Origin of the sequence: Actinacidiphila cocklensis (genome assembly GCF_907177275.1) — a bacterium.
GTDB classification, from domain to species: domain Bacteria; phylum Actinomycetota; class Actinomycetes; order Streptomycetales; family Streptomycetaceae; genus Actinacidiphila; species Actinacidiphila cocklensis.
In genome coordinates this window covers 1-113,757 of record NZ_CAJSLV010000052.1, presented here as the reverse complement: position 1 = coordinate 113,757, position 113,757 = coordinate 1, and the positions used below count along the sequence as shown (strand labels likewise).

Here is a 113,757-nt window from a genome sequence, read left to right as displayed (position 1 = left end):
ACGGCGTCTCGCACGCCGACGCCTCGCTGATCGCGGTGCACGAGAACAAGTTCTACGCCGACACCGCGGGCACCACGACCACCCAGCAGCGGGTGCGGGTGCATCCGCAGCTGACCGCGGTGAGCGTCGACCCCGACACCGGCGGCTTCGACTCGATGCGCACCCTGGCCCCGCCGGTCGGCCGGGGCTGGGAGTACCTGACCGGCGACGTGTGGGACTGGGACGGCGAACTCGCCGCGATCCCCGGCCTGCTGGCCGAGAAGATGCGCGCGCCCTCGGTCGAGGCGGGCGCGTACGACCTGGTGGTCGACCCGTCCAACCTGTGGCTGACCATCCACGAGTCCATCGGCCACGCCACCGAACTGGACCGGGCGCTGGGCTACGAGGCGGCCTACGCGGGCACCTCCTTCGCGACCTTCGACCAGCTCGGCAGCCTGAAGTACGGCTCCCCGCTGATGCACGTCACCGGCGACCGCACCGCGGAGCACGGCCTGGCCACCGTCGGCTTCGACGACGAGGGCGTGGCCGGCCAGTCCTGGGACCTGGTCAGGGACGGCACGCTGGTCGGCTACCAGCTGGACCGGCGGATCGCCAGGCTCACCGGCTTCGACCGCTCCAACGGCTGCGCCTACGCCGACTCCCCCGGCCACGTCCCGGTCCAGCGGATGGCGAACGTCTCGCTCCAGCCCGCACCCGGCGGACCGTCCACCGAGGAGCTGATCGGCGGGGTCGAGCGCGGCCTGTACGTGGTCGGCGACCGGTCCTGGTCGATCGACATGCAGCGCTACAACTTCCAGTTCACCGGTCAGCGGGCCTTCCTGATCGAGAACGGCCGCCTCGCAGGCCAGGTCAAGGACTTCGCCTACCAGGCCACGACCACCGACTTCTGGGGGTCCATGGAGCAGGTCGGCGGACCCGAGACCTATGTGCTCGGAGGGGCCTTCAACTGCGGAAAGGCCCAGCCGGGGCAGGTCGCCGCGGTCTCCCACGGCTGCCCTTCCGCGCTCTTCCGGGGCGTCAACATTCTGAACACCACCCAGGAGGCGGGGCGATGACGACCAAGCCGCACGAGATTGTCGAGCGGGCCCTCGAACTGTCCACGGCGGACGGCTGCGTGGTCATCGCCGACGAGGAGTCCAGCGCCAACCTGCGCTGGGCCGGCAACGCGCTGACCACCAACGGCGTCACCCGCGGGCGGACGCTCACGGTGATCGCGACCGTGGACGGCGGGCAGGGCGCCGCGTCCGGGGTGGTGTCGCGGTCCGCGGTGACCGCGGACGAGCTGGAGCCGCTGGTGCGGGCCGCCGAGGCGGCGGCCCGCGAGGCCGGCCCCGCCGAGGACGCGCAGCCGCTGGTGGCCGGGGTCCCGCAGTCCGCGGACTTCACCGACGCCCCGGCCGAGACCGCCTCCGACGTCTTCGCGGCCTTCGCGCCCGCGCTCGGCGAGGCCTTCGCCACCGCGCGGGCCGGCGGGCGGCAGCTGTACGGCTTCGCCTTCCACTCGGTGACCTCGACGTATCTGGGGACGTCGGCGGGGCTGCGGCTGCGGCACGACCAGCCGACCGGCACCCTTGAGGTGAACGCGAAGTCGCCGGACCGTACGCGTTCGGCCTGGGCGGGCGCGGCCACCAGGGACTTCACCGACGTGGACCCGCTGGCGCTGGACGCCGAGCTGGCGCAGCGGCTGGCCTGGGCCGAGCGGAAGATCGACCTGCCGGCCGGGCGGTACGAGACGCTGCTGCCGCCGTCGGCGGTCGCCGACCTGATGATCTACCAGCTGTGGTCGTCGGGCGCCCGGGACGCGGCCGAGGGCCGTACGGTCTTCAGCAAGGCGGGCGGCGGCACCCGGGTGGGCGAGCAGCTCTCGGCGCTGCCGCTGACGCTGCGCAGCGACCCGGGCGAGCCGGGCCTTGAGGCGGCGCCCTTCGTGGTGGCGCACGCGTCGGGCGACGAGGCCTCGGTCTTCGACAACGGGCTGCCGGTCGGCCCGGTGGACTGGCTGCGGGACGGCACCCTGCGCCACCTGCCGACCACCCGGCACAGCGCGGCGCTGACCGGGCTGCCGATGGCGCCGGCGGCCGACAACCTGATCCTGGAGGGCGGCGGCAAGCAGTCGCTGGCCGAGATGGTGGCCGGCACCGAGCGGGGCCTGCTGCTGACCTGCCTGTGGTACATCCGCGAGGTCGACCCGGCGACGCTGCTGCTGACCGGTCTGACCAGGGACGGCGTCTACCTGGTCGAGGGCGGTGAGGTGACCGGGGTGGTGAACAACTTCCGCTTCAACGAGTCACCGGTCGACCTGCTGGGCCGGGCGGTCGAGGCGGGTCGCAGCGAGCGGACGCTGCCGCGCGAGTGGAGCGACTACTTCACCAGGGCCGCGGCGCCGGCGCTGCGGGTGCCGGACTTCAACATGAGTTCGGTCAGCCAGGGCGTCTGAGCCGTCCGGCCGGGAAGGGGGCGTGGGAATGCTGGACGAGAAGCGGACGGTCAAGGCGTCGAAGTTCCTCTCGCTGGTGCTGCGGCACCAGCCGGAGGCGGTCGGCCTCACCCTCGACGAGGGCGGCTGGGTGGACGTGGACGTGCTGCTCGCCGCGTGTGCCGCCCGCGGCAGGCCCCTGACCCGGGCGGAGCTGGACCACGTCGTCGCCACCAACAACAAGCGGCGCTTCGCCTATTCGGAGGGCGGCCGGCGGATCAGGGCGAGCCAGGGCCACACGGTGCAGGTGGACCTGGGCCTGGCGCCCGCGGTGCCGCCGGACGTCCTCTTCCACGGCACCGCGTCGGCCACCCTGCCACTGATCCTGCGCGACGGGCTGCTGCCGATGGCGCGGCAGGACGTGCACCTGTCGGCGGACCGCGAGACGGCCGTGCGCGTGGGAGCGCGGCACGGCCGTCCGGTGGTGCTCGCGGTGGACGCGGCGGGGCTCGCCGCCGCGGGCCAGGTCTTCCGGGTCAGTGCGAACGGGGTGTGGCTGACCGGCCCGGTGCCGCCGGAGTGGCTGCGGGTGCGGCAGGACTGACGGTCCCGCTCATACGGCGGTGGTGCTGCGCCGGCGCTTGCGGGCGGACCACAGGGCGTCGCCGATGGCCACGATCACGACCGCGCCGACGAGCTGGAGCACATGGCGGGTCCAGTCGATGCCCTTGGTGTCGTTGACGCCGATCCAGGTCGAGACGGCGTTGCCGAGCAGGCTGCCGACCATGCCGCAGATCACGGTGAGCCACAGCGGCAGGCTCTGCCTGCCGGGCAGGATCGCCTTGGCGAGCAGGCCGAGTACCAGTCCGACGATGATCGCCCAGAGCCAACCCATGCCGCTCACCTCCTCGTCACCGGACGCCCGGCGCCCGGTGCTCGTCCCGCCAGTCTCCGCCCGGTCCTTCTACGCCGCATGTCGGGGGCAACCGTGGTCCGTACGGCGCAAGACGCGCACCTCCCCCCACTCTGATGCGCGGGCCGTCCGCGGCGTACCGTGGTGTCCAGCCGGTGCGGTGCGCTGCAACCCGTGAGCAGTGCGGCCCGGCTTGTCGAGCAGGCGGTGGAATGCGATGCGGAAGCAGGGCGGGCCTGAGGTCTACCGGATCTCCGGAGCGCGTGCCGGGCTGACCGAGGACGTACGCGGGCGGCAGCGGCGGTACATCATCTCGATGTCGATCCGCACGCTCTCGGTGATCCTCACCGTCGTGCTGTGGAATGTCGAGCGCCCACTGGCCTGGGCGACTCTGGTCATCGGTCTGCTGCTGCCGTATATCGCGGTGGTCTACGCCAATGCCGGTAGGGAGAACGCACCCGTGGTGCCCGCGGCGTACATCCCGCCGCCGGTCGTACCGGTACTCGAGGCGAGCAAAGTGGAGTCCGGAGCGGAACGTGCGGCCGAGCCGCTCGCCGACCCCGTCGACACTCCCTGACCTGGCACCGGGATCTGCGCCGGCGGTTCCGCGGGGCTCGAACCCGGAAGCGGAACCTCAAGAAAAGCTCAGATCAAAGGTGACTTCCCACTCCCCCGAGCGCGTCAGTGCATGACATACTTCGTAGGCGCTCCGCATCCCCCGTCGGAGCGACGGACCGACGCCGGGCGGCTCCCCCCGTGGCTGCCCGGCGTCGCCATGTCCGGCCCAGGACGGGTGGGGTTTACTGGGGCGCGTGAACGACGAGACGCCGATCTGCTCGGCCAAGGGGTGCCGCACGGCCGCGGTGTGGGTGCTGGCCTGGAACAACCCGAAGCTGCACACGCCGGAACGGCGCAAGACCTGGCTGGCCTGCGACGAGCACCGCGAGCACCTGACGCAGTTCCTCGGCATGCGCGGCTTCCTCAAGGACGTGGTCGCGCTGGCCGAGTGGGAGCGGCGGGCGGCCGCCGGCGAGTAGGGCCTGCCCTCGGGATCTCCCCGGCGTCAGCCGCCGATGGCCGACATCGGCCGGTCCGGCTGGAGGAAGGCCGGGTCGTCCAGGCCGGAACCGGCCTTCTTGCCCCGCATCGCCGCCCGCCACAGCTCGGCGATCTCCTCGTCTGACGCACCCGAGCGCAGCGGGCCGCGCAGGTCGGACTCCTCGCGGGCGAACAGGCAGTTGCGCACCTGGCCGTCGGCGGTCAGCCGGGTGCGGTCGCAGGCCCGGCAGAAGGGCCGGGTGACCGAGCCGATCACGCCGACCCGGGCCGGGCCGCCGTCCACCAGCCAGCGTTCCGCGGGCGCGGAGCCGCGTATGGAGTCGCCTTCAGGGGTGAGGTGGAAGCGGGTCCGCAGGGCGGCGAGGATCTCGTCGGCGGTGACCATGTCGCCGCGCTGCCAGCCGTGTTGGGCGTCCAGCGGCATCTGCTCGATGAACCGCAGCTCGTAGCCGTGGTCCACCGCCCAGCGCAGCAGGTCGGGTGCCTCGTCGTCGTTGACGCCGCGCATCAGCACGGTGTTGACCTTGAGCGGGTCCAGGCCGGCGGCGGAGGCGGCGGCGAGGCCGGCGAGCACGTCGGCATGCCGGTCCCTGCGGGTCAGGGTGCGGAAGACGTCGGGGCGCAGGGTGTCGAGGGAGACGTTGACCCGGTCGAGGCCCGCGGCGCGCAGCGCGTCCGCGGTCCTGCTCAGCCCGATGCCGTTGGTGGTCAGCGACATCCGCGGGCGCGGGTCGAGCGCGGCGCACCGCTCGACGATGCCGGTCAGGCCGGGGCGGAGCAGCGGTTCGCCGCCGGTGAAGCGGACGTCGGTGACGCCGAGGCGGGTGACCGCGATCCGCACCATCCTGACGATCTCGTCGTCGGTGAGCAGGTCGGGCTTGGCCAGCCACTGCAGGCCTTCCTCCGGCATGCAGTACGTGCAGCGCAGGTTGCACCGGTCGGTGAGCGAAACGCGCAGGTCGGTGGCCACGCGTCCATAGGTGTCGATGAGCACGGACTCCGCCTCCCTCCGGGCGCCGGGTTGCGCCGCCAATTCCTCCAGCCTAGGGCCAGGCGCCGACAGAGCCGTCACGTGGCGGTCACCGCACGCAGCGTACGCAACCGGGGCGACTTTGCAACAGACTGTTGAAACCGCTGGTGGGCGTTCACCTCTTCCGGGCGGTACGCGGGCGCGGGCGACACCGGGGCGGCGCGGTTTCGTTGGACAGCGCACACCGTGTTGCCACCCGCCGGCTGCCCGCCGGCGCCCCGCACCCTCGCGAGGACCCGCCGTGCAGACCCCGCCGCCCCTGCCCCGCCGCCGCCCCTACGGCAGCGTGCGGCTGCCCGCCCCGGTGACCGCCGCGCCGCCCCCGCCGCCGCGGCCCGCCGCACCCGACCGCTGGCCGGACGGACGGGTGCGCGTCCCGCTGCTGAGCGTCGGCGCGCTGCGGGCCGCACGCCGCCGCGAGGCCTGACCGTGCCTTTACGGCTCTACGAGTGGGCCGGCCGCGTGGCGCCGGCGGCCCTGAGCACGCCCAGGGCGAGCAGCGCCTGCCCTGCCAGATAGGTCGCCATGACCCACACGTCGTGCGCGGGCAGTTGCGGCCAGTCCGCCAGGCCGGTCGCGATGAGGCTGTCGGACAGCAGGAAGAGCGCGCCGCCGGCCAGTGCGGTGCCGCCGAGCCCGTAGGCCCCGGCCGCCATCGCGGTGAGCAGCAGGCTGTAGAGGGCCACCGGCACCCGCATCCCCGGGTCGAGGCCGGGCCACAGCAGCGTCACGAGGACCGCGCACACCACGACGTACGCGGCGCAGCGCGCGCGTACCGCCCCGCGCGGCCCGGCGAAGCCGCCGTAGCGGGCGAAGAGCCGCAGGTAGCAGACGTGCCCGGCGGCGAAGCACCCCATCCCGAGCAGGAACGGCACCGTGCCGCCGACCTCCAGCAGCACGTCGCCGCCGCACCCGCACAGCAGTGCCCCGACCAGCAGCCGCGGCCCGCGCCAGGTCCACACCCAGGCGGCGAGCACGGGCATGAGCAGCGGCTTGCCGAGGTCGCGCAGCAGCTCGAAGTGCCCGCCGACGGCCGTCAGATGCAGGGCAGCCAGCGCCGCGAACACGCCGATGACGGCCCCGGCCCGCTCGGGCGCGGGGCGCGGCCCCGCCGGCTCGGGTACGACGGCGGTGCCCGCCACCGAGCCGTCCGCCGTCACGCCGCCGCCTCCGGGGCCGGGCCGCCGGTGGAGCCGGGTGCCGCCGCGGGCTGGGGCGCCGCCGCCGCGGCCGGCTGCCAGCCCGGGCCGCGCACGAGGTGGGCGACGCGGTCGCGCCAGGTCGTGGCGGCGGCAAGGTCGTGGGCGATGGCCGCGTACTCGTGGGTCGCGACCCGCAGCGGGTTGTACGTCGCGATGTTCTTCGTCAGGCCGTACACCGGGCGCTGCGTCTCGGCGGCGAAGGAGCCGAAGAGGCGGTCCCAGACGATGAGGATGCCGCCGAAGTTGCGGTCCAGGTAGCTGCCCTGGGAGGCGTGGTGGACCCGGTGGTGCGAGGGCGTGTTGAGGGTGAACTCCAGCGGGCGGGCCAGCCGCCCGACCCGCTCGGTGTGGATCCAGAACTGGTACACCAGGTTGACCGACGAGCAGAAGGCCAGCGCCGCCGGGTGCACGCCGAGCGCGATCAGCGGCAGGTAGAACGGCCAGGACGTGAGGCTGGTCCAGGGCTGCCGCAGCGCGGTGGACAGGTTGAAGTTGCGGCTGGAGTGGTGCACCACGTGGCACGCCCACAGGATCCTGATGACGTGGTGGCCGCGGTGCGACCAGTAGTAGAAGAAGTCCTGCGCGAGCAGCATCAGCAGCACCGTCCACCAGTGCACCGGCACCCGCAGCGGGGTGAGCGCGTAGACGCCCGAGTAGATCGCCACCACCGGGATCTTCCACAGCGCGTCCGTGACGAGGCTGCCCAGACCCATGGACAGGCTGGCGGCGGTGTCCCGGCCGGTGTAGCCGGCAGCGTCCTCGTCGGGGTGAATGCGGTAGCTGACCATCTCGACGACGGCCAGCAGTACGAAGGCGGGTATCGACCACAGCACGACATCGGGCAGTTGGGGCATGCGCGCACCATAGAGGCACATCACGGGCGTCCGCCAGACGTTGTTACCGATTAGTACGGACGCGTACGCGTCAACCTCGCCGCACCCTTCCAGGGCCGCGCGGGCGTCCCGCCGGCGGACGGGATGATCCACTGTCGGCACCGCGCCGTATCCTCAGTGACCATGCTGGACAACCGGACCGCCCCGCCGCCCCCTTCGCCTTGGCCCGCGGACTATCCCGAGGGCTATGCGGTGGTCGACGTCGAGACCACCGGGCTGGGCAAGGACGACCGGATCGTGTCCGCCGCCGTCTACCGGCTCGACGCCCGCGGCGAGGTCCAGGACCACTGGTATTCGCCGGTCAACCCGCAGCGCGACCCCGGCCCCGTGTGGATCCACGGGCTGACCGGGGCGATGCTCGCCGACGCCCCGCTCTTCCCCGAGATCGCCGGCGAACTGGCCGAACGGCTCGCCGGGCGGGTGCTGGTGGCCCACAACGCGGTCTTCGACTGGTCGATGCTGGCCAGGGAGTACGCGCGGGCGCAGTCCGCCGCGCCGGTCGAGCACCGGCTGTGCACCATCGTGCTGGCCAAGGAGCTGCGGCTGCCGCTGGCCAACCACAAGCTGGAGTCGCTGGCCGCGCACTACGGGGTGGTCCAGCAGCGCGCCCACCACGCCCTGGACGACGCCCGGGTGCTGGCCGAGGCCTTCCGGCCGAGCCTGCACCTGGCGGCCGCGGCCGCGCTGCCGCTGCCCCTGCACGCCTGCCGCCCGCTGACCGAGTGGGTGGACTCGGCGGTGCCCGCGCCGCGTTACGGCGCGCTGTACGGCAGCGGGCCGCGCTCCGGCTGGCGGCCGGCCCGCAAGCGCCCGGCGTGCCCGTATCCGAACCCCGGGCGGCTGGCGCCCGACGGGCCGCTGGTCCAGGGGATGCGGGTGGCCTTCTCCGGGGACACCGGGATAGAACGCGACCTGCTGGAGGACCGGGCCACCGACGCCGGGCTGCACGTCGCCTCCTCCGTCAGCCGGCTGACCAGCCTGCTGGTCACCAACGACCCGGACTCACCCACCGGCAAGTCCGTCAAGGCCCGCGCCTACGGGACGCCGGTGATCGACGAGCGGCAGTTCACCGAGCTGCTCAAGGCCGTCACGCCGGCCCCCGGCGTCCACGGCTGACCCGCTGAGGGCACGGACCGCGCCGCCGTCCGGGTGGCAGCCGGGCAACACGCCCGCCGCCGGTTTGCCCGGGCCGCCCGGTCCCCGCAGCCTGTGCCTCATGGCACGATGCGAGGTCTGCGGAAACGACTATGCGATGAGCTTCGAGGTGCACGCCCAGGGCGCGGTGCACGTCTTCGACTGCTTCGAGTGCGCCGTCCACCGGATGGCACCGATCTGCGAGCACTGCCGGGTGCAGATCATCGGACACGGCGTGGAGGTGGACGGCCACTTCTACTGCTGCGCCCACTGCGCGAAAGCGGAGGGCGGCGGCGGCATCGTCGACCACACCGGCACCCCGACACACGCCTGAACCCCCCACCCGACCGGACGGCCCCCGACACGAATCACCCCCTACCGGCGGACGCCCCACGGCCGAGTTGTACCGTCGTGGGGTGTACCGCTTCCTGCTGTCCCGCCAATGGGTGATCCTCACCCTCATCGGTCTGCTGCTCATGCCGGTGATGGTCAGACTGGGCTTCTGGCAGCTGCACCGCCATGAGCACCGGGTGGCGAACAACAAGATCATCGCGGCCGGCCTGAAGGCCACCCCGGTCCCGGTCGAGTCGGTGACCTCACCCGGCCACGACGTGCCGCACGAGGACCTGTACCGCATGGTGACGGCGACCGGCCGCTTCGACACCGCCCACGAGGTCGTCGCCCGGCACCGCACCGCGGGCAACTCCGGCTCCGACGACTCCTCCGGCGGCGGCCAGGAGGTCGGCTACCACGTCATCACCCCGCTGATCCTGGACGACGGCCGGGCGGTGCTGATCAACCGTGGCTGGATCTCGCCGGGCGACGACCCGACGGCTTTCCCGAAGATCGTCCCGCCGCCGGCCGGCGAGGTCACCGTGGTGGGGCGGCTGCGCCCCGACGAGACCACCTCCTCCACCGGCATCCGCGACCGCAAGGGCCTGCCGGCCCGCCAGATCATGCTGATCAACGGCTCCGAGGTGAAGTCGGCAGGCGGCCTGCCCGAGCAGACGGTCGGCGGCTACCTGGAGATGGTGTCCCCCGTGCCCGCCCGCGGCGGACCCGGGCTGATCCCCGACCCCGACCACAGCAGCATCGGCCCGCACATGGCCTACGCGATCCAGTGGTGGCTGTTCACCGCGATGGTGCCGGTGGGCTGGGTCGTCCTGCTGCGCCGGGAGCGCGCCGAGGTGCTCGCCGCCCGCAAGAAGCAGTCCGAGACCCCGCAGGAACCGGAAGGCAGCGTTCCGGTAGCGGTGTAGCCGCGGCACCAGCAGACTCGACAGACACCACCACCAGGCGGATGGGCGGACCGTGGCCGGACGTATCGAGGACTACGCGCTGATCGGCGACCTGCAGACCGCCGCGCTCGTCGGGCGGGACGGGTCGGTGGACTGGCTGTGCCTGCCCCGTTTCGACTCCGCGGCATGCTTCGCGGCGCTGCTCGGCGACGAGAGCAACGGCCGCTGGCGGATCGCCCCGCAACAGGCCGTGGAATGCACCGAACGGTCCTACCGGGGCGACACCCTGGTGCTCGACACCGTCTGGCGGACGCCGACCGGCACCGTCAAGGTCACCGACTTCATGCCGCAGCGCGACCGCGCGCCCGACCTGATCAGGATCGTCGAGGGCGTCTCGGGCCAGGTCGACATGCGCAGCGAGCTGGCCCTGCGCTTCGACTACGGCGGCGTGGTGCCCTGGATGCGCCGCACCGACCACCACCGGGTGGCCGTCGCGGGGCCGGACGCGGTGTGGCTGCGCACCGAGCCGCCGCTGCCGATGTACGGCAAGGACATGCGGACGTACTCCGACTTCACCGTCGAGGAGGGCGACCGCATCGCCTTCGTCATGACCTGGCACCCCTCGCACGCCACCAGGCCGCGCCGGGTGGCGCCCTTCACCGCCCTGGAGCAGAGCCTGGAGGACTGGGAGAAGTGGTCGGCCCAGTGCTGCTACCAGGGGCCGTGGCGGTCCGCCGTGCTGCGCTCCATGATCACCCTCAAGGCCCTCACCTACGCGCCCAGCGGCGGTATCGCGGCCGCCGCGACCACCTCGCTGCCCGAGGAGATCGGCGGGGTGCGCAACTGGGACTACCGCTACTGCTGGCTGCGGGACGCCGCCCTGACCCTGAACGCGCTGGTCTCCGGCGGCTTCCTCACCGAGGCGCAGGCCTGGCGCGACTGGCTGCTGCGGGCGGTCGCCGGCGACCCGGCCGACCTGCAGATCATGTACGGCATCGCGGGCGAGCGGCGGCTGACCGAGTTCGAGGTGTCCTGGCTCGCCGGCTACGAGGGCTCCACCCCGGTCAGGGTCGGCAACGCCGCCGCGGGCCAGCTCCAGCTGGACGTCTACGGCGAGGTCCTCGACTCCTTCTTCCTGGCCAGGAACAGCGGGCTGCGCGACGAGCCGCACGCCTGGAACCTCCAGCGGTCGCTGATGGAGTTCCTGGAGTCCAAGTGGCGCGATCCCGACGAGGGCATCTGGGAGGTACGCGGCCCGCGCCGGCACTTCGTGCACTCCAAGGTGATGGCCTGGGTGGCGGCGGACCGGGCGGCCCGCACCGTGGAGGCCCACCCGAAGCTGCGCGGCAACGCGGACCGCTGGCGCTCGATGCGCGCCCAGGTGCACGCCGAGGTGTGCGAGAAGGGCTACGACGCCGAGCGCAACACCTTCACCCAGTCCTACGGGTCCGCGGAGCTGGACGCCGCCACGCTGCTGATCCCGCAGGTCGGCTTCCTGCCGCCGACCGACCACCGGGTGGTCGGCACCGTCGACGCGGTGCAGCGCGAGCTGGACCACGGCGGTTTCGTCCGCCGCTACTCCCCCGGGACGGGCGACGTCGACGGGCTGCCCGGCAGTGAAGGCGCCTTCCTGGCCTGCTCGTTCTGGCTCGCCGACGCGCTGCACTCCATCGGGCGGACCGGCGAGGCCAGAGCGCTCTTCGAGCGGCTGCTGGCGGTACGCAGCGACCTGGGGCTGCTCGCCGAGGAGTGGGACCCGGTCGCCGGGCGCCAACTGGGCAACTATCCGCAGGCGTTCAGCCATGTGGGCCTGATCAACACCGCGTTCGCACTGACGGGCCTGCGCGGAGGGAGGGGCTGAGCGATGGACCTCGGACTCAGGGACCGGGTGTACGTGGTCACCGGCGGGGGCCGCGGCCTCGGCCTGGCCGCCGCCCGCGAACTCGCCGCGGAGGGCGCCAAGGTGGTGCTGTCCGGGCGCACCGCGGCCACGGTCGACCAGGCGGCGGCGGAACTGGGCGGACCTGAGCGGGCGTTGGGCGTCGTCGCGGACAACGCCGACCCGGAGACCGCGGAGTTGCTGCTGGCCACCGCCAGGACCCGGTTCGGCACGGTCGACGGTGTACTGATCAGCGTCGGCGGCCCGCCGCCCGGCGCGGCCGCGGACATCGGCGACGAGCAGTGGCAGACCGCCTTCGAGTCGGTCTTCCTCGGCGCGGTCCGGCTGGCACGGGCGGCGGCCAAGTGCCTCGGCGAGGGCGGCGTCATCGGCTTCGTGCTGTCCGGATCGGTCCGCGAGCCCATCCCCGGCCTCGCCGTCTCCAACGGCCTGCGCCCGGGCCTCGCCGGCTACGCCAAGACCCTGGCCGCGGAGGTCGGCCCGCGCGGCATCCGGGTCGTCGGCCTGCTGCCGTCCCGTATCGACACCGACCGGGTACGCGAGCTGGACGCGCTGGGCGGCGACCCGGACGCGGCCAGGGCGCGCAGCAGCGCCTCGATCCCGCTGCGCCGCTACGGCACCCCGGCCGAGTTCGGCCGGGCCGCGGCCTTCCTGCTCTCGCCCGCCGCCTCCTACCTGACCGGGCTCATGCTGCCCGTCGACGGGGGCGCGCAGCAGGCGCTGTGACGCCGCGCCCGCCGGTGCCGTTCAGCCGCCGCGCAGCGCGGGGGTCAGCTGACCCGGGCGGCGCGGTGGCGGACCGCACGCAGCCGGGCCTCGGCCGGCAGGTCCGGCAGGCTCGCGGAGGTGCGGGCGCGCTCCAGGACCTGCTCGTCGAGGCCGGTGACGACCTCCTCGGGGGTCGCGTGCGGGGCCAGGCCCAGCACGAGGCGGGCCTCCGGCGCACCCCTGCGCCCGGTGAGCACCGCGTTGGAATACTCGACGCCGTCGAACCCCTCGGCCTCCGAGCGCAGCACGCTCTCCAGCGCCCGGCCGCGCAGCAGCGCGCCCTGGCCGTCGCCGCTGTCGATCCTGATCTGCCGCAGCCGCCGGGTGCGGGCCTGGGCCAGCAGCCACCACACGGACGCGAGGAAGAGCACGCCGAGGACGACGAAGACCACCGGCCACCACCAGCCGTCCGAGCGGTAGCGGGTCCTGGAGTGATCGGTGAGCAGGACGTCCTTGGGGCCGGTGAAGGGCCACCAGTCGGGCACCGTGAAGTCCCAGTGGCGCTGCAGGTCGAGGCTGCCGACCAGCACCGAGAGGCCGACCACCAGCAGGACGAGGCCGATCAGCCCGAGCAGGACCCGGTTGAACGCGGTGCGCATCGCCCGATCACCCCTTCTTCTCTGCCCGCTGGAGGTGGATGCGCAGCTGCGGGGACCTGGCCAGGCCCAGCTGCCGCACCGCCTCGCCGAGGGCGGCCGTCAGGTCGTCGCGCACCTCTTCGAGTTCGCGGAAGTGCGAGGTGGCGCGGGCCTTGATCTTGCGGCGGCCGACGTCGACCTTGGCCCAGCGGACCCCGGAGACCTCCATCGCCCGGTCCCGCAGCACCAGTTCCGCCGCACGCCGGTCGAGTCCCGCGCGCACTCCGGCGCTTCCGCTGCGGGCCATCGGCAGGACCCCGCGCTCGCCGGGGGTCAGGGCGAGGACCAGCAGCCACAGGCCGAGCGCGGCCGCCACGGAGGCGCCGAGGATGATCCAGACGTCGTCCAGGTGCCGGGTGGCCAGCTCGTTCGCGAGCGTGATGCGCCACTGCATCGCCTTGCGGTCGGCGCGGACCGAGGCGATGTCGTAGAGGAAGAGGCCGGCAAGTCCGAAGAGCACCGCGGCGGTCAGCGCCGCGGGGATGCGGCGGCCGGACCAGAAGCGGCGGACCTTGGGACCCCGGCCGCCGCCCGGCAGGCCCGACGTCACCGCGAAGGGCTCGATCTCGGGGCGTTTGGCGATGCTGACCCTGGCGTTCTCCGTATCGGATTTGGTCGGGTCCTGCTCGCGGAAGGCGTGGCTGCCCCCCTCGTCGCTCATTCGACCCTCCCCTCGTCCTTGCGGCGGGCTGCCGCCGAGTGCAGCCGCTCCACCTCGACGGCCACCTCGGGTACATCCATACCCGTCAGCGCCTCGACCCGACCGGTGACATGGCGGCGGACCGTGGCGCACAGCGCCCCGAGGTTCGCCGGGTAGCCCAGTTCGAGGGCCAGCCGCAGCCGGGCGGTGTCCTTGCGCACCGACACCGAGGCGTGCGGCTGCGCGTCGCGCGGCACCAGGTCGGCGCCCGGCGCGTGGGCCAGCACCTCACCTGCCGCCTGGGCGGCGATCTTGGCGACCACCCGGTCGGCGATCCGCAGCGCACCGCGGTCGGCGGCGGGGAGCTGCCCGGACACGACTGAGGCCATCAGCGCCGCCGGTCACGGTCGCGGTCACGCGTACGGAAGAAGTCGCCGGCCTCGAGGTCGCCGTCGAAGAACTTGCCCGCCACGAAGCCGACCGCGCCGAGCAGAGCCACTACGAGAAAGGCGCCGAAGCCGCCGAAGTACCCGGCGAACCCCAGTGCCATTCCGGCCGCGAGGCCGATCACCGCCATGCTCATCGTCTGCTTCCCGTCCGTTCGGCTGCGCCCGCCCGCCCCGCTGCGGGCCGGTTCTCAGGGCCGGTGTGCCGCCCGTGCCCCACTACTGGACCCGCTGGTCACGGTCGTCATCATCGACCTCGTCGGGCAGCTTCACATCGCCGACCGCAACATTGACCTCGACGACTTCGAGCCCGGTCATCCGCTCGACCGCCGCGATCACGTTCTCCCGTACCGCACGGGCGACTTCGACGATGGACACGCCGTACTCGACGACGATGTCGAGGTCGAGCGCGGTCTGCACCTCGCCGACCTCGGCCTTGACGCCGCGGGTCACCGAGCGGGTGCTGCCGGGGACGCGGTCGCGTACCGCACCGAACGTGCGGGACAGGCCGGTGCCCATCGCGTGCACGCCCACCACGTCGCGGGCCGCGAGTCCGGCGATCTTCTCCACCACGCCGTCGGCGATCGTCGTGCGGCCCCGGCCGGCCGGGTCGCCGAGTGCCTTGCGGGCCGATCCGCCCGCGGTGCCCTTGTCGAGGGTCCTGCCCCCGTCCGCTGTTATCGACGAGCCCTCCGGCTCCGGCCTGTTGTGCTGCCCGCTGTCCGTCATCGCGCGTCGTCCCTTCGTGTGGGCTGCTCCGTGCACCACACTAAGTGCGCATGCCCTGAAGCGCTGCGGGGATGCGCCCAGTGGGGACGGCCGCCCCCCCATCCGAGTGGTCGGCACACCGGAAGGCGATGAAACCTGGTGACCATGGACCGACTGGCCAGGACCGTGCGGGAACAGGTGGCGCTCGGGCGGCTGCTCCCGCTGGGCGGGGCCGGCGACGCCGCCTGGATCACCGAGAGCGCGGCCGTCGGCGCGCTGCGGCGGGCCGCGGCGAACGTCCCCGGGGTGCGGCTGCGGGCGGTGGCCCTGGAGCTGGACGAGGACGCGCCCGAGCCGGAACGGGCGGGCGGGGCGGCGCCGGTGGGCGCACTGCCGTACCGCCCGCTGCGGATCACCGGGGACTTCGAGGCGGCGCTCGACGAGCCGCTGCCGCGCAGCGCCGACCGGCTGCGGGCCGCGCTGTGGGCGACGGCCCAGGACTGGCTGGGGGTACCGGTCCACTCGGTCGACCTGGCCGTCACCGGGCTACTCGACGGCGGCTTGCCGTCCGAGCAGGTGCTGGAAGGCGTCGTCGTCGAGGACGGCGACCCGGCGCGGGAGCTGACGCAGGCTCCGGCGGCCGGCGACCCCGCCCCCCGGGTGGCGGCCGCCGCGCTGGCGGTACCGGGAGTGCTGCGGCTGACCCGGCGGCTGGCCGGGCTGGGCTCCGGCGTCTCGGTCCGCGACACCGCGGCGGGCGAGGGGACGGCCGCGGGCCGCCGCGTACAGCTGCAGTTCGCGGTGGCGGCAGGCCACCGCCCCTACCAGGTGGCCCGGGCGGTGACCGCGGCCGTCACGCCGGTGGCCGCGGCGGACGCCCCCGGCCCGGTGGCGACGGCGGTCGTGGTGACCGACACGCAGTGAGCCGCACGGCGCCGGCTACTCGTCCGCGTCGGCGCCGGTCAGGCTGCGCAGCCTGCGGGCTTGGGCGGCGCGTTCCGCCGCGAACTGGTCGGCCTCGGTGTGGACCAGGGCGGTACGCAGCAGCGCCTTGGTCTCGTTGACGGCGTCGCGCGGCGGGGCCAGCAGGGCGGCGGTCAGGTCGGCGACGGCGGCGTCCAGCTCGACGGCGGGCACGACGAGGTTGGCGAGCCCGGTGCGCTCGGCCTCCTCGGCGTGCACGTAGCGGCCGGTCACACAGATCTCCAGCGCGCGGCCGTAGCCGACCAGCTCGGCGAGCGGCTTGGTGCCGGTCAGGTCGGGCACCAGCCCGAGGCTGGTCTCGCGCATGGCGAACTGCACGTCGTCCGCACACACCCGCAGGTCGCAGACCAGCGCGAGCTGGAAGCCGGCCCCGATCGCATGCCCCTGGACAGCGGCGACCGTGATCAGGTCGGTGCGCCGCCACCAGGTGAAGGCCTGCTGGTACGTGGCGATGGTCTCGTCGAGTTCCGCCTCCGAGCCGCGCCCGAGCGTGAGGAACGACAGACCGCCGTCGAAGCCCTCGGGCGTGAACGCCTGCCGGTCGAGACCGGCCGAGAAGGACGGGCCTTCGGCGCGCAGCACCGCGACCCGTACCTGCCCCGGCAGCATCCGGCCCGCCTCGATCAGCGCCCGCCACAGAGCGGGCGACTGAACGTTGCGCTTGGCCGGATTGCACAGGGTGATGGTGGCGACGGTGCCGGTACCGTCCAGGACGAGCCGGACTCCGTCGCGTTCGAGCAGGATCTTGTCATCGGGCATCGGGCACCTCCGAGCGGACCGCGGACTGATTACTACTGAAGAGTAATCAACCGTTCGGCACGCCGACCCGCTGGGTGCGGGAGAGGTCCGCCCGTCGGCTTCGGGTCGCCAGGGCCTGGATCAGGCCGTGACGGCCTTCTTGCCCCGGGTCGCCCCGCCGCGACCGCGCAGGGTCACGCCGGACTCGCTGAGCATCCGGTGCACGAATCCATAGGACCGGCCGGTCTCCTCGGCCAGTGCCCGGATGCTCGCTCCGGAGTCGTACTTCTTCTTCAGGTCTGCCGCGAGCTTCTCGCGCGCGGCGCCGGTCACCCGGCTGCCCTTCTTCAGAGTCTCGGCCACCCGTGCCTCCTCCAGGGAAGTGCGCTTATGGACTCTCATGATCACCCCTAAGCGCCTTCCTGGCCACCCATTCGACAAGGTCCGTCACCCGACATTCGCCACGGGAATGCCGCGATAGGCGGCGAAGAACCGGCCCCGGCGGGAAATTTCCACCGCACAATTCCCGGCGGCGAACGGTACTCGCGCAATACCAGCAGGTCAGCGGCCATCGGTAAGGTGTTTGCCGACGTCACACGGCTGATCACCCGCCGCTGCCGTCCCGCCCGCGACAGCGCGCGGGCGGTACCAGCCGGACTCACACAGATGACGGACCCGCGGTGGGCCGAATGATCGAATCCGCATGATCACCCGGCGTCCGCCCAGGTCGGACGGCGGTCAGGCCAGGGAGACCAGGTCCGCGTAGTCCTGGCCCCACAGGTCCTCGACGCCGTCGGGCAGCAGGATGATCCGCTCGGGCTGCAGCGCCTCCACCGCGCCCTCGTCGTGGGTGACCAGCACCACCGCGCCGCTGAAGGTGTGCAGGGCGCCCAGGATCTCCTCCCGGCTGGCCGGGTCGAGGTTGTTGGTCGGCTCGTCGAGCAGCAGCACGTTGGCGCTGGAGACCACCAGCGAGGCCAGCGCCAGCCGGGTCTTCTCACCGCCGGACAGCACACCGGCCGGCTTGTCGACGTCGTCGCCGGAGAAGAGGAACGAGCCGAGGATCTTCCGGATCTCCACCAGGTCGGTGTCCGGCGCGGAGGAACGCATGTTCTCCAGCACCGTGCGCTCCGGGTCGAGCGTCTCGTGCTCCTGGGCGTAGTAGCCGAGCTTCAGGCCGTGCCCCGGGGTCACCTCGCCGGTGTCCGGCGTCTCCACCCCGGCCAGCAGCCGCAGCAGCGTGGTCTTGCCCGCGCCGTTCAGGCCGAGGATGACCACCCGCGAGCCGCGGTCGATCGCCAGGTCCACGTCGGTGAAGATCTCCAGCGACCCGTACGACTTGGAAAGGCCGCTGGCCATCAGCGGTGTCTTGCCGCAGGGCGCGGGGTCGGGGAAGCGGAGCTTGGCGACCTTGTCGGAGACCCGCACCGCGTCGAGACCGGCGAGCAGCTTGTCGGCCCGCCGCGCCATGTTCTGCGCCGCGACGGTTTTGGTGGCCTTGGCGCGCATCTTGTCGGCCTGCGAATTGAGCGCGGCGGCTTTCTTCTCCGCATTCGCGCGTTCGCGCCTGCGGCGCTTCTCGTCGGCTTCGCGCTGCTGCTGGTACAGCTTCCAGCCCATGTTGTAGACGTCGATCTGGGAGCGGTTCGCGTCGAGATAGAAGACCTTGTTGACGACCGTCTCGATGAGGTTCACGTCGTGGGAGATGACGATGAATCCGCCGCGATACGTCTTCAGGTAGTCGCGCAGCCAGCTGATGGAGTCCGCGTCCAGGTGGTTCGTGGGCTCGTCGAGCAGCAGCGTGTCCGCGTCGGAGAACAGGATCCTTGCCAGCTCCACACGGCGGCGCTGGCCGCCGGACAGGGTGTGCAGCGGCTGGCCGAGGATGCGGTCGGGCAGGCCCAGGGCCGCCGCGATCGTGGCCGCCTCGGCCTCTGCGGCGTAGCCGCCCTTGGTGAGGAATTCGGTTTCCAGGCGGGCGTACTTCTTCATCGCGTTCTCGCGGGTGGCGCCCTTTCCGTTCGCCATCCGCTCCTCGTTCTCGCGCATCTTGCGCAGCACGGTGTCGAGGTCGCGGGCGCCGAGGATGCGGTCGCTGGCCAATATGTCCAGGTCGCCGGTGCGGGGGTCCTGGGGGAGGTAGCCGACCTCCCCGGACCGGGTCACGCTGCCCGCGGCGGGCTGGCCCTCGCCGGCCAGCACCTTGGTCATGGTGGTCTTGCCGGCACCGTTGCGGCCGACCAGGCCGATGCGGTCGCCCTTGGCGATGCGGAAGGAGGCGGATTCGATGAGGATGCGGGCGCCGGCGCGCAGCTCGAGGCCGGTGGCAGTGATCACGGGGTTGGCTCCATGGCGTAACGGATGGCCTCACGGCCGGGTGGGCGGTGTCGGCTGGGCGTGTACGCCAGAGCTAATCGAGGAACAGTACGGCCATGGGGCCAGTCTACTGGCCCCATGCAACTGCCTTTCCCCCGTCCGCCGGGGGGTGGCGCCGTGACGACCGCACCGAGGTGCCCCTCGCGCTGCCGCGCCCGCCACCGTGCCGGGCCGCGCAGTTCCGTACCCCCCCGCTTCGCCTGGGGGTACCCCCAGCGGCGCCGCGGGGTGCCCCTTGCGGAAGGCTCGCATCTTTCGGTGCGTCGTGGCTTGGCGCGCAGTTCCCCGCGCCCCTGATGGCGTGCCCTCTGCACGGAGGGTGATCGTTTTTCAGGGGCGCGGGGAACTGCGCGGCCAGCCACGACGGCGCGGCAGACAGGCAACTCACCGGACGGGGCAGCCCCCAGGGGCGCTGGGGGTACCCCCGGCGCCCCTGGGGGCGGAACTGCGCACCAAGCCGCCGTGGCGGGAATGCCGGCCGCCCGCCGGAAGGGGCCCCGAAAAGTCAGGCCTCGCCCGTGTGGACCTGGAAAGCGGCCTTGCGCATCGCCTTGGCCAGGGCCGGGTCGGGGTGGGCGGCGGCGAGGGCCACGAGGACCTGGACGGTGCGGGGGTGACCGACGTCACGGACCTCTTCGAGGAGCCCGGGGACGGAGCCCTGGACGGCCGTCTCCAGATGGCTGACCAGCAGATGGTCCTCGCCGTGGTCCGCGACCGCGGCCGCCGTGTCGACCCACAGCCACGTCGCCTCCTCCCGGGTGAGGAGCCCGGTCGCGGCGTCGGGGTCGCCGCCGTCGAGTTCGGCGAGCCACAGCACCGCGTACGGCCGCAGCACCGGCTCGGTGACCACCGCGCGCACCGCCGGCTCCGCGGGGTCGCCGACGACCCGCAGCGCCTCGAAGGCCAGCCCGCGCAGCAGCGCGTCGTCGCCGCGCGCGGTCTCCAGGAGTTCCGCGACGGCGGGGGCGACGGGCCGGGCGGCGAGCCACGCGCGGTATTCGGCCCGCGCGGGGCCGGGCGACAGACCGGCGCAGGCCCGCAGCATGGTGGCGGCGGACTGCTCGATGTGCCCGGCGGGACCCTGCGCGGCCACGCAGATCTGCTCCAGCTTGACCCACACCGCCCAGCTGCCCAGCGCGGTGAGCGTGACCTCGTCGGGCCGCTGCGGATCGCGGGGGCGGAGCGCTCCCACGCGTGCCGCGGCCTCCAGCGTCCAGTCGAGCAGCGTCGGCAGCGGGTCGCCCGCGCCGTCGGCGGGCGGCTCGTGGCGCTCCGTGCGCAGTTCCGCGACCCGCTGGCGGAGCAGGTCGAGCAGCGTGTCGATCGGCACCGGGCCGTTCGACAGGTGCAGGAAGGACAGCAACTGCGGTGCCGCCTCGACGACTTCGGCGACCAGCGCGGGGTCGGGGCCGCTGCGGTCGCCGGGCAGGAAGGGGTGGGCGAGCGACCATGCGTCGAAGAGCGCGACCCAGCCGCGCAGCACCGCGGTGTCGTCGGTGTCCCAGGCCCGCAGCCGCCAGCCCGGGCGGGCGGTGCCGCCGTGCAGTTCGATCAGCCCCGACAGCCTGGCGCGGTCCCAGGCCGTACGGATCCGACCGGGCGTCAGGTCGAGGTCGGCCGCGGCCGCGGCGACCGTGTCCGCGGGCAGTATCCCGGTCGGCCCCGCCGTGCCGGGGCCGGTGCCGGCCCAGCGTGCGAGCCGTACGGCGGCGGCGAGTTCGGCCCGGGCGAGCCGGGCGAGGTCCGGAAGCGGAGGAGTGCCTTCCGGCGGGCGCGGCGGCCTTGGCCTGCGCGTGGTCGCTGTCCTGCGGGCCGCGGTGAGCGGCCGGCGGGGGACGAGGCGGAGCGGAGTGTCTCGCGGGCTACGGGACGTCACTGGAGCAGTCTCGCCGTTGTGCGCCCAGATTCCCAATCGGCCGGGGAATCCCGCGATCTCCGCTCACATGAGCGGGGTCAGGAAGCGGCCCAGGATCTCCTCGTAGCGGACCGGGTCGGCGTTCCACATCGCCCCGTGCTGGGCGCCGGGCACGCCGTGCAGCACCACCAGGCCCGGGTGGCCTGCGGCGAGTTCGCGGGACGGGCCCCAGGGCGCGAGGGTGTCGTCCGGGCCGTGGAAGACCAGGGTGGGCACGGTGGGCGGCGCGGGGTCGGCCGGGGCCGTGCCGTGCCGTCCCGGCGGTTCCGTACGCCCCTGCGCCGCGCGGACGGCCAGCGGTGTCAGGGTGGCGGGCAGCCCGTGCCATTGCGCGGCAGCGGCGACCGTGCCGCGCCAGTCGAGCACCGGGGAGTCCAGGACCAGGCCCTTGACGCGGTCCCTGACCGCCGAGAGGCGCTGCGCGTGCAGGGCCATGGTCGCGCCGGTGGACCAGCCGTAGAGCACGATGCGCTCGGCGCCGTACTCCACGGCGTAGCGCATGGCCGCGTCCAGGTCGCGCCATTCGGTGCGGCCCAGGTGGCTGATGCCGTCGGGGGACGGCGGGGCCTCGGGGTCGCCCCGGTAGCCCAGGGCCAGCTGGGTGAAGCGGTGGCGGTGCAGGGCGGGCAGCACGTTCATCGTGTGGGCGCGGGTCGTGCCCAGGCCGTGCACGGTGATCACCCACGTGGTGCGGGCGCCCGGCAGGTACCAGGCCGGCAGCGGCCCCAGCTCGCCGGGGACGTCCACCTCGGTGTAGTCCAGGCCGAGGGCCACCCGCGGGTTGCCGTAGTGCACCTGCGGGGTCATGCGGACCGGGACGCCCGCCTCGAGGGAGCCGTGCGGTACGGCGAGCAGCTTCCTGGTCACCGAGTAGGCGGTGCCGTCCACCACGTCGCCGGCCAGCGCGTGCAGGCCGTCGGCCGCCAGGCCGTACCTGCCGCGGCGCGCGGAGGCGGCGGTGCGGGTCAGGACGACGCGGTCCTGGGTGACCGCGTGGACGGTCACCGAGCCTTCGGGGGCCGGTCCTTCCGCGGACGGCCGCAGGGCGAAACGCGAGCCGTACCGGCCGACCGCCACGACGGCGGCGGTGCCGGCACCCAGGGCGGCGGTGGCTGTCGCCACCGCGGTTCGAAGTCGCATCCCGTCCAGTCTTACCGACCTCCCGCATCCCGGCCACTCATACGCCCCCGGGCACCCCTCGCCCCGGGGTGCGGGCAGGTCAGGGCTGGCCGTAGGTCGACAGGCTCGCCGCCGCGGCGGCGAGGTCGGCGGGGGGCAGGAGGCGGGGGGCGCCGGCGGCGGAGGACAGGAGCCAGACGCGGCAGAGCCATTCGAGTTGGGCGGTGCGCTCGTACGCCTGGTCGAGCGACGTGCCGTACGCGAGGGTCCCGTGGTTGGCCATCAGGCACGCCGTCCGGTCGCGCAGGGCGGCCAGGGCCGCCTCGGCCAGCGCGGGGGTGCCGTACAGGGCGTAGGGCGCGACGCGCACCGGCCCGCCGAGGCTCGCGGTGACGTAGTGGACCGGCGGCACGACGTCCACCAGCGTGGACACCGCCGTCGCGTGCGGCGCGTGCGTGTGGACGATCGCGCGGGCGTCGGTCGCGCGGTAGACGGCCAGGTGCAGCGGCAGTTCGCTGGTGGGGGCCAGTTCGCCGGCGACCTGCCGCCCTTCGAGGTCGACGGCGACCGCGTCCTGCGGCCGCAGCCGGTCGTACGGCACCCCGGTCGGCGTCACGACGACGACGTCGCCGACCCGCGCGGACACGTTGCCCGAGGTGCCGACGACCAGGCCGTCGGCGACCGTACGCCGGGCCGCGGCGACCACGTCGGACCAGGCTTTCTCGACTGCGTCGGGCACAACGGCCTCCGTTACGGGTCAGGCGTTGCCGTGGCCGCCGGGGGCGCAGTAGCGTCCCCGCACATCACAGGGCTCCACGGCGATTGCAGGTGCATTATGGCCACCGTCAACGGCGGTATCTCGTTCTGGTACGCAGGCACCGGCATACCGCTGCCGCGCGAGCCACTGCCGGGTGACGCGGAGGCCGACGTCGTGATCGTCGGCGGCGGCTACACCGGACTGTGGACGGCGTACTACCTCAAGCAGGCCGTGCCCTTCCTGCGCATCACCGTGCTGGAGGCGAAGTTCTGCGGCTACGGCGCCTCCGGGCGCAACGGCGGCTGGCTCTACAACGGCATCGCGGGCCGCGACCGCTACGCGAAACTGCACGGCCGCGACGCGGCCGTGGCGTTGCAGCAGGCGATGAACGCCACCGTCGAGGAGGTGGTCCGGGTCGCCGCGGACGAGGGCATCGACGCGGACATCCAGCAGGGCGGCGTCCTGGAAGTGGCGTACTCCCCCGCGCAGTTGGCGCGGCTGCGGGCGTACCACGAGCGGGAGGCGGCGTTCGGCGAGAAGGACCGGGTGCTGATGGGCGCGGCGGAGTCGGCGCGGCGGATCAGGGCGGCGGGCACGGTCGGCGCGAGCTGGACCCCGCACGGCGCCCGCGTGCAGCCGGTGAAGCTGCTGCAGGGGCTGGCCGCGGCGGTGGAGCGGCTGGGGGTGACCATCCACGAGTCGACGGCGGTGACCGAGATCCGCCCCAAGCACGCGGTCACGCCGTACGGCACGGTCCGGGCGCCCTACGTGCTGCGCTGCACCGAGGGCTTCACCGCGTCGGTGAAGGGGCAGCGCCGCACCTGGCTGCCGATGAACTCCTCGATGATCGTGACCGAGCCGCTGCCGCCCGAGCTGTGGGAGACGATCGGCTGGGAGGGCGGCGAGACGCTGGGCGACCTGGCGCACGCGTACATGTACGCGCAGCGCACCGCCGACGGCCGGATCGCGCTGGGCGGGCGCGGGGTCCCGTACCGCTTCGGCTCGCGCACCGACAACGACGGGCGGACCTCGGAGCGTACGGTCGCCGCGCTGCGGGAGGTGCTGGTGCGGCTCTTCCCCGCCACCGCCGGGGTGGCGGTCGAGCACGCCTGGTCGGGGGTGCTGGGGGTGCCGCGGGACTGGTGCGCGAGTGTCCAGCTGGACCGTACGACGGGCCTGGGCTGGGCGGGCGGCTACGTCGGCAGCGGGGTGGCGACGTCCAACCTGGCCGCCCGTACGCTGCGGGACCTGGTGCAGCAGGACTCGGGCCAGGGCCACGGCACGGAGCTGACGGCGCTGCCGTGGGTGGGCCACCGGGTGCGGCGCTGGGAGCCCGAGCCGCTGCGCTGGGCGGGGGTGCGCGGGATGTACGCGGCCTACCGGGGCGCGGACCGGCGGGAGCAGGCGGGGCGGAGCGCGGCGACCGACCGGGTGGCGCGCTACGCCGACCGGATCTCGGGCCGGCACTGAGCGCTTTGCCGCCCGGATCTCCGGTCGGCACTGAGCGCTTTGCCGCCCGGATCCCGGGTCGGCGCCGCGGTGTGACGAACCGGACATCCGGGGTGCCGGGACGCCGCGCGTGAGCGGTCGGGGCGGCCCCCGCAAGGGCCGTCGTTACCGCCTCGTTCACCTCCGCGTCATGTCGGCACCGCGAGTCCGCCGCCAGTTCATCTTCCGTTCACCAATGATCCGTACGGTCACCTCGCCACTGTCCAATCGAACGATTGCCTGGGTCCATGGAACACATGACGCTCCTGATCGGAATCGTCATCGCCACCGCACTCGTGTTCGACTTCACGAACGGCTTCCACGACACCGCCAACGCGATGGCCACCACCATCTCCACCGGTGCACTCAAACCCAAGACGGCGGTGGCCATGGCCGCCGTACTCAACCTCGTCGGCGCCTTCCTGTCGGTGGAGGTCGCCAAGACGATCTCCGGCGGCATCATCGACGAGTCCGCCGGCATCAAACCCGAGATGATCTTCGCGGCGCTGGTCGGCGCGATCGTCTGGAACATGCTGACCTGGCTGGCGGGGCTGCCGTCCAGCTCCTCGCACGCACTCTTCGGCGGCCTGATCGGCGCCACGCTGGTCGCGGTCGGCCGGCACGGGGTGCACGGCGACGCCGTCGTCATGAAGGTCCTCATACCGGCGCTCGCCGCGCCGATCGTGGCGGGCCTGGCGTCCACCCTCGCCACCCGGCTGAGCTACCGGCTCGGCCGCAACGCCGACCCCGAGACCACCGCCAGGGGCTACCGGGCGGGGCAGATAGCCTCCGCCGGCCTGGTCTCGCTGGCCCACGGCACCAACGACGCGCAGAAGACCATGGGCGTCATCACCCTCGCGCTGATCACCGGCGGCGTCGTCGCCCCGCACTCCGACCCGCCGCTGTGGGTCATCGTCTCCGCCGGTGCCGCCATCGCGCTGGGCACCTACATCGGCGGCTGGCGGATCATCCGCACCATGGGCAAGGGCATCACCGACATCCAGCCGCAGCAGGGCTTCGCGGCGCAGACCGGTGCCGCGGCGACCATCCTGGCCTCCTCGCACCTGGGCTTCGCGCTGTCCACCACCCAGGTCTGCTCCGGGTCCGTGATGGGCGCCGGGCTCGGCCGCACCGGCGCCGTGGTGCGCTGGAGCACCGCCGGGCGGATGGTCGCCGCGTGGGCGCTGACGCTGCCCGCCGCGGGGCTGGTCGCCGCCGGCGCCGCGCTGCTGACCGACCAGGGCACCTGGGGCGTGACCACGGTCGCCGTCCTGGGTCTGGCCATCTGCGCCGTGATCCGTACCGCGGCCCGCCGCAAGCCCATCACCCACGCCAACGTCAACGACGAGCCCGGCGCCGAGCCGCAGGGCGCGGTCACCGCGGCCATCGCCGCGGTGATCCCGCCGCCGGCCGGCAGCGGACCCGTCACCCCGGCCGGACCCGCCGCGCCGTCCACCGCGACCGCCTGACCACCCGGAGGAGTCCCGTTATGAGCATCGACTGGCACGCCCTCGGCTCGGTCCTGGCCGTCACGCTGCTGTCCACCGTCGGCCTGGTCGGCGTCTTCACCCTCGGCGTCGTCGGCCTGTCCCGGCCGGGCGCGGTCGCCGCGCGCGGCGGGGCGTACGTCTGCTTCGCCGCGTGCGCGGCAGCGGTCGCCTGGGGCATCTGGCTGATCGTCGCCAAGTAACCCGCCCGGCCGCGGCGGGGTGTGGACCTCACCACACTCCGTCGCCCCAGGTCAAGGGCTGGTTGACGGGGTCACCCGCACGTGGTGGACTGCGGGTGCCATACGGCGGCAGGAGAGGAAGTCCGGTGTGAATCCGGCGCGGTCCCGCCACTGTCACCGGGGAGTGCACTCCCAACCCGTACGTCACGGCCGGCTCGCCGGTTGGAAGACCGGGAGTGCGTAGATCCGGGAGCCAGGAGACTCTCACCGCCGGTCACGTCGAACCAGGGCGCGGACCCTGAGTGAGGACTCCTGCCATGCCCGGCGCCATCCCCGAACCTCCCGGCACGTGTTCCTGTACGCCGTCCCCTCGGAGGGTGACGGCGGTCTGAGCTGATGCGTGCCGATCGCGTATACGCGTACGGCGCCACGCTCGGCTTCCTCGGCGATCTCCTCGCGGGCGACCCGCGCCGCGGCCATCCGGTCGCGGCCTTCGGGCGTGCGGCGGGGGCGCTGGAGCGCCGGATGTGGCGGGACGACCGGCTCAGCGGCGCGGCCTACGCCGCGCTGTGCGCCGGTGCCGTGGCAGGTGCCACGGCCCTCGCCGGGCGGGCGGTACGGCCCTCCGCCGCGCTGTCGGCCGGGCTGACCGCGGCCTGCACCTGGTCGGTGCTCGGCGGTACGTCGCTGGCCAGGGAGGCGCGGGCCGTCGCGGCGGCGCTGGACGCAGGGGACGTCGAGGCGGCCAGGGCCAGGCTGCCGCACCTGTGCGGGCGGGACCCGCAGCACCTGGACGCCGACCAGATCGCCAGGGCCGTGGTGGAGTCGGTCGCGGAGAACACCTCCGACGCGGTGGTCGGCGCCCTGGTCTGGGGCGCGGCCCTCGGGCTGCCGGGGCTCGCCGGCTTCCGCGCGGTCAACACGCTCGACGCCATGGTCGGCCACCGCTCACCGCGCCACCTGCGCTTCGGCTGGGCCGCGGCCCGGCTCGACGACGCCGTGGGCTGGCCCGGCGCCCGGCTCACCGCGACGCTGGCGGCGCTGGCCTCCGCGCACCCGCTGGACGCCGTACGCACCTGGCGCCGGGACGCCGCCGCCCACCCGAGCCCGAACGCGGGCCCCGTCGAGGCCGCCTTCGCCGGCGCGCTCCACCTGCGGCTGGGCGGCACCCTGTCCTACGCGGGCCGCGTCGAGCACCGCCCCGTCCTGGGCGACCGCTTCCCGCCCCCCACCGCCGCGGACATCCCCCGCGCGGTCGCCCTCTCCCGCCGCGTCTCGGCGCTGTCGCTGGCGCTGACCGTGATCCCCGCGCTCCTCCCCCGCGCCCGGGGTGACCGCGCCGGCCTGCGGCGAGAAGCACCGCGGCGCGCAGCGGCGGTGCCGAGGCCAGCCCAACGCACCTTCTGGACCCGCCGGGAGGCGCCATGCGCGGACTGATGATCGCCGGCACGACCTCCGACGCCGGCAAGAGCGTCGTCACCGCGGGGGTGTGCCGGTTCCTGGTGCGCCGTGGCGTGCGGGTCGCCCCCTTCAAGGGCCAGAACATGTCGCTCAACTCCTTCGTCACGCGGGACGGCGCGGAGATCGGCCGGGCGCAGGCCATGCAGGCGCAGGCCGCCCGCGTGGAGCCGTCCGCGCTGATGAACCCGGTCCTGCTCAAGCCGGGCAGCGACCGCAGCAGCCAGGTCGTACTGCTGGGCAAGGCCGTCGGCGAGATGTCGGCGCGCGGCTACCACGGCGGCAGGCAGGGCGAGTTGCTCGACGTCGTCGCGGACTGCCTGGCCGAGCTGGGGCGTTCGTACGACGCGGTGATCTGCGAGGGCGCCGGCAGCCCGGCCGAGATCAACCTGCGGCGCACCGACATCGTCAACATGGGCCTGGCCCGCCGCGCGAACATCCCCGCCCTCGTCGTGGGCGACATCGACCGCGGCGGCGTCTTCGCGTCGTTCTTCGGGACCACCGCCCTGCTCGCGCCGGAGGACCAGGCGCTGATCGCCGGCTACGTGGTCAACAAGTTCCGCGGCGACGTGACCCTGCTGGAACCCGGCCTGGCCATGCTCCACAAGCTCACCGGCCGGCCGACCCTGGGCGTGCTGCCGTACGCCCGCGGCCTCGGCATCGACGAGGAGGACGGCCTGCGGGTCAGGGAGTCCGCGACAGGCGAGCCGTACGGCGAGGACGTCCTGCGGGTCGCCGTCGTCGCGCTCCCGCTGATGTCGAACTTCACCGACCTGGACGCGCTCGCCGCCGAGCCCGGCGTCAGCGTCCGCTTCACCGACCGGGCCGACGACGTCGCGGACGCCGACCTGGTGGTGCTGCCCGGCACCCGCGGCACGGTCAAGGCGCTGGAGTGGCTGCGCGCGAGCGGCCTTGCGGCGGCGGTGGAGCGCCGCGCGGCCGAGGGCCGCCCGGTGCTCGGCATCTGCGGCGGCTTCCAGATCCTGTCCGAACGCATCGAGGACGACGTGGAGTCCAGGGCCGGTACGGTGCCGGGCCTCGGCCTGCTGCCCGCCCGTATCCGCTTCGCCGCCGCCAAGACGCTGGCCAGGCCGGTCGGCCGGGCCTACGGCGAGCCGGTCGAGGGCTACGAGATCCACCACGGGGTCGCCGAACTCCTCGGCGGCGGCGAGGACTTCCTCGACGGCTGCCGGGTCGGCGCGGTGTGGGGCACCCACTGGCACGGCTCGCTGGAGAGCGACGGCTTCCGCCGGGCCTTCCTGCGCCGGGTCGCCGCGGCGGCGGGCCGCCGCTTCGTGCCGGCGCCCGGCACCGACTTCGCGGCGCTGCGCGAGGCGCAGCTCGACCGGCTCGGCGACCTGGTCGAGGAGCACCTGGACACCGCCGCGCTGCTGCGGCTCATCGAGGACGGCGCACCCGCCGGACTCCCCTTCGTCCCACCGGGGGCACCATGACGACCGTTCTGCTGCTGTCCACCGCCGACACCGACCTGCTGGCCGCGCGGGCCGCCATGGCCGCGCACCCCGGCGGTGCCGCCTACCGCATCGCCAACCCCTCCCGGGTGGACCCCGAAGGCGAGCTGCCCGGGCTGCTGGAGGGCGCCGACCTGGCCGTGGTCCGGCTGCTCGGCGGGCGCCGGGCGTGGGAGGAGGGCCTGGCGGTGATCGCCGCTTCCGGGGTGCCGTCGGTGCTGCTGGGCGGTGAGAACGTCCCCGACGCGGAGCTGATGGCGCTGTCCACCGTCCCGGCGGGCGTGGTCGCCGAGGCGCTGCGCTACCTGGTGGAGGGCGGCCCGGCGAATCTCGCCGAGCTGGCGCGCTTCCTGTCCGACACGGTGCTGATGAGCGGCGAGGGCTTCGAACCGCCGCACGCCATGCCGCAGTTCGGGCTGCACGGCGGCTACGGCCACGAGCCCGGCCGCCCCACCGTCGCGGTGCTCTTCTACCGGGCGCACGAGCTGTCGGGCAACACCGGCTTCGTGGACACCCTGTGCGCCGCGGTCGAGGCGCGCGGCGCCAACGCGCTGCCCGTCTACTGCGGTTCGCTGCGGGGTGCGGACCCGGCGCTCTACGAGCTGCTGGGACGGGCCGACGTGATCGTGGCGACGGTGCTGGCCTCCGGCGGGACGGTGGCCGCCGACGCCTCGGCGGGCGGCGCCGACGAGGCGTGGGACGTCGGCGCGCTCGCCGAGCTGGACGTCCCGGTGCTGCAGGGCCTGTGCCTGACGTCGTCGCGCAAGGCGTGGCAGGAGTCCGACGCGGCGCTGTCGCCGATGGACGCGGCGATGCAGGTGGCGATCCCGGAGTTCGACGGGCGGCTGATCACCGTGCCGTTCTCGTTCAAGGAGACCGGCGAGGGCGACGTGCCGGTCTACGTCGCGGACCCGGAGCGCGCCGCCCGCATCGCGGGCATCGCGGTGCGGCACGCGGCGCTGCGGCACAAGCCGAACGCCGACAAGCGGCTCGCCCTGGTCTTCACCGCCTACCCGACCAAGCACTCCCGGGTCGGCAACGCGGTGGGCCTCGACACGCCCGCCTCGGCCGTGCGGCTCCTCGAAGCGCTGCGGGACGCGGGTTACGTGACCGGCGAGCACCCGGCCGGGGGCGACGAGTTGATCCACCGGTTGATCGCGGCGGGCGGGCACGACGTGGAGTGGCTGACCGAGGAGCAGCTCGCCGCGGCCCCGGCCCGGGTGCCGCTGGCCGACTACCAGCAGTGGTTCGCGACCCTGGACGACGACCTGCGGGCGGGGATGCTGCGGCACTGGGGCGAGCCGCCGGGCTCCCTCTACGTGGACGGCGACGACATCGTGCTGGCGTCGCTGCGGTTCGGGAACGTCGTGGTGCTCATCCAGCCGCCCCGCGGCTTCGGCGAGAACCCGATCGCCATCTACCACGACCCCGACATGCCGCCGTCGCACCACTACATGGCCGCGTACCGCTGGCTGGAGCACACCTTCGGCGCCGACGCGATCGTCCACCTCGGCAAGCACGGCACGATGGAGTGGCTGCCCGGCAAGGGCCTCGGGCTGTCCGCGGGCTGCGCGCCCGACGCGGTGCTCGGCGAACTCCCGCTGGTCTACCCCTTCATCGTCAACGACCCCGGCGAGGGCACCCAGGCCAAGCGCCGCGGCCACGCCACCGTCGTGGACCACCTGGTGCCGCCGATGGCCCGCGCCGACTCGTACGGCGACCTCGCCAAGCTCGAACAGCTCCTCGACGAGTACGCCCTGGTCAACGATCTCGACCCGGCGAAGGCCCCGGCGATCCGCAGCCGCATCTGGGAGCTGGTGCGGACCGCGGAGCTGCACCACGACCTGCACGTCGACGAGCAGCCGGACGAGGGCGACTTCAACGACTTCGTGCTGCACGTCGACGGCTGGCTCTGCGAGATCAAGGACGTGCAGATCCGCGACGGCCTGCACATCCTGGGCGGCGGCCCGGTCGGCGAGGCCCGGGTCAACCTGGTGCTCGCGGTGCTGCGTTCCGCCCAGGTCTGGGGCGGCGCCGGTGACGCGCTGCCCGGCCTGCGGGCGGCGCTGGCCGAGCACTTCGGCCTGGTCGAGAAGGAGCTGCTGGCCGCCCCGGGCGCACCGGCGGCCGTACCGCCGGCGCTGACCGCCCTCGCCGACGGCCCGGCGCGCACCGCGTCCGACGCCGTCGACCTGCTGGAGCAGCTCGCCAGGCGGCTCGCCGAGACCATGGAGAGGCGTGACTGGGCGCCGGGCGCGGCCGCCGAGGCGGTCACGGAGGTCCTCGGCGGGGCGGACGTGCCCGCGGCCGTACGGGTGCTGGACTTCGCCGCGGCCGAGGTCGTGCCCAGGCTGGCCCGCACCACCGACGAGATCGACCACATCCTGCGGGCGCTGCGCGGCGGTTACGTCCCCGCGGGTCCCTCCGGGTCCCCCACCCGCGGCCTGGTCAACGTGCTGCCCACAGGGCGCAACTTCTACTCCGTCGACCCCAAGGCCATCCCGTCCCGGCTGTCCTGGGACGTCGGCACCGCGCTCGCCGAGTCGCTGCTGGCCCGGCACCTCGCCGACAACGGCGGCTACCCGGCGTCGGTCGGCCTGACGGTGTGGGGCACCTCGTGCATGCGCACCCAGGGCGACGACATCGCGGAGATCCTGGCGCTGCTGGGCTGCCGCCCGGTGTGGGACGACGCGTCCCGCCGCGTCACCGGCTTCGAGATCGTCCCCGCGGCGGAGCTGGGCCGGCCGCGTATCGACGTCACCGTCCGCATCTCCGGCTTCTTCCGCGACGCCTTCCCGCACGTCGTCGCCCTGGTGGACGACGCGGTGCGGGCGGTCGCGGAACTGGACGAGCCCGCCGACGTCAACTACGTGCGCGCGCACGCCGACCAGGACACCGCGGAGCACGGCGACCGGCGGCGGGCCACCGCCCGCATCTTCGGCTCGAAGCCCGGCGCCTACGGCGCGGGCCTGCTGCCGCTGATCGACGCCCGCAACTGGCGCTCCGACGCCGACCTCGCCGAGGTCTACGCGGTGTGGGGCGGCTACGCGTACGGCCGCGGCCTCGACGGGCGGCCCGCCCGCGGCGACATGGAGGCCGCGTTCCGCCGCATCCAGGTCGCGGCGAAGAACGTCGACACCCGGGAGCACGACCTCGTCGACGCGGACGACTACTTCCAGTACCACGGCGGCATGGTGGCCATGGTCCGCCATCTCACCGGCACCTCGCCCGAGGCCTACGTCGGCGACAGCGCCCTGACCGACCAGGTCCGCACCCGCACGCTGGGCGAGGAGACCCACCGGGTCTTCCGCGCCCGGGTCGTCAACCCGCGCTGGATGGCGGCGATGCGGCGGCACGGCTACAAGGGGGCCTTCGAAATGGCCGCCACGGTCGACTACTTGTTCGGGTACGACGCCACGGCCGGTGTCGTGGACGACTGGATGTACGAGCGGCTGGCGTCGGAGTACGTCTTCGACGCGGAGAACTCGGAATTCATGCGGAATTCCAATCCGTGGGCGCTGAGGGGGATTTCCGAGCGGCTGCTCGAAGCGGCCGAGCGCGGCCTGTGGGCCGCGCCGTCCCCGGACACCCTTGCCCGCCTCCGCGAGACCTACCTCGCCCTGGAGGGCGACCTGGAGGGGGAGTCATGACGGCGCCTGCGGCGGGCCTTCTCCCCGGCCCCGCCCCTTCCCGGAACCGGGGCTCCGCCCCGGACCCCGGTCTTCAAACGCCGGACGGGCTGGGTGTGTCGACCGATCTCGGTTGTGGTGTCGCGGTGGATGGCCGCGGGTGGACGGAGGAGGAAGCATGAGTACGCCGTACCCGTTCAGTGCCCTGGTCGGGCAGGAGGACCTGCGGCTGGCGTTGGTGCTCAACGCCGTCTCCCCCGCCGTGGGGGGCGTTCTCGTCCGGGGGGAGAAGGGGACCGCCAAGTCGACGGCCGTGCGGGCGGTGGCCGCGCTGCTGCCGGCCGTTCCCGTCATCCCCGGCTGCCGGTTCTCCTGCGCGCCCGGGTCCGCCGACCCGGAGTGCCCCGACGGCCCGCACCCCGCCGGGAGCGGGGCGTCGCAACGCCCGGCCCGGCTGGTCGAGTTGCCCGTCGGCGCCTCGGAGGACCGGCTCGTCGGCGCGCTCGACATCGAGCGCGCCCTCGCCGAGGGCGTGAAGGCCTTCGAACCGGGCCTGCTCGCCGCGGCGCACCGCGGCGTGCTGTACGTCGACGAGGTCAACCTCCTGCACGACCACCTGGTCGACCTGCTGCTGGACGCGGCGGCGATGGGCGCCAGCTACGTCGAGCGCGAGGGCGTCTCCGTACGGCACGCGGCCCGTTTCCTGCTGGTCGGCACGATGAACCCGGAAGAGGGCGAGCTGCGCCCGCAGTTGCTCGACCGCTTCGGCCTGACCGTCGAGGTCGCGGCGTCCCGCGAGACCGACGAGCGCGTCGAGGTGGTGCGCCGTCGGCTGGCGTACGACGCCGACCCGGCGGGCTTCGCGGCCCGTTGGGCACCGCAGGAGCAGCAGGTGCGGACGCGGATCACCGACGCCCGCGCGCTGCTGCCCGACGTGCGGCTCGGCGACGCCGCCCTCCGGCAGATCGCGGCGACCTGCGCGGCCTTCGAGGTCGACGGCATGCGCGCGGACATCGTGATGGCCCGCACCGCGACGGCGCTGGCCGCATGGGCGGGCCGCACGGTCGTCCTGGCCGAGGACGTGCGGCAGGCGGCACTGCTCGCGCTGCCGCACCGGCGCCGCCGCAACCCCTTCGACGCGCCGGGACTCGACGAGGACAAGCTCGACGAGACGCTGGAGCGCGCCAGGTCGGAGGCCGGTGACGACGATCCGGACCCCGACACCGACCCGGACGGGGACGGAGGCGGGGACGGCGGCGGCCCTGACGGGGGCGGGCAGCCGCAGGAGCCCGACGCGCCGGCGGCCACGGGCGACGACGGGCAGGAGCAGCGGGACCCGGCGGGGCCTGCCGGTGAGTCGGCCGGGCAGGACGCGCCCGGGGGCGGGGCGCAGGAGCGGCCCGCGGCGGCCGCCGCGGAGCCGTTCAGAACGCGGACGCTGACCGTGCCGGGGCTCGGCGAGGGCGCCGCGGGCCGCCGTTCGCGGGCCCGGACCGCGCAGGGCCGCACCACCGGCGCCCGGCGCCCGGACGGCGCCCTCGGCCGGCTGCACCTCGCGGCGACCGTGCAGGCCGCGGCACCGCACCAGCGCGCAAGGGGCCGCAGCGGCCCCGGACTCGTGCTCCGCAGGGACGACCTGCGGCAGGCCGTGCGCGAGGGCCGCGAGAGCAACCTCGTGCTGTTCGTCGTCGACGCCTCGGGCTCGATGGCCGCCAGGCAGCGGATGTCGGCGGTGAAGGGCGCGGTGCTGTCGCTGCTGCTCGATGCGTACCAGCGGCGCGACAAGATCGGCCTGGTCACCTTCCGCGGCGCGGGCGCGGAGTTGGCGCTGCCGCCGACCTCGTCGGTGGACGCGGGGGCGGCCCGGCTGGAGAAGCTACCGACGGGGGGCCGTACGCCGCTGGCCGCGGGCCTGCTGAAGGCGCACGAGGTGCTGCGCATCGAGCGGTTGCGCGACCCGTCGCGGCGCCCGCTGCTGGTCGTGGTGACCGACGGGCGGGCCACCGGCGGCCCCGATCCGGTGGCGCTCGGCGCCCGCGCGGCCCGGCTGCTCGCCGCGTCGGGCACGGCCGCGGTGGTCGTGGACTGCGAGTCGGGGCCGGTGCGCCTCGGCCTGGCGGGCGCGCTCGCCGCCGACCTGGCGGGGACCGCCGTCACGCTCGGCGAACTGCGGGCCGACACGGTCTCCGCACTGGTCAAGGACATCAGGAGGGCCGCGTAATGCCGCAGGGACAGCCGAACGTGGTGCCCGACGACGGCCTCACGACCCGGCAGCGCCGCAACCGGCCGCTGACGATCGTGCACACCGGGGTCGGCAAGGGGAAGTCGACGGCCGCCTTCGGGCTCGCGCTGCGGGCGTGGAATCAGGGCTGGCCGGTCGGGGTGTTCCAGTTCGTGAAGTCCGCGAAGTGGAAGGTCGGCGAGGAGCGGGCGCTGCGGGTGCTCGGCGCCTCCGGCGAGGGCGGCACGGTCGCCTGGCACAAGATGGGCGAGGGCTGGTCGTGGGTGCAGCGCTCGCTCGAAAGCAGCGAGGAGGCCGCCCGCGAGGGCTGGGAACAGGTCAAGCGCGACCTGGCCGCGCAGACCTACCGGCTGTACGTGCTGGACGAGTTCGCGTACCCGATGCACTGGGGCTGGGTCGACACCGCCGAGGTCGTCGCGGTGCTGCGGGACCGGCCCGGCGCCCAGCACGTGGTGGTCACCGGCCGCAACGCGCCGCCCGCGCTCGTCGACGCCGCCGACCTCGTCACCGACATGTCGAAGGTCAAGCACCCGATGGACACCGGGCAGAAGGGGCAGAGGGGCATCGAGTGGTAGCCCGCCTCGTCATCGCCGCACCTGCCTCGGGCAGCGGCAAGACCACCGTCGCGACCGGCCTGATGGCCGCCTTCGCGGACGCCGGCCTGGCCGTGTCCCCGCACAAGGTCGGCCCCGACTACATCGACCCCGGCTACCACGCCCTGGCCACCGGGCGGCCAGGCCGCAACCTCGACCCGTACCTGTGCGGCCCGCAGCGCATCGCCCCGCTCTTCCTGCACGGCGCGGCGGGCTGCGAACTGGCCGTCGTGGAGGGCGTGATGGGCCTCTTCGACGGTGCCTCGGGCCAGGGCGAGCTGGGCTCGACCGCGCAGGTCGCCACGATCCTGCGGGCGCCGGTGGTGCTGGTCGTCGACGCGGCCGCGCAGGCGCGGTCGGTGGCCGCGGTCGTCCACGGCTTCGCGTCCTTCGACCCGCGGGTGCGGGTGGGCGGGGTGGTGCTCAACAAGGTCGGGTCGGCGCGGCACGAACGCGTTCTGCGCGAGGCGCTTGATGAGGTGGGGGTGCCGTGTCTCGGGGCGCTCGGGCGCGGGGACGATCTTGTCGTGCCCTCGCGGCACCTCGGGCTCGTGCCGGTCGCGGAGCGGTCTGCCGCTGCGCGCCTCTTCGTCCGCGCGGCGGCCGCCCGCGTCCGTGGGGCCTGCGACCTCGCGGGCCTCCTCGCGCTGGCGCGCAGCGCCCCCGCCCTCCAGGCGGAGCCGTGGGACCCGGCCGCCGAGGTGGCGGCCTGCGGCGCTTCTTTCCCCGGCCCCGCCCCTTCCCGAACCCGGGGCTCCGCCCCGGACCCCGGTCCTCGAACGCCGGACGGGCTGGAGAGTCGCCAGGTCGAGCCCGTCCGAGCCGAGCAAACCGAGCCCACCCAACAAACCCAGCCCGTCCGGCGTTTGAGGACGCGCCGGGAAGTGGGCGCGGGCGTCGGGCAGAACGTGGGGCGCGAGCCCGTCGTGGCCCTGGCCGCCGGGTCGGCGTTCACGTTTCGGTACACCGAGCAGGCGGAACTGCTTCGTGCCGCGGGAGCGGAGGTCGTCGAGTTCGATCCGCTCAGGGACGAGTCGCTGCCGGAGGGGACAACGGGCCTCGTCCTGGGGGGCGGGTTTCCCGAGCTGCACGCGGCGGAGCTGGCCGCGAACACCGCCCTCCGCGAGGAGATCAGGAAGCTGCGTGCCCCGGTCGCCGCGGAGTGCGCGGGCCTGCTGTACCTGGCCCGCACGCTCGACGGCGAGCCGATGTGCGGGCGGCTGCCCGTCACGGCGAGCATGACCGGCCGCCTCACCCTCGGCTACCGCGAGGCTGTCGCGCTGAGCGACAGCCCGCTGGCGGCGCCGGGCACCCGCCTGCGCGGGCACGAGTTCCACCGCACGGCGGTGGACCCGCCGCAGGGCGCCGCCGCCGCGTGGGGCTTCACGCATCCGGAGCGCCGTACCGAGGGCTTCGTGGACGGTGCCGTGCACGCCTCGTATCTGCATCTGCACTGGGCCGCGGAGCCGTCGCTCGCGACCCGTTTCGTCGAGAGGTGTGCCGCATGGACCTGCGACTGACCGGGGTCGGGGTCGGCCCCGGCGACCCGGAACTGGTGACGGTGAAGGGCGTGAACGCGCTGCGCGCAGCGGGCGCGGTGGTGGTGCCGGTGATGGACACCGGCGAGCTCGGCCGCGCCGAGGCGACGGTACGGCACTACGTGGCCGCGGACCGCATCGTCAGGGTCGTCTTCGCGCTGAACGAGCGCTCCGACCGGGGCCGCCGCGAGGCGGCGTGGGACGCGGCCGGGGCGCGGGTCGCCGAACTGCTGCGCAGTCGCGGCTCGGTGGCGTTCGCGACGATCGGCGACCCGAACGTGTACTCCACGTTCACGTATCTCGCGCACACCATCGGCGAGTTGCTGCCGGGCGTGGCGGTGGCGACGGTGCCGGGCATCACCGCGATGCAGGATCTGGCGTCCCGCAGCGGGGCCGTACTGACCGAGGGCACCGAGCCGTTGACGCTGGTGCCGGTGACCGCGGGGGCGGCGGTGCTCAAGGCGGCGCTCGAAGGCCCCGGCACGGTCGTGGCGTACAAGTTCGGCCGGCTCGCGGCCGAGGTCGCGGCCGCGCTGGCGGCGACCGGCAGGACCGAGGGCGCGGTGTGGGGCAGCGCGCTTGGGCTGCCGGAGGAGTCCATCCGCCCGGCGGCGCAGCTGCTGGACGGCCCGCTGCCGTATCTGTCGACGCTGATCGCGCCCGCGCGGCGGGACGGCAGGGGAGGAAAGCTGTGAGCGGCAAGGTCACCATCGTCGGCGCGGGGCCGGGCGCGGCCGACCTGCTCACCTTCAGGGCGGCGGCGGCCATCGCCGCGGCCGACGTCGTCATCTGGGCGGCGAGCCTGGTGCAGGCGGCGGTCCTGGAGCACGCGAGGCCGGACGCGGAGATCCTGGACTCGGCGTCGATGTCGCTGGAGGACGTCGTCGCCGTCTACGAGCGGGTGCGTCGCGAGGACCTGCGGTGTGCGCGGGTCCACTCGGGCGATCCGGCGCTGTGGGGCGGTACGCAGGAGCAGGTCGACCGGTGCGCCGAGCTGGGCGTCGAGGTGGAGATCGTGCCGGGGGTGTCGTCGTTCTCCGCGGTCGCGGCCGCGGCGGGGCGGGAGTTGACGATTCCCGAGGTCGCCCAGTCGGTGGTGCTGACCCGGCTCGGCGGCGGTAAGACGCCGATGCCGCCGGGCGAGGAGGTGCGGGAGTTCGCCCGGCACGGGACGACGATGGCGGTCTTCCTGTCCGCCGCCAGGTCCGGGCAGCTCGCGGCCGAGCTGCTGGAGGGCGGCTATCCCACCGACACCCCGGTGATCGTCGCCCACCAGGTGAGCTGGCCGGAGGAGTTGCTGCTGCGTTGCACGATCGCGACGCTGGAGGAGACGGTCAAGGCGCACCGGCTGTGGAAGCATACGCTCTTCCTGGTCGGCCCGGCGCTGTCCGCGCAGGGGACGCGGTCGCATCTCTACCACCCGGGGCACTTCCACGGTTTCCGGCGGGCCGACCCGGTCGCGCGGCGCGAACTGCGCGAGTCCCGTGGGTGACGCGGTGATCACGGTGCTCGGTACGGGAACGGGCGGGCCGCCGCCGGCCGTCGGCGCCGCCGACCTGCTGGTGGGCGCGGCCCGCCATCTGGAGGCGGCGGAACTGCCGGGCGGTGCACGCCGGTTGGTGCTCGGGCCGCTGGGGCCGGCGCTGGACGAGATCGACGGTTACGTCGCCGCGGGCCGCCGGGTGGTGGTGCTGGCGTCCGGCGACCCCGGCTTCTTCGGGATCGTCCGGGCGCTGGGCGCACGGTTCGGCGCGGGCGCGCTCGACGTGCGGCCGTCGGCGCCGTCCGTCGCGGTCGCCTTCGCCCGGGCCGGTCTGAGCTGGGACGACGCGGTCGTGGTCAGCGCGCACGGGCGGGATCTGCGGGCCGCGGTCAACGTGTGCCGAGCGCATCCGAAGGCGGCGGTCCTGACCGGTCCCGGCGCCGGGGCGGCGGAGCTGGGGGCGGCCCTGGCCCGTACCGGGATCGCGCGCACGCTCGTCGTGGCCCGCGGACTCGGCTCGCCCGGCGAGTCGGTGGTGGCCGTCTCGCCGGAGGAGGCCGCGGACCGGGACTGGGGTGACGCGGTCGGCGTCGTGCTGTGCCTGCGGCCCGGTGCAGCGGTGCCGGCCGCCGGTACGGTCGCGGGTCCGCCGGCGGCACCCGCCGGATGGGCGCTGCCCGAGGCGGACTTCGCGCACCGGGACTCCATGGTCACCAAGTTCGAGGTGCGGGCGCTGGCGCTGGCCCGGCTCGGGCCGCGTACCGGTGAGCTGGTCTGGGACATCGGGGCCGGGTCCGGGTCGGTCGGCGTGGAGTGCGCGCGGTTCGGGGCGGCCGTCGTGGCCGTGGACAGGTCCGCGGAGGCGGTGGAGCGGGTGCGGGCCAACGCGCGGGTCCACGGGGTGGACGTCCAGGCGGTGGTGGGCAGCGCGCCCGCGGTGCTCGGGCAACTGCCCGACCCCGACGCCGTTTTCGTCGGCGGCGGCGGTTCCGACGTGGCGGCCGTCGTGGCCGCGTGCGCGCGGCGGGCGCGGCGGGCGGTGGTGGTGACGCTCGCCGCGGTCGACCGGGTCGCCGGGGTCCGTGCCGCGCTCGCGGCGGCGGGGTTCACCGCGGACGGCGTCCTCCTGCAGTCGTCGCGGCTGGCGCCGCTGCCCGGCGGTGTCACCCGGCTCGCCGCGGCCAACCCCGTCTTCGTCCTGTGGGCCGAGCGGCCCGCAACCCCCCGTACCGAAGGAGCACGCTCGTGATCGGCCTCATCGCCGCCACCGCGGCGGGCAGGACCGGCTGCGACCGGCTCGCCGCCGCTTGGCCGGACCGTACCCGCCGCTACGACGGCGCCGCCGTCGGCGAGCTGCTGCCGGCCGCCTTCGCCGAGTGCGACCAGCTGGTCGTCTTCCTCGCCACCGGTGCGGCGGTCCGCCTGCTGGCACCGCTGCTCACGGGCAAGGCGTCCGACCCGGGGGTCGTGACGGTCGACGAGGCGCACCGCCACGCGGTCGCCCTCCTCGGCGGCCACGCCGGCGGGGCGAACTCCCTTGCCAGGGAGGTCTCCACGGTCCTGACGACGGCGCCGGTCATCACCACAGCGACCGACGCGACCGGCACCCCCGCGCTCGACGCGCTCCCCTACCCCGTGGAGGGCGCGATCCCCGCGGTGACCCGCGCCCTGCTCGACGGCACCCCCGTCCACCTCCACGAGGACACCGCCTGGCCCCTCCCCGCCCTCCCCACCCGCCCCGCCGCAGCGGAGGGGCAGGTCGCCGCGGACTACGCCGTGCGGGTCACGGACCGGGTGGTGGACGCCGGAGAGCGGGTCGTGGTGGTGCGGCCGCCGTCGCTGGTGGTCGGGGTCGGGGCGAGCCGGGGGGTCACCGCCGGGGAAGTCGTCGGGCTGGTCAGGGAGTGCCTGGCGGGCGCCGGGCTCGCGGAGGCGAGCCTGTGGGCAGTGGCCACCGTCGACGCCAAGGCGGGCGAGGCGGGGATCGTGGCCGCGGCGGCCGAGCTGGGCGTGCCCCTGGTGACGTACCCGGCGGGCGAGCTCGCGGAGGTCGCCGTACCGAATCCCTCGGCGGCACCGCTGCAAGCGGTCGGGACGCCCTCCGTGGCCGAGGCGGCGGCCCTGCTGGCCGCCGGGCAGGGCGGCGAACTCCTCGTCGAGAAGCGGAAGTCGGCGATGGCCACCGCCGCGGTGGCGCGGCGCCGGCCGCGCGGGCGGCTCGCGGTCGTGGGGCTCGGCCCGGGCGCCCGGGACCTGCTGACGCCCCGCGCGGCGGCGGAGTTGCGCCGCGCCTCGGTGGTCGTCGGCCTTGACCAGTACGTGGCGCAGATCCGCGACCTGCTGCTGCCCGGCACCCGGGTGCTGGAGTCGGGCCTGGGCGCCGAGGAGGCACGGGCACGCACCGCGGTGGCCGAGGCCCGCGCGGGCCGCGCGGTCGCGCTGATCGGCAGCGGCGACGCCGGGGTGTACGCGATGGCCTCGCCGGCCCTCGCGGAGGCCGCCGACGACATCGACGTGGTCGGCGTCCCCGGCGTGACGGCGGCCCTGGCGGCGGCCGCGCTGCTGGGCGCACCGCTCGGCCACGACCATGTCTCGATCAGCCTGTCGGACCTGCACACCCCGTGGGAGGTGATCGAGCGCCGGGTGCGGGCGGCCGCGGAGGCCGACCTGGTGGTGACCTTCTACAACCCGCGCAGCCGCGGACGCCACTGGCAGCTGCCCAAGGCCCTGGCCCTGCTGGCCGATCACCGCTCCCCCGCGACACCCGTCGGCGTCGTACGGGAGGCGTCCCGCCCGGACCAGGAGGTCACCGTCACCACGCTGGCCGGCGTGGACCCGTCCACCGTCGACATGGTGTCCGTGGTGGTCGTCGGCAACACCGCCTCCCGCGTCGTCGCCGGCCGGATGGTCACGCCGCGGGGCTACCGCTGGCAGGCCGCAACCGGGAGCGAGGACGCATGACCCGCACCGTCCACCCCATCGAGCAGGAGTCCTTCCGCATCCTGCGCTCCCGCCTGGACACCTCCGCGCTCCCGCACCTGCACCGCGCGGTGCTGGAACGGGTGATCCACTCCAGCGCGGACCTGGCCTACACCGACGACCTGGTCGCCGACGAGGCCGAACTGACCGCCGCCCAGGCCGCGTTGCACGCGGGCGCCCCGATCGTGGCCGACGTCGCCATGGTCGCGGCCGGCATCACCGCCCGCCGGGCGGTCTGCCGCCTCGGCGACGCGGTCGCGAGCCCGGGGCTGACCCGCAGCGCGCACGCGATCCGGCTGGCGTACGAGCAGGTCGGCCCCGGCGCCCTGTGGGTGATCGGCTGCGCGCCGACCGCGCTGGAGGAGCTGCTCGTGCTGGACGCGGCCCCCGCGCTGGTGATCGGCCTGCCGGTGGGCTTCGTGGGGGCGGCCGAGAGCAAGGCGCACCTGCGCGCCTCGGGCCTGCCCGCGGTCAGCAACATCTCGGAGAAGGGCGGCTCCGCGGTGGCCGCGGCCGCACTGAACGCGCTGCTCTACACCCCTGCCGCAGCACACGATCGCAAGGAGAACGACCTGTGACACCTCCCGCTCTGCTCCTCGTCGGCCACGGCACCCGTGACGAGGCGGGCGCCGCGGCCTTCCGCTCGTTCGTGGCGCAACTGGGCGCCGCGCAGCCGGGGTTGCCGGTGGGCGGCGGCTTCATCGAGCTGTCGCCGCCGCCGCTGGCCGACGCGGTCGCGGCGCTGGCGGGCGCGGGCGTACGGGACTTCGCCGCGGTGCCGCTGGTGCTGGTCTCGGCGGGGCACGCGAAGGGCGACATCCCGGCGGCGCTGGCCAGGGAGAAGGAGCGCCACCCGGGCACGTCGTTTGCGTACGGGCGCCCGCTGGGGCCGCATCCGGGGCTGCTCGCGGTGCTGGAGCGGCGGGTGGACCAGGCGCTCGCGGGCGCGGACCGGGCGGACGCGACAGTGCTGCTCGTCGGGCGCGGCTCGACCGACCCCGACGCCAACGCCGAGGTCTTCAAGGCGGCCAGGCTGCTGTGGGAGGGCCGCGGTTACGCGGGCGTGGAGACCGCTTTCGTGTCGCTGGCGGAACCGTCGGTCCCGGCCGGGCTGGACCGCTGCCGGCGGCTGGGCGCGCGCACGGTCGTGGTGCTGCCGTACTTCCTGTTCAGCGGGGTGCTGCCGGACCGGGTACGGGAGCAGGCCGCGCTGTGGGCGGCGGGGCAGGGCGGTGAGGCCGACGTCCGGTGCGCGGACGTGATCGGCGCCGAGCCGGAGCTGGCGGAGCTGGTGATGGAGCGCTACCGGGAGGCGGTCCGCGGGGATCTGCGGATGAACTGCGACTCCTGCGTCTACCGGGTGGCGATGCCCGGCTTCGAGGACCGGGTGGGCCTGCCGCAGCAGCCGCACCACCACCCCGACGACCCGTCCCACCCGCACGGCGGCCACACCCATGCTCACACCCACTGAGCGCGGCGCGCAGCCTACGGCCGACGCGTACGACCTGGCGCACCACGGTGACGCGGAGGTCGGCGAGGGGCTGGTGGACCTGGCGGTCAACGTCCGTACCGGAACGCCGCCTTCGTGGCTGGCCGAGCGGATCACCGCTTCGCTGACCGGACTTGCCGGCTACCCGGACGGGACCGCTGCCCGGCGGGCCGTCGCTCTGCGGCACGGCAGGGCGGACGAGCGGGAGGTGCTGCTGACCGCGGGTGCGGCGGAGGCCTTCGTGCTGCTTGCCAGGGCGTCGCGGCCGCGGCACGCGGTCGTGGTGCACCCGCAGTTCACCGAGCCGGAGGCGGCGCTGCGGGCCGCGGGGCACCCGGTGGAGCGGGTGCTGCTGTCGGCGGCGGACGGTTTCCGGCTGGACCCCGCGGCGGTGCCGCGGGACGCCGACCTGGTCGTGCTCGGCAATCCGACCAACCCGACGTCGGTGCTGCATCCGGCCGACGTCGTAGGGCAGTTGGCGCGGCCCGGGCGGACGCTGGTGGTGGACGAGGCCTTCATGGACGCGGTGCCGGGCGAGCCGGAGTCGCTGGCGGCGGTGCGCGACGTGCCGGGGCTGCTGGTGCTGCGCAGCCTCACCAAGACCTGGGGGCTCGCGGGGCTGCGGATCGGCTACGTCCTCGGCGCGCGCGAGCGGCTCGCGGAGCTGGAGCGCGCGCAGCCGCTGTGGGCGGTCTCCACGCCGGCGCTGGCGGCGGCCCGCGCGTGCATGGAGCCGGCGGCACTCGCCGAGGCGGCCGCCGCGGCCGGGCAGGTGGCGGCCGACCGGGACTACCTGCTGTCCCGGCTGCGGGACTTCACCGGGGTCCGGGTCGCAGGGGACTCGCCGGCGGCGCCCTTCGTGCTGCTGGAGACGCCCGCGGGCGCGCAGGTCAGGGAGCGGCTGCGGGCGCTGGGCTACGCGGTGCGCAGGGCCGACACCTTCCCGGGTCTCGGCCCCGACTGGCTGCGGGTGGCGGTGCGCGACCGCCGTACCACGGACGGATTCCTCAACGCGCTGGCCATGGCTAGGACTGAACTCCCAGTGCGGTGAGGTCGATTCCGCCGAACACCTGCTGCTGGTAGGCGTTGGTCAGGCGGCTGCCGCGGTAGACGAGGTGGCGGGCGTAGACCAGCGGCACCATCGTGGAGTCGCGCATCGTGGCCTTGTCGGCCTCCTTCCACTGCGCTTCGGCCGCGGTGGGGTCGGTGAGGGTGTCGGCCTTCTCGACGATGCCGTTGAGGTCGGTGTCGTCCAGGGACGCGTAGTTGTTGGGGCTGCCGGGCTGGACCAGGGTGCGCAGGAAGCCGCCGCCGGTGGGCCAGTCGGCGGCCCAGACGGTCAGGGCCATGCCCCAGCCGGCCTGCTTGAGCTTCGCGGGCGAGGTCAGGGTGGGGTAGTAGGTGGCCGCGTCCACCTGCACGATCTTGACCTTGATGCCGACCGCGGCCAGGGCGTGCTGGATGGCCAGCATCGCGTCCTGGAGCCGCGGCGAGTTGTTCGGTCCTGCGAGGGTGACGTCGAAGCCGCTCGGCTTGCCGCAGGCCGCCAGCTGCTGCTTGGCCTCGGTCGGGTAGGCGGCGCCGTCGCTGTAGCCGAAGGGGTGGGCGTCCACGTCGTAGCCGTCGGTGACCGGGGGCAGCAACGTGGTGGCGACATCGCCGCCGTTGTACTGCCCGCCGAGCACGGCCCGTATCTGCGAGCGGTCGACGGCGTACTGGATGGCCCAGCGGCACTTCTGGTTGTCGAAGGGCGCGACGGTCGTCTGCAGGGACAGGTAGCGGGTGGCGCCGTTGTAGACCAGGTCGGCGCGGCTCTTCAGGTCGGGGTCGTTGAGCAGCTTGGCCTCGGCGCCGTCGGACAGCGTCTGCGCGTTGAGGTCCAGGTCGGCGGAACCGGACAGCAGCGCGTCCTCGACGGCGTCCTGGCTGCTGTAGTACCGCAGGTCGATCGCGTCGGGCAGTGCGGAGCGGATGGGGTCGGTCGACGGCTTCCAGTGCGGGTTGCGGACCAGGTGCAGCGAGCTGTCCTGGGTGTAGCTCGCGATCTTGTACGGGCCGCTGCTGAACGGCTTGTCCTGGAAGTCCCTGCCGTCGTTCGTGTCCCGCGCGGGCGGGATGGGCGCGGCCATCGACATCGCCAGCACGTAGCGGAAGTCGGCGAAGGGCTTGGAGAGGGTGAAGACGATGGTGGACGCGTCAGGCGTGGCGATCGAGCGCAGGCCCAGCTTGTCCGGGTCGGTGTCCTTGTAGGGTCCCTGGTAGTTCTGGCCCTGGTCGAGCAGGTCCGCGAAGTAGCTGGGTCCCGTGCCGAACTCCGTACGGTCGAAGGTCCGTTCGATGCCGTACTTGATGTCCTGGGACCTGATGGGGCTGCCGTCCTCGTAGGTGAGGCCGGACTTGAGGGTGAAGGTCCAGGTGTAGCCGTCGGAGCTGACCCGCCCGGTGTCGGTGGCGAGGTCGGGCATCAGCTTGCGCCCGGCGGGGCCGGGCATCGGCGCGTAGTCCACCAGTTTGCGCAGGTAGAGGCGCTGCAGGTTCCACGACGGCTGCGAGTAGGTGCGCGCCGGGTCGAGCATGCCCTCCTCGGTGGTGGACGCGGCCAGTTGCAGGGTGCCGCCCGTCTTGACGGACGGCTTGACCACCCCGTCGAGGCCGCCGCCGTATCCGGCGCCCTCCTTGCCGCCGTGCCTCTTCAGCGCGGCGTCCTGGGCGAGGTGGACCGTCGGGCCGGTGGGCGGCGTCGTCGGGTCGTCGCCGCCTCCGCCGCCCCCGTCGAGGGGGACGAAGACGTAGGTCACGGTCGCCGCGACGGCGGCCACCGCGAGCCCGGACACCCCGGCGATCCAGCGCCGCCTGGCCCGCCGTGCCGGGTCGAACTCCCCCGTGGCGCTCGGTCCGTTGAGCGGCGGCGGGGTGCCCGGATGGTACGGCGGCGGCAGCGGCACCTGCGGCCTGAGCGCGTAGGCCGGGTGCTCGGCCGGCGTGGGCGGCGGCGGGGTGGACTCGGCGGGAACGGCGCCGAAGGGGTTCGCCGGCGGCGTCGGCGGGGGTGTGTGCGGCTGCGCGGGGGTGGCCGGGGTCTGCGCGGCCGGGGCGGCGGGGAGTCCGCCGCCGGCGCCGAAGGTGGCCCGCGGGTCGCCGCCGGCACCCAGCGGGCGGGTCGACCGGTCGTCCGCCGGCGGCACGGCGGGGCCGGCCAGCAGTGCCGAATGGCCGGACGCCGTCAGCCAGTTGCGCAGCCGGTCGCGGAAGACCGCGGCGTCGAAGTGCCGGGCCGCCGGGTCCTTGGCCAGTGCGGTGAGCACCAGCGCGTCCAGCTCCTGCGGCACCCGCGGGTTGCGGGCCGACGGGGCGGGCGGCGCGGTGTGGACGTGCCAGTACATCAGGTTGATCGGGTTGCCGTCGGTGAACGGCGGCCGTCCGGTGAGCAGTTCGGTCAGGACACAGCCGACCGCGTAGACGTCGCTGCGGGCGTCCACCTCGGCGCCGTTGATCTGCTCGGGCGACATGTAGCTGGGGGTGCCGATCGCGGACCCCGTGGTGGTCAGCCGGGAGTCGGTGTCCAGGACGCGGGCGATACCGAAGTCAGCGACCTTGACGACGCCTTCCGTGGTGACCATGACGTTCGCGGGCTTCACGTCGCGGTGGACGGTGCCGTGGCGGTGCGCGTGGGCGAGCGCGTCGAGGATGTCGCAGGCGATCCGCACCGCGCGCTCCGGGGCGAAGTACGTCTGCCGGCGCAGGACCTGGGACAGGGTGCCGCCGCGGACGTACTCCATGACGAGGTAGGGCACCACCTCGTCGCCGTCGCGGACCTCGTCCTGGTCGTGGACGGTCACGATCCCGGGGTGGTTGAGCGCGCCCGCCGCCTGGGCCTCGCGGGCGAAGCGGCGCCGCGCGTCGGGGTCGCCGGCCAGCTCGGGCAGCAGTGTCTTGACGGCGACGGTGCGGCCCATCCGGGTGTCCTGCGCCCGGTGGACGCGGGCCATGCCCCCGGCGCCGAGCAGCTCTTCCAGCTGGTAGCGCCCCGCGAAAAGCCCGTCCGTCATACCTGCCCCGCCCGCCTCTGTGCTCAGCGCCCACCGTGTCCGCAGCACTCAGCGCCGGGCTGAGCCGGACCCGCGCCAACCGGCCGGACCTCTGGCCGAGTTGCCGGTCTCGGGGAAAGCCTAGAGGGCGGCGTCCGTGGTAGGACGCCGCCCCGGAGGCATTCGTTCCCCCCTTGTGACCTTGCTACGGGTCTGTCTCGGTATCCCGTCAGTCCTTCGGATCGGCGGTGGCCGCGGTCCTGCGGCGGCGGGCGGTCAGCAGATACGTCGCCGCTCCGGCGGTGACCAGTCCCGCGGCACCGATCGCCAGGTAGGGGGTGGAGGAACTGGCGCCGGTCTCGGCGAGGTTGCCGGTGTCCGGGGAGGTCTGGGCGACGGCGTCGGAACCGCCGGAGGTGCCGGCCGAGCCGGAGCCGCCGGACGCGCCGCCGGTGGCCGCGCCGCCGTTCGGGCCGGAGGAGCCCGACGAACCCGTCGAACCCGACGAACCGCTGCCGCCGGAGCTGCCGGCCGTCGAGCCGTTGGTGCCGCCGCTGGTCGAACCGCCGGTCGTGGAACCGCCGTTGTGGCCACCGCCGGACGTGGAGCCGGCGGTCGACCCGGTGGTCGATCCCGTCGTGGACCCGGAAGTGGACCCGGCGGTCGACCCGGTCGTCGAGCCCGACGTCGACCCGGTGGTCGAACCGCCGGACGTGGAACCGCCCTTGTGCGGGGTCGTGCAGCTCGCCTGCGCCAGCGTGACCTCGCCGCGGATCTCGGCCACGCCCAGGCTCAGCGGGTTGAGGTGCAGGCTGAGCCGCAGCGCGGTGGCGGCCGCAGACGCGGAGGTGGTCGAGGTCCTGGTGAGGTCCAGGCTCACCCGGCCGACCCCGGGGACGTCCAGGTTCGTCGTGCCGACCGCGCCGAGCGTGACCCGCTGCCCGAGCACGGTCAGCCCGAGCAGTTCCGAGTGGGCGGTGGGCCGGTGGCCGGCCTCGCAGGTGGCCTTGGCGGTGATCACGTCGGCCTTGACCAGGGCGAGCAGCGGCAGGCCCGGCACATGGACCTGGGCGTGCACGACGTTGGCGTAGCCCTCGGCCTTGCGCGCGTCGGCGGTGGCGTTCGCGGTGGCCACGTCGGCCCGCAGGATGCTGACGCCGCGCCCGCCCTCCACACCGCTGCCGACCCTCACGGTGAGCGCGGTCTGCCGGGCGTCGGCGGGCGCGTGCACGTCGTTCAGCGAGACGTTCACGGGTACGTCCACGGCCCGCCCGAGCAGCGAGAGGTCGAGGCCGGCCCGCAGCACGGCCGCGCCGGACGTGCCGCCGCCCGCGGCGGTGGCGGGCGCCGCCTGCACGGCGGGGGCGAAGGCCGCGGCGCCGGCGGCGAGGGCGACGGCCGCGCCGATGGCGGCGGCCGGACGGCGGGCGGGCAGGCGGAAGTTGATGGTGCGGTACACGGTGTGGGACCCCCACGGGTGACATCGGGAACGACGGACTCCCCGGCGGCAGGGTGTTGCTGAGGACAGCTGCCGGGGCTTAGCGCAGCCATGTTTACGCACTGAGAGTGAATTAGCGGCTACGCGCCGCCAGTTCACCCATAAGGGTGGTTTCCGTCAGCATCTTCGAATTCCACTGCACGGCGGCTCCCGCGCGTCGCCCACCCGTACGGAGCACGGCTGCATCCCGGTTGACCTGCCGGGTCGCGCGGCCATACCCAACGCGCCACCGTGGCACCGCGTTACGGCCGCGTCAGCAGGGCGCCCGCGCACCGGCGGCAGGCCGCGTACCGTGCGAAGGCGTCCGGCCGGTCAGCCGACGACGTTGCCGCGCAGCACGATCCGGCGCGGCGCCGCCAGCACCCGGACGTCGGCGCGCGGGTCGGCGTCGTAGACGACCAGGTCGGCCGGTGCGCCCTCGGTCAGGCCGGGGCGGCCGAGCCACTTGCGGGCGCCCCAGGTCGCCGCGGACAGCGCCGCCTCGACCGGCAGCCCCGCGGTGACCAGCTCCTCGACCTCGGCGGCGATCAGCCCGTGCGGCAGGCCGCCGCCGGCGTCCGTGCCGGTGTAGACGGCGATGCCGGCGTCGTAGGCGTTGCGCACGGTCTCGTGCCTGCGGGCGTGCAGCGTGCGCAAGTGGTCCGACCAGCGCGGGAACTTGGCCTCGCCGGCGGCCGCGAGCCGCGGGAAGGTCGCGATGTTGACCAGCGTCGGCACGATCGCGACGCCGTGCTCGGCGAACAGCGGCACCGTCTCGTCGGTGAGCCCGGTGGCGTGCTCGACGCAGTCGATGCCCGCGGTCACCAGGTCGGCGAGCGAGTCCTCGGCGAAGCAGTGCGCGGTGACCCGGGCACCCTCCTGGTGGGCGGCCGCGATCGCCTCGGCCAGCGCGTCCTTGGGCCAGCAGGGGGCCAGGTCGCCCGTGTCCCGGTCGATCCAGTCGCCGACCAGCTTCACCCAGCCGTCGCCGCGCCTGGCCTCCCTGCGTACGTACACGGCCAGGTCGCCCGGCTCGATCTCGTGGGCGTAGTTGCGGATGTAGCGGCGGGTGCGGGCGATGTGCCGGCCCGCCCTGATGATCCGCGGCAGGTCGTCGCGCGCGTCGGTCCAGCGGGTGTCGCTGGGCGACCCGGCGTCCCGCAACAGCAGTGCGCCCGCGTCCCGTTCGGTGAGCGCCTGCTTCTCCGCGGTGTCCCGGTCGACAGCCCCGTGCGCGTCCAGGCCGACGTGGCAGTGCGCGTCGACGAGGCCGGGCAGCACCCAGCCCTCGACGGCGACGGCCTCCGCGGCCGGCCGCTCGTAGCTGATCCGGCCGCCGACCACCCACAGTTCGTCGCGTACGTCGTCCGGTCCCGCCAGGATCCGGCCTCTGATGTGCAGCACGTCGCCCATGACCGCACTGTACGAGGTCGGGCGCCGTCAGACCGCGGTCAGCCGGCTGAAACTGCTGCGGTAGTCGCTGGGGGTCAGGCCGACCCGGCGCAGCAGGTGCTGGCGCAGCGAGTCCGCGGTGCCCAGGCCGCTGGCCCTGGCGACCAGGTCGACCGGCAGCGCGGTGGTCTCCAGCAGCTCGCGCGCCCGCTCCAGCCGCTGGTGCAGCAGCCACTGCAGCGGGCTGAGCCCGGTCTCGGCGTGGAAGCGCCGGGTCAGGGTGCGGACGCTGACGGCCGCGTGCCGGGCCAGGTCGGTCAGGGTGAGCGGCTGGTCGAGCCGGGTCATCGCCCAGGCGCGGGTCTCGGCGAGGGACGTGCCCGTCTCGGCGGGCAGCGGCGTCTCGGTGAACTGCGCCTGGCCGCCCGGCCGTACGGGTGCCACCAGCGCGTGCCGTGCCACGCTGTTGGCGACGGCGGCGCCGTAGTCGGTGCGGATGATGTGCAGGCACAGGTCGATGCCCGCCGCGTATCCCGACGACGTCACCAGCGGGCCGTCCTGCACGAACAGGACGTCGGGCTGCACGTCGACGGCCGGGTAGCGCTCGGTGAACTCGCCGGTGTAGGTCCAGTACGTGGTGGCCCTGCGGCCGTCGAGCAGGCCCGCCTCGGCCAGCAGGAAGGCGCCGGTGCAGATCGAGGCGATCCGCTTGCCGGCCGCCGCGGCGGCGCGCAGCGCGGCCAGCACCCGCGGGTCGGGGTCCGCCCGGGAGCCGGTGCCCGCCACGATCACGGTGTCGGCCCGCTCCACCGCGTCGAGCCCGCTGCGGATCACGATGTCGGCGCCGCCGCTGGTGCCGACGACGCCGGGCTCGGGGGTGCACAGCTCGACCTCGTAGCCGGGCCGGCCGTCCACCTCGACCTTGGCGAAGAGCATGTCAGGGACGGCGAGGTTGAACATGGACACCGGCTGGGCGCCGATGACCGCGACGCGGTGCGGGCGGCGGGCGGCACCGGGCCGCGCGGACGCGGCGGCCACACCGGATACCGCGGTGGCCGGGGCGGACGTCACGGGCATGGCCAGAACCTCCGGGTGTTTGGCATTGCGGCCACTACTGTACGGCGGCGGGCACGGCCACGCTGGTGGGCATGCCACCCGAACTCACCGCACGCGCCGGGCTGCTCCCCTCCCCCACCGGGGACCGGGCACCGTCCGGGCGCCCCGTGGCGGCCGGCCGCACCCTGGCCGCCGCGCTGCTCGGCTTCTTCCTCATCACCCTCGACGCCTCCGTGGTCAACGTGGCGCTGCCCGCGATCGGCGGCGACCTGCACGGCGGGCTGTCCGCGCTGCAGTGGGTGGTGGACGGCTACACGCTGGCCTTCGCCGCGCTGATGCTGTCCACCGGCGCGCTGTCCGACCGGATCGGCGCCGGGCGGGCCTTCACCGGCGGTGTCGCGGTCTTCGCGGTCGCCTCGCTCGCCTGCGGCGCGGCGCCCGGGCTCGGGGTGCTCATCGTCGCCAGGGTGCTGCAGGGCGCGGCCGCCGCGGTCGTCCTGCCGTCCTCGCTCGCCCTGGTCAGGCAGGCCTACCCGGACGCGGCCCGGCGGGCCAGGGCCATCTCGCTGTGGGCGGTGGGCGGTTCCTCGGCGATCGCGCTCGGCCCGGTCGCCGGCGGCGCGCTGACCACGGCGTGGAACTGGCGCGGCATCTTCCTGGTGAACCTGCCCTTCGCGGTGCTCGCCCTGTGGCTCTCGTCCCGCAGCGGCCGCACCGAACGCCGCCGGGCGCCGCTGGACGTGCCCGGCCAGCTCACCGCGGTCGTCGCGCTGGCGGCGCTGACCTTCGCGGTGGTCGAGGGCGGCGGCGCCGGGTGGGCCGCGGCGGGGGTGGCGGTCGTGGCGACCGCCGCGTTCTTCCTGGTCGAGTCCAGGCACCCGCACCCGGTGGTGCCGCTCGGCCTGTTCCGCAGCCGTGTCGTCACCGTCTCGATCGCGGCGGGCGCGGCGCTCAGCGTGGGCTTCTACGGGATGTTCTTCGTCCTCGGCCTGTTCTTCCAGGAGCTGCGCGGGCAGTCCGCGCTCACCGCGGGCCTGATGTTCCTGCCGATGACGGTGCTGATCTCCACGGTCAACGTGGTCGCGGGCCGGATCACCAACCGCTACGGCCCGCGGCTGCCGATGATCGCCGGTCAGCTGCTGATGGCCGCGGGACTGCTCCTGCTGCTGCCCGTCGGCACGGGCACCCCGGCCGCGCTGCTGGCTGTCGCGATGATGCCGCTGGGCCTGGGCGGCGCGCTGGCCGTCCCGCCGCTGACGGCCGCCGCCATGGGCGCCGTCCCCGCGGAGCGCGCAGGGCTGGCCGCCGGCGTCCTCAACGCGGCCCGCCAGGTCGCCGGCGGCCTGAGCGTGGCCCTGTTCGGCTCGCTGGTCGCCGACCGGTCCCACTTCCTGACCGGCATGCGCGTCAGCCTGGTGATCTCGGCGGCCCTCGTCTCGCTGACGGCCCTCGCCACCGCTCTCGCCCTGCGCCCCGCTCCTGCGGACCGTAGCCGCCGACGGGACGCCAGGCGTCGCCGCCCGTGAGCAGCCGTTCGGCCCGCCCCGGCCCACCGCCGGGTGGGTGACCGGTCGCGCGCCCCCGAGGAGTGCTGGGGGTACCCCCAGGCGAAGCGCTGGGGGCGGAACTGCGCGACCGGCCCAAGACGGCATGCCGAAGTGGCTGTTCGGTGCGCGCCGGACCACCGGCCGATGGTTTCTCGGGGCGCCCTGCGGAGCGCTTACGCGCGGGTGCCGTCCACCCGGCGGGGGACGCCCAGCGGGTTGGACTCGCGAAGCTCGGGCGGGAGCAGGGCCGGCGGGGTGTCCTGGTAGGCGACCGGGCGCAGCCAGCGCTCGATGGCGGTGCCGCCCACCGAGGTGGACGTCGAGGTCGTGGCCGGGTACGGCCCGCCGTGGTGCTGGGCGGGCGCGACGGCGACCCCGGTCGGCCAGCCGTTGACCAGGACGCGGCCGGCGACCGCGGTGAGCCGCGCGAGCAGGTCCGCCGCGGCCCCGCCCTCCTCCTCGGCCTCGGCGGAGCCGAGGTGCGCCGTCGCGGTGAGGTTGCCCGGCAGCCGGTCCAGGACGGCGGCCAGCTCCTGCGCGGAGCCGTACCGTACGACCACGGTCAGCGGCCCGAAGCACTCCTCCAGCAGCAGGTCCGACAGTTCGGCGGCGGGCACGGTCACGAAGCCGGGGCGTACCCCCGTCTCGCCCTCCCCCGCGGCGGCGACCGGCGCGGACACGCCGGGCAGCGCGGCGCGGGCGGCGGCGCCCTTGAGGAAGTTGTCCCGCATGCGGGAGTCGAGCAGCACCCCCGGCGCCGCCTCGCCCGCGGCGGCGGTGAGCGCGGCCACCAGCCGGTCGCCGTCCTGGCCGGCCGGCGCGAGCACCAGGCCCGGCTTGGTGCAGAACTGCCCGGCCCCGAGCGTGAAGGACCCCGCCAGCCCGCTGCCGATCTGCTCGGCCCGCTCGGCGGCGGCCGCGCCGGTGACGACGACCGGGTTGAGGCTGCCCAGCTCGCCGTAGAAGGGGATCGGCTGGGGGCGGGCCGCGGCGGCGTCGTAGAGCGCGCGGCCGCCGGGGACGGACCCGGTGAAGCCCGCGGCGGCGACCACCGGGTGGCGTACCAGCTCGACGCCGGCCTGGAAGCCGTGCAGCAGCACCACCGTGTCGGCGGGCAGGCCGACGGACACCGCGGCGCCGCGCAGCAGTTCGGCGCACAGCGCGGAGGTGGCCGGGTGGTCCGGGTGCGCCTTGACGACGACCGGGCAGCCCGCGGCCAGCGCGCTGGCGGTGTCGCCGCCGGGGACGGAGAAGGCCAGCGGGAAGTTGCTCGCGGCGTAGACGGCCACGACGCCGAGCGGGATCTTCATCCGGCGCAGGTCGGGCCGCGGGATGGGCTGCGCGGCGGGGTCGGCGTGGTCGATGATCACGTCGAGGAAGGCGCCCTCGTCCACGACCTCGGCGAAGGCGCGCAGCTGGTAGGCGGTACGGGCCAGCTCCCCCGTCAGCCGGGGCACGCCGAGCGCGGTCTCGGCGTCGGCGGTGGCGACGACCTCGGCGGCCGATTCCTCCAGCGCCCCGGCAGCCGCACGCAGCAGCCGGGAGCGTACGCTGCGGTCGGCGAGAGCGGGGATCGCGGCGGCGGCGGCGCGGACAGCGGCGTCGACTTCCTCCGCCGTGGCCTCGACGGCGACCTGCTCGCGCTGCTTTCCGCTACGGGGGTCGACGCTCCAGACTGGTACAGCCACCGGAATAACCTCCACATTTCCGTACTGGATACCGTCGTCGTTCTATATACTGAACGACGTCTTCAGATGTGAATCTTTGGGGAGCCTACGTCCGGGCCTCCCGGCCGAACAAGAGGGGTCGAGCGCAATGGGTGCTGCCGAGGGAGCCGGTTCCCAGGTCAAGTCCGCCGTCCGCACGGTGGAGCTGCTGGAGTTCTTCGCCGGCCGCCCCGGTATGCACAGCCTGGCATCCGTGCAGGAATCCGTCGGCTACCCCAAGTCGAGCCTCTACATGCTGCTGCGCACCCTCGTCGACCTGGGCTGGATCGAGACCGACGCGACCGGTACGCGCTACGGCATCGGGGTGCGCGCCCTGCTGGTCGGCACCTCCTACATCGACGGCGACGAGGTCGTGGCCGCGGCCCGGCCGACGCTCGACCGGATGTCGGACGACACCAGCGAGACCATCCACCTGGCGCGGCTGGACGGCACCAGCATCGTCTACCTGGCGACCCGGCAGTCGCAGCACTACCTGCGGCCCTTCACCCGGGTCGGCCGGCGGCTGCCCGCGCACTCCACGTCGCTGGGCAAGGCACTGCTCGCCACGTACACCGACGAGCAGGTGCGCAAGCTGCTGCCGGAGACGCTGGAGCCGCTCACCGAGCACACGCACACCGACCGGGAGAAGCTGATCGCCGAGCTGGCCGTCATCCGCGAGCAGGGTTTCGCGGTGGACCGCGAGGAGAACACCCTGGGGCTGCGCTGCTTCGGCATCGCGGTGCCCTACCGGACCCCGGCGCGCGACGCGGTGAGCTGCTCGGTGCCGGTCGCCCGGCTGACGGCCGCGCACGAGCAGATGATCAAGGACGCCCTCTTCGACGCCCGCGACCGCCTCCTGCTGGCCACCCGCCGCCTCTGAGGGGTGCCCGCCCGCCCGCCAGGCCGTCCGGGGCCGAACGTAGGGTCGGGGCATGGGCAATCAGGGGACCGGGTACGACCCGGAGCTTTACGCCAGGCGCCGCTCCTCCTTCGGGGCCGCCGCGGCCGAGTACGCCGCGCACCGCCCCGACTATCCGGCCGAGGCCGTCGCGTGGGCGCTGGCACCGGCCACCGGGCGGCAGGCCGCAGGCCTGCACGTCCTGGACCTGGCCGCCGGCACCGGCAAGCTGACATTGGGGCTGCTCGCCCTCGGCCACCGGGTGACCGCGGTGGAGCCGGACCCGGCGATGCTCGACGAGCTGCGCCGCCAGGCCCCGCAGGCCACCGCGCTGGCCGGCTCCGCCGAGCGGATACCGCTGCCGGACGCCTCGGTGGACGCGGTCGTGGTCGGGCAGGCGATCCACTGGTTCGACCAGAGCAGGGCGCTGCCCGAGATCGCCCGGGTGCTGCGGCCCGGCGGGCCGCTGGCGACGCTGTCGAACGCCGACGACGACCGGGTGGAGTGGATCGCCGGGCTCGGCGAGGTCTCCCCGAGCCAGGTGTCGTACCTCGGCTGGGCGACGCGGCCGGGCACCAGGCTCGCACCCGACCCGGCGTTCGACCCCGCGCGCGACGCCGACTTCCCGCACACGCTGCGGCGTACCGCCGACTCGCTGATCGCCACCATCGCGACCCACTCGCACATGCTGGTGCTCGAACCCGCGGAGCGCGACGAGGCCAAGGAGCGCATCAGGGCGTACCTGCGGTCGCGCCCGGAGGTGTCGGAAGACGGGTTCGACCTGCCGCTGGTGACCCGGGTGCAGCGCTGCGTGCGCGCCGGCGGCTGATGCCACCGGCGGTTGCCGCGGGCACTCACCGGCAACACCGCGTCGACCAGCGGTTACCACGGGGAAGAAGATGATTCCCGACCTCTGCCCAGAGGCTTTCCCCGCTGCTACGCTCTCGCCGCGCCGTGGCGGGGAGGTCCGGGCAGGAAGAGGTGACCGTGGGCACTGCCGTCGACGACGATGCCGTCGCGTTCCACGCGTTCTTCGAACGGCATTACGCCGAACTCTCCCGTCTGGCACATCTGTTGACCGGTGAGGCGGACGCCGCGGACGACCTCGCCGCGGACGCCCTGGTGGCGCTGTGGCGGCGCTGGGACCGGGTGCGGGACGCGGACCACCCGGTGGCGTACGCGCGCGGCGTGGTGGCCAACCTGGCCCGTTCGCGGATACGCAGCGCGGTGCGCGAGCGGCGGCGGATCGCGCTGTTCTGGTCGCACAGCCCGGAGCGCACCGAGGGACCCGACCTGCCCGCGGTGCTCGACCTGCGGGAGGCCCTGCAGCGGCTGCCGTTCCGCAAGCGGGCCTGCGTGGTGCTGCGGCACGCGTTCGACCTGTCGGAGCGGGACACCGCGGCGGCGCTGGGCATCTCGGTCGGTACGGTGAAGAGCCAGACCTCCCGCGGTATCGCGGAGTTGGAAAGGCTGCTCGAACCCTGGACGGCCGAAGCCGGTACGGTGCAGGAGGCCGGATCGGCGGCCGTACGCGGTTCCACCGGTCCTGAACGCCTGCCGGGCGCCGGGCAGTCGAACGGCTCGGCCGGCGCGGCAGACGGCGCTGCGGGTGAAATCGGCCCGGGCGCACAGCGATTGCTGGGTGCGGCGGGTCCTGTGACTCGTGCTCGTACTCGTACGGGACGGGGAATGTGATGACCGATCTGCCGGAGCGGCTGCGGAACGCGGCCGACGCCCACCGGCCCGACAGGGAACGCATGCTGGCCAGGGTCGAGCACGCCATGGCCGCCGACGGCGCCGGCTCCGGCAGGCACGAGCCGGGCGCCAGGGGCCACGACCGGCCGCCGGCCGCGCCCTGGATGCGGGTGACCGCCGTGACGGCGGCGGTGGCGGGCGCCATCGGCATCGGCGGGCTCGCGGTGGGCGCCGTGACCGGCGACGGCCGGCCGGCCGGCACGGTCGTCACGTCGGGGGGATCGAGCAGCCCCGCGCCACCGCCCGCCACCGCGTCCGGGACGCCGGGCAGCGCCGACACGCGGGCGCCGGTGCCGCGGCACAGCACGGCGGTGTCAGGGCACCGCGGGAGCACGTCCACCCCGCGCAGCACGGCCGGCCGCACGCCCCCGGCGGCGCCGTCGACCCAGTCGCCGCCCACGCACGCGCAGGGCACCCCGGCCGTGCCGCCGGCCCCGCCCGACGGCACGCAGCCGCCGGCGAGCAGCGGCCCGCTGCAGTCCAACGGCGGCATCGCCGCGAGCAGCAACGACTACTGGACGCAGAGCGACGTCGAGCTGACCACGACCCAGACCCTGACGTCGCTGACCGTGGAGCTGCGCATCGCCGTCAGCAACGGTGAGGCCAGCACCGGTTCGTGGTCGTCGGTACCGGACCGGACCGCCGCCCAGGTGAGCGTCGAGGGCAAGACCCTGGTCTACCGCTGGACGCTCAACGCCGGACAGACCCTCGGCCCGGGCTCCTACACCTTCTCGGGCCAGTTCAACCACGACCAGGGCCAGGGCGGCACCGACGGCGACCGCTACACGGTCACCGCCGGCTACGGCTCGGGCGCCACCGCGACGGTCAGCGGCGGTTTCTGAACCGCAGGCGTCGGCGCCGGGAAATCTCCCGGAAATAATTCCGCGGACGCGGCAACCTCCCATGCCCCGGCGGCGACTTGGGAATGCACCACCCTCCTGCCTCACCGACCGGTGATGCTCCGGGGCGCGGCGGTACCCCCATGATCGCCGCGCTCCGGTCAACCGGTGGGCAGTGCCGCGCGGACGGCCGCCAGGTCGGCGTCCGCGGCAAGTCCCGCGTGGTAGAGCCGCAGTTGGGTGGCGCCCAGCTCGGCGGCGTGCGCGGCGTCCGCGGCCAGGGTGCCGGGGCTGCCGCCCATGCCGGTCACCACGTTGAAGTTGGCGGCCACCACCGTCTGGGCTGCCGCGTGCGCGGCGACCGGGGCGAGCACCGCCTCGCGGCCCGCGGCACCGGCCGGCCCGCCCGGGCAGGGCAGCACCAGGCCGTCGACGTGGGCGAGGATTCCGGCGGCCTGCACACCGGCGTTGGCCCCGCAGCGGTACGCCGCCGGGTCGGCGTGCATCAGCACCTGGAAGCCGGGTCCCGCGGCCGCGCGGACGCCCGCGACGGCCTGCTCCTGGAGCGAACCGGCCGTCCGCAGACGCCAGTCCAGCGTCAGGGCGGCGAAGCGGGCGCCGAGCAGCCGCTCGATGCCGGCAGGCCCCGCCGCGTCGCTGCCGCCGTCCGCCCACACCGGCGCCATCGCGGTGCGGACCGCGGCGGCCAGCTCCTCGGGGTCGGCGCCGAGCCCGGCGTAGCCGTCCCTGCAGTGCGGGCAGAAGCACAGCGACATCAGGTAGTGGGCGGCGTCGCCGAGCGGCACCCCGCCGATCTTGTCGTGCGCGTGCAAGTGGCCCAGCCCGTACCAGCCGAGCGACTCCAGCTCGGTGCCGGCCGCGCCGGGTCGCGCGGCGGCCTCGGCGGCGAGGTCCAGGAGGTACTCGCGGACGGCCGGCTGGGCGATGCAGGGCGCCCACGGGTAGCGGTCGCCGTAGGCGTTGACGACATTGGTGTCCGGGTGCTCGGCGCCCAGCCGGGAGTTGTGGGCGAGGACCACCCAGGTGTGCACGTCGAGCCCGGCGGCGCGCAGCGCGGCCGCCGCGGTGTCCCAGGGGTCGTCGGCCACGGCCCACGGCCCGGCCGGATGCGGCCGCAACTCCCGTCCCTGCCAGCGCTTCTCGTCCGGCGGGTAGAGCACGGCGGCGTACTCGGCGGTGACCACCCGGTGCCTGGGGTGGCGCGGGGTGAGCGCCCGGGTGGAGTGGTAGGCGGCGGCCAGCGTGACCTGCTGCACGCCGAGGGCGGCGACACGGCCGGCGGCGGCCGGGTCGCCGATGACGTCCCAGGGGTAGACGAAGGCGGAGGCCCGCATGTCAGCGCTCTCCCAGCAACGCGTGCCCGCGCTCGATGAGTTCGGCCAGTTCCTTGATGTGCGCGGGCGACGGCTCGGAAAGCGGCGGCCTGACCTCGCCGACGTCCAGTCCGCGCAGCCGCACCGCGGCCTTCACCAGCGAGACGGCGTAACCGCGGCCCTGGTTGCGCAGGTCGACCAGCGGGCGGTAGAAGCCGTCGACGAGCCGGTCGACAAGCGCGTCGTCACCGGTGGTCAGCGCCCGGTGGAAGGCGAGGGCGATCTCCGGCGAGAAGGCGAAGACGGCCGAGGAGTAGAGGGTGACGCCCAGTCCGCGGTAGGCGAGCCCGGTCATCTCGGCGGTGGGCAGGCCGTTGAAGTAGAGGAAGCCGTCGCCGGGCAGCTCGGTGCGGACCGCGCTGATGATGCGCTGCATCAGGTCCAGGTCGCCGTAACCGTCCTTGAGGCCGATGATGTTGCGCACCTTGGCGAGTTCGACGACGGTGGCGGGCGTGAAGACGGCGTTGTCGCGCTGGTAGACGATGACGTCGAGCCCGGTGCCGGCCGCGAGCGCGGTGTAGTGCCGCAGCAGGCCCTCCTGGTCGGGGACCACCAGGTACGGCGGCATCGCCAGCAGCCCGTCGGCGCCGGCCCGTTCGGCGATCCCTGCGTACTCGACGGCGAGGGCGGTGCCGTAGCCGGCGCCCGCGACGACCGGCACCCGGCCCGCGGTCTCCTCGACCGCCGCGGCCACGCACCCGCCGAACTCCTCGGGTGTCAGGGCGTGGAACTCGCCGGTGCCGCAGCAGGCGAAGACGGCCGCCGCGCCGGCGTCCACCCCCGCGCGCACGTGGGCGCGGAAGGCGTCGAGGTCGAGACCGCCGTCCGGGCCGAAGGCCGTCACGGGGAAGAACAGCAGGCCGTCGAGCCGCTCGGCTAGTGAGGGTGAGGTCATCGGGTTCCCCCTGAAGGTCCGGTCCGTGCGCGCATATGATTCACGTCTATATTCATGAACGCTGACACGCTAGGCGAGCACCCGCAGACGGGTCAAGCCGACGAGCGGTGGCCGGACGTGGACACAAAGGGTGGCGCTCGTCCATATACCTGAACCTCGGCCACGGATATACTCGCCCCGGTGCCCGCCCGGCCCCCGCCGGTCCGCCGCGGCGGGCGGCGGCCGCCCGCGCACGCCATGCCAGTGGCCCCCTGGGGCCGGTGAGACCGAGGAGACTTCCCGATGCCCACTCCCCGCACCATCCTGCTCACCGGCGCCGCCGGCGGTCTCGGCACCATGATGCGCGGGCTGCTGCCGTCCTACGGCTACGAGCTGCGGCTGCTGGACATGCTGCCGATCGAGGGCGAGCCCGGGGCGATCACCGCGGACCTGGCCGACCGCGACGCGCTGCGGGAGGCCGTACGGGGGGTGGACGCGATCGTCCACCTGGCCGGCATCTCGCTGGAGTCCACCTTCGACAAGATCCTGCGGGCCAACATCGAGGGCACCTACAACCTCTACGAGGCGGCCCGCGAGGAAGGGGTGCGGCGGGTCGTCTTCGCGTCCAGCAACCACGCGGTCGGCTTCACCCCCCGCCCGCAGGGCGACGACCCGCTCATCCCGATCGACACGCCCCGCAGGCCCGACACCTTCTACGGGCTGTCCAAGTGCTTCGGCGAGGACCTGGCGCAGCTGTACGCCGACCTGCACGGCATCGACACGGTGTCGATCCGGATCGGGTCCTGCTTCCCCGAGCCCACGACGGTCCGGATGCTGTCGGTGTGGATGAGCCCGGCCGACGGCGCCCGGCTCCTGCACGCGGCCCTCACCGCCGAGGTCGCGGGACACACCGTGGTCTACGGCAGCTCGGCGAACACGCGGCTGTGGTGGGACCTCGACCCCGCCCGCGCCCTGGGCTACGACCCCCAGGACGACTCCGAGTCCTTCGCCCCCGCCGTCCTCGCCGCCCAGGGCGACCTCGACCCCGACGACCCCGCCCACGCCAACCTGGGCGGCGCCTTCTGCACCGCCCCGCCGCTGTGGCCGCACTGATCGCTGCGGGTGCGGCGGGGGTGTGACACCGTACGGGTGTGGATCACCGGATCGTGATGCGGGAGGCGGCGCCCGGCGCCGAGGGTGCCGTGCTGGTGCTGCACGGCGGCACCGAGAAGGGGATGCGGCGGCCTTCGCTGCTGAACCCGCCGGCCAGGCGCATGCGGCCGTTCGGCCGGGCGATCAGCAGGGCGGGCGGCCTGGTCCTCGCGGAGGCGCGGTACCGCCACCGCGGGTGGAACGGCGACCGCGCCGACCCCGCCCGGGACGCCGCCGAGGCCCTGGCCGAACTGCGGCACCGCACGGGCGGGCTGCCCACCGTCCTGGTGGGGCACTCGATGGGCGCGCGGGCCGCGCTGCGTGTCGCGGGGGAGCCCGGCGTGGTGGGCGTGGTCGCCCTGGCCGCGTGGTGCCCGCCGCAGGACCCGGTCGACCAGCTGGCCGGCGGCCGGCTGGTCTTCGTGCACGCGACCGGCGACCGGATCACGCCGCCGCGCGAGTCACTGCTGACGGCGGTACGCGCGCGGGCGGCGGGCGCGCAGGTGTGCCGCTTCGTGGTGGCCGGCGGGGACCACGCGATGCTGCGGCACGCGGGGCTGTGGCACGCGCTGACCGCCGCCGCGGTCCACGGCCTGCTCGGCCTGCGCCCGCTCCCGCCGGAGGTCGCCTCGGCGTTCGCGCTGCCCGCGGCGTCGACGGACGGCCTTGAGGTGCGGGCCGTGCCGGGGGCGGGAGCGGTCGGGTAATGGAACCGCAAAGCGGAGTCGGTCGTTAGCCGGACATGACCGCAATGACGCCTGGCTCGAATGTGCCGTTGTCCGTTCCCCGCGTGGCCGTCGACGTGGCCGCCCCGGTGCGGCTCGACGTCTCGGGCCTGCTCCTCACCGCCGACGGCAAGGTGCGCTCCGACGACGACTTCGTCTTCTACAACCAGCCGCAGGGCGGCCCGGGGGTGAGCCACCGCTCGGGCGGCGGTTCCGGCCCGGACGCCATCACGGTGGACACCGTCGCGGTGCCCGCCGGCATCGAGAAGATCGTGGTGACGGCGAGTCTCGACGGCGGCGGCGCCTTCGCCGGGACGACGCCGACGGCCACCGTGCGCAACGCCGACGACGGCTCGGTGATCGCCACCTTCGCGCCGGCCGGGCTCGGCCCGGAGACCGCGCTGGTCGTCGTCGAGGTGTACCGCAGGGGCGGCGCCTGGAAGGTCCGCGCGGTCGGGCAGGGCTACGCCAACGGGCTCGCGGGCATCGCCACCGACTTCGGGGTGAATGTCGACGAGCCCGCCGCGGCCCCGGCGGCGCCCGCCCCCGTGGCGCAGGCCGCCCCGCCGGCCGGCCCCGCCGCCTCGCATCTGCCGCCCCCGCCGCCCTCGGCGCCGCCCGCCCCCGCCGCCCCGCCGGCCGCGCCCGGCCGGATCAACCTGGACAAGGGCCGGGTCAGCCTGCGCAAGAACGAGACGGTGTCGCTGGTCAAGGGCGGCAAGCCGCTGCTGTCCTCGGTCCGTATGGGCCTGGGCTGGGAGCCGGCCTTCGGCGGCCGGGACATCGACCTCGACGCGTCGGTGATCGTCTACGGTCCGCAGCGCAACCACATCGAGACCTGCTACTTCGGCCGGCTCTCGGTGCTGAACGGCGCGATCCAGCACTCCGGCGACAACCTCACCGGCGACGGTTCGGGCGACGACGAGTCGATCACCGTCCACCTCGGCGGGCTGCCGCCGGAGGCCACCGGGCTGCTGTTCACCGTCAACTCCTACTCGGGGCAGAAGTTCAACAAGGTGGCGAAGGCGTACTGCCGGCTGCTGGACGCCGCCTCCGGCGAGGAGTTGGTGCGCTTCGACCTCACCGGCGGCGAGGCTCGCACAGGTGTGCTCATGGCGAAGCTGATCAAGCAGTTCTCCGGCGAGTGGGAGATGACGGCGCTGGGCAGCTTCGTGGACGCCCGCACCGCCAAGTCCCTGGTCAAGCCGGGGGCCGCGGCCCTCTGAGGCCATCGCACGACGGCCCGACTCCCTTGCGGAGCCGGGCCGTTCGCATGCCCGCCCGCTCGATGACACCGCCGGGCCGGCCGGCAGCGGCACCGCACAGGCCGCGCTGCCCACCCCCATCGCCGCGTCCACCGCCCGCAGGTCCGCCCGCCCCATTACGAGAGGGCAGTACGCGGCCCGCATGGGTTCGAACAGTGTGTTGACACGTCAGAAACCGTTCGATTACCACGAATTCACTGTCTGCCATCTACCCGCGTAGCGCGCGATGGGGTGTCATGGACACGACTCCGGTGACCCCCGCCGGGTCGACCCTCCCGGGAGACCCCTATGCGCTCCATCACCCGAATATCCGCCGTCGGCGGCTCCGTTCTCGCGCTCGCCGTCAGCGGTCTCATCGTCGGCGTCAGCGCCGGCACCGCCCACGCCAGCACCTGCTCCCACGCGTACCTGCCGCTGCCCGACTCCAGTTGCACGCCTGGCGTTTACTACTCCGCCGTCACGCAGTCCACCATCCACAGCACCATCTGTGTGTCCGGCTGGACCGCCACCGTGCGCCCGCCCACGACGTACACCAACCCGCTCAAGGCTCAGGGCATCATCGACTACGGCTACGCCGACACCAGCATGTCGTCCTACGAGGAAGACCACCTCGTGCCCCTGGAGCTCGGCGGGTCCCCCCGGGATCCGGGCAACCTCTGGCCGGAGCCGTACTCCGGGACCAAGACCGCCTACACCAAGGACGGCACCGAGACCAAGCTGAAGAACGCGGTCTGCAACGGCACCATCACCCTGTCCGCCGCCCGCAGCGCCATCAAGAACAACTGGACCACCGCACTGCAGGTCACCGGCATCGGCTGAGAACGACGGACCGCGGCCGGGTGACGCCGGCGCCGGGCGTCACCGGCCAGTGCCACGTCCGCACTGGCCGGTCCCTCATGTCGGGCAAGGCGACGACGATCCGGCCGAATGGCTGCCCCGCGCGTCGTACCAGTCCACCCACGCCCGCGCCTGGGTGCAGGTCAAGCACTACTGCGGGCTCACCGTGGACAGTGCGGAGACGTCGGCGCTCAGCTCGATCCTGAACGGCTGCTGAAACGATGCGGCGGCCGCGCCCCCCGAACCTTCCGCCGGGGGCGCGGCCGCCGCACGCATGCTCAGCGGTGGGCGCTCTGCCGGCGCCAGGGGCCGGTGACGGCGACCATGATGCCCGGCGTCTGGATGTTGGCGAAGAGCGTGTCGCCGTCGGGCGAGAAGGTCACACCGGTGAACTCGCTGTACTCCGGCTCCTCCTCGGTACCGATGTTCAGCTCGTTGCGCGCCAGCGGGTAGGTGCGGCCGTCGTCCAGCGCCCCGAACAGGTGCTGCACGCCGACGCCGTCCTCGGCGATGATCAGGCCGCCGTACGGCGAGACGGTGATGTTGTCGGGGCCGTCGAACGGACCGTCCTGCTCCGGCGTGGTGTTGACGCCGAGCAGCACCTTCAGGGTCAGGGTGCGGCGGGTCGGGTCGTAGAACCACACGGCGCCGTCGTGCTGCACCGGGCTCTCGGCGCGGGCGAAGGACGAGACGACGTACGTGCCGCCGTCCGCCCACCACATGCCCTCCAGCTTGCGCGCCCTGGTGACCTCGCCGTCCTTGAACTGCTTGCGCACCGACGTGGTCTTCGCGTCCCGGTCGGGTACGTCGACCCAGTCGACGCCGTAGCGGGTGCCGATCTTCGTCGCGCGCGACAGGTCGTCCACGAGGCGGCCGCCGGAGTCGAAGCAGCGGAAGGCCTGCAGCACGCCGTCGGTGTCGCCGAGCGTGCCGAGCTGGCCGCGGCCGTGGTGGAAGCCGTGCGGCGGGGTCCAGCGGTAGAGCAGGCCGTTGGGGCCCGCCGCGTCCTCGGTGAGGTAGAGGTGGCCGCGCTTGGGGTCGACGACGACGGCCTCGTGCGCGTAGCGGCCCAGCGCCTTGACCGGCTTGGGGTCGCGGTTGGCGTGCCGGTCGTGCGGGTCGACCTCGAAGACGTAGCCGTGGTCCTTGGTCATGCCGTTGGAGCCGGCCCTGTCCTCGGTCTCCTCGCAGGTCAGCCAGGTGCCCCAGGGGGTCGCGCCACCCGCGCAGTTGGTGGCGGTACCGGCGATGCCGACCCACTCGGTGACCGGCTCCGCGTGGCCCTTGCCGCGGCCGTCCTCGTCACCTCGCCAGTGCTTCGGCACCTCGACGACGGTGCAGCCGCCGGCCGCGGCGGGGTCGTAGACCAGGCCGGCGACGTGCGGCACGGGGTGCGCGGCGGCGGTCAGCGGGCCGCCGATCTCGTGGTTGTTGACCAGCAGCGTCGCACCGCGCGCGCCCGCGAAGGCGGCGGTGCCGTCGTGGTTGGACGGGGTGGTCTCGCCGGTCTCCAGCGTCGTCGTGCCGGTACGGGTGACGACCCGGTACGCGAAGCCGGCCGGCAGCGCGAGCAGGCCCGCCGGGTCGGCGATCAGCGGCCCGTAGCCCAACTCGGGCTGGTGGCCGGGGTCGTGGTGGTCACCGTGGCCCGCGGGGCCGCCCGCGGCGAGGGCGCCGGGTGCGGTGGCCAGGACGTCGACGGCACCGGCGAGGGCGATGCCCGCGCCGGTGACGGCCGAACGGTGGACGAAGTCTCTGCGGCTGAGCGGCACGGTGGCTCCCTTATGTCGCGACGTCGGGTACGCGCGGCGGCCACGCTCCCGGCCGCCGGCCAACGGCCGGTGAACGGCGCGGGTACGGCGCGGGGCAGCTCCATAGTCGGCCCAAGAATTCGCAAAGGGCGATTCAAGTTCCGTTGCTGGTGGGACGGCAGGGGCCGGGCACCCCTGCCGCGCCGCCGCGGGTCAGGACCCGTCGCGGGAGCGGGCCTTGAAGGCGGCCTTGCGGGCGTCCTTGGCGGCCCTGCGGTCCGGGTGCAGCCGGCCCATCGCCTCCAGGACGTCGGCGGTCGCCGGGTGCTCCACCCGCCAGGCGGCGTCGAAGAAGCCGTCGTGCCGGGCGACCAGGTCGCGGACCAGGTCGGAGAGCAGCTCCGGGTCGTCGTCCGCGGCCAGCTGGGCGGCCAGCGTGTCGATCGTCAGCCAGAAGATCATGTCGGCGTCGGGCGTCGGCACGTCGGACGCGCCGCTCTCGGTGAGCCACACCCGGGCGAGGCCGCCGAGCTGCCGGTCGTCCAGCACCTCGCGCAGCGCCGGTTCTGCCTCGGCGCCCACCAGGGTCAGGGTCTGCTGGCACATCAGCCGCCGGGCCGGGGCACCCTCGTCGTCCCCGCGCGCCGCCGCGAGCAACTCGCGTGCCGCGTCCGCAGGCTTGCGGTCGACGAGCCACAACTCGGCCTCCGCGCGCGCCGCGTGGTCGGGGTAGTGGGCCAGCGCGTCCAGCAGCTCGGTGCCGGTGGCGCCCGCGAGGTCGCCGACCAGCGGGGCCGACGCGCCCGCGTCCATGAGCAGTTCACGCAGGCCGTGCACGCCGAGCGGGGTGAGCCGCACCAGCCCGTACCGGGAGAACTCCTCCGGGTCCAGCTCGTCGCCGGGGCCGGCCGGCCCCTGGTCCTCGTCCTCCTCGATCAGCGCCTCGTCCACCGGCCGGTACTCCAGCAGCCCGGAGGGGGCGAGCAGCCGGAAGTGGTCGTCCAGCCGCATCATGGCCTCGGTGACGTCTTCGAGCACCTCGTCGCTCGGCTGCTCCATCTCGTCCGGCACCACCAGCGAGGCGGCCAGCACGGGGAGCGGCACCGCGCCCTGGTCGGTCTCGGTGCCGTCGTCCAGGGCCATCAGGGTGTAGAGGTTGGCCAGCGCGGTGTCGAGGAACTCGGCTTCCTCCTCCGGGTCCCACTCCTGCTCGTCGGCGAGCGGCATCTCGCCGTCGTCCATGACGTCCCGCAGCTGCTCGATGTCCGGCGCGGCCGCCTCGGCGAGTGCGACCTCGGCCGCAGCGAGCCACACGTCCAGCACGTCCTGCGGCTCGCCCGCGGTCACCCGCTCGTACGCCTCGCCGGGAACCGCGCGGCCGGCCGCCTCACCCGGCGGGGTGGACTCCTCGGCCTCCTCCTCGATCTCCAGCTCGACCAGGCCTGTGTCCACGGCCACACCCCACGCCTGGGCGGTCTCGCCGAGCCCGTCCTCGCCGTCCTCCTCGCCGCCCGCCAGCCCCAGCGCCTCGGCCGCGGCCACCAGGTCGGCGTCCAGCAGCTCCCCCATCGCGTCCACCACGCGCTCCGGCGCCGCCCACCGGGCCAGCCGCAGCGCGCGGTCGAGCAGCGGCACGGCCAGCGCCAGTTGCGCCAGTTCGCCCGGGGGGAGCAGCCGTACGGGCGGCAGGACGAGGGGACTTGCGGACATCGGGACAGCTCCCATTCGGCGTTCGGGCTCGGCTACGACGGCGGACCGCGCCGCCCCGCGCACTCAGCGTAGGCCCTCCGGGCCGCCACTCCCCCCCAACCTGCTCCCCCACTGCCCGAGGAGTCGGCCCCCGCCGGTGGCCCGGCCGCGACAGCACCGGCCCCCTTGCGCCGGTGACGACCCGCGCGCCGGTGGGGGGCCGGCCGCGCGGTTCCGCCCCCAGAGCTTCGCATGGGGGTACCCCGGGCGCCCCTGAACCGTGCTCACCCTCCGCGGAAGAGGGCAACCCCCGCCGGCCGATGGGATTGCGGGGGCGCGGGGGCGCGCGGGAGGGTGAGGGGGTGAGCGGGGTGGGGGAAGCCGGACGGCGGGCAGCGTCCGAGGCGCAAGGTGCCGCGCAAGGCACACGGCAGCACTTCGCAGTGGTGCTGCCGGTGGCACTCGAGGAAGACCCGCCGTGGCCGGCGGGCCCGCTGCCGTTCACGGTCGGCGCGCAGGCCGGGGACGCGGACGGCAGGCGCGGCCTGTTCACGCCCGCGGCCGCCCGCGCGCTGTACGACCGCCGCTGGCACCGGTGGACGTCGCAGGCGGAGGGTCCGCTGCGGCTCGACGGCATGGAGCTGCTCCGTACCCCCACCGCCAGGGCCGCCCAGCAGGCCCTGGCGGTCCTGCACTTCACCGTCGCCGCCGGCACCCCGATGCTGCCGATGCTGCGGGCGATCAGCCACCGGCGGCAGGCCGGGCAGCCCGACCCGCTCGCGGGAGCGATGGCGCCCGCCGCGCTGCTCGGCGCGGTCGCCGACACCGCCGCGCCGGCGGCGCCGTTCGCGCTGTCGCGGCCGTACACCGTGGTGTTCCTCGCCCCGGGTCCCGGCTTCGGCGCGCTCGCGCTGCGCGACGCGGGGACCGGGGAAGTCCCGGCGGAGGCGGACGACTTCCTGCGGTCGCTGGCGTCGCGCTCCGCGCCGGTCGACCTGCCGGCCGCGCCGGAGTCCGTGCCGGGGATACGCGCCCAGGTCCGGCGGATATCCGCGGACTGGAGCGCGCTCGTACTCCGCCAGGGCGCCGCCTTCCTCGGCCACCGGGCCGACACCGGCGCCGGCGACTTCTACGACCGGGCGGCGTACAACGCCCGTACGGTGTACCTGGACGCGCTGCTGCTCGGCACCGTCCAGCGCAACCACATCGACGAGCTGACCGACGACCTGTCCGGCGTCTTCGAGGGTCCCGGCCTCGCGCGCCGGGTCGCCGCGCTCGAACAGCGCATCGCGCTGTTCCGCAGTACGTACTGGCGCCAGCACCTCAGCGCCCACGGCCCCGCCAACGGCCTGCTCATGGACTTCCAGCAGAAGCACCGGCTGCCCGAGCGCTTCGAGCAGATCCTCGCGGAGGCCGCGGACTACGCGAGGCTCGTGCAGACGCAGGAGAGCCAGCAGATCGCCGGCGCGCTCGGCGTGCTCACGGTGCTCGGGCTGCCGCTCGGCACCGCGCTGTCCATCCTCCAGGTGCTCGGCGACTCCCGCCCCCGGGACCTGGTGCTGGCCCTCACCGCCTCCCTCGCCGCGACCGCCGCGGCCCTCACCACCCGCTACGGCCGCCTCGTCCTCTCCTCCCTCCGCGGACGCGCGCGCTGAACCCCCGGCCGGCGGCCCGGAGCGGACCGAACGGGGTTACCCCCACCAGAGCTCCGCCCGGGTGACGGGCCGAGCGCGCCGTTCCGCCCCCAAAGCTCCGCCCGGGGGTACCCCCAGCAACCCTGTATAGCCCGCCGCCATAGGCGCAGAGCTAGGGTGAGGGATCTCAGCACTCCCAGGGGGACCGATGGAAGAGATCAGCGGGGAAGCCGAGTTGCGGGAGGTGCTCGGGGAGCCGACCGCGCGGAACGCGGGGAAGGTGCGGCGGGAGCTGGACGCGCTGGACCGGGCGTGGCTCGCGGCCGCGCCGTTCCTGCTCATGGCGACCTCGGCGGCGGACGGTTCGTGCGACGTCTCGCCGAAGGGCGACCCCGCGGGCTTCACGCTCGTGCTGGACGAGCGGACGATCGCGGTGCCGGAGCGCCCGGGCAACCGCCGGGCCGACGGCTTCCGCAACATCCTGTCCAACCCGCACGTCGGGCTGATCTTCCTCGTCCCGGGCCGCGGCGACACGCTGCGGATCAACGGCCGGGCACGGCTGCTGCGGGACGCCGACTTCTTCGACCGGATGAGCGTGCAGGGCCACCGCCCGCCGCTGGCGGTGCTGGTGGACATCGACGAGGTCTTCTACCACTGCTCGAAGGCGTTCCTGCGCAGCGCGCTGTGGAAGCCGGAGGAGTGGGCGCCGGACGCGGCGCCGTCCCGCGCGCGGATCGCGCACGGGCAGGACCGCAAGGGCGAGGATCTGGCGGAGCTGGAGGCGTACTACGGCCCCGGCTACGGCCTGGATCAGCTGTACAGCTGAGCCGGGAGGACCGCAACCGGGGCGCGCGGCCTGTCAGTTGTGGCTGTGCAGCACCGCGTTGAGGCCGCCCCACGAGCCGGTGCGCTGCAGGACCTCCACCTTGCCGGTGGTGGAGTTGCGGCGGAAGAGCAGGTTGTCCGCGCCGGACAGCTCGACCGCCTTGACGATCTCGCCGTCGGGCAGCGTCACCCGGGTGCCGGCGGTGACGTAGAGGCCGGCCTCGACGACGCAGTCGTCGCCGAGCGAGATGCCCAGGCCCGACTCCGCGCCGAGCAGGCAGCGTTCGCCGACCGAGACGGTCTGCTTACCGCCGCCGGACAGCGTGCCCATGATGGAGGCGCCGCCGCCGACGTCGGAGCCGTCGCCGATCACCACGCCCTGCGAGATGCGGCCCTCGATCATGGAGGTGCCCAGGGTGCCGGCGTTGAAGTTGCAGAAGCCCTCGTGCATCACGGTGGTGCCCTCGGCGAGGTGCGCGCCGAGCCGTACGCGGTCGGCGTCGGCGATGCGCACGCCGGACGGTGCGACGTAGTCGGTCATCCGGGGGAACTTGTCGACGCCGTAGACGGCCAGGTGCAGGCCCTCGGCGCGGGCGGCGAGGCGGGCGGCGGCCAGGCCGGGCACCGGGACGGGGCCCAGCGAGGTCCAGGCGACGTTCGCCAGGACGCCGAACAGGCCTTCCAGGTTCACCTCGTTGGGGCGGACCAGGCGGTGGCTGAGCAGGTGCAGCCGCAGGTACGCGTCGTGCGCGTCGAGGGGCTTGTCGTCGGTGGACGCGATCGTGGTCCTGACGGCGACCACCTCGACGCCGCGGCGCGGGTCGGGACCCAGCGCGGCCGGGGCCGCGCTTCCCAGGACCTGCGCGGCCTCCTCCGCGGTCAGCCGCGCGGTGCCCGCGGGTCCCGGCTCCGCGGTGAGCTGCGGGGCGGGGTACCAGGTGTCGAGCACGGTGCCGTCGTCGGCGACGGTCGCAAGTCCGACGCCGATGGCGCCGGAGGCACGGGAGTCATTCATACGGATGACGCTAACCCGTCGCCGCACCTTCCGTGCACCCGGCCCGCCGGGTCCGCCGGTCGCCGCCGCCGCGCGGTCAGTGGCGCGGCTCCGGCGGGGTGTCCTGCCAGGCGGCGGCGCCGTCGGGGCCGGCGCCGAGGACGGCGCAGCGCAGCCAGTGCTCGCCCGCGGGGAGGTGGGTCAGCAGGGTGGGCAGGGCGGTGCGGCGGGCCAGCACGTTGGTGCCGGGCAGCACCTCGACGACCCGGCCGTCCCGCGCGGAGTCCGGGTCGAGGTCGATCAGCCCGCTGAGGTCGCCGGCCGCGCCGGTGGCCATGGCCCGTCCCGCGGCCTCCTCCCGGGCGGTCGTGCCGCCGTCGCGGTCCACGGCGAAGCCGCCCTCCGCGGTGTGCAGCGCGCGGCCGGTGCGGATGCGGTGGGTGCGCAGGTGCCAGGGCGCGGCGGCGGTCAGCCAGGTGGTGATCTCGACGTCGGGCCAGGGCCGCCAGGTGCTGCGGACCGTCCCGTCGTCCCCGGTCCCCTCGGCCTCGCCAGCGGCCGGGTCCTCGCAGGTCTCGCGCACCCGGAAGTGCACCGGCTCGTCGCCCTCGTCGTCGCTGACGGCGAGCACCGAGTCGTACGCCCCGTGCACGAGGCCGAGTTCACCGGCGGGCAGGCTGAAGCCGAAGCGGGTGGAGTAGGCGAACTTCGCGTACTTGGCCGACCCGCCCCGCGCCCAGGTGTTGTGCTGGCGCCCGCTGAGCAGGGTGACGTCGCCGCCGGAGCGCAGCAGCACGGCGCCCGCGGGCGGCTGGACGAGGGTGTCGGGCAGGCCGTCGGGCAGCGGCTGCTCCTGCGCGGCCCAGAAGGGGTGCCGCGCGGGCAGCGCGAGCGGCAGGAAGGCCTTCATCGCCCAGTACGGCGAGGCGGGGCCGTTGTACTGCTCGGCGACGGCGGGCTGCGGGTAGCCGTAGCCGATGCTCAGCAGCCCGCCGGGCGAGGTCGCGGCGGACCGGTCGCGCCACCAGCGCAGGTGCCGCATCAGCAGCCCCTTGACCTCGCCGGCGGGCAGCGCGTCGACGTCGGCGTAGGCCAGCGCGCCCCAGAAGGAGCCCTGGGCGAAGCGGTAGGTGAGGCTGCGCCCGTACGGCACCGCGGAGCCGTCGTCGGCGAACCAGTGGCGGAAGCCGAGCGCGAACTCGCCGGCCCGCTGCCGGAAGCGGGCAGTGCGGGCCTGGTCCTCGTCGCCGACGAGGGCGGCGTAGATCAGGCCGTAGAAGTGCATGGCCCACGGGATGTAGTAGTCGCGCTGCGCGGTGGGGCCGTCGGCGTACCAGCCGTCGGCCAGTGCGTAGGTCTCCAGCCGGTCCAGGCGGGCGTGCCGGGCGTCGCGGTCGTGGGGGTATCCGACCCTGTCCAGGCCGAGGGAGACCATGACGGGGAAGAAGTTCCAGTTGTTGTCCGGGGTGGCGGCGCCGAGGAAGCGGGCCAGCCAGGCGCCCGCGCGGTCCTTCTCCGCGCCGCTGAGCGGGTCCCAGAGCTTGCCGGGTGCCAGGGCCAGGGCGAAGCCGAGCGCGGCGGACTCGACGGTGCGCTGGTCGATGTGCTCGGGGGCGCCCCAGTACTCCGGGTGCGCGGGGTCGGTGCCCGCCGCCAGGCCGCGCGCCCACACGTCCCAGTGCGCGAAGTCGCCGCCGCCGGCCGCGAGCGGGGCCAGGCCCCACAGCGGGCGGGCGTAGCCCTCCAGGTCGGCGGCGGTGTCGTCGTGGTGCGCGATGTTGACGCCGAGGCGGATGCGGGCGCCGCCCGTACTGGCGTACGGCGGCAGGGCGTCGGCCAGCTCGGTGGCGTACGCCAGCATCTCGTCCCGCGCGTGTGCGCCGGCGCTTGTCTCCGCAGCCATGCGGCCGCCCTCCCTCGGTAGTTGCGACAACTTTCGCAACTACCGAGGCCCACGTCAACGCACTGGGCGCGACCTGTGAAAGGGCTTACTACAAAGTGCCGTCGTACATGACGCGTCAGACGTGGCGCGTCAGACGTTGAAGCCGAGCGCGCGCAGCTGCTCGCGGCCGTCGTCGGTGATCTTCTCGGGACCCCACGGCGGCATCCAGACCCAGTTGATCTTCAGCGCGCTGACGATGCCCTCGGTCGCGGTCTGCGCCTGCTCCTCGATCACGTCGGTGAGCGGGCACGCGGCCGAGGTGAGGGTCATGTCGAGGGTGGCGACGTTGGTGTCGTCCACGTGGATGCCGTAGATCAGGCCGAGGTTGACGACGTCGATGCCCAGCTCGGGGTCGACGACGTCGTAGAGGGCCTCGCGGATCTCCTCCTCGGAGGCCGGCTTGAGCGCGACCTCGGTGCTGTCAGTCATGCGGTCTCCTCGGGTGTGGTGCTGGACAGCGCCTTCGCGGTGGCGTCCTTCCAGGCCATCCAGCTCAGCAGCGCGCACTTGACCCGCGCCGGGTACTTCGAGACGCCGGCGAACACGACGGCGTCCTCCAGCACCTCCTCCATCTCCTCGTCGGGCTCGATCCGCCCGCGGGACTGCATCAGTTCCAGGAAGGTCTCCTGGATCTGCTGCGCCTGCGCGATGTCCTTGCCGACCAGCAGGTCGTTGAGGACCGAGGCGCTGGCCTGGCTGATCGAGCAGCCCTGGCCCTCGTACGACACGTCGGCGATCACGGTGCCGTCCAGCCGCACCCGCAGGGTGATCTCGTCACCGCAGGTGGGGTTGACGTGGTGCACCTCGGCCTGGCCGTCCCGCAGGCCGCGCCCGTGCGGGTGCTTGTAATGGTCCAGGATCACGTCCTGGTACATCGAGTCGAGCTTCACAGCAGCACCACCATCATCACCCGAAGAAGTTCCTGACCTGCTCCAGGCCCTCGACGAGGGCGTCGACCTCGGCCGGGGTGGAGTACAGATAGAACGACGCCCGGGTGGTCGCGGGAATTCCGTACCGCAGGCAGACCGGCCTGGCGCAGTGGTGGCCGACCCGGACCGCGATGCCCTGCTCGTCGAGCACCTGGCCGACGTCGTGCGGGTGGATGTCGCCCAGCACGAAGGAGATCGCGGCGGCCCGGTCCTGGGCCGTCGTCGGACCGATGATCCGCAGGTCGGGGACCTGCAGCAGCCGATCGAGCGCGTACTCGGTGAGCGCGTGCTCATGAGCGGCGATCTTGTCCATGCCGATCGCGGACAGGTAGTCCACGGCCGCGCCGAGCCCGATGGCCTGGGCGATCGGCGGGGTGCCCGCCTCGAACTTGTGCGGGGCGGGCGCGTAGGTGGAGGAGTGCATCGAGACGGTCTCGATCATCTCGCCGCCGCCGAGGAAGGGCGGCAGGTCCTCCAGCAGCTCCTGGCGGCCCCACAGCACCCCGATGCCGGTCGGGCCGACCATCTTGTGGCCGGTGAAGGCCACGAAGTCGGCGCCGAGCGCCTGCACGTCGAGCACCATGTGCGGGGCGGCCTGGGAGGCGTCGATGAGCACCAGGGCGCCGACGTCCTGGGCGCGGCGCACGATGGCCTCGACCGGGTTGACGGTGCCCAGGATGTTGGAGACCAGCACGAAGGAGACGATCTTCGTCTTCTCAGTGATGACCTGCTCGATGTCGGACAGGTCGAGCCGGCCGTCGTCGGTCAGGCCGAACCACTTCAGCGTCGCGCCGGTGCGCTGCGAGAGCAGCTGCCACGGCACGATGTTGGAGTGGTGCTCCATCTCCGTGATGACGATCTCGGTCTCGCGGTCCACCCGGTAGGGCTCGTCGGCCCAGCCGAGCATGTTCGCCACCAGGTTCAGCGACTCCGACGCGTTCTTGGTGAAGATCACCTCGTCGCGGCTGGGCGCGTTGATGAAGGCGGCCACCTTGTCGCGGGCGCCTTCGTACAGCGCCGTGGCCTCCTCGGCGAGCACGTGCACACCGCGGTGCACGTTGGCGTTGGACCGCTCGTAGTAGGAGTTGAGCGTGTCGAGCACCTGGCGCGGCTTCTGCGAGGTCGCCGCGTTGTCCAGGTACACCAGCTTCCGCCCGTCGTGGACCAGCCGGTCCAGGACGGGGAAGTCCTTGCGGATCGCCTCGGTGTCGAGGAGGCCCGGGAGCACCCGGCCGTCAGTGGTCACGCTGAAGCGCCGCCCTTCACGTAGGACTCGTAGCCCTCTTCCTCCAGCTTGTCGGCCAGTTCCGCACCACCGGACTCGGCGATCCGGCCCGCCGCGAAGACGTGGACGAAGTCGGGCTTGATGTACCGCAGGATGCGCGTGTAGTGGGTGATCAGCAGGGTGCCGACGTCGCCGCCCTCGCGGACCCGGTTGACGCCCTCGGAGACCACGCGCAGCGCGTCGACGTCGAGGCCGGAGTCGGTCTCGTCGAGGATCGCGATGTGCGGCTTGAGCAGTTCGAGCTGCAGGATCTCGTGGCGCTTCTTCTCACCGCCGGAGAAGCCCTCGTTGACGTTGCGCTCGGCGAAGGCCGGGTCCATGCTGAGCCGCTCCATGGCCTCCCTGACCTCCTTCACCCAGGTGCGCAGCTTGGGGGCCTCGCCGCGGATGGCGGTGGCGGAGGTGCGCAGGAAGTTGGAGACGGAGACGCCGGGCACCTCGACCGGGTACTGCATGGCGAGGAAGAGGCCGGCCCTGGCGCGCTCGTCGACGGTCATCGCCAGCACGTCCTCACCGTCGAGGGTGACGGTGCCGCCGGTGACGGTGTACTTGGGGTGACCGGCCAGCGAGTACGCGAGCGTGGACTTGCCGGAGCCGTTGGGACCCATGATCGCGTGGGTCTCGCCCTGCTTCACGGTCAGGTCGACGCCCCTGAGGATCTCCTTGGTGGCGTTGTCGGCTTCGACGGTGACATGCAGGTCGTTGATTTCAAGCGTGGCCATGGGTGACTCAGGACTCCTGGGTGACGGAGACGAGCACGTCGTCCCCAACGATCTTGACGGGGTATACGGGCACGGGCCGCGTGGCGGGCAGCCCGGACGGCTTGCCGGTGCGCAGGTCGAAGCTCGACCCGTGCAGCCAGCACTCGATCTGGCAGTCCTCGACCTCGCCCTCGGAGAGCGAGACGTTGGCGTGCGAGCAGATGTCGTTGATCGCGAAGACATCGCCCGTGGTGCGGACCACGGAGACCGGCACACCGTCGACCTCGACCCGGTGCGGGGTGTCCTCGGCGAGGTCGCCGAGCGCGCAGACGCGCACGTACGAATCGGTGGCGGTCATCCGACGGACGCCTCCAGTTCGGCGTCGATCTTCGCCATCAGCCGCTCCTCGAGGTCGGCGAGGCCGATCTGCTGGACCAGCTCGCCGAAGAAGCCGCGCACCACCAGGCGGCGGGCGTCGTCGGCGCGCATGCCGCGGGACTGCAGGTAGAACAGCTGCTCGTCGTCGAAGCGGCCGGTCGCGGAGGCGTGTCCCGCACCGACGATCTCGCCGGTCTCGATCTCCAGGTTCGGCACCGAGTCGACCCGGGCGCCGTCGGTGAGGACGAGGTTCCGGTTCAGCTCGTAGGTGTCGGTGCCCTCGGCCGCGGCCCTGATGAGCACGTCGCCGATCCACACCGCGTGGGCGTCCTGGCCCTGGAGCGCGCCCTTGTAGGCGACGTTCGAGCGGCAGTGCGGGGTGTCGTGGTCGATGAAGAGGCGGTGCTCCTGGTGCTGGCCCTCGTCGGTGAAGTACAGCCCGTACAGCTCGGCCTCGCCGCCGGGGGCGCCGTAGACGACCCGCGGGTGCAGCCGGACCAGGTCGCCGCCGAGGGTGACGACCACCGACTTGAAGGTGGCGTCCCGGCCGATCAGCGCGGTGTGCTGGGCGGCGTGCACGGCGGTGTCGTCCCAGTCCTGCACGGAGACCACGGTGAGCTTGGCGCCGTCGCCGACCAGGTACTCGACGTTGGCGGCCATGGTGGTGTCACCGGTGTGCTCGATGACGACGACGGCCTCGGCGAACGCCCCGATCTCGACGACCTGGTGGCCGTAGACGGTGCCGCCCTCGCCGTGCACGGCGATCCTGACCGGCTCGGTCAGGATCGCTTCCTTGGGGATGCTGACGACCGAGGCCTTCTCGAACGAGCTGTACGCCTGGGCGGCGACCCGGTCGACCGGCTTGCCCGCCCTGCCGACCCGCGGGTCGGTACGGTCCACGGTCTGCACCGTGACGCCGTCCGGCGCGGTCACCTCGACGCGCAGCCCGCCGGTGGCCTCGGCCGTGCCGTCGTGCAGGCCGCGCAGCCGTTCCAGCGGAGTGAAGCGCCACTCCTCCTCACGGCCGTGCGGCACCGGGAAGTCGGCCACGTCGTAGGACGGGGCGGCGCTGACCCGGGCGTCGGCGGGCTGCCCCACCGTAATGGCACCGTCCGTGGTGCTGCCCGCAGGAGTGTTGTCAGCCATGGCTAGTCGTACAGCTCGCTTTCTTCATGTGTTCGCTCGCCTCCGGTCGCTTTCCATCCGGTGTCGACAGTCCGGTGCAGCCGGGGGGCTGGTGGACGAGGGGGAAGGCCCGGCGCTAGCCGACGGCGCCTTCCATCTGCAGCTCGATCAGCCGGTTGAGCTCCAGGGCGTACTCCATCGGCAGCTCCTTGGCGATCGGCTCGACGAAGCCGCGCACGATCATCGCCATGGCCTCGAACTCGGTCATGCCGCGGCTCATCAGGTAGAAGAGCTGGTCGTCGGAGACCTTGGAGACGGTGGCCTCGTGGCCCATGGACACGTCGTCCTCGCGGACGTCCACGTACGGGTAGGTGTCGGAGCGGGAGATCGTGTCGATCAGCAGCGCGTCGCACAGCACGTTCGACTTCGATCCGGCCGAGCCCTCGCCGATCTCGATCAGACCGCGGTAGGAGGTGCGGCCGCCGGCGCGGGCCACCGACTTGGAGACGATGTTCGACGAGGTGTTCGGCGCCATGTGCACCATCTTGGCGCCGGCGTCCTGGTGCTGGCCCTCGCCCGCGAAGGCGATGGACAGCGTCTCGCCCTTGGCGTGCTCGCCCATCAGGTAGACGGCCGGGTACTTCATGGTGACCTTGGAGCCGATGTTGCCGTCGACCCACTCCATGGTGGCGCCCTCGTAGGCGACGGCGCGCTTGGTCACCAGGTTGTAGACGTTGTTCGACCAGTTCTGGATCGTCGTGTAGCGGCAGCGGCCGCCCTTCTTCACGATGATCTCGACGACCGCGGAGTGCAGCGAGTCGGACTTGTAGATCGGCGCGGTGCAGCCCTCGACGTAGTGGACGTAGGCGTCCTCGTCGACGATGATCAGCGTCCGCTCGAACTGGCCCATGTTCTCGGTGTTGATCCGGAAGTAGGCCTGCAGCGGGATGTCGACGTGCACGCCCTTCGGCACGTAGATGAACGAGCCGCCCGACCACACCGCCGTGTTCAGCGACGCGAACTTGTTGTCGCCGGCCGGGATGACCGTGCCGTAGTACTCCTGGAACAGCTCGGGGTGCTCGCGCAGCGCGGTGTCGGTGTCCAGGAAGATGACGCCCTGCTCCTCCAGGTCCTCGCGGATCTGGTGGTAGACGACCTCGGACTCGTACTGCGCCGCGACACCGGCGACCAGCCGCTGCTTCTCCGCCTCGGGGATGCCCAGCTTGTCGTAGGTGTTCTTGATGTCCTCGGGCAGGTCCTCCCAGGACTCCGCCTGCTTCTCGGTGGACCGCACGAAGTACTTGATGTTGTCGAAGTCGATACCGGACAGGTCCGAGCCCCAGGTCGGCATGGGCTTCTTGCCGAACAGCCGCAGACCCTTGAGCCGGAGCTTGAGCATCCACTCGGGCTCGGACTTCTTCGCGGAGATGTCACGGACGACGGCCTCGGACAGGCCGCGCTGTGCGGCCGCGCCCGCGACGTCGGAGTCGGCCCAGCCGTACTCGTACGTGCCGATGCCCTCGAGCTCCGGGTGAGTGGTCTCCGTGGGAGCAGTCATGCGGGGTTCCTCCCGGACGTGCTGGCAGATGCCTGGTCGGTGGTCTGGGTCTGTGCGGGGTGCGCCGCGGGCCGGTCGTCGCCGTCCGGCTCGGCCGGTTGCGGGGCCTGCGGGACGAAGGTGGTGCATACGCCGTCGCCGTGCGCGATGGTGGCCAGCCGCTGGACGTGCGTCCCGAGCAGGCGGGAGAAGACCTCGGCCTCCGCCTCGCACAGTTCGGGGAACTGCTCGGCCGTATGGGCGACCGGGCAGTGGTGCTGGCACAGCTGCTCGCCCGCGGGTCCCGGGGCGCTGCGGGTCGTTGCAGCGTACCCGTCGGCGGACAGCGCCCGGGCGAGCGCCCGGGTGCGGTCCTCAGGGGCCGCCGCGTCCACGATCGCACGGTAGCGCTCGGCCTGCGCAGCGACGCGGGCGCGGGCGAAAGCGGAGACCGCGGCCTGGCCGTCCTGGCCGCCGCCGGCGGACTCGGCGATCCAGCGCAGCGCGTCGGCGGCGAGTACGTCGTAGGCCTGGTCGAACGCGTCCCGGCCGCAGTCGGTCAGTGCGAAGACCTTGGCGGGTCTACCGCGGCCGCGGTGGCCGTAGACCCGCTGGTCGCGGGCCTCGACGACATTGTCGGCCGCGAGTGCGTCCAGATGGCGGCGGACGGCGGCCTGGGTCAGGCCGAGCCGCTCGGCGAGGTCGGCGGCAGTGGAGGGCCCGTGGTCCAGGATGGACCGGGCGACCCGGTTGCGGGTGCGCCGCTCCCCGGTCGTCTGCTCCTCCGCCGCCCCTTGGGCGGCACCACCGACGTATTTCACAACCCCATTGTTGCGTAATTCATCAGGCGCGGGCAAGCCGCTCCCCTGCCGGACGCGGTGTGCTGCATCACTTAGGGTCACCTAATTCCGCCCTGCCGCCAAAACCGCCGCCAGGCGTCCCTAGACTCGTTCGCATGCGAAACGAGCCCGCGGTCGAGGTGGCCGGTCTGGTCAAGCGGTACGGGACCAGGACCGCGGTCGACGGCCTCGACCTGGCGGTGCCGCGCGGCAGCGTCACCGCGGTGCTCGGCCCGAACGGCGCGGGCAAGACCACCACCGTCGAGGTCTGCGAGGGCTACCGGCGCCCCGACGGCGGCAGCGTCAGAGTGCTCGGCCTGGACCCGGTCACCCAGGGCGCGGCGCTGCGGCCCAGGATCGGCGTGATGCTGCAGGCCGGCGGGGTCTACCCGGGCGCGTACGCCGAGGAGATGCTGCGGCACACCGCGGCGCTGCACGCCCACCCCATCGACCCGGCGCTGCTGATCGAGCGCCTGGGCCTGGAGTCCTGCGGCCGTACGACCTACCGGCGGCTGTCCGGCGGCCAGCAGCAGCGGCTCGCGCTGGCGATGGCCGTGGTGGGCCGCCCCGAACTGGTCTTCCTCGACGAGCCCACCGCCGGCCTGGACCCGCAGGCCAGGCACGCCACCTGGGACCTGGTGCGCGAGCTGCGGGCCGACGGCGCCACCGTGGTGCTGACCACGCACTTCATGGACGAGGCGGAACAGCTCGCCGACCAGGTGGTGATCATCGACGGCGGCCGGTCCATCGCCCACGGCACCCCCGAGGAGCTGTGCCGGGGCGGCGCCGAGGGCACCCTGCGCTTCATCGGCCGCCCGGGACTGGACCTGGCGTCACTGCTCAAGGCGCTGCCCGCGGACAGCGCGGCCGCCGAGCTGAGCCCCGGCAGCTACCGCATCGAGGGCAAGGTCGACCCGCAGCTGCTGGCCACCGTCACCTCCTGGTGCGCCCAGCACGGCGTACTGCCCGACCGGCTCTCGGTCGAGCGCCGCACCCTGGAGGACGTCTTCTTGGAACTGACCGGCAGGGAGCTGCGCCGATGACCGCCACCACCACCACCCCCACGGAGTCGGCGTACGCGGCCGGGTCCTTCGCCCCCGCGCCGGGCGCCGCCCGCCTGCCGGCGATGATCCGCGCCCAGGCCGCCCTGGAGACGAGGATGCTGCTGCGCAACGGCGAGCAGCTGCTGCTGACCGTGGTGATCCCGGCGCTGCTGCTGGTGCTCTTCAGCGGCGTCGACATCGTCGACACCGGCGCGGGCAGGTCGGTGGACTTCCTGGCCCCCGGCGTGCTCGCGCTCGCGGTGCTGTCCACCGCCTTCACCGGGCAGGCCATCGCGACGGGCTTCGAGCGGCGCTACGGGGTGCTCAAGCGGCTCGGCGCCTCGCCGCTGCCGCGCTGGGCGCTGCTGACCGCGAAGACCTGCTCGGTGCTGGTCACCGAGCTGCTGCAGGTGGCCCTGCTGACGGTGATCGCCTTCGCGCTGGGCTGGTCGCCGCACGGCAACCCGCTGGCGGTGCTGGTCCTGCTGCTGCTCGGCACCGCCGCCTTCTCCGGTCTGGGGCTGCTGATGGCCGGCACCCTCAGGGCCGAGGCGACGCTGGCCGCCGCCAACCTGGTCTTCCTGCTGCTGCTGGTCGGCGGCGGGGTGATCGTGCCGATGGACAAGTTCCCCGGCGGCGTGCGGCCGGTGCTGGAACTGCTGCCGGTCTCGGCGCTGTCCGACGGGCTGCGGGACGTGCTGCAGCACGGCGCCGCGATGCCCTGGGGCGACCTGGGCATCCTCGCGGTGTGGGCGGTCGCCGGACTGGCGGCCGCGGGCCGCTTCTTCCGCTGGGAGTAGCCCGCTCCCCCGCCGGGGAGCAGGGGCGCGGCGCGGCGGAGCACCCCTCGTGAAAACACGCACAAGGGCGGCGCCTACCATGTGTCCGTGCCGAAGCTGCCCGAAATCGCGCGAAACCCGCTCGCCTTCATCGCCGCCCGGTGGACCCCGAACCCTGTGACGGTCCGCCGCGCGACGCTCGCCGCCCTGGTGATGTCGGTGGTCATCGTGATCACCGGCGGCGCGGTCCGGCTGACCGCCTCGGGCCTCGGCTGCCCGACCTGGCCCACGTGCAGCGGCGACAGCCTGCTCGGCACCCGCGAGATGGGCATCCACCACGCCATCGAGATCAGCAACCGCATGCTGACGTACGTGCTGTGCGCCGCCGTCGGCTGGGCGATCGTGGCGATCCGCGCGATGCGGCCGCACCGCACCGGCCTCTACCGGCTGGCCTGGGCGCAGTTCTGGGTCGTGGTGGGCAACGCGGTGTGGGGCGGCCTGACCGTGCTCACCAAGCTCAACCCCTACGTGGTCTCGCTGCACTTCCTGCTCTCCGCGGCACTGATCACCGTCGCGGTGCTGACCTGGCAGCGGGTCGCGGAGGGCGACGCCTCGCCGCGGCCCCTGGTCGGCAAGCCGGTGCGGCAGCTGGGGCAGCTGCTGGCCGCCGCGGCAGCGGTGCTGATCGTGGTGGGCACCCTGGTCACCGGGGCCGGTCCGCACCCGGGCGACTCCAGCGGCGAGTTCACCATGCAGCGCATCGAGGTCGACTGGCGGACCATCGCCCAGCTGCACGCCGACTTCGCGTGGGTGGTGGTCGGGCTGACCGCCGCCCTGTGGTTCGTGCTGCGGGCGGTCGACGCGCCGACCGGGCCGCAGCGCAGGTCGGCGGAGCTGTTCGCGGTGCTGATGGGCCAGGGCGTCATCGGGTACGTCCAGTACTTCACCCACCTGCCGGCGGCCCTGGTCGACCTGCACATGTTCGGCGCCTGCCTGGTGTGGATCGCGACCCTGCGGGTGCTGCTGTCCTTCAGGGAACGGCCGCTGGCGGAGCCGGGCGAGACCCCCGGCGCGGTGTCAGCGGCCGTGCCGGAACCGGTCGGCGTCGGCGGCAGGAAGCCGGTAGACGCGGCGCGCGTTCCCCTCGCCGACCAGGGCGGCGACCCGCTGCCCGTCCGCCGCTGACCACTCCCCCGCCGCGACCCGCTCGCCGACCAGCCGGTCGAGCGCGGCCAGGAAGCCGCGCGCGCCGGTGACGTACAGCTCGGGCAGGCCGACCGCGCTCCCGGCGTAGAGCACCTTGCCGAAGGGGGCGCGGGAGAGCACCCCGGACGGGTCGGTGCCGATCGCCAGGTAGACGTGCGGCAGGTCGGCGGCCAGCCGGGCCGCGGCGTCCTCGTGCGCAGACCCCGGCAGCAGCACCACGTCGGTGCCGAGGCCCTCGGTGGCCCGCAGGAAACCCGCCGCGGCCGCGGGACCCGGCCCGTCCTGCCGGTGCCGCAGCACCAGCGGCAGGCCGGCTGCGACCGCGTGCCACAGCAGGTGGCGCAGCAGCACCGGGTCCGCGGGCCGCTCGCCGACCGGCCGGGTGCCCAGCCAGTACGCGGCGGCGGCCCGCACCTCGACCGGCCCCGGCGGGCCGTGCGCGGGCGCCGAGCCGTCCGCCAGCGGTTCCGCGGCGCAGGAGAAGCCGACGGCGCTCAGGGCCGCCCCGTGCACCGACTCGGCGAGATTGGCCAGAAATCCGTCCACCGTGCCCGAGGTGTCGGCCACCTGCTGGGCCAGCGGCTCCAGCCGGACGATCTCGTACGCGGCCGCGCCGCCCGCAGCGCCCAGCTCCTTGGGCGGGGTCAGGTCGCCGGGTTCGCCGGTGTCGACCAGGTACGCGCCGATGCCGGTGCCGCGAAGCAGCAGCCGGGCCGCCTCGTACGCGCCCAGCTCGCGGCGGCGGGCCAGGTAGCGGGCCGGGGAGGAGTGCGGTTCGAGGCCCAGCAGCGGCGGGCACCAGCGGCGTACCGCGAAGCCGGCGGGGCTGTCGAACAGCGTCGTGCGGGGCGCCACCGCACCCGGCAGCCGGGCCTCGAAGGCGCCGATCCCCAGATCCCCGGGGAGTACCCCGTGGCAGTACGCGTCCACCAGGTGTCCCCGCGCCCCGGCCATCCGCCGCCCCTCCTGCCGCCCTGCGTCCGTCACGACCCTGCCATGGGTCCTAACGGTGCGGGGCGTCGTCAGGTGTTGGCCCTGCCGCCCATCTGGATTCCGGCCATCCGGCGCCACTCGTAGCGGCCGGTCCGCACCCGGGCGGCCATCTCGCCGTCGAAGGCGTCCTTGACAGTGGCGTCCGCGCTCGTGGCTGCCGCCTGGGCGATGGCGTAGGTCGGTGCGACGAGGTCGCCCCAGGACCCGTCCTGCCCGACCAGCACGATGCGCGCTCCGCGCTGGCCCAGGTACTCGACGCTGACGTCGACCCCACCGTGCGCCTTCGCGAACGCGTCCACCTGCCGGGCCAGCCGCCCGACCCGTCGCTCAACCTTGGATTCAGCCATGGGGGCATGCTACCCGCGAGTAGCGTTCGGGGCAGCAACCCCCGGGGGCACCCCCAGGTGAAGCTCGGGGGGCGGAACTGCGCGACCAGCCGTCGACGGGCTGCACGCCGTCACCGTCCGAAAGGGGGCTGTTCGGTTCGATCCGGACCACCCGCCGGTGGCCGGCTGAGCGCGGGGCTCCTCGCGCCCCTGAAGAGCACCGCCCGACGCAGCGGGCACCCGTGAAGCCGCCCGCAGGGGCTAGTGCAGGAAGGGGTCGATCGCCACGGCGACGAAGAGGAGCGTGGCGTAGGTGATCGACCAGTGGAAGAGCCGCATCTCCTTGAGCTTCGGGCCGGTCACCCCGGCCTTCGCCCGGGCGTGCAGCCCGTGCGCCTCCTTGAGCCAGAAGCCGCCGAGGGCCACCGCCACCAGGGGGTAGAACCAGGAGGTCTCGCCCAGCGGCCACCACAGGGTGAGCGAGGTCAGGACCATCACCCAGCTGTAGAGGACGATCTGCCGGGCGACCACCTGGTTGCCCGCGACCACCGGGAGCATCGGCACGCCGACCCGCTCGTAGTCGTCCTTGACCTTCATCGACAGCGGCCAGTAGTGCGGCGGCGTCCAGAAGAAGAGGACCAGGAAGAGCACGAAGGGCGCCCAGGCCAGCTCGTTGCGCACCGCGGACCAGCCGATGAAGACCTGCAGGCAGCCCGCGACACCGCCCCACACGATGTTCTGGGCGGTGCGGCGCTTGAGGCCGAGGGTGTAGACGAAGACGTAGTAGAGGATCGCGGTCAGCGACAGGCCCGCGGACAGCGGGTTGACCAGCACCGCGAACCACACCGTGGACACCACCGACAGCGTGATGCCGAAGACCAGGCCCTCGCGCGGCGAGACGAGCCCGGTGACCAGCGGCCGCTGCTCGGTGCGGTGCATCAGCGCGTCGATGTCGCGGTCGATGTACATGTTGAGCGCGTTCGCACCGCCCGCCGACAGGTAGCCGCCGACCACGGTCGCCAGCACCAGCCACAGGTCGGGAACCCCGCCGGCCGCCAGGAACATCACCGGAACCGTCGTGATGAGCAGCAGCTCGATGATGCGCGGTTTGGTCAGTGCCACGAACCCCATGACACGGGCCTGCAGCGGCCGATGACCTGAGCCCGTCCCGATGACCCCTGCGGGTCGGGATTCGACGGCCGTCACGAACACCCCAAGAGAGATGAGTCAAGCAGGTCGCCAAGCACCTGGCCGCCGGTTGCACCGGGCGACCGGGCCACGGTGCGGCCTGCGCGTACCACGCCACTCTAGACGCAGGGAATACCCCGTCCGCCTCCGGGGGTGGATCGTGTTGCCCGGCCCCCGTCCACCAGGAGTTAACGGCATTCGGGAGGCGAATACGGACGTACAAGGGCAGGATCGAAAAGGTGCACGCACACGACGGTAGGCTCAGCCGTGTCGGGTAGGCACCTCGTCACCGGCGCATTTCGACGTTTTTGTTGAGAGGAGCCCTGACCCAGGGTGAGCAAGCAGCCGACCACCGCAGACCTTGAGTGGACCGATCTGGACAGGCGGGCCGTCGACACCGCCCGCGTCCTGGCCATGGACTCCGTGCAGAGGGTCGGCAACGGCCACCCCGGCACGGCGATGAGCCTGGCCCCCGCCGCATACCTGCTGTTCCAGAAGGTCATGCGGCACGACCCCGCGGACGCCGACTGGACCGGGCGCGACCGCTTCGTGCTCTCGGCGGGCCACAGCAGCCTGACTCTCTACACCCAGCTCTACCTGGCCGGGTACGGCCTTGAGCTGGACGACCTGAAGAGCTTCCGCACCTGGGGTTCGCGCACCCCGGGGCACCCCGAGTACGGCCACACCACCGGCGTCGAGACCACCACGGGCCCGCTGGGCCAGGGTGTCGCGAACGCGGTGGGCATGGCGATGGCCGCCCGCTACGAGCGCGGCCTGTTCGACCCGGACGCCGCAGCGGGCACCTCGCCCTTCGACCACACCATCTGGGCGATCGCCGGCGACGGCTGCCTGCAGGAGGGCATCTCCGCGGAGGCGTCCTCGCTGGCCGGCCACCAGAAGCTCGGCAACCTGGTGCTGCTGTGGGACGACAACCACATCTCCATCGAGGGCGACACCGAGACCGCGGTGTCCGAGGACACCGTCAAGCGCTACGAGGCGTACGGCTGGCACGTGCAGCGCGTCGCGCCGCTGCCCAACGGCGACCTCGACCCGCAGGCGCTGTACGAGGCGCTGCTCGCCGCGAAGGCGGAAACCGAGAGGCCGTCCTTCATCGCGGCCCGCTCGATCATCGCGTGGCCGGCCCCGCACGCGCAGAACACCGAGGCCGCGCACGGCTCGGCGCTGGGCGAGGACGAGATCCGCGCCACCAAGCAGGTGCTGGGCTTCGACCCCGAGCAGCACTTCGAGGTGTCCGACGAGGTCATCGCGCACACCCGTGCGGTCGGCGACCGCGGCCGCGAGGCCAAGTCGGCCTGGGAGAAGTCCTTCTCAGCGTGGCGCACCGCCAACCCGGAGCGCGCCGCGATCTTCGACCGGATCGCCGCCGCCGAGCTGCCCGCCGGCTGGGAGTCGCACCTGCCGCAGTTCGAGGTCGGCTCGTCGCTGGCCACCAGGGCCGCGTCCGGCAAGATCCTGGAGGCGCTGGGCGCCGTCGTGCCCGAGCTGTGGGGCGGCTCCGCCGACCTTGCGGGCTCGAACAACACCACGATCGACAAGACCTCGTCGTTCCTGCCCGAGGGCAACCCGCTGCCGGGCGCGCACCCTTACGGCCGCACGATCCACTTCGGCATCCGCGAGCACTCGATGGCCGCCGAGATGAACGGGATCACGCTGCACGGCAACACCCGGGTCTACGGCGGTACGTTCCTGGTCTTCTCCGACTACATGCGCAACGCGGTACGGCTGTCCGCGCTGATGCACCTGCCGGTGACGTACGTGTGGACGCACGACTCGATCGGCCTGGGCGAGGACGGCCCGACGCACCAGCCGGTGGAGCACCTGGCGTCGCTGCGTGCCATCCCCGGTCTCAACGTGGTCCGTCCCGCGGACGCCAACGAGACGGTCGTGGCCTGGCAGGAGATCCAGAAGCGCTGGACCAAGGAGTTCGGCAAGGGCGCCCCGCACGGCCTGGCGCTCACCCGGCAGGGCGTGCCGGTGTACGAGCGCAACCAGGACGCGGCGCGCGGCGGCTACGTGCTGTTCGAGGCGGAGGGCGGTCCCGCCCAGGTCGTCCTGATCGGCACCGGCTCCGAGGTGCAGCTCGCCGTGGCCGCCCGCGACGACCTGCAGGCCGCCGGCATCCCCACCCGCGTGGTGTCGATGCCGTGCGTGGAGTGGTTCGAGGAGCAGGACCAGGCCTACCGGGACGGCGTGCTGCCGCCCTCGGTGAAGGCCCGGGTCGCGGTGGAGGCCGGCATCGGGCTGACCTGGCACCGCTACGTGGGTGACGCGGGACGCATCGTGAGCCTTGAGCACTTCGGTGCCTCGGCCGACGCCAAGGTGCTCTTCCGCGAGTTCGGGTTCACCGCGGAGGCGGTGGCCGCCGCGGCGCGGGAATCTCTCGCCGCCGCTGATCGCTGACGCAGGTACACGACACATCAGGAGATGCAACTCTCATGACAGACGCACTCAAGCGCCTCTCCGACGAAGGCGTCGCGATCTGGCTGGACGACATGTCCCGCAGGCGCATCACGACGGGGAACCTGGCCGAGCTGATCGACCAGCAGCACGTCGTCGGCGCCACCACCAACCCGTCGATCTTCCAGAAGGCGATCGTCGGCGACGCGCTGTACGACCCGCAGGTCGCCGACCTCGCCTCGCGCGGTCTGACGCCCGACGAGGCGGTGCGGATGATCACCACCGCCGACGTGCGGGACGCGGCGGACATCTTCCGCCCGGTCTTCGACGCCACCGACGGCCAGGACGGCCGGGTCTCCATCGAGGTGGACCCGCGCCTGGCGCACAACACCCGGGCGACCATCGCCGAGGCCAAGCAGCTGGCCTGGCTGGTGGACCGGCCGAACACGCTGATCAAGATCCCGGCGACCAAGGCGGGCCTGCCGGCCATCGCCGACGTCACAGGGCGCGGCATCAGCGTCAACGTCACGCTGATCTTCTCCCTCGCGCGCTACCGCGAGGTCATGGACGCCTACCTGACCGGCTTGGAGAAGGCCAAGGCGGGCGGCCTGGACCTGTCGCGGATCCACTCGGTCGCGTCCTTCTTCGTGTCCCGGGTGGACACCGAGATCGACAAGCGGCTGGAGAAGATCGGCACCACCGAGGCCAAGGCACTCAAGGGCAAGGCGGCCGTCGCCAACGCGCGGCTGGCCTACCAGGCCTACGAGGAGGTCTTCTCCTCCGACCGCTGGCTGGCCCTGGAGAAGTCCGGCGCGAACAAGCAGCGCCCGCTGTGGGCCTCGACCGGCGTCAAGGACCCGGCCTACCCCTCGACGCTGTACGTCACCGAGCTGGTCGCGCCGAACACGGTGAACACGATGCCCGAGGCGACCCTGGAGGCCACCGCCGAGAACGGCACGGTCACCGGCGACACGATCCGCGGCACCTACGAGCAGTCGCGGGCAGAACTGGACGCCATCGAGGCGCTCGGTATCTCGTACGACGACGTCGTCCAGCTGCTGGAGGACGAGGGCGTCGAGAAGTTCGAGGCGGCCTGGAACGAGCTGCTGGACTCCACCAAGGCGGAACTCGAACGGCTCGCTCCTTCGGAGGCCTGAGGTGAGCACAGAAACACCGGACCGCGGCAGCAATCCGCTGCGGGACCCGCTCGACCGCCGGCTGCCGCGGATCGCCGGCCCCTCGGGGCTGATCATCTTCGGCGTCACCGGTGACCTGTCGCGCAAGAAGCTGATGCCGGCGGTGTACGACCTGGCCAACCGCGGGCTGCTGCCGCCGGGCTTCGCCCTGGTCGGCTTCGCCCGCAGGAGCTGGGAGAACGAGGACTTCGCGCAGGAAGTGCACGACGCGGTCAAGGAGCACGCGCGCACCCCCTTCCGCGAGGAGGTGTGGCAGCAGCTGGCCGAGGGCTGCCGCTTCGTGCAGGGCGACTTCGACGACGACACGGCGTTCGAGACGCTGAAGTCGACCATCGAGGAGCTGGACAAGGCCCGCGGTACGGGCGGCAACTTCGCCTTCTACCTGTCGGTGCCGCCGAAGTTCTTCCCGAACGTGGTCCAGCAGCTCAAGAAGCACGGCCTGTCGCAGGGCACCGGCGACTCGTGGCGGCGTGCCGTCATCGAGAAGCCGTTCGGCCACGACCTGGCCAGCGCGCAGGACCTCAACCGGATCGTGCACGACGTCTTCCCGCCCAACGAGGTCTTCAGGATCGACCACTACCTGGGCAAGGAGACGGTCCAGAACATCCTGGCGCTGCGCTTCGCCAACACGATGTACGAGCCGATCTGGAACCGCTCGTACGTCGACCACGTGCAGATCACGATGGCCGAGGACATCGGCATCGGCGGCCGGGCCGGCTACTACGACGGCATCGGCGCGGCCCGCGACGTGATCCAGAACCACCTGCTCCAGCTGCTGGCGCTGACCGCGATGGAGGAGCCCGGCTCCTTCCACCCCAAGGCGCTGACCGCGGAGAAGCTCAAGGTGCTGGGCGCCGTCCAGCTGCCCGACGACCTCGGCAAGCACACCGTGCGCGGGCAGTACGCGCACGCCTGGCAGGGCGGCGAGGAGGTGCTCGGCTACCTGGAGGAGGACGGCATCGACCCCAAGTCCAAGACCGACACCTACGCGGCGATCAAGCTGGAGATCAACAACCGCCGCTGGGCCGGGGTGCCGTTCTACCTGCGCACCGGCAAGCGCCTGGGCCGCCGGGTCACCGAGATCGCGGTGATCTTCAAGCGGGCGCCGTATCTGCCCTTCGAGTCCGGGGCGACCGAGGAGCTGGGGCAGAACGCCCTGGTCATCCGGGTGCAGCCGGACGAGGGCGTCACCGTGCGGTTCGGCTCCAAGGTACCGGGCACCTCCACCGAGGTGCGGGACGTGACGATGGACTTCGCCTACGGGGAGTCCTTCACCGAGTCCAGCCCCGAGGCGTACGAGCGGCTGATCCTCGACGTGCTGCTCGGCGACGCGAACCTCTTCCCGAGGCATCAGGAAGTCGAGCTGTCCTGGACCATCCTCGACCCGATCGAGGCCTACTGGGACAAGCACGGCAAGCCCGCCCAGTACGCGTCCGGCACGTGGGGACCGGCCGAGGCGGACGAGATGCTCGCACGAGACGGCAGGAGCTGGCGCCGGCCATGAAGATCGATCTCACGGACACCACGTCCGCACGCATCAACACCGGGCTGATCGACGCCCGGCGGGCCATCGGCACCCCCGCGGTCGGGATGGTGCTGACCCTGGTCATCGTCACCGACGAGGGCAGCGCCTACGACGCGCTGAAGGCGGCGCACGAGGCGTCGAGGGAGCACCCCTCGCGCATCCTCGCCGTCATCAAGCGGCCCGGCCGCTCCCCCAGGGAGCGGGCCGGCGCCCGGCTGGACGCCGAGGTCGTGGTGGGCGACGAGGCGGGCACCGGCGAGACCGTGGTGCTGCGCATGCACGGCGAGCTGGCCAACCACGCCGAGTCCGTCGTGCTGCCGCTGCTGCTGCCGGACGCCCCCGTCGTGTGCTGGTGGCCCGACCAGGCGCCGGAGAAGGCCGGTACGGACCCGCTGGGGCGGCTCGCCCAGCGCCGTATCACCGACGCGTCGTCGGCCGAGGACCCGGTCGGCTCGCTCGTGGTGCGCGCCGATGGCTACACCCCCGGTGACACGGACCTGGCCTGGACACGGCTCACCCCGTGGCGCTCCATGCTGGCGGCGGCCCTGGACCAGAAGCACTCCACGATCACCGCGGCGGCCGTCGAGGGCGAGGCGTACAACGCGAGCACCGAACTGCTCGCGCTGTGGCTCGCCGACCGGCTGGGCGTCGAGGTGGAGCGGAAGGTCTCCGACGGCCCCGGCATCACCGCGGTGCGGCTGGTCACCGGCGACGGCGACATCTGCCTGGACCGCTCCGACGGCCGGCTCGCCGAGCTGTCGGTGCCCGGGCAGCCCGACCGGCACGTGGCGCTCAAGCGGCGGGAGACCGCCGAGCTGATCGCGGAGGAGCTGCGCAGGCTCGACCCCGACGACATATACCGCGCCACGGTGCAGTACGGGGTCAAGCACCTGGTCAGCACCGCCAGGAGCGGCAAGGGCACGGACGACGGCGGCCCGACCGCCGCGGCCCGCGCCACACCTCCGGCCGCGAAGAAGGCGGCCTCGGGAGGCAAGGCGGCGACGTCGAAGTGAGCACCCCCCAGGTGGTCGTCCACCGGGACAAGGAACTGATGGCGCGCGCCGCTGCGGCCCGGCTGATCACGAGGATCGTGGACGCCCAGGCCGCCAGGGGCGCCGCCTCGGTGGTGCTCACCGGCGGGCGCAACGGCAACGCGCTGCTGGCCGCGCTCGCCGAGTCCCCCGCGCGTGACGCGGTGGACTGGGCGCGGCTGGACGTGTGGTGGGGCGACGAGCGGTTCCTGCCGGACGGCGACCCCGAGCGCAATGTCACGCAGGCCGCGGCGCTGCTGGACGCCGTCCCGCTGGACCCGGCCAGGGTCCATCCGATGGCGGCGTCCGACGGTCCCTACGGCTCCGACGTGGAGGCGGCGGCGGAGGCCTACGCGGCCGAGCTGGCCGCCGCCGCGGAACCCGGCGACCACGGCCGGGTGCCGGCCTTCGACGTGCTGATGCTCGGCGTCGGGCCCGACACCCATGTCGCCTCGCTCTTCCCCGAGCACCCCGCGGTGCGCGAGCAGACCCGTACGGTCGTCGGCGTCCACGGCTCCCCGAAGCCGCCGCCGACCCGGATCTCGCTGACGCTGCCGGCGATCCGCGCGGCCCACGAGGTGTGGCTGCTCGCTGCGGGCGAGGACAAGGCGGGGGCGGTCGCCCTCGCCCTGTCGGCCCCGGGAGAGCTCCAGGCGCCCGCCTCGGGCGCCCAGGGCCTGTCCAGGACCCTCTGGCTGCTCGACCGCGCCGCAGCGGCCAAGCTGCCGCCCCAGCTCTACCCGCCGTACCCGCCCGCCTCGGCGTAAGGCGGCACACGAAAGGGGCGCCCCCCGGCCTGGGGGGCGCCCCTTCGTGCGCGGTCAGCGGCCGCGCAGCTCGCGGTACTTGGCCACCAGGTGCGTGGTGCTCGGGTCGAGGCCGGGGACGTCGGCGCCCTCGGTCAGGGCGGGCTCGACGCGCTTGGCGAGGACCTTGCCCAGTTCGACGCCCCACTGGTCGAAGGAGTCGATGTTCCAGATCGCGCCCTGCACGAAGACCTTGTGCTCGTAGAGCGCGATCAGCTGCCCCAGCACCGACGGCGTCAGCTCGCTCGCCAGGATGGTCGTCGTCGGGTGGTTGCCGCGGAAGGTCTTGTGCGGGACCAGCTCCTCGGGCACGCCCTCCGCCCTGACCTCGTCGGGGGTCTTGCCGAAGGCCAGCGCCTGGGTCTGCGCGAAGAAGTTCGCCATCAGCAGGTCGTGCTGCCCGGCCAGCGGGCCGAGTTCGGCGACCGGTCGCGCGAAGCCGATGAAGTCCGCCGGGATGAGCTTGGTGCCCTGGTGCAGCAACTGGTAGTAGGCGTGCTGCCCGTTCGTCCCCGGCGTGCCCCACACGACAGGACCGGTCTGCCAGTTCACCGGGTTGCCGTCGCGGTCGACGGACTTGCCGTTGGACTCCATGTCCAACTGCTGGAGGTACGCGGTGAACTTGCTCAGGTAGTGGCTGTACGGCAGCACCGCGTGCGACTGGGCGTCGTGGAAGCCGCCGTACCAGACGCCGAGCAGGCCCAGCAGCAGCGGGGCGTTCTCCTCCGCCGGCGCGGTCCTGAAGTGCTCGTCGACCAGGTGGAAGCCGGCCAGCATCTCCCGGAAGGCGTCGGGGCCGATCGCCAGCATCAGCGACAGGCCGATCGCCGAGTCGAAGGAGTAGCGGCCGCCGACCCAGTCCCAGAACTCGAACATGTTGGTCGGGTCGATGCCGAACTCGGTGACCTTCTCCGCGTTGGTCGACAGCGCCACGAAGTGCTTGGCCACCGCGTCGTCGCCGGCGCCGAGCTGCCCGAGCAGCCACTGCCGGGCGGAGGTGGCGTTGGTGATGGTCTCGATGGTGGTGAAGGTCTTGGACGCGACGATGAACAGCGTCTCCGCCGCGTCCAGGTCGCGTACCGCCTCGTGCAGGTCGGCGCCGTCCACGTTGGAGACGAACCGCACCGTCATGTCGCGGTCGGTGTAGGCGCGCAGCACCTCGTAGGCCATCGCGGGGCCGAGGTCGGAGCCGCCGATGCCGATGTTGACGACGTTCCTGATCCGCTTGCCGGTGTGGCCGGTCCACTCGCCGGAGCGGATGCGGTCGGCGAAGACCCCCATCTTGGTGAGCACCGCGTGCACGCCGAGCATCACGTTGTGGCCGTCGACCTCGATCGTCGCGGACTGCGGGGCGCGCAGCGCGGTGTGCAGCACCGCGCGGTCCTCGGTGGTGTTGATCCGCTCGCCGCGGAACATCGCGTCCCGCAGCTCGAACACGCCCGCCGCCGACGCCAGTTCGCGCAGCAGCCGCAGCGTCTCGTCGGTCACCAGGTGCTTGGAGTAGTCCAGATGCAGGTCTCCGACCCGCAGGGTGTAACGGTCGGCCCTGCCGGGGTCCGCGTCGAACAGCTCCCGCAGGTGAGTGCCCGCCGCTTCCTCACGGTGCTTGCCGAGCGCATGCCATTCGGGGCGCTGGTCAAGACGGTTCTGGCCCTGAGTGTTGGTTACGGACATCAGTCCACTTCTCCTCGTCCTCGCTGCAGGATCAACGCTAGTTGATGATGCTGCGGAACGAGGCTGCGGCACCCTGGAGGAGCGGACCCGGCGGTGTCCACCGCCGTACTGCGTCAGCTGGCGTCAGATCTCGCCGCGCAGCTTCGCCAGCGCCTCGGCGAGGATCGCCTCGCCGTCGGCGGCCGAGCGCCGCTCGCGCACGTAGGCGAGGTGGGTCTTGTAGGGCTCGGTCCGCGGCGGTGCCGGCGGGTTCTCCTCGTCCTGACCCGCCGGGAAGCCGCAGCGGGGGCAGTCCCAGGTCTCCGGGATCTGCGCGTCGCTGGCGAAGCTCGGCTGGGTCTCGTGCCCGTTGGAGCACCAGAAGGAGATGCGGAGGCGCGGCGCGGACTCGCCGCGCTCGGCCTCTCCCATCGGCCCCGCTCCGACCCGACTTCCACGGATCGCGTTGCCACTTGCCACGGTCGTAACTCCCTGCGTGATGGTGCTGCCAGATCGCCCAGTTTACGGGGACCTTACGTGCCGTCCAGTGGCAGGCGCACGACCCGCCCCCCGAAGACGTCTTCCCATACTAAGCCGCGGTGGCGACGAGGCGTCAGTTCACCCTGGATGCGCGGGAGTCGGACGCGGAGCCAGGGCAGGTCTCAGTTCTGGTACTTCATCACCAGACCGAGAACGACGATGCACGTGAACCACAGCAGACCGATCACCACGGTGATCCGGTCGAGGTTGCGCTCGGCCACCGAGGAACCGCCGACGGAGGACTGCATGCCACCGCCGAACATGTCCGACAGGCCGCCGCCCTTCCCCTTGTGCATCAGGACCAGCAGCAGGAGCAGCAGGCTGAAGATGATGAGGGCGATGGAGAACCCGATGACCACGGCTGGACCAACTCTCTCGACTACATGACAACGGCACGGGGCCGAACGGTGCGGCTACACGGTTCGGCCCCGCCAGGGTACTTCACACTGCTCCGGACATCACTGGTCCCGAAAGCGGACGATCTTCACAAACTCGTCCGAGTCCAGTGCGGCGCCGCCCACCAGAGCCCCGTCGACGTCCGGCTGGGCCATGATCGCGGCGACATTGCCCGCCTTGACGGAGCCGCCGTACTGGATGCGGATGCCGTCGGCGGTCTCCTGGTCGTACAGCTCGGCCAGCCGCGCCCTGATCGCCCCGCAGACCTCCTGGGCGTCCTCGGGGGTGGCCACCTCGCCGGTGCCGATCGCCCAGACCGGCTCGTAGGCGACCACGACGGTGGCCGCCTGCGCCACCGGGACGTCCTTCAGCGCGCCGTCCAGCTGCGCCAGGGTGTGCGGGACCTGCCGGCCGTCCTTGCGGACGTCCAGGCCCTCGCCGACGCACACGATCGGGGTGAGGCCGTTGCGGAAGGCGGCCTTGACCTTGGCGTTGACGACCTCCTCGTCCTCACCGTGGTACTGCCGTCGCTCGGAGTGACCGATGGCGACGTAGCTGCACTTGAACTTGGCCAGCATCGGCCCGGAGATCTCGCCCGTGTAGGCGCCCGAGTCGTGCGCCGAGATGTCCTGGGCGCCGTACTTGATCTTCAGCCGGTCGCCGTCGACCAGGGTCTGCACCGAGCGCAGGTCGGTGAAGGGCACCAGGACGGCGACCTCGACGGCCGCGAAGTCCTTGTCGGTGAGCCCGAAGGCGAGCTTCTGGACGTGCGCGATGGCCTCGAGGTGGTTGAGGTTCATCTTCCAGTTGCCCGCCATGAGCGGGGTGCGGCTCTGCTCTGTCATGTCGGATCAGCTCTCCAGCTATTTGGTCGGACTTCCTGCTCTCCCCCTACCTACGGCGGGGGGTGCCCCCACCCTTCGCGGACGACCTCGTTCCTCGGTCGGCCGCTGCGGGAGCTCGGGCGTCAGCCCTCCAGTGCTGCAAGGCCCGGCAGGGTCTTGCCTTCGAGGTATTCAAGGCTGGCGCCGCCGCCGGTGGAAATATGGCCGAAAGCGTTCTCGTCGAAGCCCAGAATGCGGACGGCCGCGGCCGAGTCGCCGCCGCCGACGACCGTGAAGGCCGGGGAGTCGATCAGCGCCTGGGCGACCGCGCGGGTGCCGTCGGCGTAGTCGGGGTGCTCGAAGACGCCCATCGGGCCGTTCCAGAAGACGGTGGCGGCGTCGGCGAGCTTGGCGGCGAAGAGCTTGCGGGACTCCGGGCCGATGTCCAGGCCGATGACGTCGGCCGGAATCGCGTCCACGGCCGCGGTGACCGGCGAGGACGGCGCCTGCGTCTTCAGGTCCGGGAACTCGGTGGCGCCGACCACGTCGACGGGCAGCACGAACTCCACGCCCTTGGCCTCGGCGCGCTCCAGGTACTCGCGCACCACGGGCAGCTGGTCCTCCTGCAGCAGGCTCTTGCCGACCTCGTGGCCCTGGGCCTTGAGGAAGGTGAAGACCATGCCGCCGCCGACCAGGATGCGGTCGGCCTTCTCCAGCAGGTGGTCGATCACGCCGAGCTTGTCGGACACCTTGGAGCCGCCCAGGACCACCGCGTACGGCCGCGTGACGTCCTCGGTGAGCTTCTTCAGCACCCCGACCTCGGTGGCGATCAGACCGCCCGCCGCGTGCGGCAGCCGGGCCGGCAGGTCGTAGACCGAGGCGTGCTTGCGGTGCACCGCGCCGAAGCCGTCGCCGACGTAGATGTCGGCCAGCGCCGCCAGCTCGTCCGCGAAGGCGCCGCGCTCGGCGTCGTCCTTGGCGGTCTCGCCCGCGTTGAAGCGCAGGTTCTCCAGCAGGGCGACCTGGCCGTCCGCCAGGCCCGCCACGGTGGAGCGGGCGCTGTCGCCCACGGTGTCGGCGGCGAACGCGGTGCTGATGCCGTCCCGGCTCAGCAGCTCACCCAGCCGCGCCGCCACCGGCGCCAGCGAGAACTGCGGGTCGGGCTCGCCCTTGGGGCGGCCCAGGTGCGAGGCGACGATCACCCGGGCGCCGGCCTCGGCGAGCCTGGTGATGGTCGGTACGGCGGCCCTGATCCGGCCGTCGTCGGTGATGGTCTGTCCCGCGAGCGGCACGTTCAGGTCGGCGCGGACGAACACCCGCTTGCCCGCCACCTGCCCCTGGCCGATGAGGTCGTCGATCGTCTTCATCTTCTGCGGTTTCTCCGTCTGCTACGAGTGGGCTGGCACGGAGACAGGGTCCGGCCGGGCGCTCCGTCGCGCCCGGTCGGACCCTGTCCCTCACATCGCTGTGCGTGTCGGCTGCTGGCCGGCCTGCCGGTTACCCGGTCAGAGCTGGTTGCCGACGAAGACCGTGAGGTCCACCAGGCGGTTGGAGTAGCCCCACTCGTTGTCGTACCAGCCGATGACCTTGACGGTCTTGCCCTGCGCCATGGTCAGGGAGGAGTCGAAGGTGCACGACGCCGGCCAGTTGACGATGTCGGAGGACACGATCGGGTCCTCGGTGTACTCCAGGATGCCCTTGAGCTGGCCCTGCGCGGCCTTCAGGAACGCGGCGTTGACCTCGTCCTTGGTGACCTCGCGCTCCAGGTCGATGACCAGGTCGGTGACCGAGCCGGTCGGGACGGGCACGCGCATCGCGATGCCGTCCAGCTTGCCCTTGAGCTGCGGGATGACCAGCGCGGTGGCCTTGGCGGCACCCGTCGTGGTCGGGATGATGTTCTCCGCGGCGGCGCGGGCGCGACGCAGGTCCTTGTGCGGGAAGTCAAGGATGCGCTGGTCGTTGGTGTACGCGTGGACCGTGGTCATCAGGCCCTTGACGATGCCGAAGTTCTCCAGCAGCACCTTCGCCATCGGCGCCACACAGTTCGTGGTGCACGAGGCGTTGGAGATGATGTTGTGGTTCGCGGCGTCGTACGCGTCCTGGTTGACGCCCATGACGATGGTGATGTCCTCGTCGGTGGCGGGCGCCGAGATGATGACCTTCTTGGCACCGCCCGCGATGTGCTTGCCCGCGTCGGCGGCCTTGGTGAAGATGCCGGTCGACTCGACGACGATGTCGACGCCCAGCTCGCCCCACGCGATCGCGGCGGGGTCGCGCTCGGCCAGCACCTTGATCGTCTTGCCGTCGACCGTGATGGAGTCTGCGGTGTGGGTGACCTCGGCCTTGAGGCGCCCGAGGATGGTGTCGTACTTCAGCAGGTGCGCCGTGGTCGCGGTGTCACCCAGGTCGTTGACAGCCACGATCTCGATGTCCGCGCCCTGCTCCAGGGCGGCGCGGAAGAAGTTACGACCGATGCGGCCAAAGCCGTTGATGCCTACCCGGATCGTCACGAACCGATCTCCTCGCTCATTCGCCGGAATCCACTCCGGCTGCGAAATATGGGATGTCCCCGACCACCCCCGACCCTACCTCGCCCCTGTCCCCCCGATGACATCGCCCACCCGCCTCCGGCCGGTTTCCGGGCGGCCCTCACCCTGTGCCCGGCGGCGCCTCGCAAGGGCGGTGGTGCCCCCTCGCACGAGGGGGCGGGGAGGGCGGCCGAGGTGTCAGCCGACCATCTCGTCGGTGAGGCTGGCCTCGGTGCCGGGCAGGCCGAGGTCGGAGGCCCGCTTGTCGGCCATCGCGAGCAGCCGCCTGATCCGCCCCGCGACCGCGTCCTTGGTCAGCGGCGGCTCCGCGAGGGAGCCCAGCTCCTCCAGCGACGCCTGCTTGTGGTCCATCCGCAGCCGCCCGGCGGCGGCGAGGTGCTCGGGCACCTCCTCGCCGAGGATCTCCAGCGCCCGCTGGACCCGCGCGCCCGCCGCGACGGCGGCCCGCGCCGACCGCCGCAGGTTGGCGTCGTCGAAGTTGGCCAGCCGGTTCGCGGTGGCCCGGACCTCGCGCCGCATCCGGCGCTCCTCCCAGGCCAGCACCGAGTCGTGCGCGCCGAGCCGGGTCAGCAGCGCGCCGATGGCGTCGCCGTCCCGTACGACGACGCGGTCGACGTTGCGCACCTCGCGCGCCTTGGCCGGGATCTGCAGCCGGCGGGCGGCGCCGACCAGGGCGAGCGCGGCCTCGGGTCCCGGGCAGGTCACTTCGAGCGAGGAGGACCTGCCGGGCTCGGTCAGCGAGCCGTGCGCGAGGAAGGCGCCGCGCCAGGCGGCCTCCGCGTCGCAGGTGGCGCCGGAGACGACCTGCGGGGGCAGCCCGCGGATGGGGCGGCCGCGGCCGTCCACCAGGCCGGTCTGCCGGGCCAGCTGGTCACCGCCGGCGACCACCCGCACCACGTAGCGGCTGCCGCGGCGCAGGCCGCCCGGTGCCATCACGACCAGGTCGGACGAGTGGCCGAAGATCTCCAGGATGTCCTTGCGCAGCCGTCTGGCCGCGATCCCGGTGTCCAGCTCCGCCTCGATCACGATCCGGCCGCTCACCAGATGCAGCCCGCCGGCGAAGCGGAGGATCGACGAGACCTCCGCCTTGCGGCAGCAGGTCCGGGTGACGGGGAGCCGGGAGATCTCGTCCTTCACCGCTGCCGTCATCGCCATGGGCCGATCCTTCCACGCATACGAAAAATCCGGTCATACGCGGCGGCCAACAGCTCCGGGTCGTGCCGCGGCCCGTCGGGGGCGGCGACCGGAGCCAGCTCGACCGCGCCGCCCAACCGCAGCGCGGCCTCTTCGAGGCTGCCACGGTCCGGGACGGCGGCCTCGTCGGCGAGAACCACGTCGATGGTGAGTTTAGGGGCGTGTCGCCCCAAAACCTCCAAGTGACGCTGCGGAGAAAATCCATCGGTTTCGCCGGGTTGGGGTGCCAGATTCAGTGTGAGGACCCGCCGCGCCCTGGTCGTCATCAGGGCGTCCGCCAGTTCCGGCACCAGCAGGTGCGGGATCACCGAGGAGAACCAGGAGCCCGGCCCCAGCACCACCCAGTCGGCGTCCAGCACGGCCTGCACGGCCTCCGGCACCGCCGGCGGGTCGGCCGGCTCCAGCATCACCTCCAGCACCTCACCGGGGGTGAGGGCGACGGCGGCCTGGCCCTTCACGGTCGAGACCGCGTCCGGCTCGGCCGGGTCGTGGCCCCGCACGACGGCGTGCAGGTCGAGCGGCACCGCGGACATCGGCAGCACCCTGCCGTGCGCGCCGAGCAGCCGGCCGACCCACTCCAGGGCGGCGACCTCGTCGTTCAGCTGCTCCCACAGGGCGACGATCAGCAGGTTGCCGACCGCGTGGCCGTGCAGGTCGCCGCCGCTGACGAAGCGGTGCTGCACCACCCGGGACCAGGTCCTGCCCCATTCGTCGTCCCCGCACAGCGCGGCCAGCGCCTTGCGCAGGTCACCGGGCGGCAGCACCCCCATCTCGCTGCGCAGCCGCCCGCTGGAACCGCCGTCGTCGGCGACGGTGACCACCGCGGTGAGGTCACCGGTGATCCGTCGCAGCGCCGCCAGCGAGGCGGCAAGACCGTGGCCGCCGCCCAGGGCGACGACCTTCGGCGGCACGCCGCGGCCGCGGCCCGTACCCGTACGGCCGGTGCGGCGCTGCCGCCGACCCGTCATGATCACTCGCGCCCCATGTCCCTGTGCACCGTCACCGTCTCCACTCCGTCCGCCGCCAGCCGGGCGGCCAGCCTCTCCGACATCGCCACGCTGCGGTGCTTGCCGCCCGTACAGCCGACGGCGATGGTCACATACCGCTTGCCCTCGCGCCGGTAGCCGGCGGCGATGATGTGCAGCAGCTCGGCGTACCGGTCGAGGAACTCCTTCGCGCCGGGCTGGTTGAACACGTACGTGGCCACCTCGTCGTTGAGCCCGGTGAAGGGGCGCAGCTCCGGAACCCAGTGCGGGTTCGGCAGGAAGCGGCAGTCCACCACCAGGTCGGCGTCGACGGGCAGCCCGTACTTGAATCCGAACGACATCACGGTGGCCCGGAGTTCCTGCTCCTCCTCACCGGCGAACTGCGCGTCGAGCTTGGCGCGCAGCTCGTGCACGTTCAGGCTGGAGGTGTCGACGACCAGGTCGGCGTCGCCGCGCAGCTCGCGCAGCAGGTCGCGCTCGGCCACGATGCCGTCCACGATGCGGCCCTGGCCCTGCAGCGGGTGCGGGCGGCGCACCGACTCGAAGCGGCGCACCAGCGCGTCGTCCGAGGCCTCAAGGAAGATCACCCGGCGCTTGACGTGCTTGGCCTCCAGGTCCGCCAGGGACTCCCTGAGGTTGTCGAAGAACTGCCGGCCGCGTACGTCGACCACGACCGCGATCCGCGCCACGTTGCCCTGGGAGCGGGCGCCGAGGTCGACCATGGTCGGGATGAGGGCGGGTGGCATGTTGTCGACCACGAACCAGCCCAGGTCCTCCAGGCACTTGGCCGCGGTGCTGCGGCCGGCTCCCGACATGCCGGAGATGATCACCAGTTCGGGGATGGCCTGGCCGGCCTCGCCTGCTGCGCCGCTGGTCATATGCGTACTGTCCTGTTCGTCCTGCTCGCTCATGTGCTCTTCCCCCGATGTTGTCGGCCGGACGCCGCCGGCGGTGCGCCCGCGGTCGTACGGTCGTCCTCTTCGATGATCTCTCCGGTCGCGGTGTTCACCGCGGGTGCGGCCGGGGCCGCGGACGCCAGGGCCGCGGCGACCGTCTCCGCCGTGCGGCGGCCGATCCCCTGGACCTGGCAGATCTCCTCGACGGTCGCCGCGCGCAGCCGCTTGAGCGAGCCGAAGTGTTTGAGCAGTGCCTGCTTGCGGGTCTCGCCCAGGCCCGGCACCGCGTCCAGCGCGCCGGCCTTCATCGACTTGGAGCGCTTGCTGCGCTGGTAGCCGATGGCGAAGCGGTGGGCCTCGTCGCGGACCCGCTGGAGCAGGTAGAGGCCCTCGCTGCTGCGGGGCAGGATCACCGGGTCGTCGTCGCCCGGCACCCACACCTCCTCCAGCCGCTTGGCCAGGCCGCAGACGAAGACGTCGGCTATGCCCAGCTCGTCGAGCGCCCGCCGGGCCGCGGCGACCTGCGGCTGCCCGCCGTCGACGACCACCAACTGCGGCGGGTACGCGAACTTGCGCGGCCGGCCGGTGTCCGGGTCGATGGGTCCCGCGACCGCCTCGGCTCCGTCGTGGTCCTCGGCGGCGGTCTGCTGCTGGTCCGGCTGGTCCGGCTCCCACTCGCCGGTCTTCTGCTTCTCCAGCAGGTAGCGGCGGAAGCGGCGGGAGATCACCTCGTGCATGGAGCGGACGTCGTCCTGGCCCGCGAAGGACTTGATCTGGAAGCGGCGGTACTCGCTCTTGCGGGCGAGGCCGTCCTCGAAGACCACCATCGAGGCCACGACGTCGTCGCCCTGGAGGTGGCTGATGTCGTAGCACTCGATGCGCAGCGGAGCGGTGTCCAGGTCCAGGGCCGCGGCGATCTCCTCCAGCGCCCGGGAGCGGGTGGTCAGGTCGGAGGCCCGCCGGGTCTTGTGCAGGGCGAGCGCCTGCTGCGCGTTGCGCTGCACGGTCGCCATCAGGTCCTTCTTGTCGCCGCGCTGCGGCACCCGCAGGCTCACCTGGGAACCGCGCCGGTCCGACAGCCACTGGGCGACCGGCTCGGCCGGCTGGGGCAGCGCCGGGACCAGCACCTCCTTGGGCACGCCGCCGCTGCCGCCGGACTGCTCGGCGTCGCCGCTCTCGTCGCCGTAGAGCTGCTGAATGGCGTGCTCGACCAGGCCGGCGGTGTCGACCGCCTCGACCTTGTCGGTGACCCAGCCGCGCTGGCCGCGGACCCGGCCGCCGCGGACGTGGAAGATCTGCACGGCGGCCTCGAGTTCGTCCTCGGCGACCGCGATCAGGTCGGCGTCGGTGGCGTCGGCGAGCACCACCGCGTTCTTCTCCATGGCGCGGCGCAGCGCCTCCAGGTCGTCGCGCAGCCGGGCCGCCTGCTCGTACTCCATCGCGGAGGCGGCGTCCTTCATGCGCTGTTCCAGCCTGCGCAGATACGTCCCCGTGTGGCCGGCCATGAAGTCGCAGAACTCCTCGGCCAGTTCGCGGTGGTCGGGCTCGCTGATCCGGCCGACGCAGGGCGCGGAGCACTTGCCGATGTAGCCGAGCAGGCAGGGCCGGCCGATCTGGGCGGAGCGCTTGAAGACCCCGGCTGAGCAGGTGCGGACCGGGAAGACCCGCAGCAGCAGGTCGACGGTCTCGCGGATCGCCCACGCGTGGGCGTACGGGCCGAAGTAGCGCACGCCCTTGCGCTTGGGTCCGCGCATCACCTGGACGCGCGGGAACTCCTCGTTCATGGTGACGGCGAGGGACGGATAGCTCTTGTCGTCGCGGTACTTGACGTTGAACCGCGGGTCGAACTCCTTGATCCAGGAGTATTCGAGCTGCAGCGCCTCGACCTCGGTGGAGACCACCGTCCACTCCACGGCGGCCGCCGTCGTCACCATCGTGGCGGTGCGCTGGTGGAGGTTGGTGATGTCCTGGAAGTACGAGGACAGCCGCTGGCGCAGGCTCTTCGCCTTGCCGACGTAGATCACCCGGCCGTGCTCGTCCCGGAATTTGTAGACCCCGGGAGAGTCGGGGATCTGGCCCGGCTTCGGTCGGTAGCTGCTGGGGTCTGCCATGCTTCCCACCCTACTGGCGGGATGCGACAAACCGGGGGCAGGCTCGGGGTCCCCGAACCCCGCGTTCCGGGGTGCGGGGACCGGCCGGTCCGCCGGTCAGCTCGCGGGTCCCGCGGTGATCCGGCCGCCCGCGGCCCTGACGGGCACGGCGGGCAGCGCCTTGGTCGCCGGTCCCTGGACGACGGCCCCGGTCTCGGCGTCGAACTGGCTGCCGTGGCAGGGGCAGGAGACGGTCGTGCCGTCCACCGAGTCGACCACGCAGCCCTGGTGGGTGCACACCGCGCTGAACGCCTTGAAGGAGCCCTGCTGCGGCTGCGACACCACGACTTTGTCGTTGCGGTACAGCTTGGCGCCGCCGACCGGCACCTCGCTCGCCGCGCCCAGCTCCACGGCCTTGGTGGGGCCTGCGGCCGAGCCGTTGCCGCCGCCGCAGGCGGTCAGTCCGACGCCGGCCGCCCCCGCCAGTGCCACGCCCCGCAGGACGGTGCGGCGGCAGGCGGGCATGTCGCTGGTCATACGTTCTCCAGGTGGTACGGGTACGCACGGTTCCGTGCGACCCGTACCTTACGTCCCCTGGCTGTGGCCTACGCCTTGGCTGCCTTCTTGCGCGGCGCCGCGGTCTTCTTGGCGGCGGTCTTGGCCGCCGCCGTCTTGGCTGCCGTCGCCTTGGTCGCCGCGGCGCGCTTCCTGGGCGCGGGCACCGCGGCGTCGCTGACCCGCTCGGCCCCCAGGACGTCGCGCAGGAACTTGCCGGTGTGGCTGGCCGGGATGCCCGCGATCTGCTCGGGGGTGCCCTCGGCGACCACCAGGCCGCCGCCGCTGCCGCCCTCGGGTCCCATGTCGACGACCCAGTCGGCGGTCTTGATGACGTCCAGGTTGTGCTCGATGACGATCACCGAGTTGCCCTTGTCGACCAGCCCGGACAGCACCTTGATCAGCTTGCTGATGTCCTCGAAGTGCAGCCCGGTGGTCGGCTCGTCCAGCACGTAGACGGTCCGCCCGGTGGAGCGCTTCTGCAGCTCGGAGGCCAGCTTGACGCGCTGCGCCTCACCGCCGGACAGCGTCGGCGCGGACTGCCCGAGCCGGACGTATCCCAGGCCGACCTCGTTCAGGGTGCGCAGGTGCCGGGCGATGGTGGGCACCGCCTCGAAGAAGTCGAGCGCCTCCTCGATGGGCATGTCCAGCACCTCGGCGATGGACTTGCCCTTGTAGTGCACCTCCAGGGTCTCCCGGTTGTAGCGGGCGCCGTGGCAGACCTCGCACGGCACGTACACGTCCGGCAGGAAGTTCATCTCGATCTTGATCGTGCCGTCGCCCGCGCAGTTCTCGCAGCGGCCGCCCTTGACGTTGAAGGAGAACCGGCCGGGCAGGTAGCCGCGGACCTTGGCCTCCATCGTCTCGGCGAACAGCCGCCGCACGTGGTCGAACACCCCGGTGTACGTCGCCGGGTTGGACCGCGGGGTGCGGCCGATCGGCGACTGGTCGACGTGCACGACCTTGTCCACCAGGTCGTCGCCGTCCACCCGGGTGTGCCGGCCGGGCACATTGCGGGCGCCGTTCAGCTCGCGTGCCAGGTGGGTGTAGAGGATGTCGTTGACCAGGGTGGACTTGCCGGAGCCCGACACGCCCGTGACGGCGGTGAGCACGCCGAGCGGGAAGGACACGTCGATGTCCCGCAGGTTGTGCTCGCGCGCGCCGTGCACGGTCAGCTGCCGCTTGCGGTCGATCGGGCGGCGCACGTCGGGTGTGGGGATGGACCGCTTGCCGGCCAGATACTGCCCGGTCAGCGACTCGTCGTTGGCCAGCAGCCCCTTGAGCGACCCGGAGTGCACGACCTTGCCGCCGTGCTCGCCGGCGCCGGGGCCGATGTCGACCACCCAGTCGGCGGTCTTGATGGTGTCCTCGTCGTGCTCCACCACGATCAGCGTGTTGCCCAGGTCGCGCAGCCGGACCAGGGTCTCGATCAGCCGGTGGTTGTCGCGCTGGTGCAGGCCGATGGACGGCTCGTCCAGCACGTAGAGCACGCCGACCAGGCCCGAGCCGATCTGGGTGGCCAGCCGGATGCGCTGGGCCTCGCCGCCGGACAGCGTGCCGGCCGCCCGGTTGAGCGACAGGTAGTCCAGGCCGACGTCGACCAGGAACCTCAGCCGCTCGTTGACCTCCTTGAGCACCCGCTCGGCGATCTTGCGGTCCCGGGCGTCGAGCTTCATCGCGCCGAGGAACTCGGCGCAGTCGCTGATCGACATCGCGGAGACGTCGGCGATGGAGCGGTCCTGTACGGTGACGGCCAGCACGATCGGCTTGAGCCTGCTGCCCTGGCAGGTGGGGCAGGGCACCTCGCGCATGTAGCCCTCGAAGCGCTCCCGGCTGGAGTCGCTCTCGGAGTCCTGGTGCCGGCGCTTGACGAACGGCACCGCGCCCTCGAAGTGCGCGTTGTACACCCGGTCGCGGCCGTAGCGGTTCTTGTAGGCGACGCGCACCTCGGACTTGTGTCCGTAGAGCAGCGCCTTCCTGGCCCGCGCGGGCAGTCCCGCGAACGGGATGTCGGTGCGGAAGCCCAGCTCGGTGGCCAGGCCGTCGACCAGCCGCTCGAAGTACCCCTTGGACATGCCGCCGGTCCAGGGCGCGATGGCGCCCTCCTGCAGCGACTTCTGCTCGTCGGGGACGATCAGCTCCGGGTCGACCTCCATCCGCGAGCCGATGCCGGTGCAGTCGGGGCACGCGCCGAAGGGCGAGTTGAAGGAGAAGGAGCGCGGCTCCAGCTCCTCGAAGGACAGGTCGTCGTAGGGGCAGTACAGGTGCTCGGAGAACATCCGCTCGCGCTGCGGGTCGTCCTCCGGCAGGTCCACGAAGTCCAGGATGACCATGCCGCCGGACAGCCCGAGCGCGGTCTCGACCGAGTCGGTGAGCCGGCGCTTGGCGGAGTCCTTCACCGTGAGGCGGTCCACGACCACCTCGATGGTGTGCTTCTCCTGCTTCTTCAGCTTCGGCGGGTCGGTCAGCTGGATGGTCGCGCCGTCCACCCTGGCCCGGCTGTACCCCTTGGTCTGCAGATCCGCGAAGAGGTCGACGAACTCGCCCTTGCGCTCCCGGGCCAGCGGCGAGAGCACCTGGAAGCGGCTGCCCTCCTCCAGCTCCAGCACCCGGTCCACGATGGCCTGCGGCGACTGCCGGGAGATCGGCCGGCCGCACTCGGGGCAGTGCGGCTTGCCGATCCGGGCGAAGAGCAGCCGCAGGTAGTCGTAGACCTCGGTGATGGTGCCGACGGTGGACCGCGGGTTGCGGGAGGTGGACTTCTGGTCGATCGAGACGGCCGGTGAGAGGCCCTCGATGAAGTCGACGTCCGGCTTGTCCATCTGGCCGAGGAACTGCCGCGCGTAGGACGAGAGCGATTCGACGTACCGGCGCTGGCCCTCGGCGAAGATCGTGTCGAACGCCAGCGAGGACTTGCCGGAACCGGACAGGCCGGTGAACACGATGAGCGAGTCCCGGGGCAGCTCCAGCGAGACGTTCTTCAGGTTGTGCTCGCGAGCGCCACGGACGGTGAGTCGATCGGCCACGCCAGTGCGCACCTTTCCTAGAAACGGGGGGAGAGACCACACCCCCCAGTCAGCCTAAACGGGGTGCGCTCGGGTTTTCTTCCTGTCGCGACGGTTGCGACACAACGACCATATAGCACGTGCATTCGATTTCCGCGGTCCGACTGCCAGGTTCACCCGATCGTGTGGTGCGCATCGCTGTCCGTGCAGCTGGGCATACGGAAACCTGATGCCCGTACTGCCAGCGACCCACCGGGAGCACCCGTGACCGTCCAACGACCCGACCCCGATGCCGATGCGGCCGAGGTGGCGGAGGCGACCGAGCAGCTGCTCGCCGCAGCGGCCGAGCTGTCCGCCGCGGACCTGTCAGGCCCGTCCCTGCTGCCCGGCTGGACCCGCGGCCATGTGCTGGCCCACATCGCCCGCAACGCCGACGCCCTGGTGAACCTGCTGACCTGGGCCGGCACCGGCGAGGAGACCCCGATGTACGCCGACGCGGCCACCCGCGACCGCGACATCGAGGCGGGCGCGGGCCGAACGCCGGACGAGCAGCTGGACGACCTGCGCAAGTCCGCGGACCGCTTCTCCGCCGCCGTCGCCGCGCTGCCGCCCGCCGCCTGGGCCACCCAGGTCGCGATGCGCTCCGGGCGGGTGATCGCGGCGGCCGAGATCCCCTGGCGGCGGCTGATCGAGGTGCGGCTGCACCACGTCGACCTGGACGCGGGACACACCCCCGACGACCTGCCGGCCGGTTTCACCGACCGCGAGCTGGCCTGCGTCCTCGACGACCTGGCCGCCCACGAGGGGGTGGCGCCCGTCCGGCTGCGGGACACCGGCTCCGGCACCTCCTGGGACCTGGGCGCCGCGGCGGAGCCCGAGCTGACCGTCTCGGGGCCGTCCCACGCCCTGCTGGCCTGGGTCAGCGGCCGCGGCAAGGGTGACGGGCTCGACGTCAGCCCCGCGGGACACCCGCTACCGGTGCTGCCGCCGCTAGGCTGACGCCATGGCGTACAGCGGACAGGTGACGGTGGGCGGTGCCCCCGACGTGCACGAACTCAGCGATCTGATCATCAGCAAGGTCGCGGTCGGCCCGATGAACAACAACGCGTATCTGCTGCGCTGCCGCGCCACCGGCGAGCAGCTGCTGATCGACGCGGCGGAGGAGCCGGCCACCCTGCTCGACCTGGTCGGCGCCGACGGCCTGGCCTCGGTGGTCACCACCCACCGGCACGGCGACCACTGGCAGGCGCTGCGCGCGGTCGTCGACGCGACCGGCGCGCGGACGTACGCGGGCCGCGACGACGCGGAGGGCATCCCGGTGCCCACCGACGTGCCCGTCGACGACCTGGGCACCGTCGAGGTCGGCCGGATCACCCTGACCGCCCGCCACCTGGTCGGCCACACCCCGGGCAGCATCGCGCTGGTCTACGACGACCCGCACGGCCACCCGCACGTCTTCACCGGCGACTGCCTCTTCCCCGGCGGGGTCGGCAACACCCACGACGACCCCGCCGCCTTCACCTCACTGCTGGACGGCGTCACCGCCAGGCTCTTCGACCAGCTCCCGGACGAGACCTGGGTCTACCCGGGCCACGGCGACGACACCACGCTCGGCGCCGAGCGCCCGCACCTGGCCGAGTGGCGCGCACGCGGCTGGTGACCGCGGGCGGCGGGGCGGTCAGCGGCGGGTCAGCTCCATGACCCAGTTGCTCAGCCAGGTCCCGCCGCCGTCCACCGAGAAGGACTGCTCCCAGCGGGCGGCGTCCGTGGTGATGCCCGACCAGACGAAGCGGGCCGTCACCGGCTTGCCCTCGTAGCTGTCCTCGCCGTGGAAGATCCCCGTGCCGCCGGTGAAACGGCCGGTCACCGGCGGGAAGAGCACGCCCGTGGCGCTGCTCGACCAGTACAGGGACCACTCCTCGCGGGCCCGGTCGTACAGCCGCAGCGTCAGGCCTGACGTGCCCTTGGTGGGGAAGGCGATCTCGTCGAAGTTCGCGCCGCCGCCGAAGTGCCGGGAGGCGGTGCTGACGCCGGGGAAGTCCTCCCATGCGCTGTCGGGGTCGAGGAAGTCGGTACGCCGGTGGTTGGCGACGTCCCAGACGCCGGTGAGGAAGTCGAAGTCGTTCACGTGCGGTCTCCCGTGCTGCCCGCGGGCAGCGAGTCGTTGACGTAGCCGGCCAGGTCGGGCCGGTCGGGGGCGAGGACATGGCGGACCCAGGCGTCGCGCTCGTGCAGGATCGGCGGCAGCTCCCACACGCAGCCGATCAGCCGCGGTTCGAGCCGCACGAAATGCGCCGGGTCCAGGTCGGGGCAGCCCAGTGCGGGCTGCCCCGCCGCGGCTCCCGAGAAGTGCAGCGCGTTGTCCCACGCCCAGGTGTAGGCGTTGAGATACGCCCCGTCGTCCCCTCCCCTGTGCAGGACGACGAAGGCCGCGCCGGGTGTGCCGTCGTCCTGCGGCAGCAGGTCGGGCAGGATCGCGTACGCCGCCTTCTCGACGTCGGGCGCGATGCCGGCCGGGTCGGCGGTCACGTGGTAGCGCTTGACGCGCCGGCCCCCGACCTCGATCGGCGGCGGCACGGTGAGGAACTTCTCGCGGAAAGCCATGGGTGGACCGTACGGCCGCTTCACTGACACCTTGTGTCAGTGAAGTCCAGCCGTCTGCTGTCGATCCTGCTGCTGCTCCAGACCCGCGGCCGGATGACCGCCGCCGAGCTGGCGGCGGAGCTGGAGGTGTCGCCGCGGACCGTCTACCGGGACGTGGAGTCGCTGCACGCGGCCGGGGTGCCGCTGTACGGCGACGCCGGGCACAGCGGCGGCTACCGGCTGCTGGCCGGCTACCGCACCCGGCTGACCGGGCTGAACGCCGGCGAGGCCGAGGCGCTGTTCCTGTCGGGTGCGCCGGGGCCGGCCGCGGAGCTCGGCCTGGGTCCCGCGCTCGCCGCCGCCCAGCTCAAGCTGCGGGCCGCGCTGCCGCCGGAGCTGCGCGAGCAGGCGGACCGGATGCGGACCCGCTTCCACCTGGACGCGCCAGGCTGGTACGCCGCGGACACCGAGGTGCCCTACCTGCCGCAGGTCGCCGACGCGGTCTGGCACGGCAGGGTCCTGAACGTGCGCTACCGCCGCTGGAAGGAGCCGACCGACGTGGACCGGCGGCTCGAACCGTACGGCCTGGTGCTCAAGGCCGGCCGCTGGTACGCGGTGGCCGGTCCCGGGCCGCGCACCTACCGGGTCGACCAGATCCTCCACCTCACCGTGGACGACGAGACCTTCGAGGTGCCCGCGGACTTCGACCTGGCGGAGCACTGGCGGCGCCACCAGGAGGACTTCCACGCGCGCCTCCACGCCGGCGAGGCGGAGGTCCGGCTCTCCCCGCGTGGCGCCGAGCGGCTTTCCGGCGCCGCCGCCCGCGCCCTGGAGGCCACGGGCGTGGCCGAGGCCGACGGCCGGCGCCGGGCCGTATTGCCCATCGAGTCGCTGGACCAGGCCCATGCGTTCTTTCTCTCCCTGGGGGCGGACGTGGAGGTGCTGGCACCTCCACAGCTGAGGTCGATGCTGGCCTCGACGGCCCGCACCCTCGCCGCTGCGTACGGCTCCCCTTAAGCAGGGGCGCCTCTGCGCCAGGCGGCACCCTCAACGGCGCGGAGCCGCAGGGATGCCTCTGCGGAAGGGGGCGCCCCCACGCGCCCCTGGTGGGCACCCTCCTGCGTGAAAGTGCCCCGTTGACGCAAGCGTCAACGGGGGCGGCGCATACGTTCGCCGACTTCGCCCTGGTCGGTCTCCCACCAGGGGCGGATCATCTCGGGGAGGGCGGGGCCGGACGTCGGGCCGGCGGTGGGGACGGGGGCCGCCGCGAGGGCCTCGACGTCGAGCCGGGCGTCCAGCTCGGCCGTCTTCGTGCGTTCGGCCCGCCACCATTCCGCGAAGACGAGCAGGACGAACGGCAGGCCGACGAGTTCGGCCAGGGTGAGCATCAGGCCGCCGCCGAGCATCTGGTCGTGCTGCACGCTGGGTCCCCAGGTGCGGGGGTGGGCGGTGTACCAGTGGCCGGCGACGAGCGTGCCGCTGGTCATCACCACGATGCCGGGCACCGAGTCGAAGAGCCCGTCGAGGAAGACCAGGGCCGCCCGCACCGGGTGGCTGCACCAGCGCGGCAGCAGCTCCTGCCGGCTGAGCATCGGCAGCACGAACAGGCTGCCGGTGAGCAGCAGCTGCAGGTGCATCAGCTGGCGGACCAGCGGGTTGCCCAGCGCGGTGGCGAAGTACGGCGTGAAGTAGATGGTCAGCTCGGAGGCGAGCACCAGCAGCGAGCTGACCAGCGGATAGGTCAGGGCGCGCACCGGCCGCGAGGTGAAGGCCCGGTGCAGCCGACCGGCCGGGTCGGCGAGCCCCAGCGGGTCGCCCAGGGCCAGGCCGAGCGGGGCGAAGAGGTCGAGCAGGATGTTCTGCACGGCCGCCGGCCAGAAGAGCACCCGGTCGTAGACCGCGAGCGAGGACATCGTGGCGACGACCAGGGTGCCCAGGCCCAGTACGGAGAAGGCGGCGGTGCGCCACAGCGGCCACCGCTCCCCCGCGCGCCGCCGGCGGCGTACCCCGTAGGCGTAGCAGGCGCCCAGCAGCACGACGACGGCCAGGGCGGCCGCGTCGAGCTGCCAGGCGTCGAGATACCGGGCTCCGGTCAGCTCGGGGAGGGCCTGGGGGCTCGCCACATCCGCGCCTTTCCACGTCTACCGTCCACTACCGGGGCCACGGTAGACCCCGGCGGGCGGTGCGCGGTGCGCAGGGGGAGGTCAGGCGCCTATCCGCTGGTCGGGCGCGTCGGTCGGCGTGTCCCGGTCCTCGCCCCGCGCGTCCTCCGCGGCTGCCTGGTCGGTGCCGCGGACGGCCAGCAGGCTGGTGGTCGTGGTGACGGCGAGGACGGTCACGATGACGCCGAGCGAGACCGGGATGGAGACCTCGGGGACGTGGACGCCCGCCTCGTGCAGCGCGTGCAGCACCAGCTTCACGCCGATGAAGCCGAGGATCACCGACAGGCCGTAGGACAGGTGGACCAACTTCTTGAGCAGCCCGCCGATCAGGAAGTACAGCTGGCGCAGTCCCATCAGCGCGAAGGCGTTGGCGGTGAAGACGATGTACGGGTCCTGGGTCAGGCCGAAGATCGCCGGGATGGAGTCCAGCGCGAACAGCACGTCCGTGGTGCCGATGGCCACCATCACCACCAGCATCGGGGTCATCAGCCGCTTGCCGTTCTCCGTGATGAACAGCCGGGTGCCGTGGTAGCGGTCGGTCGCGGGCACCCGCTTCTCGACCATCTTCAGCAGCCGGTTCTCCTCGAACTCGGGGTCCTCCTGCTGCTCGCCGCGGGCCTCCTTGACCAGCTTCCAGGCGGTCCAGATCAGGAAGGCGCCGAAGATGAAGAAGACCCAGGAGAAGCTGGCGACGATGGTGGCGCCCGCGGCGATGAAGACCGCGCGCAGCACCAGCGCTATCAGCACTCCGACCAGCAGGACGCGCTGCTGGTAGTGCGAGGGCACCGCGAACTTGCCCATGATCAGGACGAAGACGAAGAGGTTGTCGACGCTGAGCGACTTCTCGGTGATGTAGCCCGCGAAAAACTCTCCGGCGGGCTGTCCGCCGGAGAAGAACAGCAGGCCGAGACCGAAGAGCGCGGCCAGCACCACCCAGACGGCGGTCCACAGGCCCGCCTCACGGATGGAAACGTCGTGGGGGGTGCGGCCGACCAGGAAGTCCGCGCCGATCAGCGCGCACAGCCCAGCGATGGTCAGCACCCAGAGGGCGAGGGAGACGTCCACAGGTCCTCCGGCGGGTCGAAACGACTCGGTCAAAGAACCGTACACGAATAACCAACGAACGACCAAGGAAAGGTAAAAGCAACACCAAATCTGCAGGTCAGGTGCCATACGCCGGGCGCGCTGCGGCCAACTGCCTGAGCACGTCGGCCAGCACCCGGCTGCCCGGCGGCACCAGCGGCGGCTCGTACGTCCAGGCGTGGCCCACCCACGGGTCGGCCAGGTGGTCGCTGGGCAGCGGGGTCAGCCGCAGCAGCGAGCGCCACAGCGGGTCGAGCACCGGGCCGTACGCCGCCGCGTCCTCCCGGTCGGCCACCACCAGCAGGTGCACGCCGGCCGAGGGACCCTCGTCGGCGAGGTAGCGCAGCTGGTTGACCGAGCGGTCGTCGAAGCCGTACGGGAACTCGTTGACGATCAGCAGCTGCTCCGCGGTGTCGAAGCCGGGCGGCAGGTCGTCGGCCGCGCCGCCGCGCCTGGCCATCTGGATCAGGTCGACCCGCTCGGTCAGCCGGGTCAGCACCTCGCTGACGCCGGCCGCGCCCGCGGCGGGCGGCGGCAGCACCAGCGCGCCGCCGGAGTGCAGCGGGGCCAGCGCGGTCGCGGCGGAGCCCGCGGGGTCCAGGGCGTGCAGCGCGAAGGCGCCCACCGGGTGGGAGGCGAGCAGCCGGGCCGCGATCGCCACCGCGGCCTCCATGGCCGCCCGGCGGTTCTCCGCGCTGTCCATCCACAGGCCGCGCTCCAGCGGGAGCCGGCTCAGCAGCGGGATGCGCAGCTCGGGCGCCTCGGGCAGGGTCAGGTTGCCCAGCCGCACCGCGAGAGGCAGCCGGCCGGGCACCCGGTAGGCGTGCCACACCGGGTTCTCCCAGCCGGCGAACTCCGGCGGCAGCGCCGGCTCCACGGCCTCGGCCTCCGCGGCGAGCTGCGCCAGGTCCCGGTCGAGCACCGCCCTGGCCTGGTCGACCAGCGCGGCCTGCTTGGCCTGCGCCGCCTCGCGGGCGGCCTCGGCCGCCGGGCCGCCCCGGGTGCGCGGGTCGGCGAGCAGCCGGTCCAGCTCCTGCTCGAAGCGCGACTCGGCGAAGTCGGCGGCGCTGCGGTAGGCCGCCACGGTCCGCGACAGGTCCTCGAACATGCCCCAGACCTGGTTGTACAGCCGCTCCTCCATGGAGCGCCCCGCCGCGTCCCCGGCCACCGGCACGCGGGGCGCGTCGGAGGGCGGAGGCGGCGGAGGCGCCGAGGGCCGCGGCGGCGGCACCGGCCCGGCGG

103 protein-coding genes, 2 pseudogenes and 1 riboswitch (1 of these 106 only partly in view) are annotated in these 113,757 nt (G+C 73.3%); of the genes and pseudogenes, 51 read left to right on the top strand and 54 right to left on the bottom strand.

Translation table 11 applies throughout. The annotated features are described in order from the left end of the window. The 3 genes in view from NFU81_RS15750 to NFU81_RS15740 are tightly spaced (at most 31 nt apart) and all read left to right on the top strand, a layout consistent with a single transcriptional unit that may run on beyond the window. Positions 1-1,055, top strand: the 3' portion of a protein-coding gene (locus NFU81_RS15750) for a TldD/PmbA family protein (protein WP_251490028.1). Its footprint begins 469 nt before the window's first position; 1,055 of the gene's 1,524 nt are visible here — the last part of the coding sequence; its start codon lies off the left edge, out of view; the stop codon is at positions 1,053-1,055. Then, complete coding sequence (locus tag NFU81_RS15745; protein WP_251490026.1) at positions 1,052-2,437, top strand: metallopeptidase TldD-related protein; 1,386 nt, start codon at positions 1,052-1,054, stop codon at positions 2,435-2,437. The genes NFU81_RS15750 and NFU81_RS15745 overlap by 4 nt, the downstream gene beginning before the upstream one ends. Before the next feature lie 31 nt (positions 2,438-2,468). Next, positions 2,469-3,020, top strand: coding sequence for an RNA 2'-phosphotransferase (locus tag NFU81_RS15740; protein ID WP_251490093.1), 552 nt, complete (start codon positions 2,469-2,471; stop codon positions 3,018-3,020). Between the two features lie 9 nt (positions 3,021-3,029). Here the strand turns inward: NFU81_RS15740 and NFU81_RS15735 are convergent, their stop codons facing one another. After that, positions 3,030-3,311, bottom strand: a complete 282-nt coding sequence (locus tag NFU81_RS15735) for a GlsB/YeaQ/YmgE family stress response membrane protein (RefSeq protein WP_251490025.1) — start codon at positions 3,309-3,311, stop codon at positions 3,030-3,032. Positions 3,312-3,546: 235 nt separating this feature from the next. Between NFU81_RS15735 and NFU81_RS15730 the strand changes: the two genes are divergently transcribed. Then, positions 3,547-3,906: a DUF3099 domain-containing protein gene (locus tag NFU81_RS15730; RefSeq protein WP_251490024.1), complete on the top strand. Its 360-nt coding sequence runs from the start codon at positions 3,547-3,549 to the stop codon at positions 3,904-3,906. Between the two features lie 235 nt (positions 3,907-4,141). Next, a complete protein-coding gene (locus NFU81_RS15725; RefSeq protein WP_251490022.1) occupies positions 4,142-4,366 on the top strand; it encodes a hypothetical protein in 225 nt (74 codons plus the stop codon). Between the two features lie 26 nt (positions 4,367-4,392). Here the strand turns inward: NFU81_RS15725 and moaA are convergent, their stop codons facing one another. Next, the gene (gene moaA, locus NFU81_RS15720) at positions 4,393-5,382 is read right to left on the bottom strand and encodes a GTP 3',8-cyclase MoaA (protein WP_251490091.1); all 990 of its coding nucleotides are present in this window, start codon (positions 5,380-5,382) and stop codon (positions 4,393-4,395) included. Between the two features lie 277 nt (positions 5,383-5,659). Here moaA and NFU81_RS15715 point away from each other — a divergent pair, with 277 nt between their 5' ends. Further along, positions 5,660-5,845, top strand: coding sequence for a hypothetical protein (locus NFU81_RS15715; protein ID WP_251490020.1), 186 nt, complete (start codon positions 5,660-5,662; stop codon positions 5,843-5,845). Between the two features lie 16 nt (positions 5,846-5,861). Here the strand turns inward: NFU81_RS15715 and NFU81_RS15710 are convergent, their stop codons facing one another. Both NFU81_RS15710 and NFU81_RS15705 read right to left on the bottom strand, forming a co-directional pair. Continuing rightward, complete coding sequence (locus NFU81_RS15710; RefSeq protein WP_251490017.1) at positions 5,862-6,578, bottom strand: lysoplasmalogenase; 717 nt, start codon at positions 6,576-6,578, stop codon at positions 5,862-5,864. Beyond that, positions 6,575-7,474, bottom strand: a complete 900-nt coding sequence (locus tag NFU81_RS15705) for a sterol desaturase family protein (RefSeq protein ID WP_251490015.1) — start codon at positions 7,472-7,474, stop codon at positions 6,575-6,577. Before NFU81_RS15705 ends, NFU81_RS15710 begins: the two co-directional genes overlap by 4 nt. 162 nt (positions 7,475-7,636) lie before the next feature. On the opposite strand from NFU81_RS15705, the gene NFU81_RS15700 reads away from it, so the two are divergent. The 5 genes from NFU81_RS15700 (at position 7,637) to NFU81_RS15680 (ending at position 12,511) form a co-directional block, all read left to right on the top strand. Continuing rightward, complete coding sequence (locus tag NFU81_RS15700; protein WP_251490014.1) at positions 7,637-8,629, top strand: DEDDh family exonuclease; 993 nt, start codon at positions 7,637-7,639, stop codon at positions 8,627-8,629. A 100-nt stretch (positions 8,630-8,729) separates the two neighbouring features. After that, the gene (locus NFU81_RS15695) at positions 8,730-8,981 is read left to right on the top strand and encodes a hypothetical protein (protein WP_251490012.1); all 252 of its coding nucleotides are present in this window, start codon (positions 8,730-8,732) and stop codon (positions 8,979-8,981) included. Between the two features lie 82 nt (positions 8,982-9,063). Continuing rightward, positions 9,064-9,906 carry an SURF1 family cytochrome oxidase biogenesis protein gene (locus tag NFU81_RS15690; RefSeq protein WP_251490010.1) on the top strand — a complete coding sequence of 281 codons (843 nt, stop codon included), beginning with the start codon at positions 9,064-9,066 and terminating at the stop codon, positions 9,904-9,906. 52 nt (positions 9,907-9,958) lie between these two features. Then, the gene (locus tag NFU81_RS15685) at positions 9,959-11,746 is read left to right on the top strand and encodes a glycoside hydrolase family 15 protein (RefSeq protein ID WP_251490008.1); all 1,788 of its coding nucleotides are present in this window, start codon (positions 9,959-9,961) and stop codon (positions 11,744-11,746) included. 3 nt (positions 11,747-11,749) lie between these two features. Further along, entirely contained in the window at positions 11,750-12,511 is a 762-nt protein-coding gene (locus NFU81_RS15680; protein ID WP_251490007.1) for an SDR family oxidoreductase, read from the top strand. 44 nt (positions 12,512-12,555) lie between these two features. Here the strand turns inward: NFU81_RS15680 and amaP are convergent, their stop codons facing one another. The 5 genes from amaP to NFU81_RS15655 form a co-directional block, all read right to left on the bottom strand. Next, positions 12,556-13,152 carry an alkaline shock response membrane anchor protein AmaP gene (amaP, locus tag NFU81_RS15675; RefSeq protein WP_251490005.1) on the bottom strand — a complete coding sequence of 199 codons (597 nt, stop codon included), beginning with the start codon at positions 13,150-13,152 and terminating at the stop codon, positions 12,556-12,558. Between the two features lie 7 nt (positions 13,153-13,159). After that, positions 13,160-13,852: a DUF6286 domain-containing protein gene (locus NFU81_RS15670; protein ID WP_251490004.1), complete on the bottom strand. Its 693-nt coding sequence runs from the start codon at positions 13,850-13,852 to the stop codon at positions 13,160-13,162. Continuing rightward, complete coding sequence (locus NFU81_RS15665; protein WP_251490002.1) at positions 13,849-14,220, bottom strand: Asp23/Gls24 family envelope stress response protein; 372 nt, start codon at positions 14,218-14,220, stop codon at positions 13,849-13,851. Before NFU81_RS15665 ends, NFU81_RS15670 begins: the two co-directional genes overlap by 4 nt. Beyond that, positions 14,220-14,414 carry a hypothetical protein gene (locus tag NFU81_RS15660; protein WP_033172266.1) on the bottom strand — a complete coding sequence of 65 codons (195 nt, stop codon included), beginning with the start codon at positions 14,412-14,414 and terminating at the stop codon, positions 14,220-14,222. Before NFU81_RS15660 ends, NFU81_RS15665 begins: the two co-directional genes overlap by 1 nt. An 82-nt stretch (positions 14,415-14,496) precedes the next feature. Beyond that, positions 14,497-15,006, bottom strand: coding sequence for an Asp23/Gls24 family envelope stress response protein (locus NFU81_RS15655; RefSeq protein WP_251490000.1), 510 nt, complete (start codon positions 15,004-15,006; stop codon positions 14,497-14,499). Positions 15,007-15,150: 144 nt separating this feature from the next. Between NFU81_RS15655 and NFU81_RS15650 the strand changes: the two genes are divergently transcribed. Next, positions 15,151-15,909, top strand: coding sequence for a nucleopolyhedrovirus P10 family protein (locus NFU81_RS15650; RefSeq protein WP_251490090.1), 759 nt, complete (start codon positions 15,151-15,153; stop codon positions 15,907-15,909). Between the two features lie 15 nt (positions 15,910-15,924). Here the strand turns inward: NFU81_RS15650 and NFU81_RS15645 are convergent, their stop codons facing one another. From NFU81_RS15645 to NFU81_RS15620, 6 genes are all read right to left on the bottom strand, one after another. Further along, positions 15,925-16,728, bottom strand: coding sequence for an enoyl-CoA hydratase/isomerase family protein (locus NFU81_RS15645; RefSeq protein WP_251489998.1), 804 nt, complete (start codon positions 16,726-16,728; stop codon positions 15,925-15,927). Positions 16,729-16,848: 120 nt separating this feature from the next. After that, a complete protein-coding gene (locus tag NFU81_RS15640) occupies positions 16,849-17,070 on the bottom strand; it encodes a helix-turn-helix domain-containing protein (protein ID WP_031522969.1) in 222 nt (73 codons plus the stop codon). 375 nt (positions 17,071-17,445) lie between these two features. Then, positions 17,446-19,044 (bottom strand): ABC-F family ATP-binding cassette domain-containing protein, encoded by a 1,599-nt coding sequence (locus NFU81_RS15635; RefSeq protein WP_251489996.1) that lies wholly within the window; start codon positions 19,042-19,044, stop codon positions 17,446-17,448. A 544-nt stretch (positions 19,045-19,588) separates the two neighbouring features. Beyond that, entirely contained in the window at positions 19,589-20,959 is a 1,371-nt protein-coding gene (locus NFU81_RS15630) for a hypothetical protein (protein ID WP_251489995.1), read from the bottom strand. A 63-nt stretch (positions 20,960-21,022) separates the two neighbouring features. Continuing rightward, positions 21,023-22,138 (bottom strand): alpha/beta hydrolase, encoded by a 1,116-nt coding sequence (locus tag NFU81_RS15625; protein ID WP_251489993.1) that lies wholly within the window; start codon positions 22,136-22,138, stop codon positions 21,023-21,025. Positions 22,139-22,217: 79 nt separating this feature from the next. Then, complete coding sequence (locus NFU81_RS15620) at positions 22,218-22,856, bottom strand: class II aldolase/adducin family protein (protein WP_251489991.1); 639 nt, start codon at positions 22,854-22,856, stop codon at positions 22,218-22,220. A gap of 96 nt (positions 22,857-22,952) precedes the next feature. Between NFU81_RS15620 and NFU81_RS15615 the strand changes: the two genes are divergently transcribed. The 16 genes from NFU81_RS15615 (at position 22,953) to cobC (ending at position 43,965) form a co-directional block, all read left to right on the top strand. After that, positions 22,953-24,344 (top strand): NAD(P)/FAD-dependent oxidoreductase, encoded by a 1,392-nt coding sequence (locus NFU81_RS15615; RefSeq protein WP_251489988.1) that lies wholly within the window; start codon positions 22,953-22,955, stop codon positions 24,342-24,344. Between the two features lie 266 nt (positions 24,345-24,610). Then, positions 24,611-25,831: an inorganic phosphate transporter gene (locus NFU81_RS15610; RefSeq protein WP_251489986.1), complete on the top strand. Its 1,221-nt coding sequence runs from the start codon at positions 24,611-24,613 to the stop codon at positions 25,829-25,831. A gap of 20 nt (positions 25,832-25,851) precedes the next feature. Next, the gene (locus NFU81_RS15605; RefSeq protein WP_251489985.1) at positions 25,852-26,052 is read left to right on the top strand and encodes a hypothetical protein; all 201 of its coding nucleotides are present in this window, start codon (positions 25,852-25,854) and stop codon (positions 26,050-26,052) included. Positions 26,053-26,128: 76 nt separating this feature from the next. Further along, a riboswitch (cobalamin riboswitch) is annotated at positions 26,129-26,316 on the top strand. Positions 26,317-26,427: 111 nt separating this feature from the next. Continuing rightward, positions 26,428-27,468, top strand: coding sequence for a cobalamin biosynthesis protein (locus tag NFU81_RS15600; protein WP_251489983.1), 1,041 nt, complete (start codon positions 26,428-26,430; stop codon positions 27,466-27,468). Next, complete coding sequence (locus tag NFU81_RS15595; RefSeq protein ID WP_251489981.1) at positions 27,456-28,943, top strand: cobyric acid synthase; 1,488 nt, start codon at positions 27,456-27,458, stop codon at positions 28,941-28,943. Before NFU81_RS15600 ends, NFU81_RS15595 begins: the two co-directional genes overlap by 13 nt. Further along, positions 28,940-32,611: a cobaltochelatase subunit CobN gene (cobN, locus tag NFU81_RS15590; protein WP_251489979.1), complete on the top strand. Its 3,672-nt coding sequence runs from the start codon at positions 28,940-28,942 to the stop codon at positions 32,609-32,611. The genes NFU81_RS15595 and cobN overlap by 4 nt, the downstream gene beginning before the upstream one ends. Positions 32,612-32,768: 157 nt before the next feature. Then, the gene (locus NFU81_RS15585; protein ID WP_251489977.1) at positions 32,769-34,811 is read left to right on the top strand and encodes a putative cobaltochelatase; all 2,043 of its coding nucleotides are present in this window, start codon (positions 32,769-32,771) and stop codon (positions 34,809-34,811) included. Continuing rightward, a complete protein-coding gene (cobO, locus tag NFU81_RS15580; protein WP_251489975.1) occupies positions 34,811-35,407 on the top strand; it encodes a cob(I)yrinic acid a,c-diamide adenosyltransferase in 597 nt (198 codons plus the stop codon). The genes NFU81_RS15585 and cobO overlap by 1 nt, the downstream gene beginning before the upstream one ends. Further along, a complete protein-coding gene (locus NFU81_RS15575; RefSeq protein ID WP_251489973.1) occupies positions 35,401-36,945 on the top strand; it encodes a cobyrinic acid a,c-diamide synthase CobB in 1,545 nt (514 codons plus the stop codon). The genes cobO and NFU81_RS15575 overlap by 7 nt, the downstream gene beginning before the upstream one ends. Then, positions 36,930-37,658 carry a precorrin-2 C(20)-methyltransferase gene (gene cobI / locus NFU81_RS15570; protein ID WP_251489970.1) on the top strand — a complete coding sequence of 243 codons (729 nt, stop codon included), beginning with the start codon at positions 36,930-36,932 and terminating at the stop codon, positions 37,656-37,658. The genes NFU81_RS15575 and cobI overlap by 16 nt, the downstream gene beginning before the upstream one ends. Further along, positions 37,655-38,455: a precorrin-4 C(11)-methyltransferase gene (cobM, locus tag NFU81_RS15565; protein WP_251489968.1), complete on the top strand. Its 801-nt coding sequence runs from the start codon at positions 37,655-37,657 to the stop codon at positions 38,453-38,455. The genes cobI and cobM overlap by 4 nt, the downstream gene beginning before the upstream one ends. Positions 38,456-38,459: 4 nt before the next feature. After that, positions 38,460-39,695, top strand: coding sequence for a precorrin-6y C5,15-methyltransferase (decarboxylating) subunit CbiE (gene cbiE / locus NFU81_RS15560; RefSeq protein WP_251490088.1), 1,236 nt, complete (start codon positions 38,460-38,462; stop codon positions 39,693-39,695). Then, a complete protein-coding gene (gene cobJ, locus NFU81_RS15555) occupies positions 39,692-41,407 on the top strand; it encodes a precorrin-3B C(17)-methyltransferase (RefSeq protein ID WP_251489966.1) in 1,716 nt (571 codons plus the stop codon). The genes cbiE and cobJ overlap by 4 nt, the downstream gene beginning before the upstream one ends. After that, complete coding sequence (locus tag NFU81_RS15550; protein ID WP_251489964.1) at positions 41,404-42,003, top strand: precorrin-8X methylmutase; 600 nt, start codon at positions 41,404-41,406, stop codon at positions 42,001-42,003. Before cobJ ends, NFU81_RS15550 begins: the two co-directional genes overlap by 4 nt. After that, positions 42,000-42,896, top strand: coding sequence for a sirohydrochlorin chelatase (locus NFU81_RS15545; RefSeq protein ID WP_251489962.1), 897 nt, complete (start codon positions 42,000-42,002; stop codon positions 42,894-42,896). Before NFU81_RS15550 ends, NFU81_RS15545 begins: the two co-directional genes overlap by 4 nt. Continuing rightward, positions 42,880-43,965, top strand: a complete 1,086-nt coding sequence (cobC, locus tag NFU81_RS15540; RefSeq protein ID WP_251489960.1) for an Rv2231c family histidinol phosphate aminotransferase CobC — start codon at positions 42,880-42,882, stop codon at positions 43,963-43,965. Before NFU81_RS15545 ends, cobC begins: the two co-directional genes overlap by 17 nt. Here the strand turns inward: cobC and NFU81_RS15535 are convergent. From NFU81_RS15535 to NFU81_RS15520, 4 genes are all read right to left on the bottom strand, one after another. After that, on the bottom strand, positions 43,940-46,963 hold the full coding sequence (locus NFU81_RS15535) for an ABC transporter substrate-binding protein (protein ID WP_251489958.1): 3,024 nt from the start codon (positions 46,961-46,963) through the stop codon (positions 43,940-43,942). The two genes, cobC and NFU81_RS15535, sit on opposite strands and share 26 nt — an antisense overlap. A gap of 208 nt (positions 46,964-47,171) precedes the next feature. Continuing rightward, positions 47,172-48,401, bottom strand: a complete 1,230-nt coding sequence (locus NFU81_RS15530) for an SCO1860 family LAETG-anchored protein (RefSeq protein ID WP_251489956.1) — start codon at positions 48,399-48,401, stop codon at positions 47,172-47,174. A 351-nt stretch (positions 48,402-48,752) separates the two neighbouring features. Beyond that, positions 48,753-49,823: an amidohydrolase family protein gene (locus NFU81_RS15525; RefSeq protein WP_422665212.1), complete on the bottom strand. Its 1,071-nt coding sequence runs from the start codon at positions 49,821-49,823 to the stop codon at positions 48,753-48,755. A 36-nt stretch (positions 49,824-49,859) separates the two neighbouring features. Beyond that, positions 49,860-50,771 carry a GlxA family transcriptional regulator gene (locus NFU81_RS15520; protein WP_251490086.1) on the bottom strand — a complete coding sequence of 304 codons (912 nt, stop codon included), beginning with the start codon at positions 50,769-50,771 and terminating at the stop codon, positions 49,860-49,862. A gap of 188 nt (positions 50,772-50,959) precedes the next feature. On the opposite strand from NFU81_RS15520, the gene NFU81_RS15515 reads away from it, so the two are divergent. Next, positions 50,960-52,393 carry an MFS transporter gene (locus NFU81_RS15515; RefSeq protein ID WP_251489952.1) on the top strand — a complete coding sequence of 478 codons (1,434 nt, stop codon included), beginning with the start codon at positions 50,960-50,962 and terminating at the stop codon, positions 52,391-52,393. A gap of 194 nt (positions 52,394-52,587) precedes the next feature. On the opposite strand, the gene NFU81_RS15510 is transcribed toward NFU81_RS15515, so the two are convergent. After that, entirely contained in the window at positions 52,588-54,102 is a 1,515-nt protein-coding gene (locus NFU81_RS15510; protein ID WP_251489950.1) for an aldehyde dehydrogenase (NADP(+)), read from the bottom strand. Positions 54,103-54,229: 127 nt separating this feature from the next. On the opposite strand from NFU81_RS15510, the gene NFU81_RS15505 reads away from it, so the two are divergent. The 4 genes and pseudogenes from NFU81_RS15505 to NFU81_RS15490 all read left to right on the top strand — a co-directional run bounded on the left by NFU81_RS15505 (position 54,230) and on the right by NFU81_RS15490 (position 57,615). Beyond that, positions 54,230-55,000, top strand: coding sequence for an IclR family transcriptional regulator (locus tag NFU81_RS15505; protein ID WP_251489949.1), 771 nt, complete (start codon positions 54,230-54,232; stop codon positions 54,998-55,000). A 52-nt stretch (positions 55,001-55,052) separates the two neighbouring features. After that, on the top strand, positions 55,053-55,847 hold the full coding sequence (locus NFU81_RS15500; RefSeq protein ID WP_251489947.1) for a class I SAM-dependent methyltransferase: 795 nt from the start codon (positions 55,053-55,055) through the stop codon (positions 55,845-55,847). A 158-nt stretch (positions 55,848-56,005) separates the two neighbouring features. Next, positions 56,006-56,509 (top strand): annotated as a pseudogene (locus tag NFU81_RS15495) (SigE family RNA polymerase sigma factor); the annotation flags it as partial. A gap of 203 nt (positions 56,510-56,712) precedes the next feature. Beyond that, entirely contained in the window at positions 56,713-57,615 is a 903-nt protein-coding gene (locus NFU81_RS15490; protein ID WP_251489946.1) for a hypothetical protein, read from the top strand. A gap of 158 nt (positions 57,616-57,773) precedes the next feature. Here NFU81_RS15490 and NFU81_RS15485 read toward each other — a convergent pair whose 3' ends face one another. Then, on the bottom strand, positions 57,774-58,967 hold the full coding sequence (locus NFU81_RS15485; RefSeq protein WP_251489944.1) for a hypothetical protein: 1,194 nt from the start codon (positions 58,965-58,967) through the stop codon (positions 57,774-57,776). A gap of 1 nt (position 58,968) precedes the next feature. Then, positions 58,969-59,901, bottom strand: coding sequence for a 5-dehydro-4-deoxyglucarate dehydratase (locus NFU81_RS15480; protein WP_251489942.1), 933 nt, complete (start codon positions 59,899-59,901; stop codon positions 58,969-58,971). A gap of 282 nt (positions 59,902-60,183) precedes the next feature. On the opposite strand from NFU81_RS15480, the gene NFU81_RS15475 reads away from it, so the two are divergent. From NFU81_RS15475 to NFU81_RS15455, 5 genes are all read left to right on the top strand, one after another. Next, a complete protein-coding gene (locus tag NFU81_RS15475) occupies positions 60,184-60,993 on the top strand; it encodes an NAD-dependent epimerase/dehydratase family protein (protein WP_251489940.1) in 810 nt (269 codons plus the stop codon). Between the two features lie 38 nt (positions 60,994-61,031). Continuing rightward, positions 61,032-61,739 carry an alpha/beta hydrolase gene (locus NFU81_RS15470; RefSeq protein WP_251489938.1) on the top strand — a complete coding sequence of 236 codons (708 nt, stop codon included), beginning with the start codon at positions 61,032-61,034 and terminating at the stop codon, positions 61,737-61,739. A gap of 35 nt (positions 61,740-61,774) precedes the next feature. Then, positions 61,775-62,983: a TerD family protein gene (locus tag NFU81_RS15465; protein ID WP_251489936.1), complete on the top strand. Its 1,209-nt coding sequence runs from the start codon at positions 61,775-61,777 to the stop codon at positions 62,981-62,983. Positions 62,984-63,310: 327 nt separating this feature from the next. Then, positions 63,311-63,841 (top strand): hypothetical protein, encoded by a 531-nt coding sequence (locus tag NFU81_RS15460; protein WP_251489935.1) that lies wholly within the window; start codon positions 63,311-63,313, stop codon positions 63,839-63,841. Positions 63,842-63,890: 49 nt separating this feature from the next. Beyond that, positions 63,891-64,076 (top strand): hypothetical protein, encoded by a 186-nt coding sequence (locus NFU81_RS15455; protein ID WP_251490095.1) that lies wholly within the window; start codon positions 63,891-63,893, stop codon positions 64,074-64,076. A 61-nt stretch (positions 64,077-64,137) separates the two neighbouring features. Here the strand turns inward: NFU81_RS15455 and NFU81_RS15450 are convergent, their stop codons facing one another. Together NFU81_RS15450 and NFU81_RS15445 are read right to left on the bottom strand one after the other, a co-directional pair. After that, on the bottom strand, positions 64,138-65,631 hold the full coding sequence (locus tag NFU81_RS15450) for an alkaline phosphatase PhoX (RefSeq protein WP_251489934.1): 1,494 nt from the start codon (positions 65,629-65,631) through the stop codon (positions 64,138-64,140). Positions 65,632-65,823: 192 nt separating this feature from the next. Next, a complete protein-coding gene (locus tag NFU81_RS15445) occupies positions 65,824-67,320 on the bottom strand; it encodes a hypothetical protein (protein WP_251489933.1) in 1,497 nt (498 codons plus the stop codon). A gap of 434 nt (positions 67,321-67,754) precedes the next feature. On the opposite strand from NFU81_RS15445, the gene NFU81_RS15440 reads away from it, so the two are divergent. Together NFU81_RS15440 and NFU81_RS15435 are read left to right on the top strand one after the other, a co-directional pair. Next, entirely contained in the window at positions 67,755-68,954 is a 1,200-nt protein-coding gene (locus NFU81_RS15440) for a hypothetical protein (protein ID WP_251489932.1), read from the top strand. A gap of 187 nt (positions 68,955-69,141) precedes the next feature. Continuing rightward, entirely contained in the window at positions 69,142-69,759 is a 618-nt protein-coding gene (locus tag NFU81_RS15435) for a pyridoxamine 5'-phosphate oxidase family protein (RefSeq protein ID WP_251489931.1), read from the top strand. 33 nt (positions 69,760-69,792) lie between these two features. On the opposite strand, the gene dapD is transcribed toward NFU81_RS15435, so the two are convergent. From dapD to NFU81_RS15385, 10 genes are all read right to left on the bottom strand, one after another. Then, complete coding sequence (gene dapD / locus NFU81_RS15430) at positions 69,793-70,773, bottom strand: 2,3,4,5-tetrahydropyridine-2,6-dicarboxylate N-succinyltransferase (RefSeq protein ID WP_251489929.1); 981 nt, start codon at positions 70,771-70,773, stop codon at positions 69,793-69,795. A gap of 76 nt (positions 70,774-70,849) precedes the next feature. Continuing rightward, positions 70,850-72,655: a DUF2264 domain-containing protein gene (locus NFU81_RS15425; protein WP_251489928.1), complete on the bottom strand. Its 1,806-nt coding sequence runs from the start codon at positions 72,653-72,655 to the stop codon at positions 70,850-70,852. A gap of 129 nt (positions 72,656-72,784) precedes the next feature. Beyond that, entirely contained in the window at positions 72,785-73,123 is a 339-nt protein-coding gene (locus NFU81_RS15420; RefSeq protein WP_033172303.1) for a metal-sulfur cluster assembly factor, read from the bottom strand. Further along, a complete protein-coding gene (sufU, locus tag NFU81_RS15415; protein ID WP_251489927.1) occupies positions 73,120-73,584 on the bottom strand; it encodes a Fe-S cluster assembly sulfur transfer protein SufU in 465 nt (154 codons plus the stop codon). The genes NFU81_RS15420 and sufU overlap by 4 nt, the downstream gene beginning before the upstream one ends. A gap of 16 nt (positions 73,585-73,600) precedes the next feature. After that, positions 73,601-74,869 (bottom strand): cysteine desulfurase, encoded by a 1,269-nt coding sequence (locus NFU81_RS15410; protein WP_479688505.1) that lies wholly within the window; start codon positions 74,867-74,869, stop codon positions 73,601-73,603. Further along, positions 74,866-75,630: a Fe-S cluster assembly ATPase SufC gene (sufC, locus tag NFU81_RS15405; protein ID WP_251489925.1), complete on the bottom strand. Its 765-nt coding sequence runs from the start codon at positions 75,628-75,630 to the stop codon at positions 74,866-74,868. The genes NFU81_RS15410 and sufC overlap by 4 nt, the downstream gene beginning before the upstream one ends. A 7-nt stretch (positions 75,631-75,637) precedes the next feature. Beyond that, on the bottom strand, positions 75,638-75,967 hold the full coding sequence (locus tag NFU81_RS15400; RefSeq protein ID WP_251489923.1) for a non-heme iron oxygenase ferredoxin subunit: 330 nt from the start codon (positions 75,965-75,967) through the stop codon (positions 75,638-75,640). Next, positions 75,964-77,133, bottom strand: coding sequence for a Fe-S cluster assembly protein SufD (sufD, locus tag NFU81_RS15395; RefSeq protein ID WP_251489922.1), 1,170 nt, complete (start codon positions 77,131-77,133; stop codon positions 75,964-75,966). The genes NFU81_RS15400 and sufD overlap by 4 nt, the downstream gene beginning before the upstream one ends. 115 nt (positions 77,134-77,248) lie before the next feature. Beyond that, entirely contained in the window at positions 77,249-78,670 is a 1,422-nt protein-coding gene (gene sufB / locus NFU81_RS15390; protein ID WP_251489920.1) for a Fe-S cluster assembly protein SufB, read from the bottom strand. Continuing rightward, positions 78,667-79,470 (bottom strand): helix-turn-helix transcriptional regulator, encoded by an 804-nt coding sequence (locus tag NFU81_RS15385; protein ID WP_251489919.1) that lies wholly within the window; start codon positions 79,468-79,470, stop codon positions 78,667-78,669. The genes sufB and NFU81_RS15385 overlap by 4 nt, the downstream gene beginning before the upstream one ends. Before the next feature lie 134 nt (positions 79,471-79,604). Here NFU81_RS15385 and NFU81_RS15380 point away from each other — a divergent pair, with 134 nt between their 5' ends. The 3 genes from NFU81_RS15380 (at position 79,605) to NFU81_RS15370 (ending at position 82,495) form a co-directional block, all read left to right on the top strand. Beyond that, positions 79,605-80,531, top strand: coding sequence for an ABC transporter ATP-binding protein (locus NFU81_RS15380; protein ID WP_251489918.1), 927 nt, complete (start codon positions 79,605-79,607; stop codon positions 80,529-80,531). Beyond that, entirely contained in the window at positions 80,528-81,331 is an 804-nt protein-coding gene (locus NFU81_RS15375; RefSeq protein WP_251489916.1) for an ABC transporter permease, read from the top strand. Before NFU81_RS15380 ends, NFU81_RS15375 begins: the two co-directional genes overlap by 4 nt. Before the next feature lie 87 nt (positions 81,332-81,418). After that, the gene (locus tag NFU81_RS15370) at positions 81,419-82,495 is read left to right on the top strand and encodes a COX15/CtaA family protein (RefSeq protein ID WP_251489914.1); all 1,077 of its coding nucleotides are present in this window, start codon (positions 81,419-81,421) and stop codon (positions 82,493-82,495) included. Here the strand turns inward: NFU81_RS15370 and NFU81_RS15365 are convergent. From NFU81_RS15365 to NFU81_RS15355, 3 genes are all read right to left on the bottom strand, one after another. Further along, the gene (locus tag NFU81_RS15365) at positions 82,388-83,470 is read right to left on the bottom strand and encodes an amidohydrolase (RefSeq protein ID WP_251490082.1); all 1,083 of its coding nucleotides are present in this window, start codon (positions 83,468-83,470) and stop codon (positions 82,388-82,390) included. The two genes, NFU81_RS15370 and NFU81_RS15365, sit on opposite strands and share 108 nt — an antisense overlap. A 68-nt stretch (positions 83,471-83,538) precedes the next feature. Then, positions 83,539-83,856, bottom strand: coding sequence for a hypothetical protein (locus NFU81_RS15360; protein ID WP_251489912.1), 318 nt, complete (start codon positions 83,854-83,856; stop codon positions 83,539-83,541). 240 nt (positions 83,857-84,096) lie between these two features. After that, positions 84,097-85,041: a heme o synthase gene (locus tag NFU81_RS15355; protein ID WP_251489910.1), complete on the bottom strand. Its 945-nt coding sequence runs from the start codon at positions 85,039-85,041 to the stop codon at positions 84,097-84,099. A 315-nt stretch (positions 85,042-85,356) separates the two neighbouring features. Here NFU81_RS15355 and tkt point away from each other — a divergent pair, with 315 nt between their 5' ends. The 5 genes from tkt to pgl are packed head-to-tail and all read left to right on the top strand — an operon-like array spanning position 85,357 to position 91,960. Then, a complete protein-coding gene (gene tkt / locus NFU81_RS15350; RefSeq protein WP_251489908.1) occupies positions 85,357-87,444 on the top strand; it encodes a transketolase in 2,088 nt (695 codons plus the stop codon). A gap of 35 nt (positions 87,445-87,479) precedes the next feature. Beyond that, positions 87,480-88,598 carry a transaldolase gene (gene tal, locus NFU81_RS15345; protein ID WP_251489906.1) on the top strand — a complete coding sequence of 373 codons (1,119 nt, stop codon included), beginning with the start codon at positions 87,480-87,482 and terminating at the stop codon, positions 88,596-88,598. A 1-nt stretch (position 88,599) separates the two neighbouring features. Then, on the top strand, positions 88,600-90,141 hold the full coding sequence (gene zwf, locus NFU81_RS15340) for a glucose-6-phosphate dehydrogenase (RefSeq protein WP_251489904.1): 1,542 nt from the start codon (positions 88,600-88,602) through the stop codon (positions 90,139-90,141). Beyond that, entirely contained in the window at positions 90,138-91,175 is a 1,038-nt protein-coding gene (opcA, locus tag NFU81_RS15335; protein WP_251489902.1) for a glucose-6-phosphate dehydrogenase assembly protein OpcA, read from the top strand. Before zwf ends, opcA begins: the two co-directional genes overlap by 4 nt. A 38-nt stretch (positions 91,176-91,213) precedes the next feature. Further along, on the top strand, positions 91,214-91,960 hold the full coding sequence (gene pgl / locus NFU81_RS15330; RefSeq protein WP_251490080.1) for a 6-phosphogluconolactonase: 747 nt from the start codon (positions 91,214-91,216) through the stop codon (positions 91,958-91,960). Positions 91,961-92,014: 54 nt separating this feature from the next. Here the strand turns inward: pgl and pgi are convergent, their stop codons facing one another. From pgi to uvrA, 12 genes are all read right to left on the bottom strand, one after another. Beyond that, positions 92,015-93,673, bottom strand: coding sequence for a glucose-6-phosphate isomerase (gene pgi / locus NFU81_RS15325; RefSeq protein ID WP_251489900.1), 1,659 nt, complete (start codon positions 93,671-93,673; stop codon positions 92,015-92,017). Positions 93,674-93,796: 123 nt separating this feature from the next. Continuing rightward, positions 93,797-94,132, bottom strand: a complete 336-nt coding sequence (locus tag NFU81_RS15320; RefSeq protein ID WP_073497103.1) for an RNA polymerase-binding protein RbpA — start codon at positions 94,130-94,132, stop codon at positions 93,797-93,799. Positions 94,133-94,314: 182 nt separating this feature from the next. Then, positions 94,315-94,551: a preprotein translocase subunit SecG gene (gene secG, locus NFU81_RS15315; RefSeq protein ID WP_251489898.1), complete on the bottom strand. Its 237-nt coding sequence runs from the start codon at positions 94,549-94,551 to the stop codon at positions 94,315-94,317. A 99-nt stretch (positions 94,552-94,650) separates the two neighbouring features. Next, positions 94,651-95,433 (bottom strand): triose-phosphate isomerase, encoded by a 783-nt coding sequence (gene tpiA, locus NFU81_RS15310; RefSeq protein ID WP_251489896.1) that lies wholly within the window; start codon positions 95,431-95,433, stop codon positions 94,651-94,653. A 122-nt stretch (positions 95,434-95,555) separates the two neighbouring features. After that, on the bottom strand, positions 95,556-96,779 hold the full coding sequence (locus NFU81_RS15305) for a phosphoglycerate kinase (RefSeq protein WP_251489894.1): 1,224 nt from the start codon (positions 96,777-96,779) through the stop codon (positions 95,556-95,558). 138 nt (positions 96,780-96,917) lie between these two features. Then, the gene (gene gap, locus NFU81_RS15300) at positions 96,918-97,922 is read right to left on the bottom strand and encodes a type I glyceraldehyde-3-phosphate dehydrogenase (RefSeq protein WP_251489892.1); all 1,005 of its coding nucleotides are present in this window, start codon (positions 97,920-97,922) and stop codon (positions 96,918-96,920) included. Positions 97,923-98,138: 216 nt separating this feature from the next. Further along, on the bottom strand, positions 98,139-99,116 hold the full coding sequence (whiA, locus tag NFU81_RS15295) for a DNA-binding protein WhiA (protein WP_205044156.1): 978 nt from the start codon (positions 99,114-99,116) through the stop codon (positions 98,139-98,141). Continuing rightward, positions 99,107-100,123, bottom strand: a complete 1,017-nt coding sequence (locus NFU81_RS15290) for a gluconeogenesis factor YvcK family protein (protein ID WP_251489890.1) — start codon at positions 100,121-100,123, stop codon at positions 99,107-99,109. Before NFU81_RS15290 ends, whiA begins: the two co-directional genes overlap by 10 nt. Before the next feature lie 2 nt (positions 100,124-100,125). Then, positions 100,126-101,019, bottom strand: a complete 894-nt coding sequence (gene rapZ / locus NFU81_RS15285) for an RNase adapter RapZ (RefSeq protein ID WP_251490078.1) — start codon at positions 101,017-101,019, stop codon at positions 100,126-100,128. Positions 101,020-101,048: 29 nt separating this feature from the next. After that, positions 101,049-103,148 carry an excinuclease ABC subunit UvrC gene (uvrC, locus tag NFU81_RS15280; RefSeq protein ID WP_251489888.1) on the bottom strand — a complete coding sequence of 700 codons (2,100 nt, stop codon included), beginning with the start codon at positions 103,146-103,148 and terminating at the stop codon, positions 101,049-101,051. Between the two features lie 96 nt (positions 103,149-103,244). Then, on the bottom strand, positions 103,245-103,664 hold the full coding sequence (locus tag NFU81_RS15275) for a Rieske (2Fe-2S) protein (protein ID WP_251489887.1): 420 nt from the start codon (positions 103,662-103,664) through the stop codon (positions 103,245-103,247). Positions 103,665-103,732: 68 nt separating this feature from the next. Beyond that, complete coding sequence (uvrA, locus tag NFU81_RS15270) at positions 103,733-106,708, bottom strand: excinuclease ABC subunit UvrA (RefSeq protein ID WP_251489886.1); 2,976 nt, start codon at positions 106,706-106,708, stop codon at positions 103,733-103,735. A gap of 243 nt (positions 106,709-106,951) precedes the next feature. Between uvrA and NFU81_RS15265 the strand changes: the two genes are divergently transcribed. Continuing rightward, on the top strand, positions 106,952-107,686 hold the full coding sequence (locus tag NFU81_RS15265) for a maleylpyruvate isomerase family mycothiol-dependent enzyme (protein WP_251489885.1): 735 nt from the start codon (positions 106,952-106,954) through the stop codon (positions 107,684-107,686). 4 nt (positions 107,687-107,690) lie between these two features. Continuing rightward, complete coding sequence (locus tag NFU81_RS15260) at positions 107,691-108,347, top strand: MBL fold metallo-hydrolase (RefSeq protein ID WP_251489884.1); 657 nt, start codon at positions 107,691-107,693, stop codon at positions 108,345-108,347. Positions 108,348-108,365: 18 nt separating this feature from the next. Here the strand turns inward: NFU81_RS15260 and NFU81_RS15255 are convergent, their stop codons facing one another. Together NFU81_RS15255 and NFU81_RS15250 are read right to left on the bottom strand one after the other, a co-directional pair. Further along, positions 108,366-108,815, bottom strand: coding sequence for a hypothetical protein (locus tag NFU81_RS15255; RefSeq protein ID WP_251489883.1), 450 nt, complete (start codon positions 108,813-108,815; stop codon positions 108,366-108,368). Further along, a complete protein-coding gene (locus tag NFU81_RS15250) occupies positions 108,812-109,291 on the bottom strand; it encodes a hypothetical protein (protein WP_251489882.1) in 480 nt (159 codons plus the stop codon). The genes NFU81_RS15255 and NFU81_RS15250 overlap by 4 nt, the downstream gene beginning before the upstream one ends. Positions 109,292-109,330: 39 nt before the next feature. Between NFU81_RS15250 and NFU81_RS15245 the strand changes: the two genes are divergently transcribed. Beyond that, entirely contained in the window at positions 109,331-110,287 is a 957-nt protein-coding gene (locus tag NFU81_RS15245) for a helix-turn-helix transcriptional regulator (protein WP_251489880.1), read from the top strand. A gap of 131 nt (positions 110,288-110,418) precedes the next feature. On the opposite strand, the gene NFU81_RS15240 is transcribed toward NFU81_RS15245, so the two are convergent. The 3 genes and pseudogenes from NFU81_RS15240 to NFU81_RS15230 form a co-directional block, all read right to left on the bottom strand. Next, entirely contained in the window at positions 110,419-111,393 is a 975-nt protein-coding gene (locus NFU81_RS15240; protein WP_251489878.1) for a cytochrome c oxidase assembly protein, read from the bottom strand. A gap of 81 nt (positions 111,394-111,474) precedes the next feature. Further along, positions 111,475-112,497, bottom strand: a complete 1,023-nt coding sequence (locus tag NFU81_RS15235; protein WP_251489876.1) for a TerC family protein — start codon at positions 112,495-112,497, stop codon at positions 111,475-111,477. A gap of 97 nt (positions 112,498-112,594) precedes the next feature. Further along, positions 112,595-113,757: pseudogene (locus tag NFU81_RS15230) on the bottom strand (TerD family protein); the annotation flags it as partial.

What these genes read in the sequence shown, in the direction of transcription:
- NFU81_RS15745 (WP_251490026.1), top strand. Translation starts at nt 1,052, where the DNA reads ATGACGACCAAGCCGCACGAGATTGTCGAGCGGGCCCTCGAACTGTCC.
- NFU81_RS15735 (WP_251490025.1), bottom strand. Translation starts at nt 3,311, where the DNA reads ATGGGTTGGCTCTGGGCGATCATCGTCGGACTGGTACTCGGCCTGCTC.
- NFU81_RS15730 (WP_251490024.1), top strand. Translation starts at nt 3,547, where the DNA reads ATGCGGAAGCAGGGCGGGCCTGAGGTCTACCGGATCTCCGGAGCGCGT.
- NFU81_RS15705 (WP_251490015.1), bottom strand. Translation starts at nt 7,474, where the DNA reads ATGCCCCAACTGCCCGATGTCGTGCTGTGGTCGATACCCGCCTTCGTA.
- NFU81_RS15700 (WP_251490014.1), top strand. Translation starts at nt 7,637, where the DNA reads ATGCTGGACAACCGGACCGCCCCGCCGCCCCCTTCGCCTTGGCCCGCG.
- NFU81_RS15695 (WP_251490012.1), top strand. Translation starts at nt 8,730, where the DNA reads ATGGCACGATGCGAGGTCTGCGGAAACGACTATGCGATGAGCTTCGAG.
- NFU81_RS15680 (WP_251490007.1), top strand. Translation starts at nt 11,750, where the DNA reads ATGGACCTCGGACTCAGGGACCGGGTGTACGTGGTCACCGGCGGGGGC.
- amaP (WP_251490005.1), bottom strand. Translation starts at nt 13,152, where the DNA reads ATGCGCACCGCGTTCAACCGGGTCCTGCTCGGGCTGATCGGCCTCGTC.
- NFU81_RS15670 (WP_251490004.1), bottom strand. Translation starts at nt 13,852, where the DNA reads ATGAGCGACGAGGGGGGCAGCCACGCCTTCCGCGAGCAGGACCCGACC.
- NFU81_RS15665 (WP_251490002.1), bottom strand. Translation starts at nt 14,220, where the DNA reads ATGGCCTCAGTCGTGTCCGGGCAGCTCCCCGCCGCCGACCGCGGTGCG.
- NFU81_RS15660 (WP_033172266.1), bottom strand. Translation starts at nt 14,414, where the DNA reads ATGAGCATGGCGGTGATCGGCCTCGCGGCCGGAATGGCACTGGGGTTC.
- NFU81_RS15655 (WP_251490000.1), bottom strand. Translation starts at nt 15,006, where the DNA reads ATGACGGACAGCGGGCAGCACAACAGGCCGGAGCCGGAGGGCTCGTCG.
- NFU81_RS15650 (WP_251490090.1), top strand. Translation starts at nt 15,151, where the DNA reads ATGGACCGACTGGCCAGGACCGTGCGGGAACAGGTGGCGCTCGGGCGG.
- NFU81_RS15645 (WP_251489998.1), bottom strand. Translation starts at nt 16,728, where the DNA reads ATGCCCGATGACAAGATCCTGCTCGAACGCGACGGAGTCCGGCTCGTC.
- NFU81_RS15625 (WP_251489993.1), bottom strand. Translation starts at nt 22,138, where the DNA reads ATGCGACTTCGAACCGCGGTGGCGACAGCCACCGCCGCCCTGGGTGCC.
- NFU81_RS15615 (WP_251489988.1), top strand. Translation starts at nt 22,953, where the DNA reads ATGGCCACCGTCAACGGCGGTATCTCGTTCTGGTACGCAGGCACCGGC.
- NFU81_RS15610 (WP_251489986.1), top strand. Translation starts at nt 24,611, where the DNA reads ATGGAACACATGACGCTCCTGATCGGAATCGTCATCGCCACCGCACTC.
- NFU81_RS15605 (WP_251489985.1), top strand. Translation starts at nt 25,852, where the DNA reads ATGAGCATCGACTGGCACGCCCTCGGCTCGGTCCTGGCCGTCACGCTG.
- NFU81_RS15600 (WP_251489983.1), top strand. Translation starts at nt 26,428, where the DNA reads ATGCGTGCCGATCGCGTATACGCGTACGGCGCCACGCTCGGCTTCCTC.
- NFU81_RS15595 (WP_251489981.1), top strand. Translation starts at nt 27,456, where the DNA reads ATGCGCGGACTGATGATCGCCGGCACGACCTCCGACGCCGGCAAGAGC.
- cobN (WP_251489979.1), top strand. Translation starts at nt 28,940, where the DNA reads ATGACGACCGTTCTGCTGCTGTCCACCGCCGACACCGACCTGCTGGCC.
- NFU81_RS15585 (WP_251489977.1), top strand. Translation starts at nt 32,769, where the DNA reads ATGAGTACGCCGTACCCGTTCAGTGCCCTGGTCGGGCAGGAGGACCTG.
- cobO (WP_251489975.1), top strand. Translation starts at nt 34,811, where the DNA reads ATGCCGCAGGGACAGCCGAACGTGGTGCCCGACGACGGCCTCACGACC.
- cobI (WP_251489970.1), top strand. Translation starts at nt 36,930, where the DNA reads ATGGACCTGCGACTGACCGGGGTCGGGGTCGGCCCCGGCGACCCGGAA.
- NFU81_RS15550 (WP_251489964.1), top strand. Translation starts at nt 41,404, where the DNA reads ATGACCCGCACCGTCCACCCCATCGAGCAGGAGTCCTTCCGCATCCTG.
- cobC (WP_251489960.1), top strand. Translation starts at nt 42,880, where the DNA reads ATGCTCACACCCACTGAGCGCGGCGCGCAGCCTACGGCCGACGCGTAC.
- NFU81_RS15535 (WP_251489958.1), bottom strand. Translation starts at nt 46,963, where the DNA reads ATGACGGACGGGCTTTTCGCGGGGCGCTACCAGCTGGAAGAGCTGCTC.
- NFU81_RS15520 (WP_251490086.1), bottom strand. Translation starts at nt 50,771, where the DNA reads ATGTTCAACCTCGCCGTCCCTGACATGCTCTTCGCCAAGGTCGAGGTG.
- NFU81_RS15515 (WP_251489952.1), top strand. Translation starts at nt 50,960, where the DNA reads ATGCCACCCGAACTCACCGCACGCGCCGGGCTGCTCCCCTCCCCCACC.
- NFU81_RS15505 (WP_251489949.1), top strand. Translation starts at nt 54,230, where the DNA reads ATGGGTGCTGCCGAGGGAGCCGGTTCCCAGGTCAAGTCCGCCGTCCGC.
- NFU81_RS15500 (WP_251489947.1), top strand. Translation starts at nt 55,053, where the DNA reads ATGGGCAATCAGGGGACCGGGTACGACCCGGAGCTTTACGCCAGGCGC.
- NFU81_RS15490 (WP_251489946.1), top strand. Translation starts at nt 56,713, where the DNA reads ATGACCGATCTGCCGGAGCGGCTGCGGAACGCGGCCGACGCCCACCGG.
- NFU81_RS15485 (WP_251489944.1), bottom strand. Translation starts at nt 58,967, where the DNA reads ATGCGGGCCTCCGCCTTCGTCTACCCCTGGGACGTCATCGGCGACCCG.
- NFU81_RS15480 (WP_251489942.1), bottom strand. Translation starts at nt 59,901, where the DNA reads ATGACCTCACCCTCACTAGCCGAGCGGCTCGACGGCCTGCTGTTCTTC.
- NFU81_RS15475 (WP_251489940.1), top strand. Translation starts at nt 60,184, where the DNA reads ATGCCCACTCCCCGCACCATCCTGCTCACCGGCGCCGCCGGCGGTCTC.
- NFU81_RS15465 (WP_251489936.1), top strand. Translation starts at nt 61,775, where the DNA reads ATGACCGCAATGACGCCTGGCTCGAATGTGCCGTTGTCCGTTCCCCGC.
- NFU81_RS15460 (WP_251489935.1), top strand. Translation starts at nt 63,311, where the DNA reads ATGCGCTCCATCACCCGAATATCCGCCGTCGGCGGCTCCGTTCTCGCG.
- NFU81_RS15445 (WP_251489933.1), bottom strand. Translation starts at nt 67,320, where the DNA reads ATGTCCGCAAGTCCCCTCGTCCTGCCGCCCGTACGGCTGCTCCCCCCG.
- NFU81_RS15435 (WP_251489931.1), top strand. Translation starts at nt 69,142, where the DNA reads ATGGAAGAGATCAGCGGGGAAGCCGAGTTGCGGGAGGTGCTCGGGGAG.
- dapD (WP_251489929.1), bottom strand. Translation starts at nt 70,773, where the DNA reads ATGAATGACTCCCGTGCCTCCGGCGCCATCGGCGTCGGACTTGCGACC.
- NFU81_RS15425 (WP_251489928.1), bottom strand. Translation starts at nt 72,655, where the DNA reads ATGGCTGCGGAGACAAGCGCCGGCGCACACGCGCGGGACGAGATGCTG.
- NFU81_RS15420 (WP_033172303.1), bottom strand. Translation starts at nt 73,123, where the DNA reads ATGACTGACAGCACCGAGGTCGCGCTCAAGCCGGCCTCCGAGGAGGAG.
- sufC (WP_251489925.1), bottom strand. Translation starts at nt 75,630, where the DNA reads ATGGCCACGCTTGAAATCAACGACCTGCATGTCACCGTCGAAGCCGAC.
- NFU81_RS15400 (WP_251489923.1), bottom strand. Translation starts at nt 75,967, where the DNA reads ATGACCGCCACCGATTCGTACGTGCGCGTCTGCGCGCTCGGCGACCTC.
- sufD (WP_251489922.1), bottom strand. Translation starts at nt 77,133, where the DNA reads ATGGCTGACAACACTCCTGCGGGCAGCACCACGGACGGTGCCATTACG.
- sufB (WP_251489920.1), bottom strand. Translation starts at nt 78,670, where the DNA reads ATGACTGCTCCCACGGAGACCACTCACCCGGAGCTCGAGGGCATCGGC.
- NFU81_RS15380 (WP_251489918.1), top strand. Translation starts at nt 79,605, where the DNA reads ATGCGAAACGAGCCCGCGGTCGAGGTGGCCGGTCTGGTCAAGCGGTAC.
- NFU81_RS15375 (WP_251489916.1), top strand. Translation starts at nt 80,528, where the DNA reads ATGACCGCCACCACCACCACCCCCACGGAGTCGGCGTACGCGGCCGGG.
- NFU81_RS15365 (WP_251490082.1), bottom strand. Translation starts at nt 83,470, where the DNA reads ATGGCCGGGGCGCGGGGACACCTGGTGGACGCGTACTGCCACGGGGTA.
- NFU81_RS15360 (WP_251489912.1), bottom strand. Translation starts at nt 83,856, where the DNA reads ATGGCTGAATCCAAGGTTGAGCGACGGGTCGGGCGGCTGGCCCGGCAG.
- tal (WP_251489906.1), top strand. Translation starts at nt 87,480, where the DNA reads ATGACAGACGCACTCAAGCGCCTCTCCGACGAAGGCGTCGCGATCTGG.
- opcA (WP_251489902.1), top strand. Translation starts at nt 90,138, where the DNA reads ATGAAGATCGATCTCACGGACACCACGTCCGCACGCATCAACACCGGG.
- pgl (WP_251490080.1), top strand. Translation starts at nt 91,214, where the DNA reads ATGGCGCGCGCCGCTGCGGCCCGGCTGATCACGAGGATCGTGGACGCC.
- pgi (WP_251489900.1), bottom strand. Translation starts at nt 93,673, where the DNA reads ATGTCCGTAACCAACACTCAGGGCCAGAACCGTCTTGACCAGCGCCCC.
- tpiA (WP_251489896.1), bottom strand. Translation starts at nt 95,433, where the DNA reads ATGACAGAGCAGAGCCGCACCCCGCTCATGGCGGGCAACTGGAAGATG.
- NFU81_RS15305 (WP_251489894.1), bottom strand. Translation starts at nt 96,779, where the DNA reads ATGAAGACGATCGACGACCTCATCGGCCAGGGGCAGGTGGCGGGCAAG.
- whiA (WP_205044156.1), bottom strand. Translation starts at nt 99,116, where the DNA reads ATGGCGATGACGGCAGCGGTGAAGGACGAGATCTCCCGGCTCCCCGTC.
- NFU81_RS15290 (WP_251489890.1), bottom strand. Translation starts at nt 100,123, where the DNA reads ATGACGGGTCGGCGGCAGCGCCGCACCGGCCGTACGGGTACGGGCCGC.
- rapZ (WP_251490078.1), bottom strand. Translation starts at nt 101,019, where the DNA reads ATGACCAGCGGCGCAGCAGGCGAGGCCGGCCAGGCCATCCCCGAACTG.
- uvrC (WP_251489888.1), bottom strand. Translation starts at nt 103,148, where the DNA reads ATGGCAGACCCCAGCAGCTACCGACCGAAGCCGGGCCAGATCCCCGAC.
- NFU81_RS15275 (WP_251489887.1), bottom strand. Translation starts at nt 103,664, where the DNA reads ATGACCAGCGACATGCCCGCCTGCCGCCGCACCGTCCTGCGGGGCGTG.
- NFU81_RS15260 (WP_251489884.1), top strand. Translation starts at nt 107,691, where the DNA reads ATGGCGTACAGCGGACAGGTGACGGTGGGCGGTGCCCCCGACGTGCAC.
- NFU81_RS15250 (WP_251489882.1), bottom strand. Translation starts at nt 109,291, where the DNA reads ATGGCTTTCCGCGAGAAGTTCCTCACCGTGCCGCCGCCGATCGAGGTC.